The sequence below is a fragment of the Rhizobium acaciae genome (assembly GCF_025941625.1).
GTDB classification, from domain to species: Bacteria; Pseudomonadota; Alphaproteobacteria; order Rhizobiales; family Rhizobiaceae; genus Rhizobium; species Rhizobium acaciae.
Window position 1 is genome coordinate 285,229 of record NZ_JAPCZO010000002.1, and the last position, 113,582, is coordinate 398,810.

Annotated in this window: 98 protein-coding genes and 4 pseudogenes (2 of these 102 only partly in view); 41 read left to right on the forward strand and 61 right to left on the reverse strand. The window is 61.8% G+C overall.

From position 1 onward, the window contains the following. The 5 genes in view from OLZ32_RS05100 to OLZ32_RS05120 are tightly spaced (at most 39 nt apart) and all read right to left on the reverse strand, a layout consistent with a single transcriptional unit that may run on beyond the window. On the reverse strand, positions 1-317 hold the beginning of the coding sequence (locus OLZ32_RS05100) for an NUDIX hydrolase (protein ID WP_264419885.1). The gene continues 682 nt to the left of window position 1, outside the view; 317 of the gene's 999 nt are visible here — the first part of the coding sequence; its start codon is at positions 315-317; its stop codon lies beyond the left edge, outside the window. Positions 318-346: 29 nt separating this feature from the next. Then, positions 347-1,162: a 3-methyl-2-oxobutanoate hydroxymethyltransferase gene (locus OLZ32_RS05105; RefSeq protein WP_264419887.1), complete on the reverse strand. Its 816-nt coding sequence runs from the start codon at positions 1,160-1,162 to the stop codon at positions 347-349. 39 nt (positions 1,163-1,201) lie between these two features. Beyond that, the gene (locus OLZ32_RS05110; RefSeq protein ID WP_264419889.1) at positions 1,202-2,428 is read right to left on the reverse strand and encodes an NAD(P)/FAD-dependent oxidoreductase; all 1,227 of its coding nucleotides are present in this window, start codon (positions 2,426-2,428) and stop codon (positions 1,202-1,204) included. 11 nt (positions 2,429-2,439) lie between these two features. After that, positions 2,440-2,754: a MocE family 2Fe-2S type ferredoxin gene (locus OLZ32_RS05115; protein ID WP_003548266.1), complete on the reverse strand. Its 315-nt coding sequence runs from the start codon at positions 2,752-2,754 to the stop codon at positions 2,440-2,442. 21 nt (positions 2,755-2,775) lie between these two features. Then, complete coding sequence (locus tag OLZ32_RS05120; RefSeq protein ID WP_264419891.1) at positions 2,776-3,864, reverse strand: fatty acid desaturase family protein; 1,089 nt, start codon at positions 3,862-3,864, stop codon at positions 2,776-2,778. Positions 3,865-3,995: 131 nt separating this feature from the next. On the opposite strand from OLZ32_RS05120, the gene OLZ32_RS05125 reads away from it, so the two are divergent. Further along, positions 3,996-5,024 carry a LacI family DNA-binding transcriptional regulator gene (locus OLZ32_RS05125; RefSeq protein WP_011655346.1) on the forward strand — a complete coding sequence of 343 codons (1,029 nt, stop codon included), beginning with the start codon at positions 3,996-3,998 and terminating at the stop codon, positions 5,022-5,024. A 161-nt stretch (positions 5,025-5,185) separates the two neighbouring features. Continuing rightward, positions 5,186-5,998 carry a TIM barrel protein gene (locus OLZ32_RS05130; protein ID WP_264419894.1) on the forward strand — a complete coding sequence of 271 codons (813 nt, stop codon included), beginning with the start codon at positions 5,186-5,188 and terminating at the stop codon, positions 5,996-5,998. Positions 5,999-6,018: 20 nt separating this feature from the next. On the opposite strand, the gene cobM is transcribed toward OLZ32_RS05130, so the two are convergent. Together cobM and cbiE are read right to left on the reverse strand one after the other, a co-directional pair. Beyond that, positions 6,019-6,777, reverse strand: coding sequence for a precorrin-4 C(11)-methyltransferase (cobM, locus tag OLZ32_RS05135; protein ID WP_264419896.1), 759 nt, complete (start codon positions 6,775-6,777; stop codon positions 6,019-6,021). Continuing rightward, positions 6,774-8,015, reverse strand: coding sequence for a precorrin-6y C5,15-methyltransferase (decarboxylating) subunit CbiE (gene cbiE / locus OLZ32_RS05140; RefSeq protein ID WP_264419898.1), 1,242 nt, complete (start codon positions 8,013-8,015; stop codon positions 6,774-6,776). Before cbiE ends, cobM begins: the two co-directional genes overlap by 4 nt. On the opposite strand from cbiE, the gene OLZ32_RS05145 reads away from it, so the two are divergent. Beyond that, entirely contained in the window at positions 8,014-8,784 is a 771-nt protein-coding gene (locus tag OLZ32_RS05145; protein ID WP_264419900.1) for a cobalt-precorrin-6A reductase, read from the forward strand. The genes cbiE and OLZ32_RS05145 overlap by 2 nt on opposite strands. Here the strand turns inward: OLZ32_RS05145 and OLZ32_RS05150 are convergent. The 5 genes from OLZ32_RS05150 to cobF all read right to left on the reverse strand — a co-directional run bounded on the left by OLZ32_RS05150 (position 8,748) and on the right by cobF (position 13,090). Then, on the reverse strand, positions 8,748-9,512 hold the full coding sequence (locus tag OLZ32_RS05150) for a precorrin-3B C(17)-methyltransferase (RefSeq protein WP_264419902.1): 765 nt from the start codon (positions 9,510-9,512) through the stop codon (positions 8,748-8,750). The two genes, OLZ32_RS05145 and OLZ32_RS05150, sit on opposite strands and share 37 nt — an antisense overlap. Continuing rightward, the gene (locus OLZ32_RS05155) at positions 9,509-10,240 is read right to left on the reverse strand and encodes a precorrin-2 C(20)-methyltransferase (RefSeq protein ID WP_264419904.1); all 732 of its coding nucleotides are present in this window, start codon (positions 10,238-10,240) and stop codon (positions 9,509-9,511) included. Before OLZ32_RS05155 ends, OLZ32_RS05150 begins: the two co-directional genes overlap by 4 nt. Beyond that, on the reverse strand, positions 10,237-10,869 hold the full coding sequence (locus tag OLZ32_RS05160) for a precorrin-8X methylmutase (protein WP_264419906.1): 633 nt from the start codon (positions 10,867-10,869) through the stop codon (positions 10,237-10,239). The genes OLZ32_RS05155 and OLZ32_RS05160 overlap by 4 nt, the downstream gene beginning before the upstream one ends. Before the next feature lie 2 nt (positions 10,870-10,871). Then, positions 10,872-12,254, reverse strand: a complete 1,383-nt coding sequence (gene cobG / locus OLZ32_RS05165) for a precorrin-3B synthase (protein ID WP_264419908.1) — start codon at positions 12,252-12,254, stop codon at positions 10,872-10,874. A gap of 71 nt (positions 12,255-12,325) precedes the next feature. After that, complete coding sequence (gene cobF / locus OLZ32_RS05170; protein WP_264419910.1) at positions 12,326-13,090, reverse strand: precorrin-6A synthase (deacetylating); 765 nt, start codon at positions 13,088-13,090, stop codon at positions 12,326-12,328. A gap of 202 nt (positions 13,091-13,292) precedes the next feature. Between cobF and repA the strand changes: the two genes are divergently transcribed. From repA to OLZ32_RS05190, 4 genes are all read left to right on the forward strand, one after another. Beyond that, positions 13,293-14,489 (forward strand): plasmid partitioning protein RepA, encoded by a 1,197-nt coding sequence (gene repA / locus OLZ32_RS05175; RefSeq protein WP_028741930.1) that lies wholly within the window; start codon positions 13,293-13,295, stop codon positions 14,487-14,489. Continuing rightward, positions 14,486-15,481: a plasmid partitioning protein RepB gene (repB, locus tag OLZ32_RS05180; protein ID WP_264419913.1), complete on the forward strand. Its 996-nt coding sequence runs from the start codon at positions 14,486-14,488 to the stop codon at positions 15,479-15,481. Before repA ends, repB begins: the two co-directional genes overlap by 4 nt. A 154-nt stretch (positions 15,482-15,635) precedes the next feature. Next, positions 15,636-16,850: a plasmid replication protein RepC gene (gene repC, locus OLZ32_RS05185; protein WP_264419915.1), complete on the forward strand. Its 1,215-nt coding sequence runs from the start codon at positions 15,636-15,638 to the stop codon at positions 16,848-16,850. Positions 16,851-17,030: 180 nt separating this feature from the next. Further along, a complete protein-coding gene (locus tag OLZ32_RS05190) occupies positions 17,031-18,164 on the forward strand; it encodes an RHE_PE00001 family protein (RefSeq protein WP_017991944.1) in 1,134 nt (377 codons plus the stop codon). Between the two features lie 120 nt (positions 18,165-18,284). Here OLZ32_RS05190 and OLZ32_RS05195 read toward each other — a convergent pair whose 3' ends face one another. From OLZ32_RS05195 to OLZ32_RS05205, 3 genes are read right to left on the reverse strand one after another with little or no spacing between them, the layout of a single operon-like run. Then, positions 18,285-18,995 (reverse strand): Bax inhibitor-1/YccA family protein, encoded by a 711-nt coding sequence (locus OLZ32_RS05195; protein WP_003548293.1) that lies wholly within the window; start codon positions 18,993-18,995, stop codon positions 18,285-18,287. 20 nt (positions 18,996-19,015) lie between these two features. Then, positions 19,016-19,783: an anti-sigma factor family protein gene (locus OLZ32_RS05200; protein WP_011654769.1), complete on the reverse strand. Its 768-nt coding sequence runs from the start codon at positions 19,781-19,783 to the stop codon at positions 19,016-19,018. Further along, positions 19,770-20,309, reverse strand: a complete 540-nt coding sequence (locus tag OLZ32_RS05205) for a sigma-70 family RNA polymerase sigma factor (protein ID WP_003548300.1) — start codon at positions 20,307-20,309, stop codon at positions 19,770-19,772. Before OLZ32_RS05205 ends, OLZ32_RS05200 begins: the two co-directional genes overlap by 14 nt. Positions 20,310-20,485: 176 nt before the next feature. On the opposite strand from OLZ32_RS05205, the gene OLZ32_RS05210 reads away from it, so the two are divergent. Further along, the gene (locus OLZ32_RS05210) at positions 20,486-20,794 is read left to right on the forward strand and encodes a hypothetical protein (protein WP_028741935.1); all 309 of its coding nucleotides are present in this window, start codon (positions 20,486-20,488) and stop codon (positions 20,792-20,794) included. A gap of 43 nt (positions 20,795-20,837) precedes the next feature. Here OLZ32_RS05210 and cueR read toward each other — a convergent pair whose 3' ends face one another. From cueR to OLZ32_RS05235, 5 genes are all read right to left on the reverse strand, one after another. Next, positions 20,838-21,227 (reverse strand): Cu(I)-responsive transcriptional regulator, encoded by a 390-nt coding sequence (gene cueR, locus OLZ32_RS05215; protein WP_003548304.1) that lies wholly within the window; start codon positions 21,225-21,227, stop codon positions 20,838-20,840. A gap of 9 nt (positions 21,228-21,236) precedes the next feature. Beyond that, positions 21,237-23,762 carry a heavy metal translocating P-type ATPase gene (locus OLZ32_RS05220; RefSeq protein ID WP_264419920.1) on the reverse strand — a complete coding sequence of 842 codons (2,526 nt, stop codon included), beginning with the start codon at positions 23,760-23,762 and terminating at the stop codon, positions 21,237-21,239. 107 nt (positions 23,763-23,869) lie between these two features. Beyond that, the gene (gene treY / locus OLZ32_RS05225) at positions 23,870-26,479 is read right to left on the reverse strand and encodes a malto-oligosyltrehalose synthase (RefSeq protein ID WP_264419922.1); all 2,610 of its coding nucleotides are present in this window, start codon (positions 26,477-26,479) and stop codon (positions 23,870-23,872) included. A 138-nt stretch (positions 26,480-26,617) separates the two neighbouring features. Beyond that, positions 26,618-28,696, reverse strand: a complete 2,079-nt coding sequence (gene pbpC, locus OLZ32_RS05230; RefSeq protein WP_264419924.1) for a penicillin-binding protein 1C — start codon at positions 28,694-28,696, stop codon at positions 26,618-26,620. Further along, positions 28,693-34,161 carry an alpha-2-macroglobulin family protein gene (locus OLZ32_RS05235; RefSeq protein ID WP_264419926.1) on the reverse strand — a complete coding sequence of 1,823 codons (5,469 nt, stop codon included), beginning with the start codon at positions 34,159-34,161 and terminating at the stop codon, positions 28,693-28,695. The genes pbpC and OLZ32_RS05235 overlap by 4 nt, the downstream gene beginning before the upstream one ends. Positions 34,162-34,359: 198 nt before the next feature. On the opposite strand from OLZ32_RS05235, the gene msrA reads away from it, so the two are divergent. Continuing rightward, positions 34,360-35,064: a peptide-methionine (S)-S-oxide reductase MsrA gene (gene msrA, locus OLZ32_RS05240; protein WP_264419928.1), complete on the forward strand. Its 705-nt coding sequence runs from the start codon at positions 34,360-34,362 to the stop codon at positions 35,062-35,064. A 66-nt stretch (positions 35,065-35,130) separates the two neighbouring features. Here the strand turns inward: msrA and OLZ32_RS05245 are convergent, their stop codons facing one another. Further along, entirely contained in the window at positions 35,131-35,670 is a 540-nt protein-coding gene (locus OLZ32_RS05245) for a L,D-transpeptidase family protein (protein WP_264419930.1), read from the reverse strand. 281 nt (positions 35,671-35,951) lie between these two features. Here OLZ32_RS05245 and OLZ32_RS05250 point away from each other — a divergent pair, with 281 nt between their 5' ends. Next, entirely contained in the window at positions 35,952-36,392 is a 441-nt protein-coding gene (locus OLZ32_RS05250; RefSeq protein WP_003548318.1) for a response regulator, read from the forward strand. A 14-nt stretch (positions 36,393-36,406) separates the two neighbouring features. Here OLZ32_RS05250 and OLZ32_RS05255 read toward each other — a convergent pair whose 3' ends face one another. Then, positions 36,407-37,147: a TetR/AcrR family transcriptional regulator gene (locus OLZ32_RS05255; protein ID WP_264419932.1), complete on the reverse strand. Its 741-nt coding sequence runs from the start codon at positions 37,145-37,147 to the stop codon at positions 36,407-36,409. A gap of 172 nt (positions 37,148-37,319) precedes the next feature. Here OLZ32_RS05255 and OLZ32_RS05260 point away from each other — a divergent pair, with 172 nt between their 5' ends. After that, positions 37,320-38,519, forward strand: a complete 1,200-nt coding sequence (locus OLZ32_RS05260) for a multidrug effflux MFS transporter (RefSeq protein ID WP_011654780.1) — start codon at positions 37,320-37,322, stop codon at positions 38,517-38,519. Between the two features lie 135 nt (positions 38,520-38,654). Further along, positions 38,655-39,947 carry an MFS transporter gene (locus tag OLZ32_RS05265; RefSeq protein ID WP_264419935.1) on the forward strand — a complete coding sequence of 431 codons (1,293 nt, stop codon included), beginning with the start codon at positions 38,655-38,657 and terminating at the stop codon, positions 39,945-39,947. Between the two features lie 33 nt (positions 39,948-39,980). On the opposite strand, the gene OLZ32_RS05270 is transcribed toward OLZ32_RS05265, so the two are convergent. Both OLZ32_RS05270 and OLZ32_RS05275 read right to left on the reverse strand, forming a co-directional pair. Next, on the reverse strand, positions 39,981-40,862 hold the full coding sequence (locus tag OLZ32_RS05270) for a nucleotidyl transferase AbiEii/AbiGii toxin family protein (protein WP_003548325.1): 882 nt from the start codon (positions 40,860-40,862) through the stop codon (positions 39,981-39,983). Position 40,863: 1 nt separating this feature from the next. Further along, positions 40,864-41,688, reverse strand: coding sequence for a type IV toxin-antitoxin system AbiEi family antitoxin domain-containing protein (locus OLZ32_RS05275; RefSeq protein ID WP_017991933.1), 825 nt, complete (start codon positions 41,686-41,688; stop codon positions 40,864-40,866). Between the two features lie 636 nt (positions 41,689-42,324). Here OLZ32_RS05275 and OLZ32_RS05280 point away from each other — a divergent pair. From OLZ32_RS05280 to OLZ32_RS05315, 8 genes are read left to right on the forward strand one after another with little or no spacing between them, the layout of a single operon-like run. Beyond that, a complete protein-coding gene (locus OLZ32_RS05280; protein WP_264419939.1) occupies positions 42,325-43,359 on the forward strand; it encodes an ABC transporter substrate-binding protein in 1,035 nt (344 codons plus the stop codon). Positions 43,360-43,365: 6 nt separating this feature from the next. Next, positions 43,366-44,178 carry an ABC transporter ATP-binding protein gene (locus tag OLZ32_RS05285; protein ID WP_018482573.1) on the forward strand — a complete coding sequence of 271 codons (813 nt, stop codon included), beginning with the start codon at positions 43,366-43,368 and terminating at the stop codon, positions 44,176-44,178. Continuing rightward, on the forward strand, positions 44,175-45,011 hold the full coding sequence (locus tag OLZ32_RS05290; protein ID WP_264419941.1) for an ABC transporter permease: 837 nt from the start codon (positions 44,175-44,177) through the stop codon (positions 45,009-45,011). The genes OLZ32_RS05285 and OLZ32_RS05290 overlap by 4 nt, the downstream gene beginning before the upstream one ends. Positions 45,012-45,037: 26 nt before the next feature. Then, positions 45,038-46,396, forward strand: coding sequence for an FAD-dependent oxidoreductase (locus OLZ32_RS05295; protein ID WP_003548335.1), 1,359 nt, complete (start codon positions 45,038-45,040; stop codon positions 46,394-46,396). Continuing rightward, on the forward strand, positions 46,393-47,550 hold the full coding sequence (locus OLZ32_RS05300) for a CaiB/BaiF CoA transferase family protein (RefSeq protein ID WP_130790682.1): 1,158 nt from the start codon (positions 46,393-46,395) through the stop codon (positions 47,548-47,550). Before OLZ32_RS05295 ends, OLZ32_RS05300 begins: the two co-directional genes overlap by 4 nt. Beyond that, positions 47,547-48,323, forward strand: coding sequence for an enoyl-CoA hydratase-related protein (locus tag OLZ32_RS05305; RefSeq protein ID WP_130788300.1), 777 nt, complete (start codon positions 47,547-47,549; stop codon positions 48,321-48,323). Before OLZ32_RS05300 ends, OLZ32_RS05305 begins: the two co-directional genes overlap by 4 nt. A gap of 35 nt (positions 48,324-48,358) precedes the next feature. Beyond that, the gene (locus OLZ32_RS05310; protein WP_003548341.1) at positions 48,359-49,282 is read left to right on the forward strand and encodes a LysR family transcriptional regulator; all 924 of its coding nucleotides are present in this window, start codon (positions 48,359-48,361) and stop codon (positions 49,280-49,282) included. Between the two features lie 4 nt (positions 49,283-49,286). Then, a complete protein-coding gene (locus tag OLZ32_RS05315) occupies positions 49,287-50,675 on the forward strand; it encodes an amidohydrolase family protein (protein WP_264419947.1) in 1,389 nt (462 codons plus the stop codon). Positions 50,676-50,792: 117 nt separating this feature from the next. On the opposite strand, the gene OLZ32_RS05320 is transcribed toward OLZ32_RS05315, so the two are convergent. The 7 genes from OLZ32_RS05320 to OLZ32_RS05350 all read right to left on the reverse strand — a co-directional run bounded on the left by OLZ32_RS05320 (position 50,793) and on the right by OLZ32_RS05350 (position 59,212). Next, positions 50,793-51,683 (reverse strand): dihydrodipicolinate synthase family protein, encoded by an 891-nt coding sequence (locus OLZ32_RS05320; RefSeq protein ID WP_264419949.1) that lies wholly within the window; start codon positions 51,681-51,683, stop codon positions 50,793-50,795. A 36-nt stretch (positions 51,684-51,719) separates the two neighbouring features. Continuing rightward, positions 51,720-52,046 carry a ferredoxin gene (fdxA, locus tag OLZ32_RS05325; protein ID WP_003548346.1) on the reverse strand — a complete coding sequence of 109 codons (327 nt, stop codon included), beginning with the start codon at positions 52,044-52,046 and terminating at the stop codon, positions 51,720-51,722. 271 nt (positions 52,047-52,317) lie between these two features. Then, positions 52,318-53,367, reverse strand: coding sequence for a LacI family DNA-binding transcriptional regulator (locus tag OLZ32_RS05330; protein WP_264419951.1), 1,050 nt, complete (start codon positions 53,365-53,367; stop codon positions 52,318-52,320). Positions 53,368-53,497: 130 nt separating this feature from the next. After that, the gene (locus OLZ32_RS05335; RefSeq protein ID WP_264419953.1) at positions 53,498-54,538 is read right to left on the reverse strand and encodes a LacI family DNA-binding transcriptional regulator; all 1,041 of its coding nucleotides are present in this window, start codon (positions 54,536-54,538) and stop codon (positions 53,498-53,500) included. Positions 54,539-54,752: 214 nt separating this feature from the next. Next, complete coding sequence (locus OLZ32_RS05340) at positions 54,753-55,049, reverse strand: hypothetical protein (RefSeq protein ID WP_264419955.1); 297 nt, start codon at positions 55,047-55,049, stop codon at positions 54,753-54,755. 212 nt (positions 55,050-55,261) lie between these two features. After that, the gene (locus tag OLZ32_RS05345; RefSeq protein WP_130804527.1) at positions 55,262-57,160 is read right to left on the reverse strand and encodes an ABC transporter ATP-binding protein; all 1,899 of its coding nucleotides are present in this window, start codon (positions 57,158-57,160) and stop codon (positions 55,262-55,264) included. 90 nt (positions 57,161-57,250) lie between these two features. Continuing rightward, positions 57,251-59,212, reverse strand: a complete 1,962-nt coding sequence (locus OLZ32_RS05350) for an ABC transporter ATP-binding protein (protein ID WP_197731057.1) — start codon at positions 59,210-59,212, stop codon at positions 57,251-57,253. A gap of 123 nt (positions 59,213-59,335) precedes the next feature. Here OLZ32_RS05350 and OLZ32_RS05355 point away from each other — a divergent pair, with 123 nt between their 5' ends. The 3 genes from OLZ32_RS05355 to OLZ32_RS05365 all read left to right on the forward strand — a co-directional run bounded on the left by OLZ32_RS05355 (position 59,336) and on the right by OLZ32_RS05365 (position 63,712). Further along, complete coding sequence (locus OLZ32_RS05355; protein WP_264419958.1) at positions 59,336-59,953, forward strand: flavodoxin family protein; 618 nt, start codon at positions 59,336-59,338, stop codon at positions 59,951-59,953. A gap of 353 nt (positions 59,954-60,306) precedes the next feature. Then, positions 60,307-61,713 (forward strand): FAD/NAD(P)-binding protein, encoded by a 1,407-nt coding sequence (locus tag OLZ32_RS05360; protein ID WP_264419960.1) that lies wholly within the window; start codon positions 60,307-60,309, stop codon positions 61,711-61,713. A gap of 70 nt (positions 61,714-61,783) precedes the next feature. Continuing rightward, positions 61,784-63,712: a hybrid sensor histidine kinase/response regulator gene (locus tag OLZ32_RS05365; protein ID WP_264419962.1), complete on the forward strand. Its 1,929-nt coding sequence runs from the start codon at positions 61,784-61,786 to the stop codon at positions 63,710-63,712. A gap of 6 nt (positions 63,713-63,718) precedes the next feature. Here the strand turns inward: OLZ32_RS05365 and OLZ32_RS05370 are convergent, their stop codons facing one another. From OLZ32_RS05370 to cyoA, 5 genes are read right to left on the reverse strand one after another with little or no spacing between them, the layout of a single operon-like run. Next, positions 63,719-64,510: an SURF1 family protein gene (locus OLZ32_RS05370; RefSeq protein WP_264419964.1), complete on the reverse strand. Its 792-nt coding sequence runs from the start codon at positions 64,508-64,510 to the stop codon at positions 63,719-63,721. Next, positions 64,507-64,908, reverse strand: coding sequence for a cytochrome o ubiquinol oxidase subunit IV (cyoD, locus tag OLZ32_RS05375; RefSeq protein ID WP_017991919.1), 402 nt, complete (start codon positions 64,906-64,908; stop codon positions 64,507-64,509). The genes OLZ32_RS05370 and cyoD overlap by 4 nt, the downstream gene beginning before the upstream one ends. Continuing rightward, positions 64,905-65,525: a cytochrome o ubiquinol oxidase subunit III gene (cyoC, locus tag OLZ32_RS05380; protein ID WP_003548370.1), complete on the reverse strand. Its 621-nt coding sequence runs from the start codon at positions 65,523-65,525 to the stop codon at positions 64,905-64,907. Before cyoC ends, cyoD begins: the two co-directional genes overlap by 4 nt. Positions 65,526-65,530: 5 nt before the next feature. After that, complete coding sequence (gene cyoB / locus OLZ32_RS05385) at positions 65,531-67,534, reverse strand: cytochrome o ubiquinol oxidase subunit I (RefSeq protein WP_264419967.1); 2,004 nt, start codon at positions 67,532-67,534, stop codon at positions 65,531-65,533. A gap of 42 nt (positions 67,535-67,576) precedes the next feature. After that, positions 67,577-68,761: a ubiquinol oxidase subunit II gene (cyoA, locus tag OLZ32_RS05390; RefSeq protein ID WP_264419969.1), complete on the reverse strand. Its 1,185-nt coding sequence runs from the start codon at positions 68,759-68,761 to the stop codon at positions 67,577-67,579. A gap of 379 nt (positions 68,762-69,140) precedes the next feature. Between cyoA and OLZ32_RS05395 the strand changes: the two genes are divergently transcribed. The 3 genes from OLZ32_RS05395 (at position 69,141) to OLZ32_RS05405 (ending at position 71,375) form a co-directional block, all read left to right on the forward strand. Further along, entirely contained in the window at positions 69,141-70,472 is a 1,332-nt protein-coding gene (locus tag OLZ32_RS05395) for an MFS transporter (protein ID WP_003548374.1), read from the forward strand. Positions 70,473-70,623: 151 nt separating this feature from the next. Continuing rightward, positions 70,624-71,088: a hypothetical protein gene (locus OLZ32_RS05400; RefSeq protein WP_003548376.1), complete on the forward strand. Its 465-nt coding sequence runs from the start codon at positions 70,624-70,626 to the stop codon at positions 71,086-71,088. Next, positions 71,085-71,375 carry a type II toxin-antitoxin system RelE/ParE family toxin gene (locus tag OLZ32_RS05405; protein ID WP_011654800.1) on the forward strand — a complete coding sequence of 97 codons (291 nt, stop codon included), beginning with the start codon at positions 71,085-71,087 and terminating at the stop codon, positions 71,373-71,375. Before OLZ32_RS05400 ends, OLZ32_RS05405 begins: the two co-directional genes overlap by 4 nt. Positions 71,376-71,383: 8 nt before the next feature. Here the strand turns inward: OLZ32_RS05405 and OLZ32_RS05410 are convergent, their stop codons facing one another. From OLZ32_RS05410 to OLZ32_RS05455, 10 genes are all read right to left on the reverse strand, one after another. After that, positions 71,384-71,851, reverse strand: a complete 468-nt coding sequence (locus OLZ32_RS05410; RefSeq protein WP_028743805.1) for a cyclic nucleotide-binding domain-containing protein — start codon at positions 71,849-71,851, stop codon at positions 71,384-71,386. 102 nt (positions 71,852-71,953) lie between these two features. Beyond that, positions 71,954-74,668, reverse strand: a complete 2,715-nt coding sequence (locus OLZ32_RS05415) for an ABC transporter transmembrane domain-containing protein (RefSeq protein ID WP_003548381.1) — start codon at positions 74,666-74,668, stop codon at positions 71,954-71,956. A gap of 182 nt (positions 74,669-74,850) precedes the next feature. Continuing rightward, the gene (locus tag OLZ32_RS05420) at positions 74,851-75,996 is read right to left on the reverse strand and encodes a glycosyltransferase family protein (protein WP_264419973.1); all 1,146 of its coding nucleotides are present in this window, start codon (positions 75,994-75,996) and stop codon (positions 74,851-74,853) included. Continuing rightward, complete coding sequence (locus tag OLZ32_RS05425; RefSeq protein WP_264419975.1) at positions 75,993-77,240, reverse strand: glycosyltransferase; 1,248 nt, start codon at positions 77,238-77,240, stop codon at positions 75,993-75,995. The genes OLZ32_RS05420 and OLZ32_RS05425 overlap by 4 nt, the downstream gene beginning before the upstream one ends. An 8-nt stretch (positions 77,241-77,248) precedes the next feature. Beyond that, positions 77,249-78,457, reverse strand: a complete 1,209-nt coding sequence (locus OLZ32_RS05430; protein WP_264419977.1) for a glycosyltransferase family protein — start codon at positions 78,455-78,457, stop codon at positions 77,249-77,251. A 96-nt stretch (positions 78,458-78,553) separates the two neighbouring features. Next, entirely contained in the window at positions 78,554-79,726 is a 1,173-nt protein-coding gene (locus tag OLZ32_RS05435; RefSeq protein WP_264419979.1) for an ABC transporter permease, read from the reverse strand. Beyond that, positions 79,726-80,724, reverse strand: coding sequence for an ABC transporter permease (locus OLZ32_RS05440; RefSeq protein WP_264419981.1), 999 nt, complete (start codon positions 80,722-80,724; stop codon positions 79,726-79,728). The genes OLZ32_RS05435 and OLZ32_RS05440 overlap by 1 nt, the downstream gene beginning before the upstream one ends. A gap of 3 nt (positions 80,725-80,727) precedes the next feature. Next, positions 80,728-82,635 carry an ABC transporter substrate-binding protein gene (locus OLZ32_RS05445; protein WP_264419983.1) on the reverse strand — a complete coding sequence of 636 codons (1,908 nt, stop codon included), beginning with the start codon at positions 82,633-82,635 and terminating at the stop codon, positions 80,728-80,730. Further along, positions 82,635-84,524, reverse strand: a complete 1,890-nt coding sequence (locus tag OLZ32_RS05450) for an ABC transporter ATP-binding protein (protein ID WP_264419985.1) — start codon at positions 84,522-84,524, stop codon at positions 82,635-82,637. The genes OLZ32_RS05445 and OLZ32_RS05450 overlap by 1 nt, the downstream gene beginning before the upstream one ends. A 154-nt stretch (positions 84,525-84,678) precedes the next feature. Continuing rightward, positions 84,679-86,022, reverse strand: a complete 1,344-nt coding sequence (locus OLZ32_RS05455) for an adenylate/guanylate cyclase domain-containing protein (protein WP_026160301.1) — start codon at positions 86,020-86,022, stop codon at positions 84,679-84,681. A gap of 452 nt (positions 86,023-86,474) precedes the next feature. On the opposite strand from OLZ32_RS05455, the gene OLZ32_RS05460 reads away from it, so the two are divergent. Together OLZ32_RS05460 and repC (OLZ32_RS05465) are read left to right on the forward strand one after the other, a co-directional pair. Next, on the forward strand, positions 86,475-87,812 hold the full coding sequence (locus tag OLZ32_RS05460; RefSeq protein WP_264419988.1) for a nucleotide sugar dehydrogenase: 1,338 nt from the start codon (positions 86,475-86,477) through the stop codon (positions 87,810-87,812). A gap of 35 nt (positions 87,813-87,847) precedes the next feature. Then, positions 87,848-88,218, forward strand: a pseudogene (gene repC / locus OLZ32_RS05465) (replication initiation protein RepC); the annotation flags it as partial. A 71-nt stretch (positions 88,219-88,289) separates the two neighbouring features. Here the strand turns inward: repC (OLZ32_RS05465) and OLZ32_RS05470 are convergent. Both OLZ32_RS05470 and OLZ32_RS05475 read right to left on the reverse strand, forming a co-directional pair. Then, positions 88,290-89,274 (reverse strand): annotated as a pseudogene (locus OLZ32_RS05470) (TIGR03885 family FMN-dependent LLM class oxidoreductase). Between the two features lie 49 nt (positions 89,275-89,323). Next, positions 89,324-89,857 (reverse strand): DUF4142 domain-containing protein, encoded by a 534-nt coding sequence (locus OLZ32_RS05475; RefSeq protein ID WP_003548402.1) that lies wholly within the window; start codon positions 89,855-89,857, stop codon positions 89,324-89,326. 113 nt (positions 89,858-89,970) lie between these two features. On the opposite strand from OLZ32_RS05475, the gene OLZ32_RS05480 reads away from it, so the two are divergent. The 4 genes and pseudogenes from OLZ32_RS05480 to OLZ32_RS05495 all read left to right on the forward strand — a co-directional run bounded on the left by OLZ32_RS05480 (position 89,971) and on the right by OLZ32_RS05495 (position 92,305). Then, positions 89,971-90,216, forward strand: coding sequence for a hypothetical protein (locus OLZ32_RS05480; protein ID WP_028743815.1), 246 nt, complete (start codon positions 89,971-89,973; stop codon positions 90,214-90,216). A gap of 46 nt (positions 90,217-90,262) precedes the next feature. Further along, positions 90,263-91,095, forward strand: a pseudogene (gene nadE / locus OLZ32_RS05485) (ammonia-dependent NAD(+) synthetase). A gap of 63 nt (positions 91,096-91,158) precedes the next feature. After that, positions 91,159-91,743: a cysteine hydrolase family protein gene (locus tag OLZ32_RS05490; RefSeq protein ID WP_028743817.1), complete on the forward strand. Its 585-nt coding sequence runs from the start codon at positions 91,159-91,161 to the stop codon at positions 91,741-91,743. A gap of 187 nt (positions 91,744-91,930) precedes the next feature. Further along, positions 91,931-92,305: a tudor domain-containing protein gene (locus tag OLZ32_RS05495; RefSeq protein ID WP_028743818.1), complete on the forward strand. Its 375-nt coding sequence runs from the start codon at positions 91,931-91,933 to the stop codon at positions 92,303-92,305. A gap of 71 nt (positions 92,306-92,376) precedes the next feature. On the opposite strand, the gene OLZ32_RS05500 is transcribed toward OLZ32_RS05495, so the two are convergent. Beyond that, complete coding sequence (locus tag OLZ32_RS05500; RefSeq protein WP_264419993.1) at positions 92,377-93,603, reverse strand: DUF3095 domain-containing protein; 1,227 nt, start codon at positions 93,601-93,603, stop codon at positions 92,377-92,379. 173 nt (positions 93,604-93,776) lie between these two features. On the opposite strand from OLZ32_RS05500, the gene OLZ32_RS05505 reads away from it, so the two are divergent. Then, complete coding sequence (locus OLZ32_RS05505) at positions 93,777-94,256, forward strand: class I SAM-dependent methyltransferase (RefSeq protein WP_028743820.1); 480 nt, start codon at positions 93,777-93,779, stop codon at positions 94,254-94,256. Positions 94,257-94,323: 67 nt separating this feature from the next. Here OLZ32_RS05505 and OLZ32_RS05510 read toward each other — a convergent pair whose 3' ends face one another. Further along, positions 94,324-96,114 (reverse strand): ABC transporter ATP-binding protein, encoded by a 1,791-nt coding sequence (locus tag OLZ32_RS05510; RefSeq protein ID WP_264419996.1) that lies wholly within the window; start codon positions 96,112-96,114, stop codon positions 94,324-94,326. Between the two features lie 390 nt (positions 96,115-96,504). Continuing rightward, a complete protein-coding gene (locus tag OLZ32_RS05515; RefSeq protein WP_264419998.1) occupies positions 96,505-96,960 on the reverse strand; it encodes an Rrf2 family transcriptional regulator in 456 nt (151 codons plus the stop codon). Positions 96,961-97,091: 131 nt separating this feature from the next. Between OLZ32_RS05515 and OLZ32_RS05520 the strand changes: the two genes are divergently transcribed. Beyond that, positions 97,092-97,997 carry an NAD(P)/FAD-dependent oxidoreductase gene (locus OLZ32_RS05520; protein WP_264420000.1) on the forward strand — a complete coding sequence of 302 codons (906 nt, stop codon included), beginning with the start codon at positions 97,092-97,094 and terminating at the stop codon, positions 97,995-97,997. Positions 97,998-98,134: 137 nt separating this feature from the next. On the opposite strand, the gene OLZ32_RS05525 is transcribed toward OLZ32_RS05520, so the two are convergent. Both OLZ32_RS05525 and OLZ32_RS05530 read right to left on the reverse strand, forming a co-directional pair. After that, positions 98,135-98,833, reverse strand: a complete 699-nt coding sequence (locus OLZ32_RS05525) for an RES family NAD+ phosphorylase (protein WP_264420002.1) — start codon at positions 98,831-98,833, stop codon at positions 98,135-98,137. Next, positions 98,827-99,240, reverse strand: coding sequence for an MbcA/ParS/Xre antitoxin family protein (locus tag OLZ32_RS05530; RefSeq protein ID WP_264420004.1), 414 nt, complete (start codon positions 99,238-99,240; stop codon positions 98,827-98,829). The genes OLZ32_RS05525 and OLZ32_RS05530 overlap by 7 nt, the downstream gene beginning before the upstream one ends. A gap of 928 nt (positions 99,241-100,168) precedes the next feature. Between OLZ32_RS05530 and OLZ32_RS05535 the strand changes: the two genes are divergently transcribed. Both OLZ32_RS05535 and OLZ32_RS05540 read left to right on the forward strand, forming a co-directional pair. Continuing rightward, positions 100,169-100,369 carry a hypothetical protein gene (locus OLZ32_RS05535; RefSeq protein WP_264420006.1) on the forward strand — a complete coding sequence of 67 codons (201 nt, stop codon included), beginning with the start codon at positions 100,169-100,171 and terminating at the stop codon, positions 100,367-100,369. 11 nt (positions 100,370-100,380) lie between these two features. Further along, entirely contained in the window at positions 100,381-101,286 is a 906-nt protein-coding gene (locus OLZ32_RS05540; protein ID WP_264420008.1) for a hypothetical protein, read from the forward strand. A gap of 99 nt (positions 101,287-101,385) precedes the next feature. On the opposite strand, the gene OLZ32_RS05545 is transcribed toward OLZ32_RS05540, so the two are convergent. Together OLZ32_RS05545 and OLZ32_RS05550 are read right to left on the reverse strand one after the other, a co-directional pair. After that, positions 101,386-102,264, reverse strand: a complete 879-nt coding sequence (locus OLZ32_RS05545; RefSeq protein ID WP_264420010.1) for an FkbM family methyltransferase — start codon at positions 102,262-102,264, stop codon at positions 101,386-101,388. After that, positions 102,264-103,982 carry an adenylate/guanylate cyclase domain-containing protein gene (locus OLZ32_RS05550; RefSeq protein ID WP_264420012.1) on the reverse strand — a complete coding sequence of 573 codons (1,719 nt, stop codon included), beginning with the start codon at positions 103,980-103,982 and terminating at the stop codon, positions 102,264-102,266. The genes OLZ32_RS05545 and OLZ32_RS05550 overlap by 1 nt, the downstream gene beginning before the upstream one ends. Before the next feature lie 179 nt (positions 103,983-104,161). On the opposite strand from OLZ32_RS05550, the gene OLZ32_RS05555 reads away from it, so the two are divergent. Continuing rightward, positions 104,162-105,250 (forward strand): glycosyltransferase family 4 protein, encoded by a 1,089-nt coding sequence (locus tag OLZ32_RS05555; RefSeq protein WP_264420014.1) that lies wholly within the window; start codon positions 104,162-104,164, stop codon positions 105,248-105,250. Continuing rightward, positions 105,250-106,002, forward strand: a complete 753-nt coding sequence (locus OLZ32_RS05560) for a polysaccharide deacetylase family protein (protein WP_264420016.1) — start codon at positions 105,250-105,252, stop codon at positions 106,000-106,002. The genes OLZ32_RS05555 and OLZ32_RS05560 overlap by 1 nt, the downstream gene beginning before the upstream one ends. Positions 106,003-106,014: 12 nt before the next feature. Here the strand turns inward: OLZ32_RS05560 and OLZ32_RS05565 are convergent. The 4 genes and pseudogenes from OLZ32_RS05565 to OLZ32_RS05580 form a co-directional block, all read right to left on the reverse strand. Further along, positions 106,015-106,884: pseudogene (locus OLZ32_RS05565) on the reverse strand (alpha/beta fold hydrolase). A 24-nt stretch (positions 106,885-106,908) separates the two neighbouring features. Continuing rightward, positions 106,909-107,283, reverse strand: coding sequence for a GFA family protein (locus OLZ32_RS05570; RefSeq protein ID WP_264420020.1), 375 nt, complete (start codon positions 107,281-107,283; stop codon positions 106,909-106,911). A 147-nt stretch (positions 107,284-107,430) separates the two neighbouring features. Further along, a complete protein-coding gene (locus tag OLZ32_RS05575; protein ID WP_264420022.1) occupies positions 107,431-108,261 on the reverse strand; it encodes an MBL fold metallo-hydrolase in 831 nt (276 codons plus the stop codon). Positions 108,262-108,748: 487 nt separating this feature from the next. Then, a complete protein-coding gene (locus OLZ32_RS05580; protein ID WP_264420024.1) occupies positions 108,749-108,979 on the reverse strand; it encodes a hypothetical protein in 231 nt (76 codons plus the stop codon). A gap of 137 nt (positions 108,980-109,116) precedes the next feature. Here OLZ32_RS05580 and OLZ32_RS05585 point away from each other — a divergent pair, with 137 nt between their 5' ends. Next, complete coding sequence (locus OLZ32_RS05585) at positions 109,117-109,419, forward strand: hypothetical protein (protein WP_003548439.1); 303 nt, start codon at positions 109,117-109,119, stop codon at positions 109,417-109,419. Between the two features lie 201 nt (positions 109,420-109,620). On the opposite strand, the gene OLZ32_RS05590 is transcribed toward OLZ32_RS05585, so the two are convergent. After that, the gene (locus OLZ32_RS05590) at positions 109,621-109,920 is read right to left on the reverse strand and encodes a hypothetical protein (protein WP_003548441.1); all 300 of its coding nucleotides are present in this window, start codon (positions 109,918-109,920) and stop codon (positions 109,621-109,623) included. A gap of 691 nt (positions 109,921-110,611) precedes the next feature. Here OLZ32_RS05590 and OLZ32_RS05595 point away from each other — a divergent pair. Then, a complete protein-coding gene (locus tag OLZ32_RS05595) occupies positions 110,612-111,280 on the forward strand; it encodes a GntR family transcriptional regulator (protein WP_017991880.1) in 669 nt (222 codons plus the stop codon). 74 nt (positions 111,281-111,354) lie between these two features. Continuing rightward, positions 111,355-112,029: a GntR family transcriptional regulator gene (locus OLZ32_RS05600; protein WP_264420027.1), complete on the forward strand. Its 675-nt coding sequence runs from the start codon at positions 111,355-111,357 to the stop codon at positions 112,027-112,029. 109 nt (positions 112,030-112,138) lie between these two features. On the opposite strand, the gene OLZ32_RS05605 is transcribed toward OLZ32_RS05600, so the two are convergent. Then, a protein-coding gene (locus OLZ32_RS05605) for a bifunctional sugar phosphate isomerase/epimerase/4-hydroxyphenylpyruvate dioxygenase family protein (protein WP_264420029.1) crosses the window boundary here: on the reverse strand, positions 112,139-113,582 show its 3' portion. It continues 452 nt past the right edge of the window; only the last 1,444 of its 1,896 coding nucleotides appear in the window; its start codon lies off the right edge, out of view; its stop codon occupies positions 112,139-112,141.

Genomic DNA, 113,582 nt, shown 5'->3' on the forward strand with positions numbered 1-113,582 from the left:
TCGGCGAAGGTATAGAGCTGTTCGAGATAGCCGACGGGATGTTCCGTCTGCTCCTGCACCCATTCGCGCAGGCCCGATTGCAGGGTGCGATGCCCCATTTCGAAAGGTCCCGACGGCAGCGCATTGCCGGAGCGGATGGTCATGACGCGCGGTTCGTCCCCCGTCACCGCGACGAGCACCGCAATCAATTCCGCATGCGCAAAGCCGATCGTCACAGGAGACCGAATACTCCGTTCCGAATGAATCGAACGGATAATTCCTGACACAGGCCGGGACGGAAGCCAATGGAGAGGAAGCGCCTTTGGGGCGCTTCCCACATCATCGAAGCAATAGAACGCGTTTGCCCTCAGCTATTGCCCCTCTCGCTTTTCAGCCGCTGCAGGAAGATCTCCAGTTCCGCGTCGTCGATACCGACGAGATGGCGCTTTTCCGGATAGGCGCCTGTCCTGACATCCTCGGCAAATTCCGTGAAGGCGGCGATGCGCTCGCGCTGCAGCCGGTCATGTTCGGCGGCAAAGTCGCGATAGATCTTGGCGTGGCGTGGAGTGTGGTCGCGATTGGCGCCGAGCACGTCATCGGCGAAGAGATATTGGGCGTCGCAGCCGGTGCCTGCCCCCATGGAGATCATCAGCATCGAGGTGTTGCTGCTGATGGCGGCAGCGACATCCCCCGGCACGACTTCGATTTCGGCGGCGAAGGCGCCGGCCTCCTCCAGCGCCTTGGTCTGCCGCCAGATTTCGGCCGCACTCGCCGCCGTCTTGCCGACGGCACGGAAGCCGCCCGTCCAGGTCGCCTTCGAAGGGATCAGTCCGAGATGGCCGCAGACCGGGATACCCTCGTCCCGCATGCGCCGGATCGTCTGCAGGCTTGCGGCGCAATAGACCGCATCGCCGCCTGCCTTCAGCGCCGCGAAGGCCGCACGCAGATAGTCCTCGGCCGAGACATGATCGCCATATTCGAGCCCCGGAATGGCAAAGAGAGTGGGGGCGATTTCGCGAAAGACCGGCCCGAGCAGGGAGGGCGGCACCGAGACGATGTCGATCCCCGCTTTTTCGGCGGCGTCCGCCTCCTCCAGCGAGGTGACGCGCAGCATGGTGAGCTGGCGCTTGCCTTTTTCCGCAAGCAGATCGGCGACGGTCGCGCGTCTATGTTTCTTCATCATCAATTCCTTTGAAAAAATCGGGTGAAAATATCGGGCAGCTCAGGCGGCCAGCAGGGATTTCAGCTTGATGTCGCTGGCTGCGAGTGCTGCCGGGTTCGGATGGGCGCGCGCTGCGATCAGCATTTCGGCGAGCCTGATGTCGCGTGCCACCGCATTGCCAGGCCCGATGCCGCTTGCGGCGATCAATCGTCCGTCGGCGTCGAGATGGAAAAGAATGAAGGCGCCTGCGCCGAGATCGCGGCGCTGATGCGCGGCAGCCCCTTCGGCAAGGCCTGATATCTGCAGCGTCATGTCGTATTGATCCGACCAGAACCACGGCACTGATGAAACGGCTTGGTTGAGGCCGAGCATGTTGGCCGCGGCCAATGTGCCCTGCTCCTGGGCGTTGCGCCAGGATTCCAGCCGCACCCGCCGGCCGCCATAGATCGGCAGCGGAAAGGAGCAGCAATCGCCGGCCGCAAAGACATCAGGTGCTGAAGTCCGGAGATAAGTGTCGACGGCAATGCCATTGTCGATGGCAAGGCTTGCCCTTTCGGCGATCTCGACATTCGGTCGTGCGCCGATGCCGACGAGGACGAGATCGGCTTCGATCACCTCTCCGGTCGACAATCGGATCAGGGCTTTGCCGCTTTCTTCGGTCAGCGCCTCGATGGAGGCGCCGCAGCGGATATCGACGCCTTCAGCGCGGTGGCGCTCGGTGAGCAGATGGGCGATCTCTTCCGGCACGCCACGCTTCAGCACGCGTTCCAGCCCTTCGATGACGGTGACCTCGGCGCCAAGCAGCCGCGCCGTTGCCGCAAGTTCCAGTCCGATGAAGCCGCCACCGATGATGGCGATATGCCGGCCCGGCTTCATTGCTTCGCGCAGCGCCGCCGCATCGTGATGCGTCCTCAGCGAGCGAATATACCGGCTGCCCTGCGGCGCATCGGGGAACGAACGCGCGGCCGCACCCGTCGCAAGCAGAAGCTTGTCGTAGGAGAGCGCCGTCCCGTCCGAAAGCGTGACGATCCTGGAGGCGGGATCGAAATCCCTGGCCTCCAGGCCAGTGAGCAGCCGGATGCCGTTTTCGACATATTTTTCCGCCGCGGCGATGAATTTCGGATCGCTCGCATCGGCGGAGCCGGCCTTCGAAAGCGGCGGCCGTTCATAGGGCGGAAGTGGCTCGGCGCCAACTAGCGTTATCTCGCCGGCAAAGCCCTTTTCCCGCAAGGCGAAGGCGGCGCGCGCACCGCATTCGCCCGCACCCAGGATGACGAAATGAACCACGCCAACCTCCCTCACAGCGAGATGAAGACGGCACCGTCTTCGATCTTGACAGGATAGGTCTTGAGATTGACGCAGACCGGCGCACCCTTGGCTTCGCCCGTTTTGTAGTTGAAGCGGCCATTATGCTTTGGACATTCGATGATCTCATCCATGACAAGCCCATCGGCGAGATGGATATGTTCATGCGTGCAGAGCCCGTCGGTCGCGAAGAATTCGTCGTCCGGGCTGCGATAGACCGCAAATGTGCGCCCGTCATGATCGAAGCGAATGACATCCTCTTCGTCGATCTCATCCTTGTCGCAGACCTGGATCCAATTTCCGCTCATCTTGTCCTCCCTCGATTGTCTTTATTGCGCGGCCGGGGCCAGCTCGTTGTGGAATTCCTCGCGATAGGGCCGCGCGGTGGCCGGCAGGTCGCGCTTCAGGAAATAATCCTCGTTGCGCAGCTGGCGCAGGAAGGCCGGGATCATCTCGCGATAGCCGGACCAGATCGACGGGTTCGGCGCCGGCAGGTCGTGTTTGATCATCGCGTGCAGCTTGGGCAGCGCGTGGTAGGGCACCATCGGAAACATGTGATGTTCGACGTGATAATTCATGTTCCAGTAGATGAAGCGGCTGATCGGGTTCATATAGACCGTGCGGCTGTTCAACCGATGATCGATGACATTGTCGGCAAGGCCGCCATGCTGCAGCAGTCCGGTCAGCACATGGTGCCAGGCGCCGTAAAGGCGCGGCAGGCCGACCAGCACGAGCGGCAGGATCGAGCCCATGGCGATTGCGGTTGCGATCGTCACCAGATAGATCGCCAGCCAGATGCGGGCAATGCGGATCGCCTTCGGCTGCTCCATCTCGGGAATGAAACTCTTTTCCGTCGCGCTGACGACGCCGAAGGCATTGCGCAACATATCGACGATCGCATGCCAGGCATCGAGGATGCCGAAGAAATTAAGCACCAGCCGGAAGAGATCCGGCGGCCGCATGACGGCGATCTCGGGATCGCGGCCGACGATCACCGTATCGGTGTGGTGGCGCGCATGGCTCCAGCGCCAGGTCACCGGATTGCGCATGATCATGAAGCAGGCAATCTGGTAGACGACATCGTTCATCCAGCGCGTCTTGAAGGCGGTGCCGTGACCGCATTCGTGCCAGCGGCTGTCGGTGGCCGAGCCGTAGAGCACGCCATAGGCGAGGAAGAAGGGCACGGCCACCCACGAGCCCCAGAAATAGATGCCGAGCCCGGCAAAGATTGCCATGGCGCCGAGCCAGATGATCGTGTCGCGGATCGCCGGCGCGTCGGAGCGCTGCATCAGCGCCTTCATCTCCTTGCGCGGAATGTCGGTGTGATACCATTCGGCTGCCGCAAGCCCCGTCTCGACGGCGGTGCGGCCGCTTTCGCCGAGAAGGTCGTAGTCACGTTTCTTCGTCTGGGTCGCCATTATCCGCCTCCCGTTGCCTGTGCCTGGGAGAATAGGTTGACTTTGGAAAGCGCTCAATGCAGGCTTGATATAATCTATCAAAAGCCATCAAGAATGGCTTGCATTCATGATTGAATCCATCAGGAACGCCGATGCGCCGTCCCACCATATCCGATCTTGCCCGCGCCTCGGGCGTCAGCGTCGCCACCGTCGACCGCGTTCTCAACGCCCGCCACCGCGTGCGCGAGGAAACGGCGCGACGGGTCTATGATGCGGCGCAGTCGATCGGCTATCACGCTGTCGGGCTGATCAAGCAGCGCGTCTTCGAGGATCTGCCGCAATACAGGCTCGCCTTCCTGCTGCAGAAGCCGATGCAGCCCTTCTATCAGAGCTTCGTGCGTGAGATCGAAACCGCGGCACGGGCGCTCACGACCGCGCGCATCCAGACGCAGATCGACTTTCCTTCAGCCGCGACACCGGCAGCCATCGTCGAAAAGATCAAGGCGCTCGGCGCCCGCAACCAGGCCGTTGCACTCGTCGGCCCGGATTATCCGGCAGTGACGACGGCGGTCGAGGAGTTGAAGGAGCGCGGCATTCCCGTCTTCTCGCTGCTCTCCGATCTCGCCACGGGCGTGCGCGACGCCTATGTCGGCGTCAACAACCGCAAGGTCGGGCGCACCGCCGCCTGGACGATTGCACGGACGGCCGGCAGGCCCGGCAAGGTCGCCTGTTTCGTCGGCAGCCACCGCTTTCACGGCCATGAGCTCAGAGAAATCGGCTTCCGCTCCTATTTTCGCGAGAATGCGCCCGAGTTCGATGTCGTCGACACGCTGATCAATCTCGAGACCGCCGAAATCACGCATGAGGCGACGTTGACACTGCTGCAGAAACATCCGGATCTCGTTGGCCTCTATGTCTGCGGCGGCGGCATGGAAGGAGCAATTTCGGCATTCCGCGAAGAAGGCGTCGGCGGCAAGATCGTCCTGGTGGTCAACGAGCTGACGCCCGACAGCAAAGCCGGCCTTGCCGACGATATCGTCGCCATGGCGATCGGCACCCCCCTGCCCGCTCTCTGCAAGGAGTTGATGGTGCTGATGACGGGGGCCATCGAAAACGGCGAAACGGCTGTTCCTGGGCAACTCTTCCTGCCTTTCGATATCCATATTTCGGAGAACATCTGAGGCGTGATGGAATTCCGTCATTCCGTTCGAAATTCTCTCAGCAATGAAAGCGGGCGCCGGCGATGACGGATGGATTGCGGCGCGAATTCCGATAGAGATTCGCTGACCCATTCACGAGGACTGCTCCGCCCTGATGCGGAGATCAGGAGGAGATACCGATCATGACTTCGATCCGTTTTGCGCTCAACCATATGGCAGCACCGTCACTTGCCATTGATGATTTTTTCGCGCTGGCCCGATCGCTCGGCATCGATGCCGTCGAGATCCGCAACGACCTTTCCGGCAATGCCATCCTTGACGGCACCCATCCCGAGGTGATCAGGCAAGCGGCCGCCCGTCATGGTCTGACAATCATCTCGATCAACGCCCTGCAGCGCTTCAATGAGTGGAATGCGACCCGGGCCGCCGAAGCGCAGGAGCTGATCGATTATGCCGGCGCGTCGGGCGCCAGGGCGCTCGTCCTCGTTCCGAAGAACGACGGCACCGGCTGCGCCGAGGGCGAACGGCAGGCCAATCTCCGCCAGTCTCTGATTGCGCTGAAGCCGATGCTGGAGGAAGCCGGCATTATCGGTCTCGTCGAGCCGCTCGGCTTCGAGATCTGCTCGCTGCGCTCGAAGACCGAGGCGGCCGAAGCAATCAGGGAACTCGGCGCGGAATCGACCTTCAGGCTTGTCCACGACACCTTCCACCATCACCTTGCCGGCGAAGCGGCGACCTTTCCTGATCTGACCGGCCTTGTGCACATCTCCGGCGTCGACGACCCGGCTGTTTCCGTTGCCGATATGCGCGATTCCCACCGTGTCCTGGTCAATGCCGACGACCTGCTCGACAATGCCGGGCAGCTCAGGGCGCTGCTGCAGGCGGGCTATACCGGCCCGTTCTCCTTCGAGCCCTTCGCGGCGGAGGTGCATGCGCTGAAAGATCCGGCCGGCGCGCTGCGCGCCAGCATGGAGTATCTGACAGCGCGGGTTTAAGGCCGCCCAGTCGCCTGCAGTTATTCCCGGCCTCTGAACCGGCGCTGATAGGCCGGATCGTAGAGCGAGCTTTCGCGAAAATCCTTGGCCGCGAGCGAGGCGCCGACGAAGATGATCGCCGTGCGTTCGATCGGTTCGGCCGCAACCTTTGCCTCTATATCGCCGAGCGTGCCGCGCAGGATGCGCTCGTCCGGCCAGGAGGCCTTGACGACGATTGCGACCGGGCAGTCGGCGCCGTAACGCGGCATCAACTCTTCGACCACTTGCTTCAGCGCGTGGATGGCCAGATGGATCGCCAGCGTGGCGCCCGTCGCGCCGAACTTCGCCAGTGTCTCGTCGTTCGGCATCGGTGACGCGCGGCCGGAAACGCGGGTCAGCACCAGGCTTTGGGCCACGGCCGGGATCGTCAGCTCTCGGCCGAGCGCCGAGGCTGCAGCGGCAAAGGCCGGAACACCAGGCGTCATCGTATAGTCGATGCCGTGCTTTTGAAGCCGGCGCACCTGTTCGGCCACCGCACTCCAGACCGAGAGATCGCCGGAATGCAGCCGGGCGACATCCTGGCCGGCCGCAGCAGCGCGAAGATATTCCGCCTCGATCTCGTCGAGCGACATCGGCGCCGTATCGACGATACGCGCGTCCGGCGGACAATATTGCAGCAGTTCAGCCGAGACGATCGAGCCGGCATAAAGGCAGACCGGGCATCGGGCGATGAGATCGCGGCCACGCACCGTGATCAGATCCGCAGCACCTGGCCCCGCGCCGATGAAATGCACCGTCATCTCGTCCATCCTTTCGTCCAGCGCCACTGCGTTACCGGCATTGCCGGCCGCCAGCCGCTCATGCCGCCGACAGGCTGGGCACGCGATATTTCGATCCGCGTGAGGAAGCCGCCGCGTTTTGCATGTTCGGCGAGCAGCACCGCTTCCATTTCCAGCGTCACCGCATTGGCAACGAGCCGCCCTCCCCGCTTCAGCGCGGCAATCGCAGTATCGATAACACCCGGCTCGCTGCCGCCACCGCCGAGGAAGATCACATCCGGCTCCGGCAGGCCCTTCAGTGCGAGGGGTGCCGCACCTTCGACGACGGCGAGATGCGGCACGCCGAAGGCGGATGCATTGCGAGCAACACGTGCGGCCCGCTCCGGCGATTGTTCGAGGGCGATTGCCTTGAGGCTGGGATCGGCGAGCATCCATTCGATGCCGATCGATCCCGAGCCGGCGCCGATATCCCAGAGCAGTTCGCCGTGACGCGGCGCGAGTGCGGAAAGCGTCATCGCCCGGATTTCACGCTTGGTGATCTGTCCGTCATGCTCGAACAGTTCGTCCTCGATTCCTGCGGCAAAAGGCAGAATGCGTGCCCCCTCCCCTGCCGCGATTTCGAGTGCGCAGACATTCAGGGGATCGATGTCCAGCAGGTCGAAATCCGCCGCCAGGACGGTTCTCTGTCGTTCCCGAGCGCCGCCAAGCGCCTCGAGCACGGTAAGTTGCGACTGACCGAAGCCAGCAGCAATCAGCAGCGCAGCCAGATCGCCAGGCCCCTTCTCGTCCGAGGTCAACGCGAGGATGCGCCGTCCGGGATGCAGATGCGGCCGGATCAGGTCGATCGGTCTTCCATGCAGCGAGATCGTCGCGACGTCTTGCAGCGGCCAGCCAAGGCGGGACGCGGCAAGGCTGAAGGCCGAGGGCGCGGGGATGGTGCGCATCTCTTCCGCCGCCACATGGCGGGAGAGCGTTGCGCCGACGCCATAGAGGAAGGGATCGCCAGAGGCGAGCACGACAACCGGCGTGCCGCGCCTTTCTAGGATAGCCTCGACCGAGCGCTCGAACGGGCTCTGCCAGGAAAGCTTTTCGCCTGTGATCAGCGAGGCAGCAAGCGCGTGGTGCCGCGTGCCGCCGAAGACGGCAGGTGCGGTCGCAATCAGCCCCCTTGCCTCCTCGCCCAACCCTTCTGGACCATCTTCGCCGATGCCGATAATAGTCAGCCAGCGCTGACCGGACGCAGGAGCGACATCAGACATGGGACGACCCCGCATCTTGATCCTTGGCGGCACCAGCGAGGCGCGGCTGCTGGCCGAGGCGCTGGCGGCGCGGGATGACTGCGATGTTTTGTTGTCGCTTGCCGGACGCACCGAAAAACCGGCCATGCAGCCTGTTCCGGTTCGCATCGGCGGTTTCGGCGGCGCTGCCGCACTTGCCGATTTCCTGAGGGCCGGCGGATATGACCTGTTGATCGACGCCACGCACCCCTTCGCCGAGCGCATTTCGGCCAATGCCGCTTTCGCGGCCGAGACTACCGGCATTGCCGCGATCGCCCTGCGCCGTCCCGAATGGCAACGCGTGGCCGGCGATCGCTGGCGGGGCGTGCAGAGCATTCCGGCTGCCATCGAAGCGCTCGGCCCCTTCCCCCGCCATGTCTTCCTGGCGACGGGCCGGCAGGGTGCCTATCATGCGGAAGCCGCACCGCAGCATTACTACCTCGTCCGTAGCGTCGATTCCGTCGAACCGGCGCTTGCGCTTGATAATGTCGAGTACATCCTCGAGCGTGGTCCGTTCACGCTGGACGGTGAATGCGATCTGCTGAGGCGGCACGACATCGACGCCATCGTCGCCAAGAACAGCGGCGGTGCTGCCACCTATGCGAAGATCGAGGCAGCCCGCCTGCTCGGTATCGAGGTGATGATGGTGGCGCGCGCACCGGCCTCGATCGTCAAGGCGGTCGACACTGTCGAGGCGGCGCTGGCGGCGATCGATCACCTGTTCCCCCCCGCCATGAAGCGCGGCGTATAGACGAGGTCCAGTCTGCCTGGTCGCGTGACGATGCGTGTCTCGGCGGAGCCGATGATGATGCAGGTCGCCATATCGGCAATCGACGCATCCGCCTGCGACAGCTGCTGGACGGCGATACGTTCGTCCGGCCGCCCGGCTGCCCGCCCGAAAATAACCGGTGTTGCTGCAGGCAGATGGTCACGCAACAGCTTGAAGGCTTCGCCGAGCTGCCAGGGCCGCGCCCGGCTGATCGGATTGTAGAGGGCGATGACAAAACCTGCCTTTGCCGCCAATACAAGACGGTTTTCTATTATATTCCAAGGCTTTAGATTGTCAGACAGCGATATGGCGCAGAAGTCGTGGCCAAGCGGGGCGCCTGCTCTTGCCGCCACGGCCAGCATCGCCGTGATGCCGGGCAGGATGGTGAGATCGACCGCGCGCCACGCGGCCGGCCCGTTCTCGATCGCTTCGCAGACCGCGGCAGCCATGGCAAAGATGCCCGGGTCGCCGCCGGAGACGACGCAGACCTTGGCGCCATCTGCTGCCATGGCGAGTGCGGCCCCTGCCCTGTCGAGCTCCTCGCGATTGTCCGAGGCATGCCGCAGCTGATCGTGGCGGAGCTGCAGCCTGTCGAGATAAGGTCCGTAGCCGAAGAAATCCGTCGCTGCATCGACAGCGGCCAAAGCTTCCGGCGTCATCTGCTCGGGGTTGCCGGGACCGGTGCCGATCACGAAAAGCCTGCCGCTCATCGGCTGCCCTCCCAGCCGGGCACCAGCACGAGCGAAAAATACGGCGCATCGCCGTCGGTCCTGTCGGCAAGCTTTTCCATCGCCGCATTCGCCATGGTGCCGCGCTCGACATAGACGGCTTCTGAAAGCCGGCCGGCCGCCGCCAGCGCCCGGCGGATCTTCGGCAGATTGCGGCCGACCTTCATGATGACGGCGGCTTGCGTATCGGCAAGGCGGCGCGTCAGCTCGGTCTCGGCCATCGTACCGGGCAGTACGGTAAGCACGTCGTCGCCCTGGACGATCGGCATGCCCGCCAGCGACCAGCAGCCCGACATGGCGCTGATGCCCGGGATCACTTCCGTCGGGTAGCGTGTGGAAAGCCTGACATGCAGGTGCATATAGGAGCCATAGAAGAGCGGATCGCCTTCGCTGAGCACGGCGACAGTCAGCCCGGCATCGAGATGCCCGGCAACAGCTTTGGCAGACAGATCGTAGAATTGGGTGATCAGCCTCTGATAGCGTTCCTCGTTCTTGTCGATTTCGGTCGTCACAGGATAATAGAGCGGCAGCAGCGTCACCCCGGACTTCAGCAGCGGCTCGACGATCGCCTTGCCGTTGCCGCCCCTGCCCTGCTTGGCGAAATAGGCGATCACATCAGCGCTTTCGATGGCGCGCACGGCTTTGAGGGTGAGGAGCTCCGGATCGCCGGGACCCGTGCCGACGCCGATGAGGCGGCCGCTTGTCGTCATAGGCCTGGCCTCGCCAATGCATTGATGGCGGCTGCCGTCATGGCGCTGCCGCCGAGCCGGCCGCGGACGATGGCAAAGGGGACGCCGTAGGAATTCTCCGCCAATGCATCCTTCGATTCCGCCGCGCCGACGAAACCCACGGGCATGCCGAGGATCGCCGCGGGTTTCGGGGCGCCGTCGCGCAGGAGTTCGAGCAGATGGAAAAGGGCGGTCGGTGCGTTTCCGATCGCGACAACGCTGCCGCCGAGCCGATCGAGCCAGAGATGCATGGCGGCGGCCGAGCGCGTATTGCCGGTCTCGCGCGCAAGCTCGGGTGTCGCGGGATCGCGCAACGTGCAGATCACCTCGTTCTGCGCCGGCAGCCGCGCCCGGGTCACACCCTGGGATACCATTTCCGCGTCGCAGAAGATCGGCGCCCCACCCTTCAGCGCGTCGCGCGCAGCGCTGACGAAATCGGCGGAGAACCGGAAATGCGCCGCCGCCTCGACCAGCCCGCAGGCGTGGATCATGCGCACGGCGATTTCGGCTTGATCGTCGGTGAAGCGCGATAGATCGGCCTCGGCACGGATAATGGCAAAGGAACGCTCGTAGATCGCATCGCCGCTGCGGATATAATCGTAGTCTGGCATTCCTATTCCTGTCGCAGCGCCTTCGAAACGCCGGTTGCGCCAAGCCGTGTAAGGCAGGCGGCGGTCGATTCGCCAGCGTCTTTGTTGTCTTCGATGGCCCGGGCGAGCCTCTCTATAGCGAAATCGATCCGACCGCCAGCGATCCGTTCGTCCGGCTGATCCGCAGCAAGCCCATTGAGGATGAGGCCATAACTTTCCGCCGAGCCCGTCAGGGTCAGCGCCGGCCGCGCATGAGCACAGCCCTTGGCGCAGCCGGACAGATGCAGCGTCAGCGAACCGTCGAAAAGGGCAGGTGCCGCGGCAATGAGGCGGCGCGCCAAGGTTCTGGTCTTGTAGAAGGCGGAACCGCAGGCGCCGGCGCCGGCGCAGGCGGCGATATGCTCGCTGTTCTCGCCAGGTTGTGCGGCGAAGCCATGTCCGGCTGCGTCGATCTGCATAGCCGGCAGTGTATCTGCGGAAAGCCCGATGAGGAAGAAACCGCGACCGGGTGCAAGCCGGATGGCTGTTGCGCCACGGGCCTTTGCCAGATCGAGCAACGCGACCAGATCGGAGGCTCTCATCTGCCCGAATTCCGGCCGGACACCGAGTATGGTTTTGCCGTCCTCAAGTCTGTGCGAGCCGGCAAGCGGCATCCCTGCCGCGCGGGACGCAATGGATCGAATGCCATCCATCGCCGGAAAACGCGCCCGCACAAGCGCCGGATCGATATCCCTTGCCCGTCTGCCCTGCCCCAGGGTCGCCAACAGGCTCAGGATTTCGCCGACGGCCGATATGGCAGCCTCTGCAGGACCGATCGCGATTGGCATTGCAGTTTCACCGTCGCCATTGATCGCGACAAGCCAATCTGCGGGGGATTGCGCGACGATACGGATATCGGCGGAAAGTGCCGATAAGCCGAAGGTTCCACCGCCATCGATGATAAGCGAGAGTTTTGGCGCGAGCCGCGGCGACGCAAGCTGATCGCGGAGCGTGCTGCGCAAGGCCACTTCCATTGCGGCCGGATCGCTTACTTCTTCCGGATCGATGCCGTGCAGCGGCGATGTCTCGATCGCCGGCCCTTCCGGCACGGTGATCCCGGCGGCATCAGTATCGGCCGCGAGCTGTCCGACGGTCTCAGCCCGAAGGCCTCGGATCTGCAGATTGCCGCGCGCGGTGATTTCGAGAATGCCGTTTCCATGGGCTGCGGCTGAGCGGGCAAGGCTTGCGAATTGTGATAGTGTCAACGCGCCACCGGCCGGCCGCAGCCGGACCAGCAAACCGTCGCCGGTCGGCATGGGCGCGGCAAGGGCGGGGCAGGCGCCGCGCCTACGCATCTCCACCGCCGGGCGATCGTGCAGATCCGCCTCGCCTGTCCTGTCGCTCGCCTTTGCGGCCCGAATGCTCATTCTTGATCCTCTGATCATTTCTTACATGATCGCGGCCGACCCGGCAAAGCTGATGGAAAGGCTTCGGACCGCTATTCCTCGAAATCCCGTCCCTTGCGCAGGAGATAGATGTCCATGATCCAGCCGTGCCGTTGCCTGGCCTTGGCCCTGAGCCTCAGAATGTCGGTCGCGATATCGCCAAGTCGCCCTGCTCTGACGATCTCGTCCTTGGTACCGAGATAGGCGCCCCAGAAGATCTCGGCATCGGGATCGTCGATCTTTGCAAAAGCCTGTTCGCCGTCGAGCATGACGATGGTGCTGTCGGTCAGAAGCCCGTCCCGCGCCAGCCTGCGTCCTGTGGTGATCTCGATCGGTTTGCCGACGAGGTTGATCGGGATTCTGTGGCTGGCCGCCAGCGCCTGAATGCTGGTGATGCCAGGAATGACGCTGTAATCGAATTCCAGGCTGCCTTCCTGGCGCACGCGTTCGATGATGCGGATCGTGCTGTCGTAGAGACTGGGATCACCCCAGACGAGAAAGGCGCCGCTGCCCTCCTCCGGGAGACCGGAGATCAGCTCTTCATAGATGCCGGCGATCTCACCGTGCCAGGCGTCGACGCTCTGCACATAGGTCTTGTCTGCCGTCTGCCGTTGCGGCACCGCGAACTCTGAAATCCTGCCAGCCGGCCGGGTGATATAGCGTTCGCAGATCTCCCGCCGGATTTCGGCGAGATCTTCCTTGCCGGCGCCCTTGACCGGCAGGAAGACCACGTCGGCCGCGTTCATCGCATTGATCGCCTGTATGGTGAGGTGCTCCGGGTTGCCCGTGCCGATGCCGATGATATGGATATGCTTCAAGCGGATACTCCCCGTTGAGTCCCGGCGGTCTTGCCGAAAAAGCCTCGTCGCCGCAAGGGCTGAACGGGAGTTGGCCGCGGCCAACCCGGCCTGTGGGTGGCATCTGAGCCCTGTTGTTGCTGCAAATCCCGAATCGTGTCACTTTCGATACGCTTTTTGACGCTATGTTGACAGAAAAGCGCATCGAAAAGGATTGGGTGTTTTGGACAACATTAGCGTATCGACGACAGATGTACGGATCGAGCGGCATGCGAACCAGCTTTCGCGGCAACTGAAGCTCCTCCGCGACAAGCTGTTCCCGCCGCTCTCGCAAAAGACGCTGCGGACATTCTCCTCCGGCGAGGCGGCCCAGATGATCGGCGTGTCGGACGGCTATCTTCGCCAGCTTTCACTGGATGGCAAGGGCCCGCAGCCGGATCTTGCCCAGAATGGCCGGCGTTCCTACACGCTCGGCCAGATCAACGAATTGCGCCATTATATGGCCAAGCTCAAGCCGAAGGACGCGCTTTCCTATCAGCCGTGGCGTCGCCCTGGCGAAAAGCTCCAGACGGTTGCCGTCACCAATTTCAAGGGCGGCTCGGCCAAGACCACGACGACGCTCTATCTGGCGCAGTATCTGGCGCTGGCAGGTTACCGGGTGCTTGCCATCGATCTCGATCCGCAGGCTTCGCTCTCCTCCATGCTCGGCGTTCAGCCCGAATTCGATCTTTCCGAGGGCGATACGCTCTACGGCGCAATTCGCTACGATGAGGGCCGCAAGCCGCTGAAGGAGATCGTCCGCAAGACCTATTTCGACGGATTGGATCTGGTGCCGGGCAATCTCGAACTGATGGAGTTCGAGCATGAGACGCCACGGGCATTGAACGACCGGCAGCGACCCGGCGAGCTGTTCTTCCGTCGCGTTGGCGTTGCCATTGCCGAGGTCGAAGCCGATTACGACATCGTGGTGATCGACTGCCCGCCGCAGCTTGGTTATCTGACGCTTGGCGCCGTTTGTGCCGCTACATCGCTGCTCATCACCATCCATCCGCAAATGGTCGATGTCGCTTCCATGTCGCAGTTCCTGCTGATGACGTCGGATCTGCTTTCCGTGGTGCGCAAGGCCGGTGGCGATCTGCAGCACGATTTTATCAAATATGTCGTCACGCGTCACGAACCCTTCGATGCGCCGCAGTCGCAGATCGTCGCGCTGCTGCGCAGCCTCTTCAGCGACGACGTATTGACGGCGACCATTCTCAAATCGACGGCGATCGCCGATGTCGGCTTGACCAAGCAGACGCTTTACGAGATCGAGAAGGGGCAGGTGCGCCGCTCGACCTATGACCGGGCGCTGGAATCGGTCAATGCCGCCAACGGCGAGGTTCTCGCCGGTATTCACAAAGCCTGGGGTCGAGCATGAGCAGACGCGATCGCCTGAAAGGTCTTTTTGACGATACGGCGCAGGAGTTGGCCGCGGCCAACTACGAGGAGTCCTCTTCGCGCGGATCGGCCGGTCCGGTTCGGACGATGGCGCTGACCCTTGGCCGCATGGAGGAAGAGAGCAGGGCGATGCAGGAGGCTTTGCTCTCCGGGGAACGCGTCGTCGAGCTCGATCCTGATCTGATCGATTCCTCCTTCGTCCGCGACCGCCTTGCCGACCAGCCCCTCGATAGGGAAGACGAGCTGGTGCAGTCGATTGCCGAGAACGGCCAGGAAGTGCCGATCCTCGTTCGCCGTCATCCCAATGATGAGGACCGCTACCAGATCGCCTACGGCCATCGCCGTCTGCAGGCTGTCAAGCTGCTCGGCCTCAAGGTGCAGGCGATCGTCCGTAAGCTTGACGATACCGATGTCGTCATCGCGCAGGGTATCGAGAATTCGGCGCGCCGGAACCTTTCCTATATCGAGCGCGCGGTCTTTGCCCTCAATCTCGAGGTCAAGGGTTTTGAGCGCCCGGTCATCATGAAAGCGCTGTCGACGGACAAGACGGAGCTATCGAAGCTGATATCCGTTGCAAAAGCTATTCCCGCCGAGATCGTCAGGTCGATCGGAGCCGCACCCGGCATCGGGCGACGCAGGTGGATGGCGCTTGCCCAGGACTGGAATGGGATGACGGCCGCCCGGCTTGCCAAGCTCATTGCCTCGGGAAGTTTCCTGGCGGAAGAGAGTGACCGCCGTTTCGAGCTTTTGGTTGCCGAGCTCGCCAGGAAAGAGGCCAAGCCCGAAACCACGGAATTTGACTGGAAGCCGAAGAGCGGTGGCAAGATTGCCGGCCGAATCAAGAGCGCCGGCAATTCCTTCACGATCGCGTTGAAGACCGGCGATGCGCCGGATTTCGGCGCTTACATTTCACGCCGTCTCGATGAGCTTTACGAAGCCTATCGGGCCGGCAAGTTGCAAGCAGGAGAGTAGGCCGCAAAAGAAAAAAGCCTCCGAACGTTGCCGCCGCGGAAGCCTTTCTCATATCTGGACAATCTGAGAATCGCACTTCCTCGAATCACTGTCAAGCGTCTTCGGCATCCTTTTGGGTGGTAGGTTTCTTTTGCCTTGAGAAAAGGTGAGGGACATGGAGCCTCAATATGTATCGACGCCCTTTGGGCGGCGATCGATGACGCTTGGCATGCTGGCAAGCCAGGAAAGCGCCAGCAAGGTCGATCCGGACGCATCGGTCGACAAGTGGAAGATTTTTCGCGCGCTCTGCGAAGCAAAGGACATGGTCGGCGTATCGGATCGTGCCCTGGCTGTTCTCAATGCGCTGTTGACCTTCTACCCGAAGAACGAGATTGCCGAGGCCAACGGCTTCGTCGTCTTTCCGTCAAATGAGCAGCTGTCGCTGCGCACGCACGGCATGGCTGGCACGACGTTGCGGCGGAATCTGGCGATGCTGGTGGAAGCCGGCCTGATCATCCGGCGGGATAGCCCGAACGGGAAACGTTTTGCCCGGCGCAACGGCGAGGGTGGACTTGGAGAGGCATTTGGCTTCAGCCTGGCGCCGCTCCTGGTGCGCGCACGCGAGATCGAGGCGCAGGCGGCTCAAGTGATGGCCGCCAAGCTCGAATGGAAGCGCCTGAGGGAGCGCCTGACACTTTGCCGGCGTGACATCACCAAGCTCATCGAGATCGCGCTGGAAGAGGAAGTGGCCGGCGAATGGATCGAGATGCAGAAGCATTTCAATCTGCTTTCCGCAAGCCTGCCACGCCGCCCGTCGGCCGCCGAGATGGAAAGCCTGCTGGCCGATCTCGAAGCTTTCCGGGAATTGATCATCAAGACGCTGGAATCGAAGTCGAAAACAGAAAAAACAGATGCCAATGATAACCAAAACGGTCAGCACATACATAATTCAAACCCACACCCTATATCTGAACTTGAACCAAGCTTCGAACCGAAGCAGGGCGCAAAGCCGGAGGAAGAGCCGCGGCATTGGCGCGAGCCGCCGAAATCCTTCCCCCTTGCCATGGTGCTGCAGGCCTGCCCGGAGATCATCGCTTACGGACCGGGCGGCGGCATCGGCAGCTGGCGCGATCTGATGGCCGCGGCCGTCATTGTCCGTTCCACGCTTGGCGTCAGCCCCAGCGCCTATCAGCTGGCCTGCGATGTCATGGGGCCGGAAAACGCCGCCACGGTGATCGCCTGCATTCTGGAAAGGGGCGGACATATCAACTCGGCCGGCGGCTACCTACGTGACCTGACGCGGCGGGCGGAGCGCGGCGAGTTCTCGCTCGGACCGATGCTGATGGCGCTGATGCGGGCAAATGGTCCGACGGCGAGGAAAACCGGATGAGCGGCTATGAAAAAGCTTCGCGCCAGCTCAGACGGTTAGAAGCATATGCGGCCGGTCGATCAGCTAGCATATCGGCTTCATTCCCTCCAGTTTTGTTGAAGTACACTGTTAACCATGTCATACATGGCGGAAGGAAACACCTATTTTGCTTCCATTTGTGAAAAACCGTAAAGCTTAACAATGCGCTACGATATCGACGGTGCAATGCTTCAAACCCTGCTTCCAGCCCTTACCGCGGCGGAGGATGCGGTGGCGCGGCTGGACGAGCGGGTGTTGCGCTCGCCGGTCGGCGAGGGATTTGCCGAGCGCAGCCATTTCTTCGACGCCGCCGGCGCGCTCTGGGTGGCCGGCGAACTCGTGCATGTCGAGGATCTCGTTTTGCATGATGCCCATATGGATAGCCGCGCTCCCACCCACGAACTGACGATCGCCCATTCCGTGCTGCGGGCACGTCGGCGCATCTGGACCGGCGAACCCTCCTGGGCACTCGGCGTCTCGGGCCTTGCAACGCTGACGGCGACCGGCGGGGAAGGGGAGGGGAAGGCGCAGGAAGCGAAGAGCGTCGCCGCTCCACTCGAGACCGACGGAGAGGGCGAGGATGAGGACGGGCCGCTCGCCGCCGAGATGGCGGAGATCGATGCGCTTCTTGCCCGCTCGCAGAAGCTGCTCGATATCCATACCGGGAAAACGCCGGAAAGCGAGACGGCCGCCGTTACCCCGGCACGGCGCAACGAAGATCCCCTCGGCTTGCTCGGTGACGACGAGTGGGACGAGGAACAGCGGCTTGCGGAGTGGCGAAGCGTCCAGCCATTGGCCGATAGCTTGCCGCCGGTTCTCGGCGCTATCATCCTCTTCGAAGCCTGGGAAAGGATCGAGCCGTTGCGGCGTCAGCATTGGCTTGGCGGTCTTCTGGTCGCAAGCCACCTACGCGCCCGCGGCAAGGTCGCCTCGCATCTGTTTTCTTTTTACGGCGGGCTGAAGCTGGTGCGCCATGAGCGTCGTCGGGCACGCGATCGCGTCACGCGGCTGCAAGCCTTTCTGGAGGCGATGCATCTGGGTGCTGTGGCCGGCCTCAAGGAAATCGACCGCTTGTCCCTGGCACGCACGCAGATGGAGCTGCGCTTTCGCGGCCGCCGTTCGAACAGCAGCCTGCCGGAGCTTGCCGATTTCATTCTGTCGCGGCCGATGGTCTCGGCGGCGATGATCGCCCGTCATCTGCGCATCACGCCGCGCGGTGCGCTGAACCTCGTCAACGAGATAGGCATTCGTGAAATCACCGGCCGGGGGCGCTATCGCGCCTGGGGCATCATCTAAAACGAAAACGGCCGGGGCGTTAGCCCGGCCGTTTCCTTTAGGTGAGCACCCAGTCGGCCATCCTGTCACAGACTGCAGACCAGGCGCTCTTGCGCTTCCTTTGCCCCCAGAAGCGCAGTCCTATTCCCGCTCGCCGGTGAAGTTGAGCAGAAGCTGGAAGATGTTGACGAAGTTCAGGTAGAGCGAGAGCGCGCCGAAGACGGCGAGCTTCTGGTTCGATTCCTGATCGTAGTTTTCCGAATACTGTTCCTTGATGTTCTGCGTGTCGTAGGCGGTGAGGCCGACGAAGACGACGATGCCGATCACGGAGATCGCAAACTGCAGCGCGCTCGAACCCATGAAGATGTTGACGACAGAGGCGATGATGACGCCGAAGAGGCCCATCATCAGGAACGAGCCCATGCGCGAGAGATCACGCTTCGTCGCATAGCCGTAGAGGCTGGTGGCGCCGAACATCGTCGCGGTGATGAAGAAGGTCCGCGCGATGCTCGCCCCGGTGAAGACCAGGAAGACGGAAGCGAGAGACAGGCCCATCACGGCGCAGAAGGCCCAGAAGGTGATCTGGGCGGTGCTGGCCGACATCGTCTGGATCTTGAACGAGAAGAAGAAGACGAAGGCGAGCGGCGCGAGCATCACCACCCACTTCAGCGGCGAGCCGAAGATCGGGACGTAGAGTGCCGGCGTCGAGCCGACGACAAAGGCGACGAGGCCTGTGATGACGAGGCCGAGAGCCATATAGTTGTAGACGCGCAGCATATGCTGGCGCAGGCCTTCGTCGAAGAGGGCCTGGGAGCCGGCGACGGCGCCATAGCGGGGATTGATCGGGTTCATGCTGATCTCCTCGGTTTGAATTAATAGAGTGAGCGGGCGAGCCGTTCGGCCGCCTGGTCGAGATTGAGGCCGCTATCGTCGGCGATCAGCGCATAAGCGACCTCGCCGATCTGCCAATAGGCGGCTTCTGCTTTTTCCAGCGTGAGATGACTGACCGGCTTGACCTCGAAGGCGCCCGGACGGACGGCGAAAAGCGACAGTTGCTTTCCATCTGATTGTTCGATCGCCATCTCGACGCTGGGGCCGAATTCGGACGGGAAGATCTGCACGTCCGCGACCTTCCAATCCCTAGGCAGTTCGGGCATCACGATCGCGGTGGCGGCGCGAATATCGTCGGCGCTATAGGTGCTCGGTGTCTGCGGAGGCATCGATTGGCGCAGTGCCGCGGTCTGATAGGCACGGACGGCATCCTCGACATAGGCCGGTGCCGGAACGGATGCCACCACCTCGGTCGCCGAGAAAGCGCCGAAGGAATTGTGCGCCACCCAGCCGGCGGCAATCAGAATACCGACAGCGGCAATGCGCTGCAGGGAATGGAAGATGCGGCCATAGGAAAGGCCACGTTCCAGCCGGCGGGCGGCATCGCGGGTCTCGGGCCGGCCGAAGGCACTTTCGCCGGCTAGCGCCAGACGCAGTTCACCCTTCATGCTGAGGTCGGCCATGACCTTGGCGGCAATCGCCGGATTCTCGGACAGATAGGATTCCACCTGGATGCGACGGGCGACATCGAGCTCGCCATCCACATAGGCGTCGAGATCGGCATCGATGATCGGATCAACTGCTTTCATTGCCGTTCCCTCCGATGATCCTCAGATGCGAAACCCGCGGCGTCTTCTCCTCGAATTCGCGCAGGTGAGCGCGGGCGCGGGAGATACGCGACATCAGCGTCCCCACGGGAATGCCGAGCGCCTGGGCGGCTTCCTGGTAGGAAAGGTCTTCGATCGCGACGAGATGCAGCGCCTCGCGCTGTTCCTCCGGCAGGTCGAAGAAGGCGTCGCGCACCTGCTGCAGGCGCACGGCATGTTCCTGGCCGGCCGGCAGCGACTGCTCGGCTTCGACAGCCGCCTCATCGTGGCGGCGCGTCAGCGACCGGTTCTGGCGAAGACGGTCGATATGGGCATTGTGCAGGATGGAGAGCAGCCAGGTGCGCAGGTTGCCGCCGCTGCGGAAGCTTTTCCGCTTCTCGAAGGCGCGCACCAGCGCATCATGCACCAGATCCTCCGCCTCGTCCGAATTGCGCACCAGCGAGCGAGCGTAGCGTCTCAGCGCTGCGAGCTGTCCGATGACATCGAAGGGGCGGTCTTTGCGTTCCATGATTGAGTATACGGAAATGCGGCGGATTTTATTCCCGGCGGACGTAAAAAAATCATACGGGGCCGAAACCGTCGCCGGATCGTCTCAAATATCCCTCGGGCGCCTTAAATCCGCGATTGTTTATGACAATTACATGACAGATCATGACGCCGCTGATTTGAGGGGGACAATCAAGAATGAAGGAAAAGAAGCGGGTCTACGAAGCTCTCGTGGACGGCGCCATGGAAGGGCTGACGGACGAGGCGCTCTATGATTTCGTCAAGACGCGTTGTCCGAAGGCCACCAGCAGGAAGATCGTCCGGGCCTCGCTTCTCGCCCTGACCGATCCTCATCTCAGGGACCGCAATATTCTCGACGTGATCTATGCGCTCGCGATCAAGCACCGCTTGGATGACGGCGTACTGGACGACGGCGAAGACGAGGGTCCTGACGAGCAGACTCAATCCTCGCGGGCGGCCAACCAGAACATGCCGCAGCTTTCCTGAGGCAGGTCTCGCCTGAAGCGAGGCGCTCGCTTTCCTGAAATGGTCAGCCGCCGTCCGAAAGCTCTTCGAGGATCGGACAGTCCGGCCTGTCGTTGCCGTGACAGGCATGCACGAGATGCTCCAGCGTCCGGCGCAGTTCCGTCAGTTCGCGGATCTTGCGGTCGATCTCGGCAAGCTTGGTCTCAGCAATATCCTTGACGTCGGCGCTCGCCCGATCCTTGTCCTCGTAGAGCGCCAGCAATTGCCGGCATTCCTCGACGGAAAAGCCGAGGCCGCGCGAGCGCTGTAGGAAGCGCAGTTTGTGGATGTCGGTTGCGGCATAGTCGCGATAGCCGTTTCCGCCCCTGTCGGGACGGATGAGGCCGATATCCTCGTAGTAGCGGATGGTCTTCGAAGGCAGGCCGGATCGTTCCGATGCTTCGCCGATATTCATCGCCGTCTCCTATAATTTTGCAAAGCGCAGTCTCAGCGCATTTGATATCACCGAGACGGACGAGAGGCTCATCGCTGCCGCGGCGATCATAGGCGACAGCAGCAGCCCGAAGATCGGATAGAGCATGCCGGCCGCGACCGGCACGCCGAGCGCATTATAGCCGAAGGCAAAGCCGAGATTCTGGCGGATGTTTCGCATCGTCGCCTCCGCCAGCCGCCGCGCCCTGACGATGCCGTTCAGATCGCCCTTTACCAATGTGATGCCGGCGCTTTCCATCGCGACGTCGGCGCCGGTACCCATGGCGATGCCGACATCGGCGGCGGCGAGTGCCGGCGCGTCGTTGACGCCGTCGCCGGCCATGGCGATGACAGCACCTTTGGCCCGCAACTCGTCGATCAGCGCCTTCTTGCCTTCCGGAAGCACGTCGGCGCGTACCTCGTCGATGCCGAGGCTTTTTGCCACTGCACGCGCCGTGCGCTCGTTGTCGCCCGTTGCCATGATGATCTTCAGACCGCTGTCGTGCAGCGCCTTGATGGCGGCTGCTGTCGTCGGCTTGATGCGGTCGGCAACGGCGACAAGACCGGCAAGCGCGCCGTCGAACACCACGAACATCACCGTCTTGCCGTCGCCGCGCAGGGCTTCGGTCTTCTCGGCAAGTGCTGCCGGATCAATGCCGAGATCGGCGAGCATCGCCGCATTGCCGAGCGCCACTGTTGTACCGCCTGCAAGACCCTGAACGCCCTTGCCGGTCTTTGCCTCGAAGCCGGTGACCTCGACGAAGGGGACACCGCGCTCCTCGGCGCCGGAAACGATCGCTTCGGCCAGCGGATGTTCGGAGCCGCGCTCCAGGCTTGCCGCCAGCGACAGCAGCCTGTTTTCGCTAACCCCGCCGAAGGCGACGATATCGGTAAGCTTCGGCTTTCCCTCCGTCAGCGTGCCGGTCTTGTCGACGATCAGCGTGTCGACCTTGGAAAAACGCTCCAGCGCTTCGGCGTCCTTGATGAGCACGCCTTCCTGCGCGCCGCGCCCGGTCGCGATCATGATCGACATCGGCGTCGCAAGGCCGAGCGCACAAGGGCAGGCGATGATCAGAACGGCAACGGCGGCAAGCAGGCCATTCGCCATACGCGGCTCCGGCCCGATCGCGGCCCAGACGAGGAAGGCAAGGACGGCGGCGGCGACCACCGCCGGCACGAAGATGGCCGACACCCGGTCGACCGCGCCCTGGATCGGCGCCCGCGAGCGTTGCGCCTTGGCGACCATGTCGACGATACGCGACAGCACTGTGTCTGCGCCGACCTTCTCTGCGGTCATGACGAAGGTGCCGTTCTTGTTGATCGTGCCGCCGGTCAGCGGGTCGCCCTTCGACTTCTCCAGCGGCAAGGGCTCACCTGATATCATCGATTCGTCGACCGTCGACTGGCCTTCGAGGACGGAGCCGTCCACCGGCACCCGCTCGCCGGGGCGCACGCGCAGCCGGTCACCGGTCTGGATGTCGTCCACCGGCACGTCGCTCTCGCTACCCTCGGCATCGATGCGCCGCGCCGTCTTCGGCGCAAGGTCGAGAAGAGCGCGAATTGCCGAGCCGGTGCGTTCGCGCGCTTTCAATTCCAGCACCTGACCGACGAAGACGAGCGCGACGATGACGGCGGCCGCCTCGAAATAGACAGGCACGGCCGCGCCATGGCCATGGAAGCTCATCGGGAAGATGCCGGGTACAAGCGTGGCGACGACGCTGTAGACATAGGCGGTGCCGACGCCGAGACCGATCAGCGTCCACATATTCGGGCTGCGGTTGACGATAGACGCCCATGCGCGGCGGAAGAAGGGCAGAGCCGCCCAGAGCACCACCGGCGTTGCCAGCAGCAATTCGATGTAGGTCGCCTGCGGCTCGCCGATTGCCTCCCGGAGCGGCAGGCCGAACATCGGCCCCATGCTCAGCGCCAGCAACGGTAGGGCGAGAGCGGCGCTGATCCAGAGCCGCGTGACGAAATCGACGAGTTCAGGGTTCGGGCCTTCATCAGCTGGCGGAATGCCCATCGGCTCCAGCGCCATGCCGCATTTCGGGCAGTCGCCCGGACGATCGCTGACGACCTCAGGGTGCATCGGGCAGGTATAGAGCGTACCCTTGGGTGCCGGCTTCGCTTTTGGGCGGTTGCCGTCGCGATAGGCTGCGGGGTCGGCTTCGAACTTCGCTTGGCAGGTGGCCGAGCAGAAATAGAATTTCTCGCCTTCGTGCTTCAGGAAATGTTTCGCCGTGGAGCGATCGACGGTCATGCCGCAGACGGGGTCCTTCGCCGTCAGGTAATCCTCAGGCGTCGCCGCAAATTTCGTTCGGCAGCCGTCGGAGCAGAAGTGATAGATGCGGCCGTCATGCTCGAGCGAGGGCTTGCCGGCCTGCGGATCGACGGTCATGCCGCACACAGGATCACGGGTCATGGCGCTTGCAGCCTTCTCCTGTTCATGGCCGCAATGGCAATGATCGTCGCCATCGGCGTGACTGTGATGGTGTTCGTGTTCGTGCTTGATATCCATGACTATCTCCTGTGCCCGGTGGGGCACTTGGACAGGCTTATCAACCTTCCAGCGACTGGAAGGTCAAGCACTATTTTCATGGGCTCGATTTTTGCGGCGGCTGATCCTCATATCGGCGTGATCAGCCCGACCGGCTGGCTCCCGAGCAGGGCGGCGACCGAAATGCTGCCACCGGGCTCGATCGTCTTTCCGGTCACCAGATCGGCCTTCAGTCCGTGAAGCGGGGAGGGGACGGCGATCGCCGTATCCTCCCAGAATTCCGGACCGGCAAAGAGCACGCCTGGATCGAGCCAGCCGAACATCAGCCGCGGCGCCGCGATGATGGCGAAATCACCCTTATGCACCCGGGCAAAAGCAAGCACATGGTCGCGCCGGTTGCCCGTCACCTTCAGCGGCAGATAGTCGCCTCCAGCAAAGAGGTCTGCGTGCCGCTGGCGCAGCTGCAGGCCGATCCCGACGAGGCGCTGCTTCAACGCTGCGGCCTGCAGCTTGGCGATCGGCCCGGCTTCATCAAGCCAGGCCGTCAGCCGCTGATGATCGACCGGCCGGCGGTTGTCGGGATCGACGAGGCTGAAATCGAAGCCCTCCGCACCCTGATAGATATCGGGAATGCCGGGGGCCGTCAGCTTGAGCAGCGTCTGCGACAGGCTGTTGAGGTAACCCGCCGCGATGAAGGGCTGCAGCACCCTTTCGAAATCCTCGAGGAAGACGTCGTTGTCAGGCGAGACCAGTACCGCGGCATAGGTGGTGACCGCTTCCTCGTAGGCGGCATCCTGTTCCGTCCAGCCGCTGCGCAGTTTTGCCTCGCGCACCGCCTTGACCGCATAATCGGTAAAGCGTTCGCGGAGTTCTTCGGTCTGTCCCCGGTCGAAATCCTCCGGCCAGATGCCGGCCAGCGCCTGATAGAGCATCCATTCGACATTTGGTTCCGGCGCAGCACCATCCGGCAGATCCTTCAGCCACGGCCGGTTCATCTCACGCCACCGCTCGACCGCCTGGGCAAAAACATCCGCGCCCTCGCTCAGGGCATAAAGCCTTGCGCGCGCATCCTCGCCGCGTTTGGTGTCGTGGGTGGCGCTTGCCGAAAGCCCACGCGGCTGCAGCCGCGCCCGCTCGGCCATGCGGCGGTGGAATTCCTCCGGGCCGCCAGGCGCCTTGCCCGGTTCACCGCCCACTTCGTTTGCTGCAATCAGCCTGTTATAGCGGTAAAACAACGTATCCTCCGTCGCCTTCGCCATCACCGGCCCACTCAATTGCTGGAAGCGGATACGGAAGTCGTGGGCCGCGTCACCTTCGACTTTGCCTTCGAGAAGCTTCAGCACATGGTCGCATGCACGTCGGTCGTCGAGCTGCGCCATGGCTTGCGAGGCGGTGGCCGCAAGCACCGCTGAATCCTGCCAGGAAAGCGGGCCGCCGTCGCCATAGGTGCGGTAGACCGGAAAGGCGATCAGCAACTCGCTGAGCGCAGTGGCGATCTCGTCTCTTTTCGCCTCGGGAAAGATGCCGGCCGCGATCGACACCAGCCTGTCGGTCTCGCCGGCGAAATTGCGTTCGACCATCAGTCGCTTGGCAATCCGCCGGCCCGCCTCGAGATCACCCGTCTCGCCGGCGATGCCGCGATAGGCATCGTCCAATATGCGCAAGCCGCCGGCGTCGATGAACAGCTCGCTGAGTGCAGCGATGAATTCATATCCCGTGGTGCCGGCGACCGGCCAGCTCTCCGGCAGGACCTCGCTGGCCCCGAGGATCTTTTCGACGACGATATAGGTGTCCGGTCCCACCGCCTCCCGCAGCCTGTCGAGATAGGCCGTGGGTTCGGCGAGCCCGTCGACATGGTCGATGCGCAGGCCCTGCACCTTGCCATGGCGCACCAGCTCGATCACCAGCCGATGCATGTCCTCGAACACGGCTGGATCTTCGACGCGGATGCCGACCAGTCCGGTGACCTCGAAAAAGCGGCGATAGCTCAGATGTCGTGCCGCCTCCTGCCAATGGGTCAGCCGCCAATGCTGCCCCTCATGCAGGCTTCTGACGAAATCGCGGTCCGAGGAGGCCTCTGCGAGTTTGTGCCGGAGCACGGCCCGATCGCCGCCCTCGAAGAGGATATCGCGCATCGCGCGGTTGAAGTTCTCGCCTGAGGTCGCGGCCGCAGCTTCCGCCATTCTGGTCGCAACCGGATCGTTTAGCCGGTTTGTGATCGCTCCGTAACTCGTAGGGTTCAGCGGCAACAGCGTTTCGAAATAACCGAAGGCGAAATTGCCGTGCGTTTCGTCGAGCGTGATGCGCAGTTCGCCGTCGGCCAGTGCTCCCTCGAAATCCTGGCCAAGCTGCGGCAGCGTCAGCGGCTCGCTCCAGTCGATGTCGAAATGGCTGAAATAGGCGCTTTGCCGGCCAAATGTCAGCACGTCGCGCCACCAGCTGTTTTCCGGCGAGGCCGCCATGTGGTTCGGGACGATATCGAGGATCAGCCCCATGCCTGCGGAGGCGAGGCTTTCCGTCAACCGTTCGAATCCCGCCCGGCCGCCAAGCGCCGGGTCGATGTCGTTGATGTCGGTGACGTCATAGCCGTGGGTCGAGCCGCTGACGGCGGTGAAGATCGGAGAGGCGTAAAGGTGGCTGATGCCGAGCGTCTTGAGATAGGGGACGAGGTCGCAGGCGCGATCGAAGGTCATGCCGTTGCGGAATTGTATCCGGTAGGTCGCTGTCGGAAGTGTCATGGGGCCGTCTGACGTTGGAAGGAGACCCTCCCGAACGGTTGCAGCCGGGTTTTTGTTCCCTTGCTGCGCGGCGCGCCTTTTTAGACGCGCAAAGGTCGCTGTAACATTTGGAGTGGGTGGATCGTGCGTTCGGATGTTTTAGTCGATGAAAACACCGACGCTTGCGGCGCGTCCGGCCGAGTCGATGACGGTCAGTTTAGAGTAGCCGCCGCCATCGGGCAGCCATTGCTGGATGCGCCGGCGGGAAAGATCGGGCAGCGGCTTGCCGTTGGCAAGCCAGCGGAAGGGGGCTCGGCCGCCCTGCAGCTTCAGCATCAGCGGTGACAGGTTGCCTTGCCCGGCGCCGAGATCGACATGCGCGCCCTCGGGCGGATAGATAATCTGAGGTGCGGCCTCGCGGCCGGAGGCGAGCAGGCCGCTGGCATTGAGTGCGAAACGCCTCTGACTGATCGGCAGCTCGGACTGGGCGATGCGCACGGCGCCCGCAGGCGGGCGGGGCAGCGGCGTCGTCGCGATGCCGGACTTGGCGAAACCTTCAAACAGGATGGGCGCGGCGGTGCCATAGCCGGTCAACCCCGGCACGGCGCTGTTGTCAGGCCGTCCGACCCAGACGCCGAGCACATAGCGGCCATCATAGCCGACCGACCAGGCATCACGGTAGCCATAGCTCGTGCCGGTCTTGTAGGCGATGCCGCGCTGCGGCGCGCCGGCGGGAGGGATGACGCCGGAGAGAATATCGGCGACGTTCCAGACCGCGACCGGTTCCAGCAGCGGTTCACCGTCGAGTTTACCCGGTGCGCCGGTGACGCCGTCGCCGAGCCTAACCGGCTGGCCGCGATTGGCGAGCGCCGTATAGAGCTGCACCAGATCCTTCAGGGTAATGCCGACGCCGCCAAGACCGATCGCAAGCCCCGGCGTCTCATTCGGCGGCAGGACCGGGCGTACTTCGGCGCGGCGGAAGCGTACCATCAGCCGCGACGGCCCGACGGCATCGAGCAGCTTGACAGCAGGCACGTTCAGCGAAAGCTGCAGCGCCTCGCGCACGGTGACGTCGCCCTGGTAGCTCATGTCGAAATTGCGCGGCCGGTAGCCGAAGAAATCGGCGGGCCGGTCTTCGATAATCGTCTCCTGGGACACCAGGCCCTGCTCGAAGGCCAGCCCATAGATGAAGGGCTTCAGCGTCGAGCCCGGCGAGCGATTGACGCGCGTCATGTCGATCCAGCCGGAGCGGCTGGCATCGAAATAATCGGCCGAGCCGACCTCGCCGATGATCGCGCCGGTTTGCGCATCCGCCATCATCATGGCAAGCGAAAGCTTCGGCCCGAGTTTCATGGCCGCTGCCCGCGCAACCGCCTCCAGCCCCTGCTGCACCTGTTTCTTCAACGTCGTCTGATGCTTGAGAACCGTCGGCTCCTTGCGCAGTGCCGCTTCGGCTATATGGGCGGCAAGTGCCGGCAACTGCATGCGCCGGGCCGGGATCGCGACACCCTCGGCTCGCTCCGCCTCACCGTCGCCAACGGCCTCGGCGACCGCCACGCGGTCGAGCACACGCTTGCGTGCGGCCTCGGCTGCCTTCAGATTGCGGTCCGGCCGGCGCCGTTCCGGCAATTGCGGCAGGGCGACGAGCAGCGCCGCCTCGGCGACCGTCAGGCGGCGCGGTTCCTTGCCGAAATAGGCAAGGCTTGCGGCGCGCACGCCTTCGAGATTGCCGCCATAGGGCGCATGCGTCAGATAAAGATCGAGAATCTCTTGCTTCGACAGCCGCCGCTCGATCTGCACGGCGCGCACCAATTGCAGGAGCTTTGCCGAAAGCGAGCGCCCTTCGCGCGGCTCGATCAACCGCGCCACCTGCATCGACAGCGTCGAGGCGCCGGAGACGATGCGGCCGTTGCTGACCAATTGCATGGCGGCGCGCCCGAGCGCCCAGGGGTCGACGCCGCCGTGGTCATAGAAACGCTGGTCCTCATAGGCGATCAGCATGCGCAGGAATTGCGGATCGACGTCGGGGACCGTCGTCTTCAGCCGCCAGCGGCCTTCCGACGTCGCAAAGGCACGCAACAATTGCCCATCGGCATCCAGCACTTCGGCGGAGATGGCATTTGCCCTGGCGAGCGGCGGCGGAAAGGCCTTGTCGGCGGCATCGAGCGCAAAGAGAGCCGCGCCGGCAAGAAGGATGCCGGCAGCCGACCCGATCGCAAACTTGTGCCACCGCCTCATGGTTGCGCCGTCACGACCTCCATCTTGCCCGTTGCCGTGCGGGCCGAAAGCTCCGGCCGGTACATATCCTCGACGTTTGCGGCCGGATGGTCGTAGGTGCCGGGGGTGACGGCGCGCACGACATAGGCGACGTTGAATTCGCGGTTGTCGCCGCCTGCACGGTTGAAGGCAGCGACGAAGCGATCGTAGCGGAATTCGGTATGGGCAGCGGAAATCTCGCCGATCCAGTCGAAATTCGTCATCTGGGCGCTGTCGACGAGGTTAGGATTGTCGATCTCGAAGCCGGCGGGCAGAAGGTCGGTGATGACGATGCGCGACGGCCAGTCATTGGTTTCGCGCACATGGATGACGACGACGTAGCGTTCGTTCTGCTTTGCCTCGCTGACATTCGCCTGCTCGCCGTCGAGCGTGTAATAGGTTCGCTCGATGATGAAGCCGTCGCCGCCGGCCGGCAACGGCACGGTGGGCGCGGCAACGGTGGTGACGACGGCCGAAACCGTGTCGTTGGTCTGGTTGGTCAGCGTCAGCGGATGGTCAGCCAGGGCATCGCCGGTCATGCGTGCCATGTAGGCACCGGTGTGCGCGGCGCCATTGACATCGACCTTCAGGCCATCGTCACCGCCCTGGATGGCGCGCGCGGCAAGCAGCATCCAGGTTTCTTCCTGGGTGCTCTTGTATTTGCTGCGTTCCCATTCCTTGCCGACCGCCTTGGCGAGTTCCGGGACGACGGGTGGTACCGGCCGGCTTTCGGCGGCGAGCGCCAGGATCGCCGCGCCGTCGCGCAGGATCGTGCCGTAGTCGGTGCGCGACAGGTTCACGCGCGACACCATCGACTGCTCCGACATCTGCAGCGCATCGACGAAGATATTCTTCGAGCGCTGCGCATCGCCGTAAAGCGCCAGCGCGGCGGCGATATGCGCCTTGGCGAGCGGCGTCGGGAAGTCGTTGATCATCGTATCGGCATAGTAGCGCAGATCGCTGATCGCCGCCTTCTTGTTGCGGGCAAGCACGTAGATGGCATAGGCGATCTGGTCGCCCTGGCCCTTGATGTCGGTGGTGTAGGACAGCGTGTTCTGCAGGTTTTCGAGCGCCTGCACGAAAGCCCTTTCCGGCACGTCGTATTTCATTTCGCGGGCCCGCGTCAGGAAGTCGGTGACGTAGGAATCGAGCCAGACATCGCCCGAATCCGGTCCCCAGAGACCGAAGCTGCCGGCCGAGGCCTGATAGGAGAGCACGCGGTAGATCGCATCCTGCACGCGCTTCTTCACATCATCGTCACTTTCCATGCCCGCCTGCTTCGCCACTTCGGCGAGGTAGAGCAGCGGCAGCGCCCGGCTGGTGGTCTGCTCGGCGCAGCCGAAGGGATAGCGGTCGAGCGTCATCAGCAGGGCTGGGATGTCGAAGGCGGCCGAACGGGTGACGTTGACGCTGATCGAGGCGCCGGGCAGCACGCTGTCGGCGAGCAGGTTCCTGTCGACGGTGAGCTTTGCCCCCGGCTTCAGCGCCAGCACCCTGCGTTCGGTGATCGGCAAAGAGGCCGGGCGCACCGGCACGTCGAGCGTCTGGTCGAGCGAAAGGCCGGAAGCGTCGGAGAGGTTGATCGAGACGCTGCCGGCGCCCGGCTGTTTGCCGATGAGCGAAAGCGTCAGCTCGGATTTCGCGCCGGCCTCGAGGCGGATCGTCTGCGAGGCGGACGCTTCCTCGATGCCGACCGCGTCATTGCCGGTCAGTTGCAGCTTGTAATCGCCGGCCGGTGCATCGGTATTAGCGATGTCGAGGCGCAAATTGGCTTTGTCGCCAGGCGAGAGGAACTTCGGCAGGCTTGCGGTCACCACGACCGGATCGCGGATGATCACATCCTTGACGCCGTGGCCGACGCCTGATTTCGACCAGGCGACTGCCATGACGCGCGCCGTGCCGTTGAACTGCGGAATGTCGAAGGCGACATTGGCCTTGCCTTCGGCGTCGAGCTTCACCGGCCCGGAGAAGAAGGCGACGAGCTTCTGCGTCGGCGGGCTTGCCTGCAGCGCGATGGCGCCGCCATCGCCGCCGGTCCGGAGTTTGCCGGTCGCACCCAGCGAGCCGTCGATCAGGCGGCCATAGAGGTCACGGATTTCAAGGCCGAGCTGGCGCTGGCCGAAATACCAGTCCTCCGGGTTCGGCGGTTCGTAGCGCGTCAGGTTGAGAATGCCGACATCGACGGCGGCAACCGTCACATAGGCATCCTCGTTGGCGCCGGCGCCCGCCACCTGCAGGCCAATGTTCAGTGGCCCGCGCGGCAACATCTTTTCGGGCGTGTCGAGCGTTACCTGCAGCGCGCGCTGTTCGGGGTCGACTTTCAGCCACTTGATGCCGATCGAGCGCATCGGCATATGGCTGTCCTGGGCGTCGCCGGGGCGGAAGAGCGTGGCGGTCACATAAGCGCCGGCACCCCAATCAGCCGTGACGGGGATGTCGATCTCGCCGCCGGTCTCGCCGATCGTGGCGTTCTGCACGGCGACCAGCTTTTCGGTTCCGGATGCCACCATCAGCTCGCCGCCATAGCGCGAGGTGACTTTCAGCTTGGCGGTGTCGCCGATCTTGTAGCTGTCCTTGTCGAGGGCGATTTCCAGCCCGTCGGGCGTTTCGGTCGAGGTCGAGGTCACGAACCAGCCGGCGTCGAATTCGACGCTGGAGGTCGGGCCGTCGGCATCGGGGCTTTCCACTTCGAGGCGATAGCGGCCCCAGCTCACCGGTACGGAGACCTTGCCGCCGTCCATCGTCGCGTCGACGCTGCCGTTGGAGACCTGCTCGGCGGTGTAGACCGGCTCGTATTTCCATGCCGTTCCCTCGCGGTACCACTGGTATTGCCGGTTGAGGCTATAGAATTTCCAGCGCAGGCCCTTTGCCTCCTGCTTCTGTCCATCGGCATTGACGCCGATCACCGTGAAGTTGGCGATCGAGTTCTCCGGCAACTCGTCGGAAAATTCCGGCTTGATGCCGATCGAAGCGCGCTCGTTCTTCACCGGAATGATCAAGGACCGCTCGATGGCGCGACCGCCCGCCTCCTGCATGCGCATATAGACGGTGGCGTTCAGCAGTTGCGTCGTGGCCGGCAGTTCGCTGATGGTGAGATCCGTCGAGGCTTCGCCATTCTCGTCGAGTTCCGGCAGGCCGTCGATCGGCTGACGCGAATCCTCGCTCGCCTCTTCGTCGGCAAGTCCGAAGAAGAAGCCGTTATAGGCCGCACTCGCGCGCGTCGGCTTGACGACGACGTCGCCTTCGAGCGTCAGGCCGGCGGCCGGGGCGCCGTAGAGATATTTGCCTGAAACGGTGATCGTCGCCGGCGTGTCCGGACCGACTTCCTTGGCCTCGGTCTTGATCTCCATGTCGGTGCGATCGGGCACGAAATCGTCGACGAGGAAACTCTTGGTGGCGATCGCGCTGCCCTTGGGATCGGTATAGATGTTCATCGTCCAGGTGCCGCGCATGGCGTTTTCCTGGGTCGGGAAATCGATAGAGTAGCCGCCGAGATTGCTGGTCTGGCTGACGATCCGCCGGTCCTCGACACCATCGGGACGGCTGAAGATGAAGGTGAGCGGCAGGTTCTCGATGGCGTTGCCATCGGTGTCGCGGGCGAGTGCCTGCGCATGCACCGTCTCGCCGGCGCGGTAGATGCCACGCTCGGTGTAGGTCAGCACGTCGATCGCGCCGGGTGCTGCGCGGCCGGTCACGCCACGGTCGGAAAGGTCGAAGCCGGCGCGCGTCATGTCGAGGAAGACGTAGTCCGAGGTCCCGTTCCTGGCGGCAATGACGGCGGGCGTCAGCGCCGCCGTGCCGCGGATCAGGCCGGCGGTGAAGGTGGCGCGGCCGTTTTCGTCGGTGGTGGCGGTGCCGAGCACTTCATTGTTCTTGGCAATTAGCTGCAGTTCGACGCCTGATATCGGCTTGGCCGAGGCGAGCGAGCGGGTAAAGACGTTGAGCCCGTCCGTGCCGGCATAGGTGGTGACGCCGATATCGGAGACCAGGAACCATTGCGTCGCCTGCGAATCCCACTCTTGCGCCGGACCGTTTGCCGCCGTTGCGGTCATCACATAGATGCCGGGCTTGCGTTCGGGCAGCGCCTCGTCGACCGGGAAGCTGGTGACGATGTCCTTGTTGAGCTCGTTGGCGATGTCGATCGAGCCCTGCCAGACGAGTTCGCCGTTCTGATCCTGGATGTTCTGGGCGCTGTAGCCGTCGAGCTGGGACAGGAACTGCGAATTGGTCAGCAGCGGCGCGATGGCACGATCGCCGATGCGGTAGAGCTTCAGGTTGGCCGAGGTCATGTTGACGGAAACGATCGGGATGCCGCGGCGCGCCGTCGAGGGCAGCACGAAGCTGTCGCCGGTGAAACGCACCATCTGGCTGCGGTCTTTGATATAGACGTCGATGCTGACAGGTGCTTCGAGCACCTCGTCGACTGATGAAGGCAGGCCGGTACGGAAGCCGATCTTGTAGGTCTGGCCATGCGTCAGTCCTTCGACGCAGATCTGTTTGTTCTTGGTTTCCAGCGCCTTCGGCGCTTCGCCGTTCAGCGTCACGAAGGGCGTGTAGTCGGTGGTTTTGACCAGCGCCTCGGAGAAGGTGACGCAGGCACGCGGCGTGGCGCTGTCGGCATCGACCGTGTGTTCGGTGACGCGGAAGCCCTGCGTCGATTTCAGCTGCAGGTAGGCCGCCTGCACATCCTTGGCGCCGACTAGTGCCAGGCTCGCCTTGTAGGCGTCGAGCGCCGGGCGGTAGTTGGCATTCCGCTCCAGCGCAGTGGCGAGCACGGCCAGCGCCTCGGCGCGTTTGGCGGTGGTGCGCGTCAGCTCGTAACCGTTCAGCGCGTCGACCACCGCCTGTCCCGTCGTGCTGCTCTCGGCGTTGCCGAGCGAGGCTGCTGCGCGGGCGGCTTCGAGCCAGAGATCGGCGTCGTCAGGTGTGATCGACAGCGCACCATGGAAGGACTTCAGCGCGTCGGCCAGATTGTTGGCGGTGAGGTCGAGGCGGGCGTTGGCCGTCAGGCTGTCGACGCCCTGACCCTGCTGGTCGTCGGCAAGCGTGAGATTGTCCTTGAAGTCGTGGGCCTGCTGGATGAGATCGTTGCTCAGGAAGGTCAGGCGCGGCGCAGCACCTATATCCCGCTCCTGCTGGCCGGCCGTTTCGACGATCTTGCCGGCGATGGCGCCGGGGAAGGCGTTCATCGTCTTGAAATCGGATTTGAGGAAGCACCATTTCACCTTGGGATTGTAGGTGAAGGCCTTGCAGCTCTTGTCGCCGATGCAGGAGGTCTTGCACTGATCGAGCGAGACGTTCTGTTCGGTGCGAAGATCGAAGCCGAAGAAATCGGCGTCCTTGATCGTCTGGATGTCGCGCTTGGTATCCGCAGCGGCTGCGGGAAAACTGACGGCGATCATGGAAAATGCGATTGTCGCGAAAGCAAAGAACGAGCGCACGGACATAGGTTCCCCCCGGAATGCTGGCTCTGACCGGCCGGCACTGTCCTCACTCCTCGCGAGATTGTCAACTCAAGTTGAGCGCTGTTTCATCTTCACACAGGCGCTTTCGTCTGGCTGTCACATCGGCGTGAGTGACCACCTTGTGATTTGCGGCTTTTGCAAGGATGCGCAAGGATTTGGGCGATCGCAGGAGGTAGCGCCATGTCCCCGTCTTCCCACCGCAGGAGCCTTGCCGTGCTCCTTGCGTTCACTCTTCTCTCGCTCGGTACGGGTGCCGCAGGCGCGGCCGAAGATGCTGTCGTCATCCCGCCGCCAGCCGTCGATGAGGCGGCCGGCTCAGGCACCGAGACCGCCATTTTCGCCGGCGGCTGTTTCTGGGGTGTTCAGGGCGTCTTCCAGCACGTGAAGGGTGTCGAGAGCGCCGTCTCCGGTTATGCCGGCGGCGATGCCAAAACGGCTCAGTACGAAACCGTCAGCACCGGCTCGACAGGCCATGCCGAAGCCGTGCAGGTGAAGTTCGATCCGAAACAGATCACCTACGGCAAGTTGCTGCAGATCTTCTTCTCGGTGGCGCACAACCCGACACAGCTGAATTTCCAGGGTCCGGACCGGGGAACGCAGTACCGTTCGGCGCTGTTCGTTGCCGATCCCGAGCAGCGCAAGGTCGCCGAGAATTATATCAGCCAGCTCGACAAGGCGCATGTTTTCCCGCAGCCGATCGTCACCAAAGTGTCTGAAACCACGGGCTTCTATCCGGCCGAAGCCTATCATCAGGATTTCCTGACGCTCAATCCGACCTATCCCTATATCGTCTACAATGACCTGCCGAAAATCGAGAACCTGAAGTCGCTGTTTCCGGCCGACTACCGCGGCGAACCGGTCCTGGTGATGAAGGTCAAGGGCTGATCGATCTTGTCGGTCCTGGGATTATCGGCTCTGAACACAGGGATGCCATGCGTTCGCCGCAACAGTTCAGGGCATGATGTCTATGGGCGTATGATTGGGGACGCGGGCCCAAATATCGCGCATCTCCGAGTTGGTGACCGCAATACACCCATCCGTCCAATCCCACAGTTGATGGGCGTTTCCGAATAGGCCCCAGCCATTGGGAAGCCCGTGGATCATGATATTGCCGCCGGGAGGAAAGCCACCGGCGTCAGCGTTGCGCCGATCATCAGAGCCTGGATATGAAATGTGCAGGCTCAGATGCGCCATGGACTTGGGATTTCGCCAGTCTATTTCATAACGCCCTTCAGGTGTTTTCTCGTCCCCTTCTCGTTGCTTGGGACCCTCACCTGCAGCCTGCCCAAGAGAAATCCGGTATGTTGAGATGGGGGTATCCCCCTTGAGAAGGACCATGCGACGTTCGGCTTTATAAACACGAATGAGGTCAGCCTGTTGCTCCAACGGCGCATCTGGAGGTGGTGAGCCCGCGCCGATCCTGGCCATCAATTTCGTGTAAGCGAACAAGCTGACGACGACGGCGGTTAAAATGACAAATTTGCTTCTCAACCTGATCCTCATCTTCAAGCTCACAGAATGGCTAATACCGCCTTATCGCGTCCCCATCCAGAAGGCGCGCAGTTGAGACTGAGCACGATCGGGTGCCGCCTTTTTCTTCACGTTCTTTATTCTTAAGAATTTGTCAACGTTAACAATATCTTAAATACAAGAAACGGCGTTCCACCGCGGAACATATCGTCGACTTGCCCGTTACTGCCATGAGTTTCGCATCGGATAGACTGCCGGAGCGGATACCTCTTTCGAGTTATGCGTAACCAAGGGGACGTATCATGGCCACCAATGTCGTGCGGCGCTGGCAACGAGATGATCTCATGAAACAGAGAGTATTGATCGTCGAAGATGAATTCCTGATCGCCCTCGATCTCGAGGCGACGGTGGAAGGCATGGGGATGCAGGTTGCGGGCCTTGCGAATGATCGCGAACAGGCGCTGCGGCTGGCGCCGCTTGCCGATATTGCTTTTGTCGACGTCAATCTCGCCGACGGCCCGACCGGGCCTGAGATCGGCCGGCGGCTGGCGCAGGAACATGGCATTGCCGTCGTCTTCATGACCGGCAATCCCGAAGTGGTGGCTGACGGCGTCAAGGGCGCGGTCGGCGTGGTCCAGAAGCCGGTCATGCCTTCGGTTGTCGAACAGCTGGTGAAATATCTTGCCGCGCGCCGTGTCGGCATGTTCGCGATCGTACCTTCACAAATGACGGTCTTTGCCTGATCGGAAGGGCCAGCTCAGCCTGAGATGGCCGCGAGTTGCGGCGGATGGCCGGCCTGTTCCGCCTCCGGCCTGCCATAGGCCTTGAGAAAGGTACGGACCGCGTTGCGCGCCGCCTTTTCCAATTCTTCATCGGTGGGTGTGGCGCCGAGAAGGATCATCATCTGCAGGTCGGCATTGCCAAGCGCCACGAACTGCCGGGCCGCGACGTCGAAATCATCGATGACGAGCGCCCCCTTATGGGCAAGCCGCGCGAAAAGTGCTGACAGTGCGGTGATCAGCTTGCCCGGCCCCTGCTGGCGCCAGCTTTCGAAGAGGTGCGGATATCGCTCGCCCTCGGTCTGCACCAGCTTGCGCAGGAATTTTCCGTCGTGGTTGCAGATGCAGTTCTTGTTGAGGCGCACGGCGAAGGCCGTCAGCTCGTCCTCCAGATCGTCGGCGCGTTCAGGAAAGGTCGAAAGCACCGAGAACAGCATGGCGTTGGCGCGGTTCATGACGTCTTCGACGACGGCGACGAACAGCGTTTCCTTCTCGCGGTAGTGATTGTAGATCGTCTGGCGCGAGACGCAGGCGACGGCGGCGATCTCGTCGATACTGGCGCCGGCAAAACCCTGGCGGCAGAATACGTCGGCCGCGGCATCGAGGATCGACATGCGCTTGGCGCATTGTCCGCGCTGCGTATGCCCCGTCATCCGGGCTGCCGTTGTCATGCGATCTTTCATGAGAGCGAAGATAAGACGTCTTGACGTTTTAGACAATGGCGTCTAGTTTTACACCTGTGTCCAAATTTATTGACACTCTTGGTTTCGCCGCAGGAGAATGAGCTCCCAACTTCGTCTTCGCGCGAACGATCATCATTCAACCCTGAGAGCAATGTGGCGGAGCGACGATCCGGTACCCTCCGCCGCGCTTTTATGAAAGATCACCATTATGACGGCTCCCTTCTTTCGCATTGCCCTCATTCTCGGCCTTCTGTCGGCCATCGGGCCCTTTGCCATCGACATGTATCTGCCTGCGCTGCCGTCCATCGGCCAGGACCTGCATGCCGATAATAACGTCACCCAGCTTACCCTTCTGGCCTTCTTCATCTCCTTTGCGCTCGCCCAACTGGTCTACGGTCCGCTGTCGGATATGTGGGGCCGCAAGCTGCCGCTCTATCTCGGCATCGGCCTCTTTTCCGTCGCCTCGATCGGCTGTGCGCTGGCGACCGATATCGAAACGCTGATCGCCTTCCGTTTCGTTCAAGGTATCGGCGGTGCCGCCGGCATGGTCATTCCGCGCGCCATCGTCCGCGACATGCATACCGGCGTGCAGGCCGCCCGCCTGATGTCGCTGCTGATGCTGGTCTTCTCCATCTCCCCGATCCTGGCGCCGCTGACGGGCAGCGCCGTCATCGAGTTCTACGGCTGGCGCGGCGTATTCTGGGCCGTGACGATCGCCGCCTTCATCGGCCTCGTCCTGCTCGCCACCCAGCTTGACGAAACCCGTTCGGCGGCCGAACGCAGCGGCAGCGGTCTAAAGAGCGCCATGGCGGCCTACCGCCTGCTGCTTGCCGACCGCAACTTCCTGACGCTGACCTTCATCGGCGGCCTCGGCATTTCCAGCTTCCTGGTCTATCTCGCCAACTCACCCTTCGTACTGATCCAGCATTACGGGCTGACGCCGACGCAATATAGTTTTGCCTTCTCGATCAATGCCGTGTCCTTCTTCGCGGTATCGCAGGCGACGGGCTGGCTTGGCGAGCGTTTCGGCCTCGTGCGCGTCATGCGGATTGCGGTCAGCGCTTTTGCCCTTGCCATGGTCGTCATGGCGGTGGTGATGGCCTCTGGCTTCAACCAGCTGCCTGTCCTGGCGACCTTCCTGTTCATCGGCTACGGCTTCCTCGGCCTCGTCATCCCGACGAGCGCGGTGCTCGCGCTCGAGGATCACGGCGAGATCGCCGGCACCGCCTCGTCGTTGATGGGCACGCTGCATTTCGTAATCGCCGCCGTCGCCATGGTCATATCGAGCGTCTTCTTCGACGGCACCGCCGTTCCGATGGCCGCCGGCATCGCACTCTGCGCCTTCGCAGCCTTCGTGCTGACCCAGGCAACGATCGGCCGCCGCGCCGCCGTCGCCGCCGCTGAATGACTAAAGACCGTACCCGGCTTCGGGTACGGTCACATCATCAGGGTTGCGGCTGCGCGAAAATGCCGCGCCCGATTGAATATCGGCTGGCCGCGCTATTTACCCGATCCCCAAGCATGGTCATACCGGAGAATACTTATGGTCGACGAGAAGCGGCTGATCTCGAAAATCACCTGGAAGCTGATGCCGTTTCTCGGCATCCTCTATCTCATCGCCTATATCGACCGGCAGAACGTCAGTTTCGCCAAGCTGCAGATGGTCGATGCTCTCGGAATGAGCGAATATGCCTATGGTCTCGGCGCATCGCTCTTCTTCATCGGCTATTTTCTCTTCGAAGTGCCGAGCAACCTTTTCCTCGACAGGCTCGGCGCGCGTGTCTGGTTCGCCCGCATCCTGGTCTCCTGGGGCATCGTCACCATCGCGCTCGCCTTTACGCAGAACGCGACGATGTTCTACATCCTGCGCTTCCTGCTCGGTGTCTGCGAAGCCGGCTTCTTTCCCGGCGTCCTCTATTTGCTGACGCTGTGGTTTCCCTCGGCCTATCGCGGCAGGATGGTCGGGCTGTTCATGATCTTCAGTGCCATCGCCAATGCCGTCGGCGCGCCGCTCGGCGGCGTGCTGCTCGATCTCGACGGTCTCTACGGCTTTGCCGGCTGGGAGTGGGTGTTCCTGGCGACAGGCGTTCCGGCTGTGATCGCCGGCATCGTCACCTTCTTCTATCTTCCCGGCCGGCCTGAAAGTGCAAGCTTTCTGAATGGCGAGGAGAAGCAATGGCTCGAACGGAAGCTCGCCTCTGAAAATGCCGGCATGGGCGAGAATGCCGGAAACGGATTCAAGGCGCTCATCGACCCGCGCGTTCTGCTAATGGCGCTCTGCTATGTCGCCTTTCCGCTTTCGGCCTATGGGCTGAGCTATTGGCTGCCGACGATCGTCAAGGCTTTCGGCGTCAGCAACACGGTGAACGGGTTCCTCAACATCATTCCTTGGGTGCTGGTCGCGATCGCGCTTTATGCCGTTCCCGCCATGGCCGACAAGGCGCAATCGAAGACGCCCTATATCATCATTCCCGCTGTCATCGGCGCCGCCTGCCTGCTGCTCTCGGCGCTGATCCCGAACCACACTTTGCAATTCGCCTTCCTCTGCGTCGCAGCCGCCGGGATCTTTGCGCCCCAACCGGTATTCTGGAGCCTGCCCTCCCGTTTCCTCAAGGGCGCGGGGGCTGCGGCGGGCCTTGCCGCCATCAATTCCGTCGGAAATCTCGGCGGCTTCGTCGCCCAGAACGTCGTGCCCTGGATCAAGGATGAGAGCGGCAGCACGATCGCGCCGATGTTCTTTCTCTCGGCCTGCCTTGCGGTCGGCGCCCTGCTGGTCTTCGTCGTCACGCGTCAGCTGTCGCACAGGGAGCATCCGGCGGCTCCAAGCCGGGTTTAGGCCGACAATGTTCCGTCATGGATAAGGCTACGTTTAGGTCTTGGGACCTTTCGCTGCCAGCGACTTTAGCGCGGCCTCCGTCAACTCGAACACGCTGCTTTGGCGGAACAGACGCTTAGCCTCGCGGAAGATGTCTTCGAATTCGGGTGTCTCCGCCATTTGAGGGTCGAGCCTTGTTTTCCAGGTGCTGCGGAGCGCCTTCTCTTTCCGCTCAAATGCCTCCATGAGGTTCTCAGCGCCGCGACCTCTGAACTGGAGCTTCTGCGCAACGGCCGATGCGAGGTGTTCCGGCTCCAGGTCGAAGTCCTCGCTCAATTTCCATATGTCGAACAGATCGCGTGGCTGATTTCGGGCGGGGTCCGTGAGGGCAAGTATCTTCTCAGTGGCCACCTCGTCGAGCGCGTAGGTTTGTACCGTCCTTCCATCCGGAAAATCGAAAGCATCGTAAGTCCGGATGATTGGCTTCGCCTCAAGGTCGAATACAAGCTTTTCGGTGCGTGTCATGTCGACCTTGAAGTTCCGTTCACGGCGCATAGGTCCAGTGTATGACATATAGAACGTGTGGCTGTTGACGTGCTGGTGATTGTCCTTGCCCCCAAACACGATCGGCATTCCGGTTTGTTCCTCAACCGCTGAGCCAATTTCCTCGAAAGCCGCCTGCACGGTGTCGAATTCGGCATCCTCAAGGAGCGTGAAGTCCAAGTCTTCAGAGAACCGATACTCGCCGAAATGGCACCTTCTAAGCGCGGTCCCGCCTTTGAACGCGATATTCTTCCCAAAGTCATGGATCGCCAGTTCGGATAGGAACCAAGATAGGGCATAATCAAGCTCAATGGTTTGGTCCGGTATCCGCCTTCCGCCGTTTTGTTTGAGAAGTTTGTTAGAAATCATAGAAAGATCGCGTTGTGCAATCACGTTAGCTAGCCCTCGCCATGCGTGTTTCTTCCTCGCTCACATTGACTCGAAGCCGCCACCTGGAGTTGAAGCGACCGTCATCCGGCATCGTGGGATCGAGAAGATGATAGGTATCCGTTAATGCCGACCTAAGGCGCTGCATGTCTTCTTCATCGCCCAGGTCGCACGACGCCATCAGGAACCCAGTTCTGTTGACGACGGCCTTGGTCTTGATCTGAAGGGCGTAGTCAACGAGCTTCTTGGTCTTCACCTTTTCCTTCACCATCCATGTTCCGGCGGCGATCTCGGAGAACCCGCCGCACAGGTCTGGCCGCCTTAGACAATCGACGATCGTTCTCTCGACATCGCTGACCATGACGTATCCGTGTTCAAGCCATTTTCGTCCAATTCCGAAAAACTGCGATATCGGAAGCCCGGTCACCCGAATCTCCGTTCCCTGAGCGAAAATGGTTTCGGGATACCGATCGGCCACGGTGATCGTGACCAGAATTTGCGGTTGCTGGGTCATTCCATGTATCGCCATTGCCGTGCCGTGGGACAGGTAGCGTTGTTTGTCCTCGAAGAGCCTGTCGGCCACGAGCCAAGGATCGCCCGCGTAGACGCTCTCCGAACCCAGCTCGAACGGCACGAGTATGTATGTGCCGCGCCTAAGTCTGGTTACGACGCCGCGCTGCTGCGCTTTTGACAGCAAGTTAGACACGGCTTTTTTCGTGCCGCCCAAAATCCGGACGGCGTCGTCCAAAGAGAAGATCGTTCTTCTCTCATCATGGAGCGCAGTAAGAAGCGAGGCAGTCGACCGGCCCAGAGTCTTCATATTTTGCATCATCTAATCCTCCTGTTGGGGGGATATGGCTGGCAAAAATATAATCGCTCTTCGCCTGGCATGCAATAGAGGGTTATAAGATGCCGAGAGAAATCCTCCTGCCGGGAGGATTCTGGTAGGCATTTTATCCTCCTGGTTGCGATTCTTGTGTGAAAGAATTATAATATTCTCGTTGCAATCCTCTTGCCGGGAGGATTTTCCGGCAAAAATTATCACGAAGATCGGCGGTGGCTGGAGTGAAGGGCGTACCAAACCCATTCAATCCGTCCTCGAAAGCCCGCTCCGGCGGGCTTTTGTGTGTACCGCTCGGAAAGATGCCCAAATCAAATGCCGCGGATGCCCAAGTTTGGTTTGGAAGGCCTGAAAATTGCGTAATGATTTCGATGAATCAATCTGCAAAATGGACAAACCAAGATCGCGTAATTATCTGATAGCTCCAATACGAACAGCATTCTGAGCTTCGATGGGCGGTGTCCCCGCAGGTTCTATCCGCCTGTGTTGCCTTTTTGGCAATTCATATAGCGAATAATTGTTCTTTATTAGAACGCCAAAATTCCCCATCCTCCCCAGGCACTCGGCAAATGAGCTTCGGTACACGACGATAAAGTCGGACCGGGGGGAACAAATAGGGGAACTATTATGTCTCATTTCATGATGAACCGCCGTCGCTTCATATCCAATGTCGCAACGGTGGGCGGCCTGGCCGCAGCACAGACGCTCATCGGCGTGCGCGCGGGCCTTGCCCAGGACGTCGCCCAGGTGAAAATGCAACTGGGCTGGCTGGTCTCCAACGGCGTGATCGGTGAAGTCGTTGCGCAGAGGAAGGGTTTCTTCAAGGAGCAGGGCGTCGAGCTGGAAATCGTTCCCGGCGGCCCGAATGTCGATGGCGTCGCCGGTGTCGCGGCGGGGCAATCGACGCTTGGCCAAATCTCTTCCAGCCCGTCGGTGATGCTGGCGCGCTCCGCCGGCATCCCCGTCAAAGCCTTCCTGGCCGGCTATCAGAAACATCCCTTCACCTATTTTTCGCTGAAGAAAGCGCCTATCCGCGAGCCGAACGACATGATCGGCAAGACGATCGCTACGCAGCCGACGGCTTTTATCCTGCTTCGCGCCTTGCTCGCCAAGAACGGCATCGCCGAGGATCAGGTGACGATGGTCAATATGGGGTCGGACATGAACCAGCTTTTGACCGGTCAGGCCGACGCCGTCACCGGCTGGATCACCAACACCAATGCCCTTTCGGTCCTGGGTGACGACCGCGTCGACATGATGCTCTGGGACGCTGGGCTGCAGCTCTATGCCAATGTCTACTACACCACCGACGAACAGCTCGACAAACATGCCGACGTGCTGGTGCGCTTCACCACGGCAGCCGCAAAGGGCTGGGGCTATGTCCGCGACCATCCGGAAGAGGCGGTCGACATGCTGATCGAGACCTATCCCAACCTTGATAAGGCAAGCGAACTCAAAGCCGTCGGTCCGATTGCGAAATTCTCCTTCGGCGACACCACCAAGCAATTCGGCTGGGGGGCGATGAACAGGGAAAACTGGGCTGCGCAGATCAAGGCCTATGCCGACCTCAAGCAGTTCACCGGGACGGTTCCGACCGTCGATGACGTTGCGAGCTTCGCCATACTCGATGCGACGGCCGATATCCGCAAGCAGGTGGGGTGAACGGCCATGACTGCCGCCGCCACCGTCAAACGGCCAGATCCGCTGCCAGCCGGATCGCCGCTCGCCGTATCCGTCGCCAATCTGGACATCCGTTTTGGCGATAAGGACAACGAGATCACCGCTCTTTCCAACGTGTCGGTGAATATTCCCGAGGGGGCGTTCGTGACGATGCTCGGCCCTTCAGGTTGTGGAAAATCGACCCTGCTGCGCTGTATCGCCGATCTCGTGCACATCAACGGCGGTTCGGTCTCGGTGCTCGGGCGCTCGCCGCGCGAGGCACGGGAGGGCCGCGATTTCGCCTTCGTGTTCCAGGACGCCACTCTGTTGCCCTGGCGCAGCGTCATCGACAATGTCCGCCTGCCGATCGAGGTCGGCAAGCATGCGGCAGGCTCCTTTGCCGACCCGGCGGAGCTGCTGGCGATGGTCGGGCTCAAGGGACGTGAGAACGCCCTGCCGCATGAGCTTTCCGGCGGTATGCGCCAGCGCGTCGCCATCGCGCGGGCGCTGGTCACGCGGCCGCGCATCCTGCTAATGGACGAGCCGTTCGGCGCGCTCGACGAAATCACCCGCGACAAGCTGAACGAGGAATTGCTGCGGCTCTGGCAGGAGACGGGCACGACGATCCTATTTGTCACTCACTCCATCCCCGAAGCAGCCTTCCTTGGCCAGCATGTGCTGATGCTTCAGGCGCATCCCGGCCGTGTGAAGGAGTTCATGAAGGTCGACCTTCCCTATCCGCGTTCGCTCGCCATGAGAGACACGGTGGAATTCATTCAGGTGACGGCGCATCTGCGCGCTCTGCTGGAGGAATGCCTATGAGCAACGTGGTCTCTTCCGAAGCGCGTTCCGCGCCCGCATCCACCCCGCGCAAGGTCGCGATCCTCGACGCCACCATGGGCACCCTGTCGAGAAATCTGCCGGCGATCCTGGCTGGACTCGGCCTCGTCGTGCTCTGGCAAGTGGTGATCTGGATCTTCAAGATCCCGACCTTCATGGCGCCGAGCCCGGCCGACGTCGTGCTCGCCTTTCGCGACAATGCCGCAACGCTGTGGCGGAATTTCCTGCCGACGCTGCTCGAAGCCACCCTCGGCTTTCTGTTCGGTAACCTCGTCGCCATCCTGCTGGCGGTCTGGTTCGTGCATAGCACGACGGCGGAAAAGGCATTTTACCCGATCGCCGTCTTCATCAAGGCGATCCCGATCATCGCACTTGCGCCGATCCTCGTGCTGATCTTCGGCAATGGACTGGCGCCAAAGATCATCATCGCCGGTCTGATCTGCTTCTTTCCGACGCTGGTCAACATGGTCCAGGGGCTGCGGGCGGCAAGTCCCGCCATGCTCGACCTGATGCGGGTTCTGTCCGCCACCAATTCGGAGATCCTCTGGAAAGTGCGGTTTCCGAGCTCGTTGCCCTTCCTGTTCGCCGCCTTGAAGATCGCCGCAACCAGCAGCGTCATGGGGGCGATCGTCGCAGAATGGATCGGTTCGAGTTTCGGTCTCGGCGCCCTGATCATCGAGGCCACCTATAATTTCCGCTCGCCGCTTCTCTACGCGACCGTTGTGATCGCAGCCCTTCTGGCGGTGGTCCTCTTCGCCCTGGTCTCGGTCGTCGAGACGAAGGTCGTGCGCTGGAAGCCGGCCGGATCGCATTGAGCACGCGCAACCAGGAGAAAACGACAATGATTGAGACAATCCATCAGCCTGCGCGCGACATCAAAGTGGTCGATCGCTCCGACGTCGTCGTGGTCGGTGGCGGCCCAGCCGGGATCTCGGCGGCAGTGTCGGCGGCCCGCAACGGTGCGAGCGTGACCTTGCTGGAGCGCTATCCCTATGTCGGCGGTCTCGCCGCCGGCGGCATGGTGCTGGTGCTCGACGATATGATCAACGAGCTCGAAATCACCGTGCGCGGCATCTGCATGGAAATGATCGAGCGCATGAAGCTCTGGGGTCTGTGCGTCACGCCGACCGACCGCGACCGTCTGATCGAATTCCGCGATACGCCGGAAGCCTGGCAGCGCTGGGCGCGCTGGGGACTGTTCGACTTTCACACGCCGTCCATGCCGCATCCGATATGCTTTTCCGCAGCCTTCGACCCCGACGCCTTCAAGCGTGCCTCCTACGACATTCTGGCTCTTGCTGGCGTCAAGCTCAGAACCCATAGCTGGTTCTCCTCCGCAATCGTCGAGGACAGGACGATCAAGGGTGTGATCTGCCAGACCAAGGCGGGCATGGAAGCAATCCTCGGTGATGTGGTCATCGATACCACGGGCGATCTTGATGTCGCCGCCAGTGCCGGTGCCTCGCATATCGAATCCAATTTTATCCTGACGACGGTTTCGCGTTGGGGCGGTATCGACACGGATGCGGCCGAGCGGTTCGAGCGTGAAGATCCGGAAGCCTTCAAGCTGGTGGATCACGAAGCCAAGCGTCTCATCGGCGGTTGCTGGTCTTTCTGGTGGCTGAAGACGCCACTGCCGGGCGTCGTCTGGCTCAACTGCCCGCATATGCCGAAGCTGAGCGGCCTCAAGGTCGAGGACTTGACGCGGGCAGAATTGGAAGGCCGCGCGCGTATCGCTCGACTGCTGGACTTCGCGCGAGAGAAAATGCCGGGCTTCGAAAGTGCCTATGTCGTCGATTTCGCGCCGCAGACCGGCGTGCGCCAGACACGGCAGTTGGAAGGCGACTATGTCGTGACGAAGGACGATGTCATGAGCCGGCGGCACTTCGCCGACACGGTCTGCCGTGGCCGCGACTACTACACGCCTTACCGGGCAATGCTGCCGAAGGAGATCGATCAGTTGATCGTCGCTGGCCGTCATTACTCGGCAACGCCGCAGGCGCAGAAATCCAGCCGCGAAATTCCGCCTTGCATGGCCATGGGTGAGGCAGCAGGCGTTGCCGCTGTCGTCGCACTCAATGCCGGCACGACCGTGCGCAAGGCCGACATCAAGGCAATTCAGAAACAGATGCGGGCGCAGGGGGCCGATCCCGGCGACGTACCATCCGAAAACGCTACCTATCTGGAGGCCGCAGAATGACCATTCTCCCCCTCGACGGCATTCGCGTCATCGATTTCACCCAGGTCATGCTCGGGCCCTCCTGCACGCAGGTGCTGGCCGATTATGGCGCCGAAGTCATCAAGATCGAAAAGGTCCGTATCGGTGATCTCTCCCGTTGGTCGCTCGGCTCCGATCCGGATGGCCTGAACAACCCGGTCTTCTGCTCGTTGAACCGCAACAAGAAGAGCCTGGCACTCGACCTGAAGCAGCCCGAGGCGCGCGAAACCGTGCTCACATTGCTCGAGACGGCCGACGTCGTCGTCAACAACTTCCGTCCCGGTGTCATGGAGCGCATGGGCTTCGGCTTCGAGGACCTGAAGAAGATCAACAAGAAACTGATTTATGCGGTTGGCACCGGCTTCGGCCTGACCGGCCCCTACCAGCACAAGGGTGGACAGGACGTGCTGGCGCAGGCTGTATCGGGCGTCATGCGCCGCAAGTCGGACAGCAGCCACCCGACTTCGATTTATGCCACGCCGCTTGCCGATTATTCCGCCGGCATGCATCTGGTTCAGGGCATCCTCCTGGCGCTCCTGCAGCGCGACAAGACCGGCGAAGGCCAGCAGGTCGCCGTCAGCCTTTATAACTCCATGCTCGCCATGCAGATGCAGGAAGGTACGACCCATCTGATGCGCCAGAAGGATCTCAATTGGGGCGCTTTCCCGCTGACAGGCGTGTTCGAAACCACTGACGGTGCCATCGTCATGGTCGGCGCGTTCAAGCAGAACCCGCTTCAGGACATCTGCAACGCGCTTGAGATCGAGGATCTGTCGCAGTACCCGCATTACAAGGATTTCGACGCGCAGATGGCGCGGCGGCCGGAGCTACAAACGATCTTCCACGACAATTTCGCGAAAAATACCACGGCCCATTGGCTGCAGCGCCTGGAGGACGTCGACATCCTCTGCGCGCCTGTCCGCTCCCTGCCGGAAGCGCTGAAGGACGAACAGACGATCATCAACAAGATGATCCTGGAGGCCGGCGAGACGTCAGCCGGCCCGATCCGCCTCATCGGCTCGCCGATCGACATGTCGGCGGCTGAGGTCGCGGTGCGCATTTCGCCGCCGCAGCTCGGCCAGCACAATGACGAGATCCTCGGTTCTCTCGGCAGGCTGCAGGGAAATGCGGCATGAGTGTCGGGTTTTCCGTCGCAGATCGTGTCGCCCGCGTCACCCTGGACCGTCCCGACCGCATGAATGCGGTGGATGCCGCGACGGAGCAGGAGCTGGAGACGATCTGGCGCGAGATCGAAGCGCGAGACGACATCAGCTGCGTCGTCCTGACCGGAGCCGGGGAAAGAGCCTTTTGCGCCGGCGCCGATCTGAAGGGGGGGAGCGGTAGCTCCGGCCTCGATTATTGGGCGGCGAGCCGGGTGAACGGCTTCGGCGGGCTGGCGTTTCGCCGGTCTCTCGATGTGCCTGTCATCGCCCGCGTCAACGGCTTTGCACTCGGTGGCGGCTTCGAGATGGTGCTCGGTTGCGACATCGTCATTGCCGCGCAAACGGCTCGTTTCGGCCTGCCGGAAGCCCGCGTCGGGCGCATGCCGCTGGATGGCGGCATGGTGCTCTTGCAACGAAAGATCGCCTTCAACCGGGCGATGGCCGTCATGCTGACCGGCCGGCAGTTTAGTGCCGCCGAGATGGCGGGGTTCGGGGTTGTCAACGAGGTGGTTCCGGCGATCGAGCTGGATGCGGCCGTTGATCGCTGGGTTGCCGATATCGTTGCCTGCGCGCCGCTGTCGCTGCGCGCGATCAAGCAGACGGTGAACCGGACCGGCCATCTGAGCCCCGCAGAGGCACAGGCCTTGCGGACGCCGGCGCTGGTCAAGGCGCTGCAAAGCGAGGATGCGCTGGAGGGCGTCGCCGCCTTCCAGCAGAAACGGGCGCCCGTTTGGCGGGGACGATGAGCATGGTATAGCTTCCGGCATATCGAGGGCCCCTCATGCACGCTAGTATCTTGAAATATTTCGCTGAAGTCGCGCGTTCAGGGTCGATCCGCAAGGCATCGGACGAACTGCATGTGGCGACCTCGGCCGTCAGCCGGCAGATCAAGAAGCTGGAGGACGAGCTTGGAGCACCGCTGTTTGAACGTTTCTCCGACGGCCTGCGATTGACGGCGGCCGGCGAGATCGTGCTGAAGCATGCCAAGGACACGCTGCTGAAATACGAGATCATGAAATCCGATCTCGGCGACCTTCAGGGCAAGTGCGCCGGCCGAGTCCATATTGCCTCCCTCGATAGTCTCGCCATCCAGTTCCTGCCGGAATTCGTCATGGGCTTCCACCGGCGGCATCCGGCGGTCGATTTTCGCATTCGCTACGACAATTACACCAGCATTTTCCATTTCCTGGCCGACGGTGACGCCGATATCGGCGTCACCTTCGATCTTGCCCGGCCGCATGACATCAAGCTGGTCTATGGCGTTCCGATGCCGCTGATGGCGATGGTATCGCGTAATCATCCACTGGCGCGGCAGAAATCCGTCACGCTGCAGGAATGCGCGCAGTTCAAGCTGCTGCTGCAGCTCGACAATGAGGTCATGAGCTCGATGATCGCCGTCGAGCTCGGTGCGCTCAACCGTGTCGGCCGTACGGTGGTGGCGACCAACAATCAGATGATGCTGAAGCCGCTGATCCTGTCTGGTGAGGGGGTCGCCTTCTTCACGCCGCTTGGCCTTCTGGAAGAGCTTGAGGCCGGAGAGGTCGTCGCTTTGCCGATTGCCGGTTCGCGATTGCACGATCTGCAGGTCGGCATCGTTGTGCCGCGTCATCGCCAGCTTACCCACGCGACCGAGGTGGTGATCGAGTCGATGAGCGTCGAGCTGAAGAAGTTCAGCGACAAAATCCAGACTGTGATCCAGAGGTAAGAAGATGACCCCATCAGCCCGGTTGCTGCTTCGCCCTGGCCATCAGCCTGCGGAACGTTTTGATGGCGCCGCACGGTTTCCCGTCGCGCGAAGCGTGCTTGCCGCGCTCGGCCCCGGCGATCTGGTGATGCCGTCGCCCGTCAACGCCCATGACCACGGATATGGTATCCGCACGCTCGATTTCGGCGCCGTCGACGATGCTCTTGAGGTCTGGATACCGGGCATGCGCCTGCGACCGCGAACCGATGCCTATCTGGAAGCGTTGGTGGCGTTCGCGCGCCTGGCGCAAACCGGTGTGGGCGCGACGATGCATTGCCACAATTCGCTGAATATCAACCGGCTCGGTGATGAAGCCGCCGCCGTCATCCGTGCCGCGGGGGAAGTCGGCATTCGCCTGGGATTGTCCTGCCCGCTGCTCGATTTCGACCCTTGGGCCTATGGCGGCGGGCCGGAGAAGTTGAAGCCATTGCTGAGCGAGGACGACTGGCAGGCTCTGTCGCCGAGCATCCCGGCCTATGCGCCGGTCGCGGAACAGATCGCCGCCGTCGACGCGGTGGCGGCGGCAAATTCCAATCCGATGGTCGATGTTCAATACGGGCCGGTCGGTCCACAATGGTGTTCCAACGCCCTGCTTGAGGCGATCGCCGAAGCATCAGCGGTCAACGGCCGGCGCATCCACATGCATCTTCTGGAAAGCCCCCGGCAGCGACAATGGCTGGATCGCCGTTTTCCGCAGGGTGTCGTCCACTACCTCGATGAGATCGGTTTCCTGTCGTCGCGGCTGGCGGTTGCCCATGGCGTGCAGTTGCAGCCGGCGGAATGCGAGCTTCTGGCGGAAAGGGGTGTGCAGCTCGTCAGCAATCCCTCGGCCAATCTGCGTCTGCGCTCCGGCGTTGCGCCGATTTCGCTCGTGGCAGAGAAAGGGCCGGCTCTTGCCATTGGCCTCGACGGGTCAGGCTTCGACGACGATCAGGATCTCTGGCGCGAAATGCGGCTTATCCACCTGCTGCACGGCGGACGCGAGCTCAATCGCCGGTTCACCGCCGACCGGATTTTCGATGCCGCCATTCACATCGGCGCCAAGGTACTCAACGCACCGGCCGGCCAGGATATCGTGGTGATCGATTATGATGCGTTGACGGCTGACAGCCTGTTTGACGATATCGATGGGGCCGAGGTGCTGTTGACCCGCATGACATCAGCCCAGGCCAAGGGGCTATTCGTCGGCGGGCGCGAAATCATGAGGGACGGTCGCTTGACCACCGTCGATTTTGATGGAGCGCGGCGGGAACTGCGCGAGCAGGCAAGGGCCGATTTGCCCCGCCTTCGGCGCGAACGGCAGCTTGCCGGGAGTCTGTCGGCTGCAATCCGCAGCTACTACTCGCGGTGGTGAGAAGGTCGGGTATCTAAAGGGCGTCGCGATCTTTCAGATTCGCTCCTCGCGCTTTAGGTCTTTGTTTTTACGCATATCGTTAGCGCAAAACCGCTGCACACTTTTGCGCGACATGCTTTAGCCTGCGCTCGTCAACTCGGCGGCGATCGTGTCCAGCGCGTCCAGGCTTGCCGCTTCAGCGATTTTCAGGTTCGGTGGCAATACATTGCCCCATACCGCATGGCCCGTCCGCTTGCCGACGAGATATTTGACCGCCGGAATGAGCGGGTGAGCGGCGATCGCCTGCCTGAGGTTTCCGACCCTATCGAGGGTCGCGTGATCGCTCTGGTTCTTCCATAGCCTTGCCGAGGATTGCGGGTCGATATTGACGGTTGCCGAAATACAGCCGGCGAAATTATCCTTTTCCGCCTCGGCAAGAGCTGCCTCGTTGCTCGGGAAGACGGCAAAGCCGGGAATTCGTGCGAGCCTACGGGCATAGTCCAGATTGCCTGAACTATCCTTTGCGCCGCGGATGCGCTCGGGAAACATTTGGATGAGTTTTGCTGCCAGGGCAGGTGAGAACTCGATGCCTGTCAACTGCGGGAAATTGTAGAGATACAGGCCGATAGGCGTTTCGGCCGTCTCTCGAATGAGGTGATCGAACCAGGCAAAAAGCCCATCATCCTGGACCGGCTTGTAGTAGTAAGGCGGCAGGAGGAGCGCGGCGGCATAACCCAGCTCGTAAGCCTGCCGTGTCAAGGCGATCGTCGTTTCAAGATCGGGCGTTCCGGTGCCCACCATCATCTTGCCGCCATCGAGGCCCTTTGCGGCGGCGGCCATGAGCGCGCTTCTTTGCACGGTAGAGAGTGCGTTAGCCTCGCCCGTCGTTCCCAGCACATTGAGAAGATCGCATCCTTCCGCCAGGCACCAGCGGCCGTGTTCAAGGAAAGCATCCAGATCGACGGTTCTGTTTTCGGTGAAGGGGGTAGGTATGGCTGCGACGACGCCACCGATCTTTGCTGCTGTCATGTCGATCTCCGTTCTCAATCGAGAGGCCTGTCTTCATCAGGCTCTTTCATAGGCGGCGACGAGCGGGTGATCGCGATTGGTCGTATGGTTTTTGTCCCATCCGCCGGGCGAGCCCCAGTTGGTGACGTCGGGGCCGAAGAAGTCCTGATTGACGGCTTTGAACTGCACTCGGCCCTGCGGAATTTCCTCGTCCCATGAAATGGCATCGACCGGACAGACCGACAGGCACAGGCCGCAATTGATGCATTCGCCTGGGTGTATATAGAACATCCGTCCGCCTTCGTAGATGCAGTCCACGGGACAGGCGACCGTGCAATCGCCATCCTTAACGTCGATACAGGGATCGGTAATGACATAGGCCATCCGGCGGCACCTCACTCTTCACTTGAGACGAATATGGCAAAGGACGGCGTTGCGAAAAAGCGCTGATTTTCGATGTTTTGATTGCCGAAAAGGCAACGCGACAGCCTTGGGACCAGAGGCACCGCACGCGCCGAAGCCGGAGTCGCCTTTGCAGCAAGCCGCAACTGGGGGTGACGGCTAAGTATCCGGCGTAGGTAGCAGGATGCGATACATCATTGAGATCTGATAAGTAGCGCCGGTCCTGATCATGCCTGACGGTTTTCCGACGATATCATGCTCTATTTTTTTGATTGAGGGTGAAAGCGTCGCTTTCGCCGGGAACGAGTTCCAGCGGCCAGATCCTGTTTCGGGCGCCCTGCGGATAATGATCGGCATAGGCCGGCATGGTGGCGAGCAGGGTTTCGCCGAGCTGCGCGCCGAGATCGCGCAGCGACATGCGGAAGGAGGTCAGAGTCGGCTGCAGGAAATGCGTGCGCGGCTCCTCGCGGAAACCGACGACGGCGAGGTCGCGGCCTGGCACGATGCCGGCCTCGGCAAGCCGGCGGTAAAGCCCGATCGCCATCAGCTCGTGGATCAGGATGATCGCCGTCGGCCGCTCTTCGATCATCAGCAATTCGTGGCCGGCCTGATAACCGCCCTGTTCGCTCGACTTGACCCGGATGACGAGGGCCGGGTCGAAGGCAATACCGTGCCGTTGCAGCGCCTGGCGGTAGGCGTCGACGAAGAGATAGCCAAGATTGATGTCGGAGGAGGGGGCAGCTACCGCGATCCGCCGGTGGCCTTTGGCGACCAGTCGGTCGACGCCGCGCGCCGCCACGCCCTCGAAATCGAGGTCCATCCAGGTGTAGCTGCCGCCCGACGCGCTGCGCCCGAGCGCCACGAAGGGGATGCGGGCCTTTTCCAGAAGCTCGATGCGCCTATCGGTTCGTCGTGTCGCCGAGAGGATCAGCGCGTCGACAAGCCGGCGCGCCACCATGCGCTTCAGATATTCATGCGGGTCCTCGTCATCGGGGCAGGGCAGCATGACGAGATCAAGCTTGTGACGGGAAAAGACGCTCTGCAGCCCGTCGGTGACGCCAAGGAAGAAGTCGTCGCTGTTTTCGATCGTCTCGCGGCTCACTTCGAGCATCAGCCCGATGACGTTGGTCATGCCCTGGCGAAGGCTGCGGCCGGATTGGTTGGCGACATAACCGAGCTCCTCGGCGGCGGCGAGCACGCGCCGGCGCGTCTCGTCGTTGACGTCGGGCTTGCCGTTCAGCGCACGGGACACCGTTCCGATCGAAATGTCGAGATGCTCGGCGAGCTGGCGGATTCCCCTCATCTGCGGCGATCTTCCTCCCCAATGCATGTCGCCCAAAACTGTGCAGCGGTTTTGGGATAACGACATGCGTCAAATAAAGCGTCAGCTCTTCTTGCCACAGGATGGCGCCTGCGAAAAGGCGGGGGAGAGGTCAGGGTCTGAAGCTCTGGCGGATGACGAGCTCGGGAATGACGCGTTCGTAACCTGGAGCCAAGCCCGGGTTTTCAAGCCGCCGCTCCATCAGCTCGACGGCGCGCTGCGCCATGGTCAGCGGATCCTGGCGGAAGGTGGTCAGCCGGTAGCTCAGCCAGGAGGACTCCGGCACGTCGTCGAAGCCGATGACGGCGACATCCTCGGGGATGCGCAGTCGCGCTTCCAGGCGCACGACATCCATCAGTCCGAAAGCGATCTGGTCGTTGGCGCAGAAGACCGCGTCGGGCTTTATTGTCTGCGAAAAGAGCGCGCGTGCGGCGGTGACGCCGCCGTCATAGTCGGAATCGCCGCCGCGTCCGACGACGACGGAGACATCGAGCGAACCGGCTGTCGACAGGAAGGCGCTTTCGCGCTCGATGATGGACGGCGTTCCGGTGTTGGAGCCGATGACCGCCAGCCGCCGTCTGCCGCTTTCGTAAAAGGCCGTCGCCGCCTTGCGGGAGGCCTCGGAGTTGCCGGCGCGCACATGGTCGGCGTCGGGTTCGGAACGGCCGATCACCACCAGCGGCTGGCCATTTCGCTGTGCCAGTTCGAAGAAACTCGCCGGTGGCGAGCCGGACAGGATGATGATCGCCTCGGCGCGGTGGCCGATCAGCATCTTCTGGGCGGCGAGCAGCTCGTCTTCCGTCTGGCCAGTGTTGATGAGAATCGGGATGCTGCCGCGTTTTATCAGGCATTTGGCAAGCGCTGCGGCCAGATGTGCGCGAAAACCCACTTCCGGCCGGGTCGCGACGATGCCGACCAGGCGGCTCTGATTGGCAAGCACGCCGCGCGCCAGGTCGTTGACATGGTAGCCGAGTTCTTGCGCCGCCTGCAGCACCTTTTCGCGCGTTGCAGGCGCCACGCTGGTGCCTGGCGTGAAGGTGCGCGAGACGGCGGAGCGCGAAACGCCCGCCAATCGCGCCACCTGCTCGGCGCTGACGAAGCGCATGCGTTCTTTCTTTGGCGTCTTGCTGCCGTTCACTGGACCATCATTCATCGGCTTTCAGCTATTGGTCGTCTCTAACAGCCGGATGACAGGCGGTCGAGGCAGCCGGAATTTTTTGCTTTTGGGAGGGACTGCGAACCAAACTGCATTGGCCCAGGCAAAGAAAAACCGAGGCTGCCGGATGCAGCCTCGGTTGATGGGCGAAAATCAGCGGCGACGACGAATGACCAGATCCGCGCCGCCAATGGCAGGCGAGGTCTTCCCGCTACTCGCAGACCCTTACGGTTTCGACATGATAGCCGCCGTCGTAGCGGTTGCGGACATCGCGGTCCTCATACCAGCATCGCGGCGCGGGTTCGACATAACGCGGACCATCGACGTAGCGAGGGCCGCTATTGGCGATCGCGCCACCGATCAGACCGCCGACGACGCCTGCGGCAACGCCGCCAGCGATGGCCCGGCCCGTGTCATCGTGGTGATGGCGATCACGCGCGGCAGCGGGCTGAATGGCCAATCCCACAATGGCCGTTGCGATCAACAGGCTGCTAATAACTCTCTTCATAACATTCTCCTCAGTGGCACTCGTCCCCCGATAGGAAATAAATGCGGCAGCAAGGCGTTTGTTCGTTCAAACTTTGCGACATGCATTAATGCATGTCACCTGAGATTAGAGCGCCGTGCGTCCTCACGGACGCACAAAGGTCGCTCTTACACTTTCAATCCTCGCACCGTACTTTCCGAAAATCGATTCCGAATTTCGGAAAGTACGATGCGCTAGGTCGCCGACTCCGCTGCCGTCGTCTCTTCCAGCACGTCTTCGGGAATGTCGTCGAAGGAGGAGTAATTCAGATTGTAGAGCTTTGAATAGAGCTTGCCGTTCTTCATTAGCTGACGGTGGTCGCCGCTTTCGATGATTTCGCCGTTCTGCAGCACGATGATGCGGTCCGCCTCGCGGATCGTTGCGAGGCGATGGGCGATGACGAGGCCGGTGCGGTTTTCGAGCAGCTTCACCAGCGCCTTCTGGATCAGCATCTCGGTATAGCTGTCGATGTTGGCCGTTGCCTCGTCGAGCACCAGGATCTTCGCGTCCGCCACCAATGCGCGGGCAAAGCTCAAAAGCTGGCGCTGGCCGAGCGAAAGGTTGCCGCCGCGCTCGCCGAGGACACTGTCGTAACCATCGGGCAGGCGCATCACGAAATCGTGCGCGCCGACGGCCTTCGCCGCCTCGATTACCTGTTCGCGCGTCGCCTCCAGCTTGTGGTAGCGGATGTTTTCGAAGACTGTGCCGGTAAAGAGGAAGGGTTCCTGCAACACCATGGCGATCTGCGCTCCGAGCGAATCCTGCGTCAGATCACGCACATCGTCGCCGCCGACCAGCACCTGACCCTGCTGCACGTCGTAGAAGCGGTGGATCAGCGACATGCAGCTCGATTTGCCGGACCCCGTCGGCCCGACCAGCGCCACCGTCTCGCCGGGATTGACCTTGAAGCTGACATGCTTCAGCACCGGATGTTTCGGATTGTAGCCGAACACCACATCCTTGAATTCCACCGATCCGTCCATGTCGCGCGACAAGGCCTTGGCGTCGGGTGCGTCCTTGATGTCGACAGGCACGTCGAGCACTTCGGTCAACCGCTGGCCCGACGCCATGGCGCGTTGCATCACCGAATATTGCAGGGTCAGCGAACGGATCGGGTCGAAGAAGCGCTGGATGTAGAACAGGAAGGCGACGAGCACGCCGACATCGAGCGCCTGATTGAGAACGCGGGCGCCGCCGACGACGATGACGAGCGCCATCGCCACGCCGGTCAGGCTGTCGACGATCGGCACCATCACCTGCGCGTAGCGCGCCGCCGTCAGATGCGTCTTGAGGTTGGCGCGCGCCTTGTCGTCGTAGAGCGTGAAGTTGACGCCCTGCCTGTCCATGCTCTGGACGGCGCGCACGCCGTGGATCGCTTCGGCGAGTGCGCCCGCGGCAACTGAATTGGTCTCGTGCGCGGCCATGAAGGATTTGCGCGCCAGCGGCAGCCAGAATAGCCGGACGATAAAGAGCACCGGCAGCACCGAGAGCGTCAGCAGCCCCAATTTGAAATCGAGATAAAGCATCACGAAGACGATGCCGAAGAGCAGCACGATGTCGCCGACCGACAGCACCGAGGTTTCGAGGAATTCCTGCATCGAGTTGACGTCGCCCTGCAGGCGCGACATCAGCCGTCCCACTTCGGTCTTGTCCATGAAGGACAGCGAGACGCGCTGGAGATGCGAAAACATCGCCTTGCGGATATCGAAGAGCACGTCCTCGGCCACGCCGCCGACCAGCGTCTCCTGTGCGTAGCTTGCCGCATAGTTGATTGATATGGCGACGGTGAAGGCGACGATCGACCAGACCAGGGCCGAATGGTTGCCGCCCGGCGACATGCCATGGTCGATGGCATAGCGGATGATCAGCGGGATGGTGAGCTGCATCATCGTGAAGGTCAGAACGGCGACGACGGACCACAGGACCTGGCGGCGATAGGGGTGAACGAAAACCCAGATGCGCTTGACGATATTGCCGTCGAAGGCCTTGCCGAACATCTCCTCCTCGACGCGGTGCGAACCGACCACCGCCCGCGGCGGGCGGCGTCCATCCTCGCGAACGTCGGGACGCTCGGTTTCCAGTTCCTCGGCCATGCCATTCCTCCCGCGGCCATCACGTCCGGTGGCCTGCATAGTATTGCTTGTCCGCTCTTCTCCCCGGGGGCAGAAGAAGGGAATTCATTGCTAGGCGCTCAAGACCTCGTCGCCCGGCCGCACTTGCAGGTCGTAGAGCGCCTTGTAGCGCCCACCGAGCGAAAGCAGCGCTTCATGCGTTCCGCGCTCGACGATCCGGCCGTCCTCGACGAACAGGATCTGGTCGGCATGCATCAGCGAGCTCAGGCGGTGGGCGACGACGATCGTCACGCGGTCGGCCGCATAGCGGCGCATGGCGCCGCGGATGCGCTGCTCGGTGGCGGCATCGATTGCCGCCGTCGAATCGTCGAACACCATCACCGCCGGTTTCAGCATCAGCACACGCGCGATCGAAAGACGCTGGCGCTGGCCGCCGGACAGCGAAACGCCGCGCTCGCCGACGACGGTACCGTAACCCGTGGGCAGGCCGAGCACGTAATTGTGCAGCTGAGCACTTTCACTGGCGCGTTCGATGCGGCCTTCCTTCGCCCACGGGTCGCCATAGGCGATGTTGTTCTCGATCGTCGTCGTGAACAGGAAGGAATCCTGCTGCACGACGGCGACCGCCCGGCGCAGCGATTGCAGCGTCGCCTTGCGGATGTCCTGGCCGTCGATCGTGATCTTGCCGCCGCTGACGTCGTAGAAGCGGGGAATGAGATGGGCGATCGTCGACTTGCCGCTGCCGGGAGGCCCGACAATGCCGATCGTCTGGCCGCGCCTGGCTTCGAAGGAGACATCGTCGAGCACGGTGCGTTTTTCGGAACCCGGATAGGCGAAGCTGACATTCTCGAAGCGCAGCACGCCGTCCGTCACCGCCAATTCCTTGGCATCCGGCGCATCCTTGATCGCGATGTCGAGGTCGAGCAGGGCGAAGAGGCGCGAGCCGCAGGTGGAGGCGCGGGCAAAGGCATTGACCATCAGGCCGAGCTGGCGCACCGGCATCTGCAGGATGGTCATGAAGGTCAGGAACGAGGCCAGCGTGCCGACGGTGATCTCGCCCGACATCACCTTGCCGCCGCCGACCCAGAGCACCAGGCCCATCGCCGCGAAGAAGGAGAAGGTCATGGCGCTGGTATTAGTGACGCGGATGCCGACGCGCTGATGGGCGAGCGCCAGCGCGCTCTTCGACGCCGCCTCGAATTTCGAAATCTCGTGTTCGTGGGCGGCAAAGGCGCGCACGACGCGAATGCCGCCGAGATTTTCCTCCATGATGCGGGTCAGCACCGAAAGCCGCTCCTGCAGGTCGAGCCAGGTGGCGCGCAGCTTGAGTTGCGTCACCGACGAGCGCCAGCCGACGAAGGGCACGAAGGAGAGCGCCAGGAGGCCGAGCACGATATCGGTCGACAGCAGCATATAGGCGCCGATGCCGATCAGGATCGACAGCAGGATCATCCGGACGAGTGCCGTGGAGAAATACATGCGCACGCCTTCGAGATCGAGCAGGCCGACGGTGATCAGGTCGCCGGAATGCACGGTGTCATGAAAGCTGAAGGAGAGCCGCTGGATCTTCTCGTAGCAGGCCAGCCGCAACTCGTAGCCGATGTGATGGCCGACGGCTTCGCTGTAATAGTTCTGCACCATGGTGAAGAGGCCGCGCAGCACGCTGGCGCCGAGCAGCAGCAGCGCCGTGGTCAAAAGCGCGTCCTGTGCCGCCTGGCCCGCCGCACCGCCGCTCATCGCCATCTGCGTGTGGTCGACGGCCTGGCCGAGAAGGCGCGGGATCATCAGCTGGAAGGTGGAGGCCACAAGCGTGGCGCCGATCGCAAAGCCGGATTGCCAGGGGTGGCGGAAGGCCATCATGGTGATACGCACCAAGGTGAAGAGGCCTCGGCCCCAGCCTGCCGCAGTTGCAAGCGCCATCGAAGCCGAAGGCTTCGTCGCGCGTATTAACGCATCGCTGCTCACGGTATTTTTTCCAATAGATGTGTGGTCGGACGCTGGCCCGAAAAGACGGCAAATCCATGAAGGGATTGATAGCACCTTCACTTTTGCCGATTCCATTTGGGGGTTCAAGTAAAGAATTCACCAGTTGGTTATTTTTACGTGAGGTCCCCTCGCATCCCCGGCTGGAACAATCTGCGCGCGAACGGGTTGCAGCAGGCGAATGACAACCGTCGACCGGTGCCGGAGAGACCCATGCCGCTCAAAGCCCTCGCCCTCAACGCCACGCTGAAGACCAGCGACGCCAAGGACGCGTCCTCGACCGACCGGATGATCGGACTGGTCGACAAGGCGATGTCCGCGCACGGCGTCGTGACCGAAGTGCTCCGGCTCGCCGATTTCAACGTCAAGCCGGGCGTCACCTCCGACGAAGGCACCGGCGATGACTGGCCCGATATTCGCGCCAAGGTGCTCTCCGCCGATATCCTGCTGATGGCGACGCCGATCTGGCTCGGTCAGCCATCCAGTGTCTGCAAGCGGGCGCTGGAGCGGATGGACGCCTTCCTCGAGGAGACCGACGATGAAGGCCGCATGGTCTCCTATGGCAGGGTCGCGGCCGTTGCCGTCGTCGGCAATGAGGACGGCGCCCATCATGTGTCGGCCGAGCTCTTCCAGGCGCTGAACGACGTCGGCTTCACCATTCCGGCCAATGCGGTCGCCTATTGGGTTGGCGAGGCAATGGGTTCCACCAATTTCGTCGATCTCGACAAGGTGCCGAAGGTCGTGACCAAAGCCGTCGACATGCTGGCGCGCAACACGGTGCATCTGGCCGGCCTGCTGAAGGCAAAACAATATCCGGGCGAGAGTAGCTGAGGCCGCTGCCCACCCGACATTTTCAAGATCAATTCCCGGTTCGGGGAGCGCAAGGTCGGCCAAGCTTTCGCGGAATACGTCTAAATTGTATTATATTTCAATAACTTGAATAGATGTGGCAACAAGCCTCTTGCCACCTGCGCCATTTAGCGCTTTCATACACTACCAGTTTGATAGACTATGGACGAGCGTGATTGCTTCCCTAGTTCTCTTGCGGGGCCGCTGGTTCGGCCCCCGATGTCGCGGCAGGTGTTGTGAATGGCCGCATGAACCTTATCAACGCGTGAACCGCTGTTTTATGCGTTGAAACCTCGATCGACCCAGGGTGCGGATGAAGCCGCAAAGGAGTTGCGATGACGGTTCAGGGACTTTTTTCCGCCAGAGCCAATGCGGCGGCGCAGATATCGGCGGTGCCGCGCATTGCGATCGTCGGGCGCGGCTTTTCCGGCATGATGACGGCCATCGCGTTGATGAAGACGGTGCGCGCCCCCTTCCACCTGCAGCTGTTCGATCCGAATTCGTCGGTCAGCGGTGGCCAGGCGCTGGCCTCGGCCCGCTCCTCGACGATCCTCAACACCCGCGTCCGCGATCTCTCGGTCTCGGTCGGCGACAATGACGATTTCAACGACTGGCTCTGCAGCAATGCCGCCTTCCGCGCCGCCGTGCCGGCCGCCATTCCCGGATTCCGGCAGATCTTCGTGCCGAAGGAAATCTTCAGCGATTATGTCTACCAGCGCTTTTCGGAAGCGCTCGCCGCGCGCAGGGACATCACCGTCCAGGTCTGCAATGATCCGGTCGTGGCGATCCGCAGAAGCCATGGCAACCGCTTCCTGCTTGAAAGCGCCAATCCCGCCAATCCGCTGTTCGATACCGTCATCCTCGCCACCGGTTACGGCCTGACCGCGCCGGATGCCGGCGGTGAGGACGTTTCGCCGATCAGGGCCCAGCGCCTCGTCGCGCGGCCGCATGCGGTTCTGCTCGGCAGCGGCATCCGCGTCGTCGACCAGCTGCTGCAGCTGCGCGATTCCGGTTATGCCGGCCAGGTGACGATCGTTTCAAGGCGCGGCTTCCTGCCCCAGAGCCATACGCCGAATTCCGCCGATCCGGTCTTCCCCGCCGAAACGCTGCCCCAGAGCCTGCCGGAGATCGTCCGCTTCATCCGTGAAGCCTGTCGCGAGGCCGAGGAATCCGGGCGAAGCTGGCAATCGGTGATGAACGGCCTCCGGAAACATGCCCGCTCGCTCTGGCGCTCGCTGCCGGCGCGTGACAAGCATCAGTTCAACCGCCATCTCAGGGCGATCTATGACAGCCATCGCAACCGCCTGCCAGAAGCCATGCACCTGCGCCTGAGACGCGAACTCGCCGAAGGCCGCACGGTGCTGCGCCGCGGCCGCGCCGGCCGCCGGGGCCTGAGCGGCCTGTTCTTCACGCCGGCCGGTTCCACTGCCGAAGAGGTCGTCCATGCCGAGCGCATCATCGATTGCCGCTGCCAGGCGCCGGATCTTTCCGCGCCCCTGATGCAGAGCCTGCTTTCCGCCGGCCTCGCCAGGCCGGACGAGCTGTCGCTCGGACTGGCGGTCAATGCGCGCGGCGAGCCCTTCCTTGAGGACGGTTCGACGGTGGCCGGGCTCTTTGCCGTCGGCCCGCTCGGCCTCGGCAGCCTGCCCGATATCGATCTCGTGCCGGAGATCGTCTCGCAGGCCTATGCCGCTGCCGAGCGGATCAGCGAGCGGTCCTATCCGCAGGTCAAGGCCGTCTGAAAATTTGACGCCATATCGGAACCATCCGCCCGCTGCCGCGTTATAATGCGCTGGTGACTCCGAGGGGCCGATGGAAGTGCTGAATCGACATGACACGTCTCTTGACGAGGAGGGACGCTTTCGGCTTCTGGTCGACGCCATCACCGACTACGCTATCTATATGCTCAACCCCGAAGGCATCGTCACCAGCTGGAATACCGGCGCCCAGCGCTTCAAAGGTTACAAGCCTCCAGAAATTCTCGGCGAGCATTTTTCCCGTTTCTACTTGGAAGAGGACCGCGCCGCGGGACTACCGGCGCGCGCGCTGGCCACGGCGGCGCAGCACGGTCGCTTCGAGGGAGAAGGCTGGCGCCAGCGCAAGGATGGCAGCCGCTTCTGGGCGCATGTGATCATCGATCCGATCCGTCGTCCTTCTGGCGAGCTCATCGGCTATGCCAAGATCACCCGCGACCTGACCGAACGCCGAGCCGCCGAACAGGCGATCCGCCAGAGCGAGGAACAGTTCCGCCGGCTGGTCCAGGGCGTGTCGGACTATGCGATCTACATGCTCGATCCCACGGGCAATGTCAGCAGTTGGAATTTCGGCGCTGAGCGGATCAAGGGCTATCGGCCGCAAGAAATCATCGGCACGCATTTCTCGACCTTCTATACAGCCGAAGACCGCGAAGCCGGCCTGCCGGAAACCGCGCTCGGCATCGCGCGCGCCGAGGGCCGGTTCGAGAGGGAAGGCTGGCGCGTCCGCAAGGACGGCACCCGTTTTTGGGCAAGCATCGTCATCGACGCCATCCGGGACGAGGAAGGCCATGTGCTCGGTTTTGCCAAGATCACCCGAGATATCACCGAGAAGATGGAGACCCAGCGGGCACTGGAGCAGGCGCGCGAAGAGCTCTTCCAGTCGCAGAAGATGGAGGCGATCGGTCAATTGACCGGCGGTATCGCCCATGATTTCAACAATCTGCTGATGGCTGTGCTCGGCAGTCTCGAAATTCTGAAGAAACGCATGCCGCAGGATCTCTCGCTGACATCGCTGGTCGACAACGCCATGCAGGGCGCCCAGCGGGGTGCCGCGCTGACGCAGCGCATGCTGGCCTTTTCCCGCCGGCAGGAACTGCACATGGAGCCGATCGATGTCTCCGGCCTGGTCCGCGGCATGATGGATATGCTGAGCCGTTCGCTCGGCCCGCTCACCGTGATCGAGACCTCTTTCCCCGTCAGGCTGCCGACGATCCTGACCGATCCGAACCAGCTGGAGATGGCGATCCTGAACCTCGTCGTCAATGCCCGCGACGCCATGCCGTCCGGCGGCCGGATCGTGCTTCGCGCGTCCGAAGAATCGCTGCCGTCAGGCAAAATTCCGCTGCCGCCCGGCCGCTATGTCCGCATCGCGGTGATCGACGAAGGCGAGGGCATGGATGCCAAGACGCTGGAGCAGGCCATCACGCCATTCTTCACCACCAAGGGTGTCGGCAAGGGCACCGGCCTCGGCCTGTCCATGGTGCAGGGCCTTGCGTCCCAGTCGGGCGGTCGCCTGATGATGAAGAGCAGCCTCGGCGAAGGCACGACAGTCGAATTGTGGTTCCCGGTCGCAAGTGTCGAACAGACGACCGAGGCCGCTGCCGACCGGCCGCGGCAGGAGGAAAATGCGACGCCTCGGCTGCGCATCGTCGCCGTCGATGACGATGGTCTGGTCCTGATGAACACGACGCTGATGCTGGAGGATCTCGGCCATACCGTGTTCGAGGCGATGGCGGGTCCCGAGGCGCTCGACATCCTGCGCAAAGAGCAGGTCGACCTGGTGATCTGCGACCATGCCATGCCGCGCATGACCGGCGCGCAGCTCGCCCAGGCGATCCGCAGCGAATGGCCCGACATGCCGATCATCCTCGCGACCGGTTACGCCGAGATCCCCGAAGGTGCCGGCATCGTCGACCTGCCGCGCCTGGGCAAGCCCTTTTCGCAGGCGCAGCTCGCCGAGGCGATCAGCCGGATCGCGTCATAGGGATGATCACCGCCGCATCATGCGAGTTACCCTCTCGCCGCGAAGAATGAAGACGAGCAATGCCAGCACCATCGCCGCCAGCCCGTACCAGGTGATCGCGTAGAGGAGATGGTTGTTGGGAAAGGCGATGATCGTCAGGCCGCCGACGGGCAGACCGCCCGGGTTGGCCGTGGCATCGGCATCGATGAAATAGGGCGCTGGCGCACCGACGCCGCGCTTTTCAGCGATCGCCGCGACATCGCGCGAATACCAGCGGTCGGCAGCGACGTCGTTCGATTGCAGCAGCGATCCCTTCGGCTCCGTCATCCGCATCAGCCCGGTGATCTTGACCGGGCCTGATGGTTGCCCCTCGCGCCGCGTGGCCGGGTCGCGCCTGTCGGTCGGCACGAAGCCACGATTGACGAGGATTGATGTCCCGTCGGCAAGCGTCAGCGGCGCCATCACCCAATAACCCGGACCGAGCGCGGTCGAGGCATAGACCAGCGTTTCCTTGTCGTTCGCCAGCGTTCCGACCGCGGTCACCCGCCGATATTCGTCATCGGTGGCATTGACCCTTTTCCAGTCGGCCTGTGCAGGCGCCGGCACGGGTGGCGCATGCACACGCCGGTCGACGCGGGCGACGAGATCGCGTTTCCAGTCAAGGCGCTCGACCTGCCAGGTGCCGAGTGCGGAAAGTGCCGCGGCAAGCAGCACCAGACAGACGGTGAAGATCGCGCGTTTTACCCGATAATGCCGTCCAGCCGATTTTTCCGAGGGAGCCTGCGGGTGACGCTGCCGCCGGCCCTTCGTGACGGTCACGGCATGTTCTTCATCATCTCGGGGCTCATCGGCATCATGTTGGTGTTGAGATGATGCATGACCCAGAGCGAACCGGAGAGCGCGATGGCGACGATGATGAGCGTGAAGATCAGCGCCATGATCGTCCAGCCACCCTCGCTCCTGGTATTCATGTGCAGGAAGAACACCATATGGACGACGATCTGGATCGCGCCTAGGCCCATCACCAGCACCGCCGTCAGCACGGGGCTCGCGAAGACGCCGGCCATGACCAGCCAGAAGGGAATGGCGGTCAGGATGACGGAGAGCACGAAGCCCGTCATGTAGCTGCGGAACGTGCCATGGCCGGCCTGATGGCCGTGGCTGTGGCCGTGGTGAGCCTCGTGGGCATCCTCATGTGCGGGTGCTTGCGAAATCATCCGAGAACTCCCAACAGATAGACGAAGGAAAAGACGCCGATCCAGACGACGTCGAGGAAGTGCCAGAACATCGACAGGCACATCAGGCGGCGGCGGTTGGCCTCGATCAGCCCGTGCATCGACACCTGCACCATCAGGGTGATCAGCCAGATGATGCCGAAGGTGACATGCAGCCCGTGAGTGCCGACGAGCGTGAAGAAGGAGGAGAGGAAGGCGCTGCGCGTCGGCCCGGCGCCTTCATGGATCAGGTGGACGAACTCGTAGAGTTCGAGCCCGATGAAGGCCGCGCCGAACAAGCCGGTCACGCCAAGCCAGAACAGCGTTTCCGCCTTTGCGTTGCGCTCCATCTGCAGCATGGCGAAGCCGTAGGTGATCGAGGAGAAGAGCAGCATCGAGGTGTTGAGGGCAACGATCGGCAGATCGAAGAGATCGGCGGGCGAGGGGCCTGCGGCATAATTGCGGCCGAGCACGCCGTGCGTTGCAAACAGCACGGCGAAGATCAGGCAGTCGCTCATCAGGTAGAGCCAAAAGCCGAGATTGGTGCTGTTTTCCGGATGATGGTCTTCCGTCAGGTAGAATTCAGGCTTTTCGGCCGTGTCGATAGTCTGATCGCTCATGGTCATCACACCTGCTCGGCAAGCAACGCGGTGCGCTTGCCTTCCGTTTCGGTCACCTCTTCGGCGGGGATGTGGAAATCGCGTCCGTAGTTGAAGGTATGGCCGATCGCGACCACCAGCATGGCGACGAAGGAGACGACGACCAGCCACCACATATACCAGATCAGGCCGAAGGCGAGGGCGACGCTGATGGCCGAGAGTATCGCGCCGGTGCCGGTATTCTTCGGCATATGGATCGGCCGGAAGCCTTCCAGCGGGCGTGCATAACCGCGGTTCTTCATGTCGTACCAGCTGTCATGATCGTGCACGACAGGCGTGAAGGCGAAGTTGTAATCCGGCGGCGGCGAGGATGTCGACCATTCCAGCGTGCGGCCGTCCCACGGGTCGCCGCTATCGTCGCGCAATTCCTCGCGTTTCATGAAGCTGACGACGATCTGGATCAGGAAGGCGGCGATGCCAAGCGCGATCAGGCCGACGCCGAAGGCGGCGATGATGAACCAGATCTGCAGCGACGGATCCTCGAATTGGCTGACGCGGCGGGTGACGCCCATCAGGCCGAGCACGTAGAGCGGCATGAAGGCGAACCAGAAGCCGATCTGCCAGAACCAGAAGCTCATCTTGCCCCAGAAGGGATCGAGCTTGAAGCCGAAGGCCTTCGGGAACCAGTAGTTGACGCCGGCGAACATGCCGAAGAGAACGCCGCCGATGATGACGTTGTGGAAGTGGGCGATGAGGAACAGCGAATTGTGCAGCACGAAGTCGGCCGGCGGGACCGCAAGCATGACGCCGGTCATGCCGCCGATGACGAAGGTCACCATGAAACCGACCGTCCACAGCATCGGCACCTCGAAACGGATGCGGCCGCGATACATGGTGAAGAGCCAGTTGAAAATCTTCGCCCCGGTCGGGATCGAGATGATCATCGTGGTGATGCCGAAGAAGGAATTGACGCTGGCGCCCGAGCCCATCGTGAAGAAGTGGTGCAGCCAGACGATGTAGGAGAGGATCATGATCACGCAGGTCGCGTAGACCATGGAGGCGTAGCCGAAGAGACGCTTGCCGGAGAAGGTGGCGACGACTTCCGAAAAGATGCCGAAGGCCGGCAGCACGAGGATATAGACCTCCGGATGACCCCAGATCCAGATGAGGTTGATGTACATCATCGGATTGCCGCCGAGGTCGTTGGTGAAGAAGTTCGTGCCGGCATAGCGGTCGAGCGACAGCAGCGCGAGTGTCGCCGTCAGGATCGGGAAGGAGGCGACGATCAGCACGTTGGTGCAAAGCGCCGTCCAGGTGAAGACCGGCATCTTCATGAAGGTCATGCCCGGCGCACGCATCTTGACGATGGTGGCGATCAGGTTGATGCCCGAAAGCGTCGTTCCCACACCGGCCACCTGCAGGCCCCAGATATAATAGTCGACACCGACGCCCGGACTGTAGGCTGCGCCAGACAGCGGCGGGTAGGCAAGCCAGCCGGTCTGGGCGAACTCGCCGATGAACAGCGACAGCATGATGATGATCGCGCCGGCGGTGGTCATCCAGAACGAGAAGTTGTTGAGGAAGGGGAAGGAGACGTCGCGCGCGCCGATCTGCAGCGGCACCACGAAGTTCATCAGACCGGTGACGAAGGGCATCGCCACGAAGAAGATCATGATGACGCCGTGGGCGGTGAAGACCTGGTCGTAATGGTGCGGCGGCAGATAGCCCTCCGAACCGTTGAAGGCGATCGCCTGCTGGATGCGCATCAGGATCGCGTCGGAGAAGCCGCGCAACAGCATGATGACGGCCAGGATCACATACATGATGCCGATCTTCTTGTGATCGACGCTGCAGATCCAGTCGCGCCAGAGCGGGCCCCAGAACTTGAAATAGGTGATGATGCCGAGCACCGCGACGGCGCCGATGACGACGCCGATGAAGGTCACGACCAGGATCGGCTCGTGATAGGGGATGGCATCGAGGGTCAACCGGCCGAAGACGAACTTCAGGAGGTCAGGATTGGAAAACATGGAACAACCCGTTCATTATGTCTTGCGACGCAAAGCGCCAGGTTAATTGTTGTTGTTGAGCTGCGCCGGCGCCGGATCGGCGCCATTGCTCATGCCGGGCATGGAATGACCCTCATGCTGCATGTCCATTCCGGGCGTGCTAGGCATGCCGGGCATGTCGTCCTGCATGCTGTTGCCGTCGGTCCGCTCGGCGGGCTCGCTGCGGGCCGGAGCCCCGGTCGCCGGCACGGTGGCGGCGGGCGCCACGATGCCTTCGTCGGCATGACGGTCGTCGTATCGCAGCTTCTCGCGGTTCTCGGCACTTTCCTTGCCGCCGCCGCCCATCATGTCGATATGCATCATCTCGTTCATGCACATCTTGCCCGGAGCGGCGCACATGTTGAGGATGGCGTTGTAAAGGTCGGCATCGGCGCCGGCATAATAACGCACCGGTTCCTTCTCGCTCGGCTTCTCGAGCTTGAGATAGGCGTCGCGGTTGAGCATCGTGCCCTGCTGCTTGACCTGCGCCACCCAGGCGTCAAAGCCCGCCTGGTCGAGGCCGTGGAACTTGAAGCGCATGTGTGAGAAGCCGCTTCCGCTGTAATTGGCGGAGAAGCCCTCATATTCGCCTTGCTTGTTGATGACGGCGTGCAGCTTCGTCTCCATGCCGGGCATCGCATAGATCTGGCCGGCTAGCGCCGGGATATAGAAGGAGTTCATCACCGAGGAGGCGGTGATCTTGAAATTGATCGGCACGTCGACTGGGGCAGCGAGTTCGTTGACGGTGGCGATGCCGAGTTCGGGATAGAAGAACAGCCACTTCCAGTCGAGCGCCACGACCTCGACGATCAGCGGCTTGGTATTGGCCGGAATGGCGCGCTCCGCGTCGAGGCGGTCGAGCGGGCGGTAGGGATCGAGCTTATGGGTGGAAATCCAGGTCACGGCGCCGAGCGCGATGATGATCGCAAGCGGCGCTGCCCAGATCACGATTTCGAGGCGGGTCGAATGGTGCCATTCCGGCGCGTAGGTGGCGGCCGTATTGGAGCGGCGGTAGCGCCAGGCGAAGAACAGCGTCAGGAAGATCACCGGGATGATGATCAAAAGCATCAGCACCGTCGAGATGACGATGAGATCGCGCTGTTGCGCGGCGATGTCGCCGGAGGGCGCCATGACCACCATGTTGCATCCTGCCAGGAAAAGCAGCGGCAAGACGGATAGAAGGCGGGAAAACTTCACCAGTTTTAGCACGTCTCTAAGCTCTTGTTGTTTCGTTCGTTCCGCGACTAACGCACTGAACCCGATAGCGACATGAGGTGTTTGGTCGCAGCGCAGCAATCATGCCGCACTGCGGCACAAATCATCGTGCACTACAGCTTTGGAATCCTGATGAAATCAAGAAGGATTCTTTCGCCAGCGCATGTTTTGTTCCAATATATCCGCAAGAGCCGGCCAAGCCAGCGTCCCCGGGAAAAATCGCGCTCCGGATCACGCTATTTTTTCCGCCTGCGCCTCATTTTGAGCCGTGATGATGAACTATTTACGTCTTACGGACTTGATAAGCCTGCGGGTTTGATCAAGATCAGGTTGAGGCGCCTTGGCGAAAGCGCTTCATCGAGGGAGGCGTTTCATGGCTACAACATCCAATTACGGACCGTCATCGTCGTCGCTGGAACGCGACGCGCGGCGCATTCACGACGACAAGCCGGTCTCGCCGGGCAGTATCGCCATCGGCGTGGTGATCGGCCGCATGTCGGAATTCTTCGATTTCTTCGTCTATGGCCTTGCCTCGGTTCTGGTCTTTCCACAGCTGGTCTTCCCCTTCGCGCCCGACAGGCTGACGGGCACGCTCTATTCCTTCGCCATCTTCTCGCTTGCCTTCCTGGCCCGCCCCGTCGGCTCCGTCGTCTTCATGACGATCGATAGGCTGTACGGCCGCGGCACCAAGCTGACGATCGCGCTTTTCCTGCTTGGCGGCTCCACCGCCTCGATCGCCTTCCTGCCGGGTTACAACGAGATTGGCGTCTGGTCGATCGCCTTGCTGGCGCTTTTCCGTCTCGGCCAGGGCTTCGCGCTCGGCGGCGCCTGGGACGGCCTTGCCTCGCTGCTCGCGCTCAACGCGCCGGCCAAGCACCGCGGCTGGTATGCGATGATCCCGCAGCTCGGCGCGCCGATCGGCTTTGCGCTGGCCAGTACCCTGTTCGGTTATTTCGTCGCCAATCTTTCCAGTGAGGATTTCCTCTCCTGGGGCTGGCGTTATCCCTTCTTCGTCGCCTTCGCGATCAACGTCGTGGCGCTGTTTGCGCGTTTGCGCCTCGTCATGACCAAGGAGTTCGGCACGCTGCTGGAACAGCACGAGCTGGAAGCGGCCCCCATCCTCGACGTGCTGCGCGTGCACGGCCGCGACATCCTGATCGGCGCCTTCGTGCCGCTCGCGAGTTTTGCCATGTTCCACCTCGTCACCATTTTCCCGCTCGGCTGGATGAGCCTTTACGGCAACCAGCCGATCGGCGCCTTCATGGTGGTGCAGGTGATCGGCGCCGCGGTCGGTATCCTCACGATCATCGCCTCGGGCCTGATCGCCGACCGTATCGGACGGCGCGCCCAGCTTGCCATCTGCGCCGTCATCATCGCCGTCTTCAGCTTTATCGGGCCGAGCCTGATCGCATCCGGCAACAGCGGCCATGACGCTTTCGTCATCATCGGCTTCGGCGTGCTTGGCCTTTCCTTCGGCCAGGCGACGGGCTCGATCTCATCCCGCTTCGGCCGCGGCTACCGCTATACGGGCGCCGCCTTCACCTCGGATCTGGCGTGGCTGATCGGCGCGGGTTTTGCGCCGCTGGTGGCGCTCAGCCTCTCCAGCCGCTTCGGCCTGACTTTCGTCGGCTACTACCTGCTGTCCGGCGCGATCTGCACGCTGGCAGCACTCGCCTTCAGCAGGGCGCTGGAGCAGCGCGAATAGACGGACCCGAACACACACACACACACACACAAACGGGCCTGCATGGGAAACCATGCAGGCTTTCGTTTTCGGGCTGCGCAATTCCAATTATTGAATGCATTGCAATCTATAATTAAATGCATATCCTTGTCGGCCTGAACGAGGATATGCCATGACTGCGGAAACCATCGATCATTCGACCCTTTCCCGCCTTGTCGAGGCGGGGGCGGTCGAGGCGGCCCATGTCGTCGGCAAGACCGGTGGCTGGTCCGTCGTCATCCGCTACGGCAAGGCCGAGCGCCCGCTCGCCGCCCAACGCAGCCGGCAGGTGCGCGTGTTCAAGCGCATGGAGACCTTGGTTTCTTACCTCAAGGATGTCGGCATCTCGCAGTTCGATGTCGATGCGGCCGATTACGTTTCCGAGACGGCACCGCGGCCGGATCGGGCCGCAGCTCTGCGTCGTACCCATGAGGCGGCGGAATACGACAAATGGTTCCGCGAACAGGTCGAGGAAGCGATCCAGGAGGCCGATGGTCCGAACGCGGTCTGGATAAGTGCGCAGGATGCCGAAGAGCGAATGGACAAGCTTCGGGCTGAATTGCTCGCGCAGCTGGAATCCGGAGAAAAGGCTTCTTGATCGTCAAATGGCTGCAGCAGGCTCTTCTGGATCGGGAAGGTCAGATCCGGCACATCTTTGCCCAAAACCCAAAAGCTGCAATCGCATTGGACGATGTTATCCGACATCAGGCCAAGATGCTCGCCGATCACCCCGAAGCAGGACGCGGCGGCCGTCTTGGCGGGACGCGGGAATTGGTCATTCCGCGCACTGCATTCCTGCTGATCTATCGCATCGACAGAAAAGCACAGAGGGTGGAGATTTTGCGCCTTCTTCATGGTGCCCAACAATGGCCGCCAAAACGCTGAATGCAGTTTTACTGCGCCATCTGCGGCTGTTTCGGCGCACGCGCCGCTATCAGCTCGGCAGTGGTGTGGTTCAGGCGGTCGGCTAGCACCCGCATGATTTCCACGGCCATCTCCGGGAAATCGCTGAGCAGCTTCAGGAAGTGCTCCTTGCTGATGCGCAGCACCTCGAGCGGCGAGGTGGCGCGTACCGTTGCTGTGCGCGAGACATCGCAAAGGATGGCGATTTCGCCGACGATGGAATTGGGTTCGACGTCGGCGACCTTGATCTCGCCAGCCGCCGAGGCGACGATGATGTCGGCGGTACCCGAGAGAATGACGTAGGCGGCATCACCGACATCGCCTTGATGGAAGAGATTTTGCCCGACTTTGTAGGTCATGCGATCTGAGGTAAAGGCCAAAAGCTTGAGCTTTGCTGGTGCGATCCTCGAAAAGATCGGCACCCTTCGCAGCATTTCGACTTCGTCTCTCAACAGCATGAGCGTTCCAATCCCCTGATGCAGGGTCCGCAGGACCAGGCATCTTCAAATTCCGAGGCGTTCCCTATCCGGAACACCCACCATCGCCGCCCCTATAGAATATTACGATAACAGTTCCTTGAACATCCCGTTTTTCTCGGAAAGTTCGGGATAGTTTCCGGCTTCCGCCAACCCGCCGCGGTCAAAGAGCAGGATTCGGTCGAACATCTCGGCCTGCCGGGCATTGGAGAGCACCCAGATGATCGCCGGCCGATGGCCTTCTTCGTGCAGGCCTTCGATGATGTTGCGGGTGATCTGATCCTGAACGCGCTGGTCGAGCGCCGACAGTGGCCGGTTGAAGATGAAATAGTCCGAGCGCTTCAACAGCGCGCGGGCCAGGTTCAGCTTCTGCCGTTGCACCATGGTCAGCCGCTTGCCGCCGGAGCCGACGTCGAATTCGAGGCCGATCGACAGCACGTCGTCATAAAGGTCGAGCGCATCGAAGAGTTCGCCCATGATGCCTCGGATGCGGTCGGAGGCATCGGCTTGCTGATAGGCGATACGGCCGAAGAGCACATTGTCCATCAGGCTTGCCGACGGCGTGAAACGCTCGGCGTCGTAGCGCTCGATCAGTTCGGCGAGATCGGCCGGAATTCGCTCGTGGAACTGCTTGCGGGCGCTGACGATCTTGTCCGTGAGCTCGTTCGTCAGCAAGCCGAAGCGGTGGCGCGGCTCGATATAGGCAAAACTCAGCCGGATGATGGCCGAACGCTCCTCGGGTGTCGCGTCCTCGAAGCGGCGGCTTTGCAGCTTCTGCAGCAGCGCCTGGTAGGTCGGGATGTCGTCCGCCGTCATGAAGGTCAGTTGCTGGAAGAAAGGATGGTCCGGCGGCAGGTCGTGGAAGAGTTCCACAGCGTTCTCGGCGATCTCGAGGCCCATGGCGTAGAGATCGGTGCTGAGGCCGGTCTCACGGAAGAGCTGCTGGAAATAGGGATGCGCAGCAAGCCTGCGGTTGGTCATCAAAGGCCGCTTCATCGTGCCGAAGAGCAGGTTCTCGCCAACCGTCGCCTGGGCATTGTAGGCGTCGAAATCGAAAGGCACGACGATCGTGTCGAGCCCCTCGTCGCGCAGCCGGTCGCGCAGCGAGGCGCGTAGCGCGACGACATGGTCGCCGAGCGCCACATGCACGTCGGTGTTGACAGTCGAGCGCAGCGCCAGATCGAGGATGTCCTGCGAGATCAGGACGGCGTCGAGCACCGGGCGGATCGCTTTGAGAATGTCCTCGGGGCCGCTTGCGCCGGCGGCCTTGTAGTCCACCCAGTCGCTGTTGAGGTCGAGCGTCGGATTGCCGGCCTTCTCCGCCTCGGCGGAATGCCATTTATACTCCAGCGCTTCCCGCTCGTCGTAGACGGGATCGGTCATCGGCGCATGTTTCAGGCCGTAGAGCAGATTGCTGGCGAGCGTGCCGTGGAAGAAGAAGGTGTCGGACGAGGCATAGGAGATCCGCCGGCCGGTGATCGATTCCGGCATGTCGAGGAGATCGCGGCCGTCGATGGTGATGCGGCCGGAGTCCGGCCAGACCATGCGGCCGAGCGCTTCGGCGAAAGCTTCCGCGCCGCTGCCGTTCGGCCCGACGATCGCCACTGTCTCGTTCGGCTTGATCTCGACGGACACGTGGTCGACGAGGCGGGCGCCGCTGTCGTCGGAGAGCGACAGGTTGGTGACGACGAACGCGCCCGTCAGCGCGCCGACCGGGGCGGTGGCCAGTTCCTGGATGCGGCTGTCGATCAGCGGCTCGATATTGAACTGCTCATAGACCTGCTGGTACTTCACCTGCACGTCCTGGCGCATCTGGTCCCAGTCGATCAGTTCCTTCAGCGGACCGGGCAGATCTTTATAGGCTGATATGACGGCGACGAGCTGGCCGATGTCGAGCCGGCCCTGCAGCGCCAGGTAGCCGCCGATCGCGTAAAACAGGAAAGGCGTGACCTGGGCGAGGAAGTTGTTGATGAACTTCACCAGGAACTTCCACTGGTAAAGGTCGTAGCGGATCGAGAAGATCCGGCCGAGCCGCGAGGCGATGTCGGCGCGTTCGAGGTTCGACGTGTCGTTGCCGTGGATCGTGCCGATGCCGTCGACGATTTCGCCGACGCGGCCGGAGAGTTCGCGCGCCGTCAGCTGCCGCTGGCGGCCGAGATCCAGCAGCCGCTTGCGCATGCGGGGAATCACGATTGCCTGCACGCCGACGATGCCGGCGGCGATCATGCCGAGCCAGAAATTCTGCACGATGATGAAGGCGAGCGCCGTGATCGCCTGGCCGCCGAGAAGGGCTGGCGAGACGAAGGCATCACCGGTGAAGCCGCCCATCGGCTCCACCTCGTCCTTGATCATCGTGGCGATTTCGGCCGATTTCACCCGCTTGAAATGGATGGGCGGAAACCGCAGCACCCGGTCGATGAGCTCGAAGCGGATACGGCGCAGCATGCGTTCGCCGAGCCGGCCCTTATAGGTGTTGATATAGAACTTGAAGAGGCCGTTCAGCACCACAAGCGCCAGAAAAACCAGGCTGAGCGCCATCAACATCTGGAAGCGGTTGAGCTGCAACCCTTGAAAGAATTCGACATGGCCGATCAGCGGAATGTCGTAGGCAATATGCATGAAGGTCTGCCTTGCGCCCGGACCTTCGAACCCGTCACCCTGGATCGGTCCGTTGACGATCTGCTTCGGCAGGTCGAAGGACAGGAAATAGGGCACCATAGAGGCGGCGACGACAGCCAGAATCCACAGCTGCTGCAGCCGCGTGTTCTTCCAGATGTAGCGGGCGAGGCTTTTTTCCATGGCTAACCGTCAGCTTGCTGGGACATTCCGGGGGCGCGAGCCGGGCGCCGGGACGGGGAGGAATTTTGAGATTAGGATCATGCAGCCGGACCGCCGATATCGCAATGAAAACAAGGCGAAGCGACCGGCTGCAAAAGTGCCGATTCTCGCCGGAACATTGCTTATACCACAGGAATTTTGGATTAGGCGAGGGATTCGGCAATCATGGAGCGAATGATGCCGGCGGTTTTCTCCGCCCCGTCGAGGTCGAGCAAGATCGGCCCCCGTGGCTGTGCGGCGAGCGCCTTTTCGACCGCCTCTTTCACATGGCCCGACGTCAGTCCGTTTTCCGGTAGAATATCGGCGAGGCCGAGCGCCCGCAGCCGTTCGGCGCGCACCGTCTGTTCGGTCTCGCCGCCGGCGACGAAGGGGATAAGGATCGCCCGACACTCGGTGCGCAGGAGATCGCCGACCGTGTTGTAGCCTGCCTGCGAGATCGATACCCTGGCGCCACGCAGGAGCGAGGGAAAGTCCTTTCGGAAGCGCACCAGCGTCACGTTCGGGGCCGCATCCTCTGATAGTGCTGCGAAATCGGCCTCCGGCAGGTTCGGGCCGGCGACCAGCAGCCAGCGAAGATCGTCCGGCAGCAGCGCTGCCGCCTCTTTCGCCGCGCCGATCAGCGCAGCACCGACCGCGCCGCCGCCCGCCGATGCGATGATGTCGAATGTCTCGGTCGGTTCCGGCGCCGGCGGTGGTGCGACGAGGCCGGTATAAACCAGCCTGTCGGCGATCTCTGATGTCAGTGGGAAGGTATCCTCAAGCCTGACGAAACCGGGATCGCCGTGGACGAGCACGGCATCGAAATGCTCCTTGACCAGCGTGACCGTCTCCGCGTCGCGGCCGGCCTTGCGGTTTTCCTGCAGGATGTCGCGCACCGAGCTCAAGAGTTTCGGCCGCGGTTCGGCCTTTTCGATCGCCTCAAGCAAGGGCAGGAGTTCGAAGCGCATCTGTCGCCGACCGAAGGGGAAGGCTTCGATGATGACGACATCAGGTCTTGCGGCATGGAAGGCATCGAGCAGCAGCTGGCGGCGGGCATTGAGGAAATCCTCGCCGGCCGGCCGGCCATCGGCATCGGCAAGGCCGGAGAAACCGGCATTGCTGGCGACAACCGCGGGCAAGGCCACGGTCTTTATGCCTTCGCCCGGAAAGCCCGGCACCGGCAGGCCGCCGGTCACGACAGTCACGTCAAACCCGTCCTTGACCAGCGCATTGGCGATGCGGCTGGCGCGGGCTATGTGGCCGATGCCGAGCAGATGCTGGACATAGAAGAAGATACGCGGTGCCGTCATGACGCCTTCTGCCATTCGGCCTCGAACAGGCCGGTGAGCTGTCTGATGCTGGAGTGATAGTCGAAATATTCGCGCACCTGGCGTTCGGCGGCGTCGCCGAGGCGCTTGCGCAGCGCCGGGTCGCGGATCGCCGCCTCCAGCGCGCTGGCCAGCAGCGCCGGATCCTCCGGCGGTACGACGAGGCCGTTTTCACCGTTCTTCAGGAGCTCCGGCACGCCGGATACGTCGGTCGAGAGGCAGACGAGCCGCTGGCTGGAGGCTTCGACCAGCACGTTCGGCAAGCCGTCGCGGTCGCCGTTGGCGGCGATGCGGCAGGCAAGCGCGAAGAGGTCGGCGCGGCGGTAATGGTCGAGCACGTCTTCCTGCGCCATGGCGCCCTTCCAGACGATGCGGGCGGAGATGCCGAGTTCGGTGGCGAGCGCCTTCAGTTTCGCAAGCTCCTCGCCACCGCCGATATGGTCCATGCGCCAGTGAAGGTCGGCGGGCAGAAGTGCCAGCGCCCGCAGCAGCACGTCGTAACCCTTCTTCTCGACGGCGCGGCCGACGCTGAGGATGAAGGCCGGATCGTCGGGATCGCTGCCGGTCCGGTTCGAACGCTCCCCGGCAAAATGGCCGAAGCGGGCGAGATCGAGACCGTGGTAACTCAAGTGCACGGCCTCCTTGCGTGATGTCAGCGTGCGCATGTGGTCGTAGCCCGTCCTGGTGCAGGTGACGGTCCAGCGGGCGCTGGCGAGTTTCTCCTTCAGCTCCCAGTCGGGCGACGTCCAGATATCCTTGGCATGCGCCGAACAGGTCCAGGGCGTGCCCGTGAGGATGCTCGCATATTCCGTCACCGAGGCCGGCGTGTGGATGAAATGGGCATGCAGCCATTCGCCCTCGTCCGGCCATTCGCGCCCCAGCACCAGCGCCTGGCCGAGACGGCGGAAGCGATTGCGGGAGATGTCGCGCTTGAGGTCGGCGAGGAAGCGTTTCATCAGCGCCTTGAAGCCGGGTTTGGAGAGGCCGGCGATGAGGCCCTTCAGCACGCGGATCGGCTCCTCGTGCAGATATTCCGGCAGATAGACGACGCGCGCCCGGATCTCGTCGTGCACCGGATGGCGCTTCTTGTCGGTCGGTCGGCGCATCGAAATCAGCGTCAGGTCGAAGCCGGCCTTTTCGAGGCCGAGCAGCTCCTGGGCGATGAAGGTTTCCGAAAGGCGGGGATAGCCTTTCAGCACGACGAGGATCTTGCGGCGTGGCGGCAAGGCTTTGCCTATTCCGCGCCGACGAGGGAAAGGTGGCTGCCGCGGCCGTCGATCCACCGGCCGACGGTCTGCGAGATATGGTCGAGGCCTTCGAGACGCATATTGCCGCCGCTCTTCGACGGCGGCTGGCGCAAGGGCAGGCGCTTCAGCGCCTCGGCCATGATGGTCGGATCGACCGACTGTTCCGGCAGCAGCATGTCGACGAGGCCGAGTTCGCTCGCGCGCTTTGCGCGTAGCAGCTGCTCCTCGCGCGGCTTGACGCGCGGCACGATGAGCGCCGGCTTGTCGAAAGAGAGGATCTCGCAATAGGTGTTGTAGCCGCCCATGGCGACGACGCCGGTGGCGCTGTCGATCAGCTCTTCCATGTGATTGTCGAACTCGATCACCTCGATATAGGGAATGGCTTCCCCCTTCTGCACCAGCTTGGCGCGCTCGGCGGCCGGCATATAGGGCCCGAGCACCACGAGCGCCTTCTGCGTCAGCGTCGGATCGGCTTCATAGGCATTCATGACGTCGTGGACGAGATCGGAGCCGTCGCCGCCGCCGCCTGTGGTGACGAGGACGTAATTGTCCTTGCGGGCGTTGATCGAGGTCTTGCCCCTGGAGACGCTGCGCTGCAGGAAGCCGACGAAATCCATCTTCCGGCGCAGGCTGGCCGGCACGTCGAGGCCGATCAGCGGATCGTAGAAATCCGGCGGCCCATAGACCCAGACGCTGTCGTAATACTGGTCGATCTTCTGCATGATGCTGTTTTTCTTCCACTCGGCCTCGAGCAGATGCGGCGCGTCCATGATCTCGCGCAGGCCGAGCACCAGCACGGTGCCGCGGGCCTTGAGATAGGCGAGCGTATCCTCGACCTCGCCCTTCAGTCCCATCGGTTCCTTGTCGACGATGAAGATATCGGGCTGGAAGGTCTCGGCCGTGTGGCGAATGCTCGATTCGCGCATCTTCAGCGTCTCGTGCAGGTCGATATGGCTGGCGAGCGACGTATATTCGCCGTTGCGCAGCTTGATGACGCTCGGGATCTTCACGAAGTCGACGCGGGCGCGGTAGTCGAAGGCGCCGGCGATCGTGGCACCCGAAATGATCAGGATGTTGAGGCCGCGATAATCCTCGACCAGCGCATGGGCAATCGCGCGACAGCGGCGCAGATGGCCGAGACCGAAAGTGTCGTGGCTGTACATGAGGATGCGCGCATCTTCGAGACGTCTGGACATGGGCATCCCTTCTGGGGTGAGCAACATAGTTAGTACCCCCACCGTCCGGAGGCCACGAGGTGGGGGCGGTGCCGTGATGCGCCGCCGCGTTTCCTGCTATTTGTAGGGATCTGCCGCATCACGCAAGCCGTCTCCCAGAAAGTTGAACGCCAAAATGACGAGAACAACAGGAATGATCGGATAGAGCAGCCATGGATAGAAGGCGATGACGCTGACGCTTTTTGCCTCGGTCAGCAGAATGCCCCAGCTGGTGATCGGCGGACGAAGGCCGAGGCCGAGGAAGGAGAGCGCAGTCTCTCCAAGGATCATGCCGGGGATTGAAATCGTCGCCGAAGCAATGAGATGCGACATGAAGCCCGGCACCAGATGCCGGCCGATGATGCGCGGCGTGCTGGCGCCCATCAGCTGTGCGGCCTGGACATAATCCTCCTCGCGCAGCGCCAGGAGCTTGGAGCGCACGGCACGCGCCAGCCCCGTCCAGTCGATGATGCCGAGGATGACGGTGATGCCGAAATAGATGACGATCGGGCTCCACGTCACCGGCATGATGGCGGCCAGCGCCATCCACAGCGGCAGGCTCGGCAGCGATTGCAGCACTTCGATCAGGCGCTGGACGATGAGATCGAAAATGCCGCCGCGATAACCGGCAAGGCCGCCGATGACGATGCCGAGCACGAAGCTGATCGAAATGCCGATCAGACCGATCGTCAGCGATATCCGCGCGCCGTAGAGGATGCGCGACAGCACGTCGCGGCCGAGCCGGTCGGTGCCGAGCAGGAACATCTGCCCGCCGATCGCCGGGCAGACGAGATGGTAGTTCGAGGCGACAACGCCCCAGAATTTATAGGCGTCGCCGCGGCAGAAGAAGCGGATCGGCTGCACGTCGTTCGGCCTGTCGGTATAGACACGGTGCAGCGTGTCGAGATCGAGCGTCATGCCGCGGCCGTAGACGAAGGGACCGACGAAGCTGCCCTTGTCGAAGAAGTGGATGGGCTGCGGCGGCGCATGGATGAAATCGACATTGCGCGTGTGCAGCCCGTAGGGCGCCAGGAACTCGACGATCAGGATCATCAGGTAGACGGCGGCGAGAAAGACGCCGGAGATCAAGGCCAGCTTGTGCTGCTTGAACTTCCACCACATCAGCTTTTTCTGCGAGGCGAGATGGATGCGCGATTGCGCCGCCGTCATCGATTCGGTCGCCTGCGGATCGAAAGGGGCGGTCGAGACGTAGTGCGGCAGCGGCGCGCCGGGTGCGGGAAGGGGCGACATTATTTGGTGCTCCTGCCTTGCAGACGGATGCGGGGATCGAGGAAGCCGAGCGCGATGTCGGAGATCAGCACGCCGATGACGTTGAGGAAGGCCAGGAACATCAGGAAGGAGCCGGCGAGATACATGTCCTGGCTCTGCAGCGCCTTGATGAGCATCGGCCCCGTCGTCTCCAGCGACAGCACGATCGCGACGATCTCGGCGCCCGAAATGATCGACGGCAGGATCGAGCCGATGTCGGCGACGAAGAAGTTGAGCGCCATGCGCAGCGGGTATTTGACCAGCGCCCTGAGCGGCGGCAGGCCCTTGGCGCGGGCGGTGACGACATACTGCTTCTGCATCTCGTCTAGCAGATTGGCGCGCAGTCGCCGGATCATGCCGGCCGTGCCGGCCGTGCCGACGATGATGACCGGGATCCACAGGTGAGAGAGGATCGACCGCGCCTTCTCCCAGCTCATCGGCGCCGAGATATATTGCTGGTCCATCAGGTGGCCGATCGAGATGCCGAACCAGATATTGGCGAAATACATCAGGATCAACGCCAGCATGAAGTTCGGAATGGCGATGCCGAGCAGGCCGAGGAACGTCAGCCCGTAATCACCCCAGCTGTACTGGTGGGTGGCCGAATAGATGCCGATCGGAAAGGCGATCAGCCAGGTGAGCAGGATCGTCGTGAAGGAGACGAGCATCGTCAGCCACAGACGATCGCCGACCACGTCGGAGACCGGCAGCTGGTATTCGAAGGAATAGCCGAAATCGCCGTGCAGCATGCCGCCGACCCAGTAGAAATAGCGCACGATCTCCGGCTTGTCGAAGCCGTATTGCTGGCGCATCTCCTCGATTTCCTGGAGATTGGCGGTCTCGCCGGAGGCACGCAGCTCGGCGATCTGGCTCTCGAAGAAGTCGCCCGGCGGCAGCTCGATGATGGTGAAGACCAGCGCCGAAATGACGAAGAGCGTCGGCACCATGGCGGCGATGCGCCAGAGAATGTATCTGAGCACGCCTCAGGCCTCCTTGTACCAGAATGCATCCGGCATGTAGACGCCGAGATAGGAGGTGGGATCGAAGCCGTAGAGGGCTTTCTCCGGCAGGTTCTGCATCTTGGCGGCGCGAAGGATCGGCTGCAGCGTGCTGTTGATGAGGCCGATGGAGAACACCTGCTGCGTATAGAGCGACAGCATCTTGTGCCAGATCACCTGGCGCTCCTCGAATTTCGCGGTCGAGCCCCATTGGCTGAGCAGTTCGACCAGTTGGGCTGCCTCAGGCAGGTCGGGTGCGACGCCCTCCTGGCCAGCGGAGAGGTAATGCATGCCCCAGAGCGGCCATTGCAGTTGATCGTCGAGCGTCGGCGCCAGGCCTGAGGGCGACATGTCGGCGGTCGGCACGCCATTGTCGAGGCCGTACCAAATCGACATCATGATCGAACCGCTCATGGCGCGGTTGCGGAAGACGTCGCGCTGCGAGGTGCGGGTATAGAGCGCCAAGCCGATATTGGCCCAGTGATCGTGCACCAGCTCCAGCACGTCGGTGTCGAGATTGCTTTCGCCGGCCGTCTCGACGGTGATCTCGGCGCGCCGCCCGTCCGGCAGCAGCCGGATGCCGTCGTCGCCGCGTTTGCTCAAGCCGAGCTCGTCGAGCAGCCGGTTGGCCTCGTCGGGATCGAATTTCACGAAGGCGTCGGCATATTCCTGCTTGAAGAGCGGGCTGTCAGGCAGGACCGTATCGGCGCTTGGCGTGCCAAGACCGTAGAAGGCGACCATATTGATCTCGTGCCGGTCGATCGCCAGCGACAAAGCGCGGCGCAGGCGCACGTCGCGGAAAAGGCCGCGCCACACCTCGTCGGCGCAGTTGAGGTTCGGCAGCAGCGTGATGCGCGAGCCGCGCGCGAGCTTCCAGAGATTGACCTTCACCGGGAAGCGCTTCTCGGCTTCCTTCAGGAAGGTATAGTCGTTGAAATCGATGCCGGTCACCTGCAGGTCGGCCTCGCCTGCACCCGCCTTGGCGGCGATGATCGACGAGGAGGAGACGTTGAGGATGAAACGGTCGAGATAGGGAAGCTGCCTGCCGTTCTCGTCGATGCGGTGGAAGAACGGGTTGCGCTCGAAGACGAACTGCTCGGACGGCAGCGCCGTCGTATTGCGCCAGGGATCGAGCGTCGGCAGGTTCGGATTTTCCGGACGGTAGGAGCGCGCCATCTTGATGTGCAGATCCTGCCATTTCTTGACGCGGTAGGTCTTCATCAGCTCGTCCATCTTCGCCTGGTCGGGCTGGAATTTCTTGTGGAACTGCTTGAGATAATGACCGGGACCGAAGATGACGAGCGGCTGCGGGCCTGCCAGCGTCGGCAGGAACATCGGGTTGGGTTTTTCCCAGGTGTAGCGCACGGTCAGCGGATCGAGCATTTCGAAGCGCGGCAGGCTGCCGTGCGGACGAAGCTCCAGCGCGCCGCCGCCCGGCGTCAGTTTGTCGTTCAGGATGACGTCTTCCCACCAGTAGCGGAAATCGTCGGCCGTGAACGGCTGGCCGTCGGACCACTTATGGCCCTCGCGCAGCGTGAAGGTGAAGACCGTGTCGTCCTCTGACTGGAAACCGGCCAGGATATCCGGCTGGAACTGCAGATGCTTGTTGTAGCCGACCAGACGGGAATAGCCGTAGATCGTCATGAAGCGGATGTCGCGCTGGCTGCCGATGATGGTGCGCACCGTGCCGCCGTAGGCACCCGGTTCGAGCCCCATCTCCTTCAGATTGACGATACGCGGGCGCAGCGGAATGCGCTCGGCCATCGGCGGCAGGCTGCCCGATGTCAGGCGCTCCTTGAGGAATTCCGGCTCGCCGACCTGTCCGGCCCGAAGCACCGCGGGTGCGATCGCAGCACCGACCAGGCCGCCGAGAAACGTGCGACGCGTCACCATCAGCGCAACTCCCTGGCATCGGCGCCTTTGCGGGCGCGCACCAGATGGCCGTCGCCGAGGTCGGCATAAGCAAGCTCGGAAGCGTCGTCGTGCTCGGCGGTGAAGGTCGCGCCCCAGTTCTGCTTGTCGGCGGCGCCGTTTTCCCTGAGCGCCTTGAAATCGAGCGGCCGGTCGAGATCGGGGAAGGGGACGGCGGCGAGCAGCGATTTCGTATAGGGGTGCACCGGATCGCGCAGGATGATCTCGCGCGGCGCGATCTCGACGATGCGGCCCTTGCACATCACCGCGATGCGGTCGGCCATGTAATCGACGACGGCGAGATTGTGCGAAATGAACAGATAGGTCAGCCCCAGTTCTTTCTGCAGGTCCTTCAACAGGTTGAGGATTTGCGCCTGCACGGAGACGTCAAGCGCCGACACCGGCTCGTCGAGGATGACGAGCTTCGGGCCGAGCGCGAGTGCGCGCGCGATTCCGATGCGCTGGCGCTGGCCGCCTGAAAAACTGTGCGGGTAACGGCTGAGATAACGCTTGTCGAGGCCGATTGCCGCCATTAATCCTTCGACCTTGCGCTTGCGCTCGTCACTGTCGCCGCGGTCATGGATTTCGAGCGGTTCACTTAAGATGTTGCGCACCGTCATGCGCGGCGAAAGCGAGGAGACCGGATCCTGGAACACCATCTGGATCTTGGTCCGCATGTCCTGCAGTTCGGCGCCCTTGACGGAGAGGACGTCGATGACCTCCTTGCCATCGTTGAACACCACCGCGCCGCTGTCCGGCGTGATTGCGCGCATCAGGATCTTGCTGAGCGTCGTCTTGCCGCAGCCGGACTCGCCCACCAGGCCCAGACATTCGCCGCGGCGGATGTCGAAGCTGACGTCGTCGACGGCGCGCAGGACGGTGGCTTCATGCTTGCCGAAAAAACTGCGCTTGCGCGTCTTGTAGGTCTTCGAGAGATTGGCGACGGAAAGCAGGATGCCCGGGGCGTCCGCCTGGAGCGGCTTCTTCTTGCCGACCAGGGACTCGAGATTGACCGTCACATCGCGCAGCGCTTTCAGCCGCTCGCCGGGTTTCATGTCGAAATGCGGAACGGCGGCCATCAGGCCCTTGAGGTAGGGATGCTGCGGATTGCGGAAGATATCCTCGACGGGTCCTGCTTCCATGATCTCGCCGTGATAGATGACGACCACCTCGTCGGCCATGTTGGCGACGATGCCGAGATCGTGGGTGATGAGCAGCATCGCCATGCCGAGCTTGGCCTGCAGCTCGCGCAGCAGTTCGAGGATCTGCGCCTGGATCGTCACGTCGAGCGCCGTCGTCGGCTCGTCGGCGATCAACAGCGCCGGCTTGCAGATCAGCGCCATGGCGATCATCGCGCGCTGGCGCATGCCGCCGGACAGTTCGAACGGATACATGTCGTAGGTGCGATGTGGATTGGAGAAGCCGACAAGGCCAAGCATCTCCTCGGTCTTTTCACGGGCTTCCTGCTTGTCGGCTTTAGTATGGATCAGCAGCACTTCGCTGATCTGATTGCCGATCGTGTGCAGCGGCGAGAGCGAGGTCATCGGCTCCTGGAAGATGGTCGCCATGCGGCGGCCGCGCAGGTCGCGCATTTCCTCGCTGTCGCGCGGAAAGGACAGGACATCGGTCGTGCTGCCGTCGAGCGGATCGGTGAAGAGGATGCTGCCCGAGGCCTTGGCCGGATTGGGCAGGATGCCCATGATCGACTGGCTGATCACCGATTTTCCCGAGCCGGATTCACCGACGAGAGCGGTGACCTTGCCCGGAAGAATGCGAAGATTGGCTTGTTTTACGACGCGTAGCCGGTCACCGAAAACCGAGAAGGAGACGTCGAGATTTTCAATACGCAACAGATCCGCTGCAGACGCCATACCAATGAAATTCCCCAGTCTTCTATGTTCCCGTTAAGGCACACTAGCGTACCGCAAACGGGGTGTCCAGTTGATGACAATCATAGAAAAACCTCCACGTCCCGCCGAAGTTCCCCGGGCGAGACGCGCGAATTATCACAGGGGTTGCAGGCTGTTATTGGATGAACTTCTCCATGCTGGTGCGCTCGACATGTTTCTTGGCGTCGCGATGCAGGAGAATGACCTGCTCGGCTTCCGACAGTCCGTTCTGCACGGCCTCGCGGAAGCTCTCGTCGACGTTGATCGCAGGCGCCGGCGCGCGCGGCTGCAGCACGGTCACCTTCTGGCGGACGCCGCGCAGCTTCTCTTCGCCGAGCGTCGTCCATTCGCCGCCGCAATAGCCGGCGAAGGCCTGGCTGGCGACGACCTCGCGGCCGTATTTCTTGGTCAGGATCTGCAGGCGTTGCACCTCGTTGACCGCCGAGCCGAAGGCGGAGAAGGTCAGGCGGTCCTTGAGTCCGACATTGCCGAACATGACGTTGCCGACATGCAGGCCGATGCCGTAGCCGACCCTGGTCATGCCCTTCTGCTCGCGGTCCCTGTTGAGTTCGGCGACCCGTGCCTGCGCCTGATGGACGGCCGAAAGAGCCGCCTCGCAGGCAATTTTCGATGGGTCCTTATGGCGCCCGCAAGGATAGACGGCGAGAAAGCCGTCGCCGAGGAAACTCAGGATCTCGCCGCCATTGCGGTTGAACGGGGCGGCGATCGCGTCGAAGAACTGGTTCAGCGTGTCGATATAGGCCTGCCGGCCTTCCTTTTCGGCATAGACGGTGGATTCGCGCATGTCGCCCATGACCAGCGCCGCCCGGATCGTCTCGCCGTCGCCGCGGCGGATCTGGCCGTTCAGCACCCGCTTGCCGGCGTCGCCGCCGAGATAGGTGGTCAGCATGTTGTTGGCGAGCTTGCCGAGCACCGCCATCTTGGCGGCGACCGCCAGATGGTTCTGCATCCTGAGCAGCGCGTCGATCATGTCGTCGGAAAAGCCGGTGTGATGGTCGGTCGACCAGGAACCCATCATGCCCTGCACCGAGCCGTCGCCGAAGGGCTGCACGAAGGCGAGATAGTCGGTGATGCTGTCCTTGCGCAGGTCCTCGAAAATCGGGAATTCGTTCGGCCCATCCTGCATCAGCCGGCGGCGGATGTGCTGCAGATTGTTGTCGAGCAGGTAATAATAAGGGCTCTGCAGGAAGCGGTCCGGCTTCTGCCCGGCGGGCATGCGGAAGCCCTCGATGGTGACGCCGCTGGCGCGCCGCCAGGTGAAGCTCAGCGCATCGTAGAGCGGGTGCAGCATCGAAAAGGAAAGATGCACGCGCGCAAGTGGCAGGCCCGCGGCAGTCAACCTTTCGCAGAAACCACGCACGATGTTTTCAAGCTCGTCTCCGGCCAGCGAAGAGTTCGTCAGCCATTCAGCGACCCGGTCCAACAGGATGGAGGACACGCTGGATTCGATCGTGCTCATTCTCCGTATGATCCTCATAAGGCACGCCATCCCCAAGAGCCAAAAGTCCCTCGGCCGGCACATTTTCATGCGCAGGTCACAAGGAAATCAGGATGTACGAGCGGTATTATTGTGTCAACGATCTGCCGAAAGCCCGGCAGCGGCGCCCCTCAGCTCCCCCATGGCGGGATCGGACGGGTAGTCCTTTCGCGGTGGTTCATTATCAAAAGTCAAAATAGGGATGCTGCAAGTGCGAAACAATGGGATTGGCATTTTTTTGTGCGCTCAAGTTGCAGCAAGGGGAGCGGCCTGAGTCATTTCGGCCACACCGGTCGGCCCCACCCGATGAGCATCGCAAAGGGTCGCGGCCCTGTTTTCTGCTCCTCTCGTCAGCGGAGAGACGGAGCCCGGGTTTAATTTGCCCGGATCATGCATTAGATCAGCCTTCTCTTCCCCGTTTGAAAGATCCCGCCTTGGCTCTCTCCTCCTTCGATACGCTTTTGCAGAAGATCGAAACCCGCGCGGCGCGCGCCGGCATCATCGGCCTCGGTTATGTCGGCCTGCCGCTGGCTATGGCGGTGGCGCGCAGCGGCTTTGCGGTCACCGGCTTCGATATCGATCCGGGCAAAATGGTGGCGCTCGATGCCCGCCGCTCCTATATCGACGCGGTGAGCGACGAGGCGCTGTCGGCCGAGATCGATGTGGGCCGCTTCAAGGCGACAACCGATTTCGCCGGCCTTGCCGAGTGCGACGTCGTCATCATCTGCGTGCCGACGCCGCTCACCAAGCATCGCGATCCCGACCTTTCCTTCGTCGAGGCGACGTCGCACTCGATCGCCGCGCATTTGCGCCCCGGTCAGCTCGTCGTGCTGGAATCGACCACCTATCCCGGTACGACCGACGACGTGGTGAAGGTCATTCTCGAGGGCACCGGGCTGAAATCCCGCTCGGACTTTTTCGTCGGCTTCTCGCCGGAGCGCGAGGATCCCGGCAACCAGCATTATCATACCGCCACGATTCCCAAGGTCGTCGCCGGCGACGGGCCCGAGGCGCTGGCGCTGATGAAGGCTTTCTATGGCGCGGCGGTATCATCGGTCGTTCCGGTCTCGTCGAATGCCACGGCCGAGGCCGTGAAGCTCACCGAAAACATCTTCCGCTCGGTCAACATCGCCCTCGTCAACGAACTGAAGACCGTCTACGCGGCGATGGGCATCGACGTCTGGGAAGTGATCGACGCGGCCAAGACCAAGCCCTTCGGCTACATGCCCTTCTATCCCGGCCCCGGCCTTGGCGGCCATTGCATCCCGATCGATCCTTTCTACCTCACCTGGAAATCGCGCGAATACGAGCTCCCGACCCGTTTCATCGAGCTCGCCGGCGAGATCAATTCGGCAATGCCGCGTTATGTCGTCGGCAAGCTCGCCGAAGCGCTCGACATTCGCGCCGGCAAGGCATTGAGCCGCAGCAGGGTGCTGGTGCTCGGGCTTGCCTATAAGAAGAACGTCGCCGATATCCGCGAGAGCCCGTCGCTGCGGCTGATCGAGATCATCGAGGAGCGTGGCGGACACGCAGATTACCATGATCCCTTCGTCGCCGAGATTCCGCCGACGCGCGAATACCAGGCGCTGAAAGGCCGCAAGTCGGTGACGCTGACGCCTGACACCATTGCCGGCTACGATGCTGTGCTGGTCGCGACGGATCACGACAGGGTGGATTATGCGGCGCTCGCAAAAAGTGCCACGCTGATCGTCGACACACGCAACGTCTTCAACCGGCTCGGCCTTTCGGCCGATCACGTCATCAAGGCATGATGGAAACGCAGAATCGATTCAAGGGCGAAAGATCTGAGCCAAACAAGCGAGCAGAGCGGAAGGGCGAACCGGAAGTCTTCCCGTTGTCGATGGTTTTGCGGGCCTGCCCCCGATAACCGCATACGGGCCAGGCGGCCCGATCAGTAGCGGGCGGGAAATGATGGCGGCTGCCGTGACCATCCGGCAAATGTTGGGCGTCAGCCCATCGGCCTACTGTGAAGCCCTCGGGCAGGTCGGGGCGGCGATTGCAATCGCCTGCATTCACGAACGGGCGGGCCAGATCAATTCGGCTGGCGGCTACCTTCGGGATTTGACAGCGAAGGCGCGGCGAGGGGAGTTTTCGCTAGGGCCGATGCTTTTTACGCAGCTGAGGGCAAAGGGTGGAGCCGCCAGCACCGGTGCTTGATACAAATATAGGCCTGAAAGAAAAGGATAATTTGAGGGAATCTAAGAAAGTTTCCGGCTGGCGACTTCCGTTTATGAGCGCTGATGGAACAGTGCGGTTTTGGGCAAGACCTCATCTCGCATGAAGTTGATGAAGCCATTCTGGTCTCGACCGACACTGTGCACGTAGACCTCGTCAAATCCGCAGCCCGCGCATTCATTGATGAGGTCGAGGAGGTGGCGACCTTGGGTTACCAAGGGGATTACGTCGTCAATGTCACCTGGTTTTACGTTCCGGGTCGCCTCGTCGAACTCCTTAGGCGTCCTGAGTTCAGCAAGCAGGTCCGGTTGCACCGTGGCGTTCCGCCACTGATCCCAAGCGGCGTGTCGAGCTTCGTCCACCGTCCGCGCCCATGATACCTGGAGCTGAAGTGCCAGAGGCTTGTCCTTGCCGCCCCCAGCGCGAAATGCTTCCACCAGCGGCTTCAGTTCCTCCCGCGGCTTTCGGACAGTCAGCAGCCCGTCAGCCCATGTGCCGAGCCAGCGAGCGGTCTCTGAGGTCAAAGCTGCTCCAAACAGCGCTGGAGGTTTTTCGGGGAGGGTCCAAAGCCTCGCGTCCTGCGCTCTTAAATCCGGTTGATCGCAGTTCAAAACGTCTCCCGTTAGCAGGCGTCTGATCATCTCGGCGCCAGCCTCTGTCCTGAGGTTTCGTTCCGCCTTCTCTGGCCATCCGCGGCCGACGGCCGTCTCATTCAACGCTTCGCCACTGCCCATGGCGATCCACCGCAAGCGATCCGGGAACATTTCGGACAGAGTTGCGATCAGGTGAGCCAGCACCACCGGATGATAGCGCCAGCTTCCCGGTATGGCGAGGCTCCCGAACGGGGCTGTTTGTTTTCGCCATGACTGCGCCGAGCCAAGCCCAGTTATTCCCGGAATTTCCCTGCCTCGCGCTCCACGGCGCAAGGTGGTCCGAGGTCATCACAGCCTGAAATCCGGCCCCCTCCGCTGCCTGAACGTACTCCAGGAGCTGGCTAGGAGAGAATTGCTCGTGCGAAGCGTGGTAGCCGATCAGCATAGCTTGACCAAGAAAAAGCCCCGCCATACCAGCGGGGGCAGGCACACGATTACTTGTTCAGGTCCGTTGCCATCTGAAGATGATGCTCCAAAGCGGGCCGGGTTTTTGCCGCCCAAGCCTTCAGCTCGGCATTTTCACCCTCGTCGCCGTAACGCTTGAACAGATCGACCGCGTCCTCATGCACGTCTTCCTGGTCAGAATGATACTGCTTGGTGAAGTCATCGCCCTGAAGTTTCTTCAGATCGTCCAGCATTCCCTGATGAGAAGAGGACATGGCGGCGGGGATCGTCCCCTTCACCTTTCCGGATGTGACCATAGCCTTCAACTCGTCCGACGTCTTCTGGTGATCGGTCAGCATCTGCTGTGCAAATGCCTTGGTCTTGTCGTCCGACCGTTCCAGGGCGAGCTTGCTGGATTCAATCTCGAACATGTCGCTGCTGGCTGCCTCGAGGACGAAATCTTCGGTCTTCGGTGCGACACCCATCACGGAGTTGACGCCGGTTTTCTCGGCTGTGGACTGGGCGAAAGTAGCGGATCCGGCGGTTGCCATAAGGATAGATGCCAGAATGAGGGTTTTTTTCATGCAGGATACTCCTGTTGTCGATCGCCCCATAAACTTCCGCAACGCAATCGAGTTCCGAGGGAAGGAACAATTTCATATCCTTATGGTTTTCAGCGCAAGCAGGGAGAGCAGTAATGGTAGCCAATGACATTTTGAACGAGGACGTTTCGGATTTCGCGACGCGGCTTGAGGCGATGACGAGCGATGAGGTTTTTGCTGCCATGAGCTCGCTGGAAAAGCATAGCGAGGACGACATCAGGGATCGGGAGGAAACCCTTTCACGGATTACGCTCGTGGAAGAAGAGATCGAAAGGCGCTTTCCTGGGCAAATGCTGACCCCTTACCGGGACTGGAAGAAAGAGCAGCCTCTACTGTCCTGAGTTACCTCGGCAGATAACGATAAGCCAAACAGGCTACGGATCGCAAATGGACCAAGACCAGCTGTCAATATCTCGGACACTCGGGGTCACCACCGATTTCGATGCGGCGCTTGAGGTTCGGCGTCGCATCGATTTCCTGGGGCGTTATCTGCGCCAGGCTTCCTGCCGAACTTTCGTTCTTGGGATAAGCGGTGGCGTCGACTCGCTTGTCGCCGGTCTTCTCGCGCAGACCGCAGTCTCGGAAGTTCGAGCGGATGGATACGATGCACAGTTCATTGCAGTTCGACTGCCGTATGGTGTCCAGGCCGACGAGACAGACGCGCAAAAGTCGCTAGACGTCATTGGCCCGGATCGTGTCGTCACGGTCGATATACAGCCAGCAGCAGACGCCATGCTCACGCGGTCATGGCCGAGGGAGAGGATCTGGTGGAGCCGGCTCGCAAACATTTCCATCTCGGCAACATCAAAGCGCGCCAGCGAATGGTCGCGCAGTACGCGCTGGCTGGGTCAACCAGAGGATTGGTAATCGGGACTGATCAAGCGGCCGAAGCTCTCATGGGGTTCTTCACAAAGTTCGGCGATGGAGCAGCTGACATATTGCCGCTTGCCGGCCTGACCAAACGACGGGTGAGGGCCATAGCCGAGCATATAGGCGCTCCGCGGGAACTGGTATTCAAGGTGCCGACTGCGGACCTTGAATCTGATGCGCCTCTTCGTCCCGATGAAGATGTCTATGGCGTCACCTACGACGACATTGATGATTTTCTTGAGGGGAAGGCGATCGCCGAGCCAGCAAGGCAGCGTATTCTGAAAACTTACTGGGCAAGTGCGCACAAACGCGCGCTGCCCGTGGCGCCGATCGACGAAATAGCGGGGTGAAAAGCGTCGGCCGCCATAGGAACCGCAGTCTGTGATGTTGGTTCGTGTTGGAGGGAGGAGACGATGAACAACAGCCACTGGATTCACTTGTGCATCGATATGCAGCGGATGTTCGCGGAAAACACGCCCTGGCATGTGCCGTGGATGAAGGAGGTCTCGCCTCAGATCCAGGAAATTTCGCAGCGCTATCCGCAGCGCACGGTGTTCACGCGCTTCGTGCCGCCCAAGCGGGCAGAGGACATGCATGGCATGTGGCGGAGCTACTACGAGAAATGGGACACCATGACACTCGAACGACTGGGACCAGACATGGTCGATCTCGTCCCGTCACTCAAGGCGTTGGTTCCACCCGCCCGGATCTTCGACAAGATGACCTATTCGCCGTGGACCACCGGCGAGCTTCACCGCGTCCTGGCAGGGGAAGGGGTTCAGACCCTCGCGATCTCGGGCGGGGAGACGGACGTATGTGTGCTGGCTGCAGCCCTTGGAGCTATTGACCTTGGCTATCGTGTCATCCTTCTGAAGGACGCCGTTTGTAGCGGTGCCGATGATACTCATGACGCCTCGCTGGAATTGTTGGGGGATCGGTTCTCGGTGCAGTTGGAAATCTCGTCGACGGAGGACGTTCTCCGTCAGGTATGTGAATGATCTCAATCAAATCACGCAGCTTTCTGGTCGAGCCTATAGCTACGACGACAACGGCAATCTTCTCCGATGGTGAGCGGACTTACTCCCTTTCTGTTGTTAAGGCAGACTTCATCACTGCGCTTTAAGCTGCTGATCTTGCCACAACCATTTTGGGGGCGGATTGGATGAGTTCTAAGGGAGGACTATCTTGAAGAGTTCTGTTGCTGCGGCTATCGCAATCGGTGTCATGTGCTCCTGCGCTTCTGTCGCATCCGCGCAGACCAAAGGCGACTGGGTTCTCGGAAACTACAAGGGGGCCGGTTATTGGTTCCCTGGCGTTATCGACAGTGCCTCGGGCGAGAAGGTCACGATCCGATATGACGACGGCGATAAGGAAACTGTTTCCTTGAGCGAGGTGCGTCCTTACAACTGGGTCATCGGCATGAAGGTCGAGTGCAATTACAAGGGTGCTGGCGATTGGTATGCAGGCAAGATCACCTCGCTTGGCGGCGAGAAGATTGGTATTGCCTACGATGACGGCGACAAGGAAACCACAAGAACCGGTCGCTGCCGTTCCCGATAAAGTCTTTGCATGAACCCATGCGAAATCAGCCCGTCGCCGTCAAAGCGACGGGTTTATTTTTCCTCCGACGATCACGTTTGATGCGGCGCCGGCGCCAGCATCTTGCCGGTCATCCGGCTTGCGGCCACCGCATAACCGCCGGCCGCACCGTCGATGAAATGCATGTGGTCGCGCGAGATCGGCGTCGGCACGAAGCAGGTCATCAGCGCCGAGGCCTGCCGATGCAGGCCGTAGCGGACAATGCCCTTGGCCCGTGCCGCTTCCAGTAGCGTCTCGATCCGTTTCAGATGTTCGGCGTCGACGTCGATCGTCATCTTCAGCCCGTCATCGAACTTGCGGAAATCGGAATTGCCGGCGACGTCGCGCTTGTAGCGGCGGGCGTCGAAGCGGCCGAGCGGAATGCCGAGCTTGTGGCACACGACCGTGATGGCGAGCTGCATGAAGATGATGAGCTTCTGCCGCAATCGCCGGCCAGCCGGCGCGGTGGCCTTGGCTTCGCGGTTGATGCCGTGCAGCGAGAAGGCAAGGTTCGGACCATCGGCCGGTACCGGATGGCTGTCCCGGTTCTGCTCGGTGGTGATGGCGACGATGCCGTTGACGAGGTCGCGGAATTCCTGTCCCGGCCGGCCTTCGCCCGGAACCGCGATGATCGAGACGATCTCGCCGTGCCTGGCGTCGATCGGGCTCCAGCGGCAGGAAAGGCCGGTGAGATCGGGGCGCGTTCCCGGGGCCGCGCGATCGATGCCGTAGCGGCCGAGCTTCATCTGTCTTTCTGCCCAGCTGGTGCCGCCGCCCCAGAACATCGCATAGGTGACATAAGGGCTTGCGGAGTAACGCGCGACGCGGACGTCGAGGCCCTCGGCGCGGGTGTCGGCGACCGGCACGATGGCGATGCGCAGCGTCAGGCCCAGATCCTCCTCGACCCAGACCTGCACGGCGGCAAGGGCGTCGCGCGCTGCCTTTTCCAGCGAGCCCGGAAGCGCGATCAGCGCGCCGTCGCCGCCGAAGACGAAGGGATAATCGCCCTTGTCGACGGAATTCAGCACCGCCGAAATGACGCTGGCGCCCGCCATGTTGACGTCCTTGTAGCGGCCGGCAGCGATCGCCGGCGTCGAGCCGACGATGTCGGCCAGCGCCAGCACCCATCCGTCCGGCAACGGTCGGTAATTGGCGGCGTCGGTCACGCCCTCGAATTCGCTGAACAGCGGCACTTCGGCAAAGAAGGTTTCGTCGGTCACGGTTTTCATGTCATCGAGCTTAGCACAGACCCATGTTGCCACTGCAACGCCAATTCCCATTTACGGCAATCGACTTGGCAAGGTTTCATGTGTTAGAGCATTTCGTGCTTTTTCGGACGTACGGAAATGCGCTATCTTTTTGTTTTTACGCAATTCCGGACGCAAAACCGCTCTCGCACTTTTGCTGGAATTCCTCCAGGACCGCCGACGATTTCATGACGGATTTAGATTAGATGAGCCGCCTCGACAGCTTCATTCGCCGGTTGACGGCTCAACGCGACATCTTGAACTCGATCATCGATCTGGTGGGGGAAACGCCAGGCCCGGTGCTGGAGTTCGGCCTCGGCAACGGCCGCACCTATGATCACCTGCGCGAGAATTTTCCGGGCCGGCGCATCGTCGCTTTCGACTGGGAAGTCCGTTCCTATTCGGCCTCGACACCAGCGGCGGAAGACATGGTGACCGGCAATATCCGCGAGTCCGGCCAGGCCTTCGTCGGCATCGGCGCGGCCCTTGCCCATGCCGATATCGGCACCGGCCATGACGAGATCGACGCGGTGACGCTGACCTGGCTGCCGCAGCTGATGGCCGGCGTGCTCGCCCATGACGGCATCGCCGTCAGCGGGCTGCCGCTGGAGCATCCCGAGCTGACGGCGCTGCCGCTGCCAGACGGCATCAAGGAAGGCCGCTATTTCCTGTATCGCAGGACGTAGCATCAGCAATTGAAAGTGTAAGAGCGCCGCGGCTCTCGAAAAGACGCGCGGCGCTGTCGTGTGTCGGTTACGCCACCAGACCCTTGGTCAGTTCCAGCGCCTGCCGTTCGAACAGCCGGCGATAGATACCGTTATTGAGCCTGATCAGCGCCTGGTGGTCGCCTTCTTCGACAATCTTTCCCTTGTCGAAGACCAGCAGCCGGTCGAGCGCCCGCACCGTGGACAGCCGGTGGGCGATCACCAGCGTCGTGCGGCCGTTCATCAGGCGTTCCATGGCCTGCTGGATCTGCACTTCGCTCTCGCTGTCGAGGCTCGACGTCGCCTCGTCGAGGATCAGCACCGGCGCATCGGCCAGGAAGGCCCGGGCAATGGCGACACGCTGCCGCTCGCCGCCCGACAGCTTGACCCCGCGTTCCCCCACCATCGTCTCATAGCCCTTGGGAAGGTCCATGATGAAGTCGTGGGCACTCGCCTGTTTCGCCGCCTGCTCGATCTGGCGCCGCGAGGCGTTCGGCCGGCTATAGGCGATGTTTTCCGCCAGCGTGCGGTGGAACAGGATGGGCTCCTGCTGCACGATGGCGATCTGGCCGCGCAGGCTGGATTGCTTGACCGCTGCGATATCCTGCCCGTCGATGCGGATTTCGCCCGCGTTGACGTCATAGAGGCGCTGGATGAGCTTGACGAAGGTCGTCTTGCCCGAGCCCGAATGTCCGACCAGGCCGACGCGCTCACCCGGTTTGATGGTGACCGAAAAGTCCTCATAAAGCGGGGTGGGATGCGCGCCATACTGGAAGGTGATGCGATCGAAGACGATCTCGCCCTCGCCAATCTCGATCGGGGTGGCGTTCGGCTTGTCCTCGATGCCGAGCGGCATCTTGTCGAGCAGCACCAGCTCTTCCATGTCGTTGACGGCCCGCTGCAGATTGCGGATGTCCTGGCCGACATTGCGCAGATAGCCTTGCAGGACGAAGAACATGGCCAGCACGAAGGTGATGTCGCCAGGCGTCGCCAGCCCCTGCCGCCACATGATCAAGCCCGTTCCCAAGATACCTGCCTGCATCGAAACCATCAGGAAGCCCTGGATCGTGCCGCTCAACGTGCCGCGCTTCCATGTCCGCCGCGTGCGGCTGTCCCATTTGGCCATCACGTGGCGCAGGCGCACCTCTTCGCGGCCTTCGGCGCCGAAGGCCTTGACCACCGAATTGCAGCTGATGGCATCCGCCAGTGCGCCACCAAGCTTGGTGTCCCAGGCATTGGCAAGCCTTGCCGCCGGCGACACGAAGCCCATGGAAAGCGCCACGGTCACACCGATATAGATCAGCGAGCCCGCAGCCACGATCAGGCCCATGATCGGCCAGTAGCTGCCGAGCACGATACTGGCGCCAACCAGCATGACGATGGACGGCAGCAGGGCGACCAGCAGCAGGTCATTGAGCTGGTCGAGTGCCCACATGCCGCGGGTGATCTTGCGCACCGTCGAACCGGCAAAGCTGTTGGCGTGCCAGTCGGTCGAGAACCGCTGCACCTTGTGGAAACCGTTATTCGTCACATCCGCCATGGTGCGCAGCGTCAGCCGGATGATGCCGTTGAAGATGAACCAGCGCAGCGCCACGCTGGTCAGGCCCAGTGCCACGACGATGACGAAGGCGCGCAGCGCCCGGTCAGCCGCATTGCTGCCGGCAATGGCATCGACGATCTGGCCGGAAAAAACCGGCACCATGACTTCGGCCAGCGTGCTGGCAATGACCAACACGATGATAACGCCCACCAATGCTGGCCGATGGCGCCAATGATGGAAAACAAAGCCGAGCACATGGCGATAGGCATCGGCGCGGAAATCGAGCTTCTTGCGAGTCATTTTAATCGCTCGGCGCCGTGTCGGCGACCGGTCCTCAAAATAGAGAGTTGGATGGCACAGCCCAAGCGGGAGACGAAATGATCCCGCCGGATCAATCGGGCTATGAATTAAGGGAAAACCGCATGTCGGGCGCGCTTGAGGCGGGCCGCGAATGGAAATGACCTAGTGTCGGGACATTCCGCACGGGAAGGCTTCGATGATTGCTGGTGTCATGCAACGCCTCCCTTATGTTCGAACTAAAGCGGTCAGCGTTTTGTACCGAAGCAATTCGATATTGCCAAGCGGATATTTGCAACCTTACGGAAAGTGATGCGGAAACGACACACCTTGGTGAGCTTGCCGGTGGACGGCTCGGTCGGCGTGCTCGCCCCACGGGCGGCGCCGGCCCGTTCAGGAGGCGCAGGAATAGGATGTGGCCGGGCGCGCGGTCAGTTTTGCCTCGAAGTCGGCGGCGATCTTGTCCAGCGTCACGCTGTCCAGCCGCTGAAGCAGCAGGGCCTGGGCTTCCTTCATCGCGTCGCCGAGGGCGACATTCACCGCCTGTTCCACCAGGCATTGCGGCTGGTCGTCGGCCGGGCCGATGGCGAAGAGATGCGGTTCGCCGATGGCACGGTAGACGTCGAGCAGGGTGATGTCGGACAAGGGACGCACCAGCGTCCAGCCGCCGCCATGGCCCTTTTCGGAGCGGACGTAGCCTTGTTCACGAAGGCCGGCCATGGTGCGGCGGACGACGACCGGATTGGTATTCAGCATTTTCGCAATCATGTCGGAGGTCGCCGAATGCTGGTGCTTATCCATGTGGATCAGCACGTGCAGCATGCGTGAAAGGCGGCTGTCATTGCGCATGGGTCTCTTCCTGTCGATCAGACGGGTCATTATCGCAAAGGGATCGTAACAAGACAAGTAACATGATGCTTGACGCCGTTGGTTCATGTAACTTATGTTGAGTCATGAGTTCAATATCAAGGAAGAGTTCCATGTCGTTCGAAGCCATCGTCATCGGCGGAAATTTTGCCGGCCTGTCGGCAGCCATGCAGCTGGCCCGGGCGCGGCGGCGGGTTCTGCTTGTTGACGCCGGCGCGCCGCGCAATCGGTTTTCTAAAGCTTCGCACGGGTTCCTCGGCCAAGACGGCCAAACGCCGGCGGCGATCATGCAGGAGGGAAAACGGCAGCTTTCGCTTTATCCGACCATCACCATCCGCGAGGGGAAAGTCGTCCGGGCCCACAGCGATGGTGACGCCTTCACTATCGGCACCGAAGACGGCGGTGAAGAACGAGCCGCGCGCATCGTGCTCGCAACCGGCGTCAGCGACACGCTGCCCGAAATCCCCGGCCTCAAGGAGCGATGGGGCCGCTCCGCGCTGCACTGCCCCTATTGCCACGGTTTTGAGGTCGGCGGCGGCAAGCTCGGCGTTCTCGCAAACCATCCGCATTCGGCCCATTCGGCCATGATGATCCCGGACTGGGGCACAACGACCTTTTTCACCCAGGCGCTGTTCGAGCCCGACGAAGAGCAATTGGTGAAGTTGACGGCTCGTGACGTCCGGATCGAACGCAGCCCTATCGTCGAATTGTTGGGCGACGATCCGAAGCTTGAGGCCGTTCGCCTCGCCGATGGCCGCATCGTGCCGCTCGATGCCGTCTTCGTCGCGCCGAAAACGGCGATAGCGAGCCCGATTGCCGAACAGCTCGGCTGCGCCTTCGACGAGGGCCCGTTCGGGCCAATCATCCGGATCGCCGATAACAAGGAAACCACCGTCAAGGGTGTCTTCGCCGCCGGCGATGCGGCAAGCGCCATGCACAATGCCACGCTTGCCTCCGCCTCAGGCGTGCTCGCCGGCGTGCACTGCCATCAATCGCTTGTCATGCAGTCTGCCGCATAAGGCGGAAGCAGCACGTCAAGCGGGTAAAATTGCCCCAGCAGGTCAGGTCCCATTGCTTCGTGTGGCGCGGAACCGCCTGATTACCGCTCAAACATACAAATCCGGCAATATGGGAGCAGAATTGCCACGGCCACCGGTTAACTTACCGCCAGTACCGCCCCGGTGTCGTACTGACGCACGAAATCCACCCGCATGCCGTTCCAGTGATAGCAGTAATGCCGCCCTTGGGTAGGAATGGTTATGGCGTCCGGCCAGAAGATGCCGATACAACGTCCACCGGGCATTCGAACGCTGTTCCACAAGAGACCATCGCTTCCCCCTGCACGAAGTTCGCGTCCCGCAATCTGGGAAGCGGTGTAATCGTCCGTATGCAGGGCGCCAGGCACCGCGTTCACGTCGTCCAGTCCTCGGTCCACGCTGCCCACCAGGACACAAAAGTCCGATGTCCACCCCGGACGCTGGGGCGTTGAGCTCATGAACTTCTGATGATGATGTATTGTTTCGGCGACAGCGACTTCTTCACTGTCACCTGCATAGTAGATACCGTAGCTTCCGTCCGTGAAGCGTCCCGGCCGCCCCGTTGAGCAATGGACGAAGGGGGCCATTACATAGCTAGCGCCGGTGCCCGAAACGCGACAATTCGCGGGCACCTTTCCAAGATCGCCCACCTCAAATCGAATGCGCGGATTGGTTTTCGCCTCGACGGCCACAAGGGCCTCCCAGTCGCGGGGGTCGGCGATGTCCTCGAACAAATCGATGGGCGGATGGATCGATCTAATGATGCGATAGGTTTTCGGCCACTGTACGTGGGAGTGGACAGCAAGGCCACTTACCATGCGCTCCGTTCCGCATCGAGCCATTCACGCATCACGGCAAGATCAGAAAGCTCGCCCTGAAGCATCACGTCCAGCGCCGACTTGCCGCCGAAGGCCATATTGGGTGCTTTGATCCACTCATATCCTCTTGAGGTGTCCTTAAACAGATGTCGCACCCCCTTGTGGATACCCATCAGGTGAGCCATCCGCATTTTCAGGTCTCGATCGACACGTCCCACCTTGCCTTCTTTCCACCGTGCCCATGTGCGGGCCGACAAACCTCCGAGCAAGGTGCAGGCCTGGGCCTCCGTGAGCTTCCAGGCGTTGAAAAGGTTTACCGTCGTGCGGGCGAGCGCCCCTGCTTCCGCATCGGTGATTTCAGCCGATGTTCTGTTAAAGGGAGTCGAAGCAATAGGTTGAAGCTGCATGGCATCCTCTATTTCTGGCAGAAAGATAGCATATTGTTGCCAATTGGCAAATCCATCTCCTTAAACGACCGCATCACGAGAAGGCTCAAGCGTTCGCTTCAACTCATCGCCTCACGAGGCTGGTCGTGAATGCGGCGCGTGATGAGGGGTGTAACTGGCGCGCGGATGGATCATTATTGACGCTGAGGCGGCCCAAACTCCAAAACTGCTCCTTGAAAGGGGGGCTCTGATGGAGAGGCAGGCAGAAAGAGAAAAGGCGGGCCAGGTAGCCGCCTCCAAGGCGGGTTTTCATCAGAGCGATGTCAATCACTCGCCACAGGAAATAGCAGCGGATCGAGAGTAACAGGTTCCTCATCGATCCACCAAAATGCTGAGCTGCGATTGCAGCGATCCAAAGCGGAGCGATAGGCGTCCTTCCTTCGCCTGCAGAACTGGGAGGTTGACCGAAAGTCCAAAACACAGGGGCAGTAGGTTCCGTTCCACTGTCTTTGCGTTCAGCCGTTGCTTCCAGAGTAATCGGCCGCCTTTTATCGAGTGGAGATCAGACTCCGCCCGCCGTCCTTGTCGAAGCTTTGAGCAGGCCGATGTCATCAACGCCTTTTCCGTCCTCTATACGGTCACGACGTCGCGGAACACATGATGCGGGAGGGGCTGACCGTTCCGGCGGAATGGCCAAACAGCAGGTCCGAATTGATCCGCTATAAGGCAGAGCGCCGGAAATTTAACATTTTGTTCCTGACGATCGCTTACGCGAACAGGACCCGGCACGACCAGGTTTCGGAAATTGGGAGTTCGCCGGCTATTTGAAACGGCTGGCAGGCGAACCTAACTTCTATAAGGCGTCAATGATCCCGTTACCGTATGGAAAATGGGAACATTGAACTGGCCGTTGAATTGATGTAAACAATTTTGAGATAGGAAGAATGGTATGAGCTACAGGGTCGCCCATCTTGATTCACGCAAACGCGCTCTCGAAAAGCAGGAGAGCCGCGACCGTGATCAGGTGCGCCTGAACAACGGCTCCGTTCGGCCTTCGGAACTGCGTCGCGAGAATTCTGTATTCGCCGCGCTGCCGCTCCACCGTTATAAGATGGTCGCCATTGGCGGTAAAGCTCTAGCCCACTCGTAAGAGGGGTAGACATGGCTGCCGATACAGACGAACCCGTCGCCGCCTTCATCATCGAAGACGAACCGGAACCTCATCTCACCCCTGAGGAAGTCCACACTCTCTTAGGCTTCGTTCAGGAGTTCCAGCCGATCATCGTCGGCGGTCAGGCCATCAACATATGGGCCGAGCTGTATCACGGTACCGATGCCGAGCTCGACGCGCTCGGTGAACTGACCAGCAAGGACCTCGACTTCTACCACAACCGGGATGCCGAACACGCCTTGGCCAAAAGCCTCGAGGACGGCCTTTTGCTGATTCCCAAGGGAGATGATCACACCCCGAATGCCGCCGTGGTAACGGGAAAGCTCGGCGACAGGGACATCGTGGTCGATTTCCTCGCGCAGATCAAAGGTGTGGAAGACAGCTCGCTCCTGAAAAACTCCATTACATTCGCCGACGCTGAAAAACCTGAAAGCATTTCGATCACCCTGATGCACCCACTGGACTGCGTCCGGAGCCGTCTCAGCAACATCAACATGCTTGGACGACGGAACGAACATTCCGTGCGGCAAGCCATTGCGAGCATCATGATCCTAGATTGCTTTATCAATCATCAATTGGGTGACGGTGGCGACCAAGACGGATCGCGCCGGGCGTTCGACGCGATATGTGATCTCGAGGCGATCATCCAGAGCAAGCATATCGGCAAGGTAACCGAGCTTGAATTCGGAGATCAGCTGGACCCTACAGCGATCCTACGGAAATACCGATATGACGAACGGTTGGACCAGCGTATAAGGGACCATCAAATCCAGGGGATTATCGATCGGCTGGATCGGAAGCGAGAGATTTCTGAAAAGCGCCGCGCGGACGCTGCGGAGCGCGCCGCTTGCACGACCGATGTAGATCGCCGTGCGTTTAGACCCGAGTTCTCATGAGTTCCGGTCTTCCTGGCCGACGTGAAGGCGTTCAGTCCCCAGGAGTGCTCCAACTACCTCAGACATGCAGGGTATGGTTCAAAATAACCCTGACAGACTCTAAGGCAAAAACAGCACGTTGTACTGATCGACATCGCCCGGCAGGTCGCGAACCTTCATCTCCACCTCGCGGTCCTCGAAGAGAACGAGGCAGTCCTCGTAGAACCCCGACAGCATGGATATGAAGGCTTTCGTTCCCTCACGCCCGTAAAAGAGCGGCGTGAATTCCATGTAGAGTGGCACGCTGCGGGCAAGCAGCGGCTGCATCGAGCGGCAGGCGACCGGCTCGTAACCCTCGATATCCATCCAGACGAGGCCGATTGCGGCCGGGTCGACCGAAAGTCCGGCAAGGATCTCGGAGACCGGCTTCACCGGCACGCTGATCTTCTTGTCTGTCGGGCTTTGGCGGATGGCGCTGCTCTTGCCGTGATTGTTGAGGTTGAGAAAAAAGTCGATCTCGCCTTCGTGCTCGCCGGCGGCGCAGTTGACGAGGCGGACCTTCTCCTCCAGCCGATTCTGGCGGATGTTGAGGGCAAGCAGCGGGAAATTGCGTGGATCGGGCTCGATGCTGACGATCTTGATGTAGGTGTCGCTGAGGGCGAAATAGACGGTCTGGGTGCCGATATTGCCGCCGATCTCCAGCAGCGTCGCATCCTTTCGCAAGAGGCCGCGCTCGCGCAGGATGACGATCAGCCGGTCGACGGCCTCGCGCTCGAAATGGCCCTTCCTAAACACTTTGCGGCCGATATAGTCGGCGGGCGAGAAGGTCATCAGGTGGTCGCCGGCATCGACCGTCATCGAGACGACGCGCGAGCCGATATTCTCGATCAGCAGGCGGCGGCCGAAGCGGGTGTCGAAGAAGCGCGAAGCGGCCGCATTGCGCGCCTTGCGCAGCCGGCGGCTCCAGTATTTGGCGGTCAGCCAGGGCTTGCCGGGCATCAGGTTTTTCCTTCGAGCGGTTCTGCCGCTTTCTCTCTCGGAATGACGTAGACTTTCAAGGGCAGGGCCCGGCCGCGCACACTGATTTCACGGCTTTCGATGCCGGAAAGATCAGCACCCGAAAGGCTCGCCACCGGTTCGGAGATGACGATCGCCGCCTCGAACTCCTTGGCAGCACTTTCCAACCGGCTCGCGACATTCACGGTATCGCCGATCGCCGTCATGCTGCGCACGCGGCCGTATCCCATCGTGCCGACGACGGCCGGGCCGGTGTGAATGCCGATCGCGATGCGAAGCGGCAGCGCCAGTTCGTCGGCCAGCTCGGCGGCGAGTTTCTCGATCTCGGCGACGATCGCTGCTGCCGCGGCGAGCGCCTGGCGGCAGGCTTCCTCCGGCGCGGTGTTGAGCCCGAAGAGCGCCATGGCGCCGTCGCCGATGAACTTGTCGAGCCGCCCGCCCGACTGCTCCACCGCCTTGCCGATGATGGCGAAATAGCGGTTCAGCAGGAAGACGACATCGAAGGGCAGGCGGGTTTCCGTCAGCGTAGTGAAGTGGCGGATATCGACGAAGAGTACGGCGATCTCGCGCTCGCGGCCGGGGCTCGTCTCCTGGCTGTTGGCGGGAAGGGCTGCCTCGATCGCCGGCACGAGAAGCGGCGCGACGGCAACGTTGCCGTTCGGGCGAAGCTGGCAGGCGAGCCGGACATCCGGGCCGGCATTGATGCGCCTCAGTGTCGTCTGCTCCATCTTGTCGGGGGCAGGCAGGCTTTGGTAATCGCCAAGGATCTGCACGCGGCAGGTGGAGCACTGGCCCTTGCCGCCGCAGACGGCATAATGTGGCAGGCCGCCGAGCCGGCTCGCCTCCAGCACCGAGAAGCCGCGCGGCACACGGATGACCTCGCCGCCCGGATAATTCACGGCGACCTGGTCAAGCCGCTCCTTCAGCTTGCGCCGGGCGCGGGCGACGACGACGATGAGCAGCGAAGCGGAGAAGGCGCCGTAGAGCCCGGCGCGGATCATGGCGACCTGCCGGTGAACTTCCGGGTTCGAGGCGTAACGGGTGTTGACGCCCTCCCTGTAAGCGCTGACCGTCATTGACTGCTGGTAGGAAGGGTCGGCGAGCGTCCGGCCCATTTCGACGAAACCGAGCAGCGAGAGCACCGGCACGAGGATGGCGAGCGCCAGCATCAGCGGTGCGAAGTCCGGGTACCAGGAGCGGTAGCGAAGCCAGAAATGGATGCCGATGCAGCCATGGATCCAGACCGCGACGACGGCGAGCGCCTGCCGCGCGCCGTTCGCCGGAGACCTGATCCACAGCGAACCGACGACCGTTTCGTAATCGTCGATATAGCCGTAGAACTCGTGGGCGATGCGCGTGCCGATGACATGATCGAGGAGAAGCAGCGGGATCATCAGGCCGAGCACGATCTGCGCCATTTCTCCCTTTGGCATGACGAGGCTGCGGCGCATATAGATGGCGCGCAGCACCAGCGCGATATGGATGAGCACCGACGAATAGAAGATGGTGGTCCCCAGGGGATTACGCCAGATCGCCAGGAAGAGGTGGGCGGCTTTATCGGCAGCTGCGACGGAAATCAGGCCAATCGCATGGTTCGACAAATGCAGCACGACGAAGATGAAAATGACGAGGCCCGAACCGAGCCTCGCCCTTCTGATCGTCCGTTCCGAAAAAATCCCTGTGGCCGAGACCGTCGTCATTCATTCCCGTTCTTGTCGATGTAACCGCAGGCTCATAGAGATTGGGAAAGAGGCGGAATTGCTTCGATCGCGATCACATTCCATATGCTTATGCGCAAGTTTTCGGCAAAGGGACAATAGCGGAATTTTCCCGATAGGCGCGAAACTTGTAAACAGTGTGTCTTACCTGAGGTGTGCCAATGCGGGTGGCTTTCTACGCGCCGATGAAATCGCCGAACCATCCGGTGCCGTCCGGCGACCGGCTGATGGCGCGGCTGCTGATCCGGGCGCTGGAGCTTGGCGGGCATCAGGTCGACGTCGCTTCCGAACTCCGCACCCATGCCTCGACACCGCAAGCCGCAGCCGCGCTCGAACCCGTAATCGGCGCCGAGCTTGAGCGGCTGCGGCTGAGATGGAAATCTGGGCCGCGACCGGAACTCTGGTTCTGCTACCACCCCTATTACAAATCGCCCGACCCCTTCGGGCCCGCGATTTCTGCCGAATTCGCCATTCCCTATGTCACTGCCGAAGCCTCCTATGCGGCAAAACGCGACCGAACTGGCTGGGCAACATCACAGAAGCTGGTGGGCGAGGCGATCATGCGGGCGGCGGTCAATATCAGCTTCACCGAACGTGACCAGGCCGGGCTTTCAGCCACCTTTCCGCAGGCACGGCTTGCCGGGCTGAAACCCTTCATCGACACGGCGCTCTTCGAGAAGGTGTCGCCGGCGCCCGATCCGCGCCGGCTGATGACGGTCGCGATGATGCGGGCCGGCGACAAGATGGACAGTTATGCGATGCTTGCGAAAGCATTGCGGCTGCTCGAAGACCGGCCCTGGAGGCTTGCCGTCATCGGCGATGGGCCGATGCGGCAAGAGGTGCAGGCGCTGTTTGCCGGTCTTGCCGGCCGGATCGAATGGCTGGGCGAGCGCAATGCCGTCGAGATCGCCGAACTGCTCGGGCGCGGCGGCGTCTATGTCTGGCCCGGATGCGGTGAGGCCTATGGCCTTGCCTATCTGGAGGCCCAGGCCGCCGGCCTGCCTGTCGTCGCGCAGGAAACGGCGGGCGTGTCAGCGGTGGTCGAGGCTGGCGTGACCGGCCTGCTGACGCCGGATGGCGATGTCGCCGCCTATGCCGAGGCCGTGGCTGCCCTGCTTGACGACAGGCAGAGGCGTGACGCCATGGGGCAGGCGGCGCGGCGCTTGGTGCTCGGCGAACGCTCGCTTGCGACGGCGGCTGAGGTGTTGAACGGAATTTTGCGCGACAGCGCAGCAACAGGAGTGACGTGATGGCCGACGGAATAGCCTGGGACCCCCTGCACCGTGAGCTTGACCGCTGGCAGGCCGCCGGCCGGGTGGCGCGGTTCTGGCTGCGGGACGACGACACCATCGAGCCGACGCAGGCGCTGGAGACGCTGATGACGCTCGCCTGTCAAAGCGAGGTTCCGCTGACGCTCGCCGTCATTCCCGGCCTGACCGGCGAGGCATTGGCCGCGCGCCTGGTGGAAGACGCAGCTGTCGCTGTCGCGGTGCATGGCTGGTCTCATACGAACCATGCGGGGCCGGAGAGAAAGAAGCAGGAACTCGGCGGCGAGCGGCCGGCAGATGTCGTGCTCGGCGAGTTGCGTGAAGGGTTCCGGCTGCTGCAGCGGCTGCATCCGGCCCGCTTCCTGCCGGTGCTGGTGCCGCCGTGGAACCGGATCGACGCGGCCCTCATCCCGGCGCTGCCCGGTCTCGGATTTGCAGCACTGTCGGTCCATGGGCGGGCAAAGCAGGGTGGCCCGGTGCCGCTCCTCAACACCCATGTCGACATCATCGACTGGCATGGCACGCGCGGCGGACGAAGCGAGGAGGAATTGGTGACCGAGCTGGTGGCCGAGCTTCGCGACCGGTTTGCCGGCAGCGACGAGCCTGTCGGCGTGCTCACCCACCATCTGGTGCATGACGCGGCTGCATGGGACTTCCTATCGGCCCTGTTTGCGGTGACGGGCCGGCATCCGGCCGTCCGCTGGTCATCCGCGTCGGAACTGCTGGGCCCCTAGACATTTGCCTGATCAGGCGACGTGAACGCGTCCGAGGAACTCGCGTATGAGCGCGACGACGTCATCGAGATGCGTCTCGAGCAGCCAGTGGCCGCCGCCGAGCAGATGGAGTTCGGCATCCGGCAGATCGCGCAGATAGGCCCGAGCCGACTTTTCCGGCATGTAGTGGTCGTTCGGACCCCAGACGATCAAGGTCGGCGGCCGGTATTCGCTGAGGTATTTGCGGTGTTCCGGAAACCAGGCCCGGTTCTCCTTCAGCCCGGCGATGAGGTCTATGGCGATTTCCTTGCGCCGCGGCGTGATCAGCGACCAATGCAGCTTCCAGAGATCGGGCGGGATCGTATCGGCCAAAGCAGGCGGCAGATCATTGAGGAACTCCTCCTTGAAATTCTCCTCGCTGATTGCCTCCGCCAGCACCTTCTTCATCTCCGATCTCGGAAGTGTCCATGTCGCCTCGATATCCGCATATTTCGGTCCGAGGGCATCCTCATAGGGGATATCGCCGTTCTGGATGATCAGCCCCGCGATGCGCTGTGGGGTCCTGATTGCCAACCGCGCACCGATAGGCGACCCGAAGTCGTGGAGGTAGAGGTAAAACCGGTCGACATGCATCGCATCGACGAAGGCCTCCAGCCAGGCGGCATATCCATCGAAGCTGTAGTCGAAATCATCAGGCGTGCCGCTGTAGCCCGCACCCGGGAAATCCGGCGCAATGAGGCGCCAACGGTCGGCAAGGCGCGGCATGAGATTGCGAAATTCCTAAGATGAGCAGGGATATCCGTGCGGCAGCAACAAGACCGGCGCATCTTCCCGGCCGGCCTCGCGGTAAAAAGTCTCGACGCCTGCAACCGTCATCCAGCGATGTCGGACGAGAGTGACCATCGGGAAGCTCCTCAGAACCGTTCTTCACTTTCGGTCTTCGTCATACTGCTCGGCGCCTTCCACCGGTCGCAGCCACGGCTCGCGGCGTTTGATCCAGAGTTCGTAGCTCGGCACAAGAGGCGTCGGGGCCTCGGAGAGGATGCCAAGCTTGATTTCCGCCTCCTGGTCATCGGCGGAAAACAGCCGCGAACCGCACCCGGTACAGAAATGCCGACCTTGGAACGCGGCGGTTTCGCCTGAATGTTCGAATTGGCCGGCGGGCCAGATCCCGTAGAAGGTAAAGGCCGAACCGCTTTCCCGCCTGCAGTCCGTGCAATGACAGATTCCAACGCGTAAGGGTTCGCCCCGAACGGAAATATGCACCTGTCCGCAAAGACAGTTTCCGGAAAGCACGGTCATAAGCGATACCAGTTTCGTTGATTTTGACTGACTGGAAAACGGTCTTGCCCGGCATCTGTTCCGTCGAGACGTCGCGGGCATGCCCGTTCGACGGATCTGTCGATGAGCTTCGGACTGGACAAGATGAAGGCGGCTTCAGCGGACTTGCTAGATCACCACGATCTGATTGTCGCGGGCGGCAAAGGATTCGGGGAAGGCGGCCTGCGCCTGCGCTTCCATCTCCGCCAGCTGTTCGTCCGTGCGGGAAGGGGCGTGGTGGAACAGCGCAAAGCGCTTGGTGCCCGCCATTTTCGCAAGCTCGGTGCCGTGCTGCCAGGTCGAATGGCCGAAGCCCTTGAAACGCTGCATCTCGTCTTCGTTGTAGGTGCAGTCGTAGACGACGAGATCGGCGCCCCGCATCATCTCCAGCGAGACCGGATCATAGCTGCCGGGATTATGCTCGATGTCATAGACGAGAGCGACCGAACGGCCCTGCCATTCGATGCGGTAGCCGATGGCGCCGCCCGGATGGTTCAGCATGAAGGTCTTGATCTCGATGCCCGCGTGCGGGGTCAGCACCTGACCGGCATGGAAATCGCGGAAGTTCATCGTCGCCTGACAGATGTCGGTCTTGACGGGAAACCAGGGCGGGCTGATGAACTGCTCGACCATTTCCCGGGTGCTCATCTTGCCATCGAGATGACCGGACCAGATGTTGACGTTGATCGATGGATAATAGATCGCCTTGAAGAAGGGCAGGCCGATGATGTGGTCGTAATGGCAGTGGCTGAAGAACAAGTCGACATCGCTGACGCCGTCGGCGAGCATAGACAGCCCGGCCTCGCGCAGGCCCGAACCTGCGTCGAAGATCATCCGATGTTTTCCGCAGCGAATCTCGATGCAGGAAGTGTTGCCGCCGTAGCGATCGAACTCGGGGCCCGACACGGGAATACTGCCGCGGACGCCCCAAAATTTTATTTGAAACAGTTCTGTCGTCATCGTTCTTCAAACCGGCCTTCCCGCATCGCCATCGTAGTCATAGTTCGTCTCTATGCGAAGCAGCAGAATTCCACGGGTTTGTCTGTTCCCCTTTGTATTCTCCTAACCGCTAGCGGAAGAAGAAGTAGATTTTCCTAAGCAATCGGCTTTCGGCTCGGAAAGCAACCCGGTATGGTTGGTTTTCGGTAAACAGGCTGCTGAGGGCGGGGACATTTTTCCCGTAAGTCATGCCTATTAGATGGTTGCGCGCGATTGAAAAAACAATTGTTGCCACGTTGAGCCGAAAATCCAGTTCCGAAGGTTGGGGGACCGGCTATATCTGACGACAGCTGACTGGGCTCTGACAATCAGCCTTCTTTCATTGCATGTCGCTCGCGGCTTTGTCTGGAACGTCTGGTCCAAGTCCATCTGTAGGCCGGGGCCGCTCTGCGCTATCGTGGGTCCTTCGGGCGGTCGTTTAGGCCGGTGGTGACCTTCGACATCGCCGTCACTTGCGGTTTGCCGTCTGCGGCGCGGGGATGCGCGTCTTCGCATCCGACCGACCTGTCTTCGGAGCCGCGTCGGCAACGCCGTCACCGGCTTCCCTGCTGTTGCCCATGTTCACGGGCGGGGCGCGCTGTTCGTCGACGGAGGTCTCTGGAAGCTCGTCGTCCTGTGTGTCCTCGTTCAGCGACTTTGGAGGAAGCTTGGCGGAACTGGGGATTGAGTTCGTTGTCATGTTGGTTCTCCTTCTGGAGAAGGAACTCACAGACGCCGACGCAGTTCCACCCGCCGCCGTCGTGATCCCGCCATCCTTTTTCGCGATCAACACCCGCCACGCCGAGGCGTGATTCTGAATGAAATGAGGAGTTTGATATGCTGAAGACCACATTGGTCGCGACGACAACGTTGCTTGCCCTTACCCAGTTCGCCAGCGCTTCCAGCGACAGCGCATGGAACGCACTGTTCGCGAAGGCGAACGGGACCTGCATCGGTCAGTCGCGAATGGTGTCACCGGAAGCGACCGCGCCGGTGGTCTTCGACGATGCGATTGGCAAGGTAGCAATTCTTCTCCGCGAGAAGAGCTCGAAGTCGAAGAAGCTCGTGAACCTCATCTGTCTGTACGACAAGAAGTCGGGCAAGGCGTCCATTGCCGAGTATCAGTGGCTCGGACAGTAGGGACCGGCGGCCAGGGCGATGTCAAAGCGGCGGTCGAACGCTCAGGTGGACTGTCGAGTATAGCGGGGGGCCGGCTCACCTGCCGTGCTGTTCTGTTTAACGATTGCGGGGACTATCATGGGCGGCAATATTCGCGCATGCTTTTCTACCTTACGATCGGCAAACGAGGCCGATTCACGATGGTTATGGTTCCGAAGAAAATCAAAGGCGTTCGATTTCAATCACGCGAATGACGATCTCCTCCTGACGGAACCGCGCCTCCAGTTTCTTGCGGTAGGACGACCACCAGGCGCGGTCGAGCTCGGGGGTCATTAACTCGGCGACAACGATGCGATCCCGCTCGATTTCGCCGTCGTCGCACCACAGTCCTTCGGCGGGTGAGTTGACGTGAAGGGTGACCCCGCCGAACTTCGCCGTGAGTTCGTCGCGGACAAGGTCGACGTTCGGCCGGCTCCCACGAGGGTGTGAAACTGGAAGGAGGATTTCGACGAGATACGGCATCCCGGTTAACCGGCGTCGCGACGGGAAAGTTCCTCGGTGCCAGCGCCGTCGGCGACCCATCCTGAATGTGTGGATCGCGCGCCGCCATCGTCGCACAGGCGGTAGAATGACAGTGGACGATATTAACTCGGATGCTGTCTGATCAGATTGATCAAGGCGTCAGCCGGTCCAACCTCAATGCCTTGGTGCCTGGTTCTCTCTCGCCGCAGCGTCCAGCTTTTTCAGTAAGTCGCCGAAAACATCTTCGCAGTCGGCGGGCAATGAGAACTCTGGCAGCCCACGCAAACGTGGTCCCAAGCGCTTCTGTTTCGCGCTGGATGATTCCTGCCGTAGTTGTTTCAGACGTTTCGGACATGATGGCACAACGAGGGCGCCAGTGTTAGGTTCCGCAATATTGTATTACTATTTAATGACTGGCGGGGCAGAGACCGTCTCCATGCACGCTTCCACCGCCAATTCCCGGTAATTCGCAGATATTCCCGGTTAGTGCCATGTGATCTTGCGGGTTACGCGAAGAGCCTAGCCGAAACGACTTATGGCGCCGTGTATTGCGTTTACCCCGTTCGTCTGGTTCTCCGGGGAAACAGCCATCATATGAGAAAATTGTGCTTCCTATTCCGCGAATGTTTCCTTGATTGGGAATGGCAAAAAGCGATATATCCGACGATACAGGAAATATAAGAGACTCGCGATGTTGCAGCCGGTTATCAACGAGACCATTGCCGAAAGCAGCTACAGGCGCATTCGGGCCGACATCATTTTTGGCCGGCTGGCTCCCGGACAAAAGTTGAAGCTGGAAAATCTGAGGGAGAGCTACGAGACCAGCATCAGCACACTTCGGGAAGTGCTGAACCGGCTCTCCTCCGAGGGGCTTGTCCTCGCCGAGGGGCAGAAAGGTTTCGAAGTGTCTCCGGTGTCCGTTTCAGACCTCAAGGAGACGGCGGCGCTGAGGCTTCTCCTGGAAACACATGCGCTGGAGCAGTCGTTCGTGCATGGCGACGTGGAGTGGGAGGCTCCGCTGGTATCGGCGCATTACAAATTGGCGCGGATGGAGCAGGTGATGGCATCCGGTGATACCAGCCGAGCCGAGGACTGGAAGCGCTACGACTGGGAGTTCCACCAAGCCCTGATATCCGCCTGCGGGTCGAAACTGCTGATGGAGACGCATTCGGTGATCTTCGACAGATATCTCAGATATCAGATGGTTGCCTTGTCCTATCGAGGCGATGTCGCAGCCAATGAACATCAACAGCTTTTGGATGCGGCATTGCGACGGGACGCGGAGACGGCCAAGCGGGTGCTTGTCCTGCATATTCAAGGCGGGGTCGAACATGCGCTGGCGAGAGGGACGCTGAGATAGAAATGGTCCGGACGTTCCTCTTCGAGCTTTAGGTCCACCACGTAAATTGCATTTCGGCGAAACCAGGAAAAGCCATGCTCAAGCAAGTCCACGACCCGGCGGAAACAGTAAGCGATGTCGTCTTCCGGCAGATCCGCGAGGATATCATATCGGGGACATTGCCGCCGGGGGCCAAGATCAAGCTGGAGCAGGCAAAAGAGCGCTACTCCATCGGCATTTCATCGCTGCGCGAAATCCTGAGCCGCCTGACCACGGAAAACCTCGTCGTCGCCGAGGGGCAGCGTGGTTTTGAAGTCAGCCCCGCTTCGCGCCGCGAACTCCTCGAGCTCGCCGACCTCAGAATTGTTCTGGAAACACATGCGATCGGCCTTGCCTTCGCTGCTGGAAATCTTGAATGGGAGGGGCGCATCGTCGCCGCCCATCACCGGCTGGCTGCCGCGGAACGCAAGCTCCTTGCCGGCGACGTCTCGCGGACCGTTGACTGGGTCCGATACGACTGGGAGTTCCATCAGGCGATCGTCTCGGCCTGCAATTCGGCGACGCTGATGGCGACATTGTCGTCCGTCTTCGACCGCTTTCTCCGCTACCATATGCTGGCCGAAAGTTTTCGCGGCAAGCCGGTCGTCGATGACCATAAGCTTTTGTTTGAGCTGTCCATTCAGCGCGACGTCGCCGGCGCGACCGACGTCGTCAGACGGCACGTTCAAAGCGGCGTGGACCATGTGCTGAAGAGCGGCCGGATTAGTTAGGGCAATTCCGGGAAAAGTGCGACGCGGTTTTCCGTCCGGGATGCGCCAAACAAAAGGCTAGAGCGGCTCTGCGCTCTCATGAAAAGCTGAGCCGCTCCCAAACCATAGCTCAAGAGGCATCTTTCGGAATTCCTTCCGGACGCATCTGTTTCTTCAGGGCGGCGATCCGGAAAATTGCGTTCGGCGCGCCATAGCCGCGGTAGCCGCGGCGCTCGACGATCTCGAAGAAGAAACCCTCGCCATAGGTTCCGCTATAGAGCTGGAAATATTCGCCGTGCTCGTCGCGGTCATAGAGGATGTTTTCCGCCTTCAGCCGCTCGGTCAATGCAGGGTCGAGGCCGAAGCGTGCTTCGACGTCGTCATAGTAGTTCGGCGAAATGTGCAGCGATCTGAAACCGCAGACACGAAGGCTTTCGGCGGTTGCAAAGATGTCGTCGGTCAAAAACGCCAGGTGCTGGATGCCGGCCCCGAATTTCTCGGCCATGAAATGTCCCGCCAGAGTGCGGCGGTTCTCGGCGCCGTTCATGGTAATGCGCAGCGCCCCGGTGTCGTTCTCGACGACTTGACTGCGCACCACCCCGGCCGGATCGATGATATCGACCATCGGGGTCTTCCGCGTCTCGAAAATGGACGTGTAGAACAGAAGCCAGGTGAGCATTTCATCATAGCCGACCGTCTGGGCGACGTGATCAATGCGCAAAAGACCTGCAGACGGCGCGTCGCTGTCGTCGGTGACCGGCTGAAAGTCGATTTCGGAAAAGCGCCCCAATGCGCTCTTGTCGTCGATGAGATAGACGATCCCGCCCCCGACACCGCGAATGGCGGGCAGCTCAAGCTCACCGTCTGCGACAGGCTGGGTGAACGGCTCGGCATCCAAGGCGAGCGCGCGCTCATATGCCTTGGCGGCATCGTCGACGATCAGGGCCATGGCATAGGCAAAAGTACCGTGAACGGCGTAGGCGGCGTTGGCGAAGCCTGCCTGATCGACATTGACGAGGATGCGGATCTCGCCCTGCTCGAAGAGGGAGACCTTTTTCGTGCGGTGGACCGCCGTCTTTTTGAATCCGAGGGTGCGCAGCAATGCAACCAGCGCGACTTCGTCTTCCTCGTCCGTGGCAAACTCGACGAAGCCGACGCCCTTGACGGAAGGCCTTTCCGGCATCGCCGCTCCGGTCATGCTGCCGGTGCCGAGATTGCGTCGGACCTGATCGCCAAGATAGATCAGCGAGCGGTGGCCATCGGCCGCAATGGCACGCGACAAACCGCCTCGAAACTGGTCGTTGAAGATCTCCAGGGAGAAATAGCCGTCATAACCTGTCGCCGCGACGGCTTCGGTGAACGCCGTCACGGGAAGGTCGCCTTCACCCGGCATGTTTCGGAAGTGGCGGCTCCAATAGAGCAGGTCCATGTCGATATCAGGGGCATCGGCAAGCTGGACGATGAAGATCTTCTCTTTGGGAATCGAGCGGATCGAATTGACGTCGATCTTGCGCGACAAGGTGTGGAAGCTGTCGAGGATAAGACCGACATTCGGATGATCGGCGCGACGGACG

What these genes read in the sequence shown, in the direction of transcription:
- OLZ32_RS05105 (WP_264419887.1), bottom strand. Translation starts at nt 1,162, where the DNA reads ATGATGAAGAAACATAGACGCGCGACCGTCGCCGATCTGCTTGCGGAA.
- OLZ32_RS05115 (WP_003548266.1), bottom strand. Translation starts at nt 2,754, where the DNA reads ATGAGCGGAAATTGGATCCAGGTCTGCGACAAGGATGAGATCGACGAA.
- OLZ32_RS05120 (WP_264419891.1), bottom strand. Translation starts at nt 3,864, where the DNA reads ATGGCGACCCAGACGAAGAAACGTGACTACGACCTTCTCGGCGAAAGC.
- OLZ32_RS05125 (WP_011655346.1), top strand. Translation starts at nt 3,996, where the DNA reads ATGCGCCGTCCCACCATATCCGATCTTGCCCGCGCCTCGGGCGTCAGC.
- OLZ32_RS05130 (WP_264419894.1), top strand. Translation starts at nt 5,186, where the DNA reads ATGACTTCGATCCGTTTTGCGCTCAACCATATGGCAGCACCGTCACTT.
- cobM (WP_264419896.1), bottom strand. Translation starts at nt 6,777, where the DNA reads ATGACGGTGCATTTCATCGGCGCGGGGCCAGGTGCTGCGGATCTGATC.
- OLZ32_RS05145 (WP_264419900.1), top strand. Translation starts at nt 8,014, where the DNA reads ATGGGACGACCCCGCATCTTGATCCTTGGCGGCACCAGCGAGGCGCGG.
- cbiE (WP_264419898.1), bottom strand. Translation starts at nt 8,015, where the DNA reads ATGTCTGATGTCGCTCCTGCGTCCGGTCAGCGCTGGCTGACTATTATC.
- OLZ32_RS05150 (WP_264419902.1), bottom strand. Translation starts at nt 9,512, where the DNA reads ATGAGCGGCAGGCTTTTCGTGATCGGCACCGGTCCCGGCAACCCCGAG.
- OLZ32_RS05155 (WP_264419904.1), bottom strand. Translation starts at nt 10,240, where the DNA reads ATGACGACAAGCGGCCGCCTCATCGGCGTCGGCACGGGTCCCGGCGAT.
- OLZ32_RS05160 (WP_264419906.1), bottom strand. Translation starts at nt 10,869, where the DNA reads ATGCCAGACTACGATTATATCCGCAGCGGCGATGCGATCTACGAGCGT.
- cobG (WP_264419908.1), bottom strand. Translation starts at nt 12,254, where the DNA reads ATGAGCATTCGGGCCGCAAAGGCGAGCGACAGGACAGGCGAGGCGGAT.
- repB (WP_264419913.1), top strand. Translation starts at nt 14,486, where the DNA reads ATGAGCAGACGCGATCGCCTGAAAGGTCTTTTTGACGATACGGCGCAG.
- repC (WP_264419915.1), top strand. Translation starts at nt 15,636, where the DNA reads ATGGAGCCTCAATATGTATCGACGCCCTTTGGGCGGCGATCGATGACG.
- OLZ32_RS05190 (WP_017991944.1), top strand. Translation starts at nt 17,031, where the DNA reads ATGCGCTACGATATCGACGGTGCAATGCTTCAAACCCTGCTTCCAGCC.
- OLZ32_RS05195 (WP_003548293.1), bottom strand. Translation starts at nt 18,995, where the DNA reads ATGAACCCGATCAATCCCCGCTATGGCGCCGTCGCCGGCTCCCAGGCC.
- OLZ32_RS05200 (WP_011654769.1), bottom strand. Translation starts at nt 19,783, where the DNA reads ATGAAAGCAGTTGATCCGATCATCGATGCCGATCTCGACGCCTATGTG.
- OLZ32_RS05205 (WP_003548300.1), bottom strand. Translation starts at nt 20,309, where the DNA reads ATGGAACGCAAAGACCGCCCCTTCGATGTCATCGGACAGCTCGCAGCG.
- OLZ32_RS05210 (WP_028741935.1), top strand. Translation starts at nt 20,486, where the DNA reads ATGAAGGAAAAGAAGCGGGTCTACGAAGCTCTCGTGGACGGCGCCATG.
- cueR (WP_003548304.1), bottom strand. Translation starts at nt 21,227, where the DNA reads ATGAATATCGGCGAAGCATCGGAACGATCCGGCCTGCCTTCGAAGACC.
- OLZ32_RS05220 (WP_264419920.1), bottom strand. Translation starts at nt 23,762, where the DNA reads ATGGATATCAAGCACGAACACGAACACCATCACAGTCACGCCGATGGC.
- treY (WP_264419922.1), bottom strand. Translation starts at nt 26,479, where the DNA reads ATGACACTTCCGACAGCGACCTACCGGATACAATTCCGCAACGGCATG.
- pbpC (WP_264419924.1), bottom strand. Translation starts at nt 28,696, where the DNA reads ATGAGGCGGTGGCACAAGTTTGCGATCGGGTCGGCTGCCGGCATCCTT.
- OLZ32_RS05235 (WP_264419926.1), bottom strand. Translation starts at nt 34,161, where the DNA reads ATGTCCGTGCGCTCGTTCTTTGCTTTCGCGACAATCGCATTTTCCATG.
- msrA (WP_264419928.1), top strand. Translation starts at nt 34,360, where the DNA reads ATGTCCCCGTCTTCCCACCGCAGGAGCCTTGCCGTGCTCCTTGCGTTC.
- OLZ32_RS05250 (WP_003548318.1), top strand. Translation starts at nt 35,952, where the DNA reads ATGGCCACCAATGTCGTGCGGCGCTGGCAACGAGATGATCTCATGAAA.
- OLZ32_RS05260 (WP_011654780.1), top strand. Translation starts at nt 37,320, where the DNA reads ATGACGGCTCCCTTCTTTCGCATTGCCCTCATTCTCGGCCTTCTGTCG.
- OLZ32_RS05265 (WP_264419935.1), top strand. Translation starts at nt 38,655, where the DNA reads ATGGTCGACGAGAAGCGGCTGATCTCGAAAATCACCTGGAAGCTGATG.
- OLZ32_RS05275 (WP_017991933.1), bottom strand. Translation starts at nt 41,688, where the DNA reads ATGATGCAAAATATGAAGACTCTGGGCCGGTCGACTGCCTCGCTTCTT.
- OLZ32_RS05280 (WP_264419939.1), top strand. Translation starts at nt 42,325, where the DNA reads ATGTCTCATTTCATGATGAACCGCCGTCGCTTCATATCCAATGTCGCA.
- OLZ32_RS05285 (WP_018482573.1), top strand. Translation starts at nt 43,366, where the DNA reads ATGACTGCCGCCGCCACCGTCAAACGGCCAGATCCGCTGCCAGCCGGA.
- OLZ32_RS05290 (WP_264419941.1), top strand. Translation starts at nt 44,175, where the DNA reads ATGAGCAACGTGGTCTCTTCCGAAGCGCGTTCCGCGCCCGCATCCACC.
- OLZ32_RS05295 (WP_003548335.1), top strand. Translation starts at nt 45,038, where the DNA reads ATGATTGAGACAATCCATCAGCCTGCGCGCGACATCAAAGTGGTCGAT.
- OLZ32_RS05300 (WP_130790682.1), top strand. Translation starts at nt 46,393, where the DNA reads ATGACCATTCTCCCCCTCGACGGCATTCGCGTCATCGATTTCACCCAG.
- OLZ32_RS05305 (WP_130788300.1), top strand. Translation starts at nt 47,547, where the DNA reads ATGAGTGTCGGGTTTTCCGTCGCAGATCGTGTCGCCCGCGTCACCCTG.
- OLZ32_RS05310 (WP_003548341.1), top strand. Translation starts at nt 48,359, where the DNA reads ATGCACGCTAGTATCTTGAAATATTTCGCTGAAGTCGCGCGTTCAGGG.
- OLZ32_RS05315 (WP_264419947.1), top strand. Translation starts at nt 49,287, where the DNA reads ATGACCCCATCAGCCCGGTTGCTGCTTCGCCCTGGCCATCAGCCTGCG.
- OLZ32_RS05320 (WP_264419949.1), bottom strand. Translation starts at nt 51,683, where the DNA reads ATGACAGCAGCAAAGATCGGTGGCGTCGTCGCAGCCATACCTACCCCC.
- fdxA (WP_003548346.1), bottom strand. Translation starts at nt 52,046, where the DNA reads ATGGCCTATGTCATTACCGATCCCTGTATCGACGTTAAGGATGGCGAT.
- OLZ32_RS05330 (WP_264419951.1), bottom strand. Translation starts at nt 53,367, where the DNA reads ATGAGGGGAATCCGCCAGCTCGCCGAGCATCTCGACATTTCGATCGGA.
- OLZ32_RS05335 (WP_264419953.1), bottom strand. Translation starts at nt 54,538, where the DNA reads ATGAATGATGGTCCAGTGAACGGCAGCAAGACGCCAAAGAAAGAACGC.
- OLZ32_RS05340 (WP_264419955.1), bottom strand. Translation starts at nt 55,049, where the DNA reads ATGAAGAGAGTTATTAGCAGCCTGTTGATCGCAACGGCCATTGTGGGA.
- OLZ32_RS05345 (WP_130804527.1), bottom strand. Translation starts at nt 57,160, where the DNA reads ATGGCCGAGGAACTGGAAACCGAGCGTCCCGACGTTCGCGAGGATGGA.
- OLZ32_RS05355 (WP_264419958.1), top strand. Translation starts at nt 59,336, where the DNA reads ATGCCGCTCAAAGCCCTCGCCCTCAACGCCACGCTGAAGACCAGCGAC.
- OLZ32_RS05360 (WP_264419960.1), top strand. Translation starts at nt 60,307, where the DNA reads ATGACGGTTCAGGGACTTTTTTCCGCCAGAGCCAATGCGGCGGCGCAG.
- OLZ32_RS05365 (WP_264419962.1), top strand. Translation starts at nt 61,784, where the DNA reads ATGGAAGTGCTGAATCGACATGACACGTCTCTTGACGAGGAGGGACGC.
- cyoD (WP_017991919.1), bottom strand. Translation starts at nt 64,908, where the DNA reads ATGATTTCGCAAGCACCCGCACATGAGGATGCCCACGAGGCTCACCAC.
- cyoC (WP_003548370.1), bottom strand. Translation starts at nt 65,525, where the DNA reads ATGAGCGATCAGACTATCGACACGGCCGAAAAGCCTGAATTCTACCTG.
- cyoB (WP_264419967.1), bottom strand. Translation starts at nt 67,534, where the DNA reads ATGTTTTCCAATCCTGACCTCCTGAAGTTCGTCTTCGGCCGGTTGACC.
- OLZ32_RS05395 (WP_003548374.1), top strand. Translation starts at nt 69,141, where the DNA reads ATGGCTACAACATCCAATTACGGACCGTCATCGTCGTCGCTGGAACGC.
- OLZ32_RS05400 (WP_003548376.1), top strand. Translation starts at nt 70,624, where the DNA reads ATGACTGCGGAAACCATCGATCATTCGACCCTTTCCCGCCTTGTCGAG.
- OLZ32_RS05410 (WP_028743805.1), bottom strand. Translation starts at nt 71,851, where the DNA reads ATGCTGTTGAGAGACGAAGTCGAAATGCTGCGAAGGGTGCCGATCTTT.
- OLZ32_RS05415 (WP_003548381.1), bottom strand. Translation starts at nt 74,668, where the DNA reads ATGGAAAAAAGCCTCGCCCGCTACATCTGGAAGAACACGCGGCTGCAG.
- OLZ32_RS05420 (WP_264419973.1), bottom strand. Translation starts at nt 75,996, where the DNA reads ATGACGGCACCGCGTATCTTCTTCTATGTCCAGCATCTGCTCGGCATC.
- OLZ32_RS05430 (WP_264419977.1), bottom strand. Translation starts at nt 78,457, where the DNA reads ATGTCCAGACGTCTCGAAGATGCGCGCATCCTCATGTACAGCCACGAC.
- OLZ32_RS05435 (WP_264419979.1), bottom strand. Translation starts at nt 79,726, where the DNA reads ATGTCGCCCCTTCCCGCACCCGGCGCGCCGCTGCCGCACTACGTCTCG.
- OLZ32_RS05445 (WP_264419983.1), bottom strand. Translation starts at nt 82,635, where the DNA reads ATGGTGACGCGTCGCACGTTTCTCGGCGGCCTGGTCGGTGCTGCGATC.
- OLZ32_RS05450 (WP_264419985.1), bottom strand. Translation starts at nt 84,524, where the DNA reads ATGGCGTCTGCAGCGGATCTGTTGCGTATTGAAAATCTCGACGTCTCC.
- OLZ32_RS05455 (WP_026160301.1), bottom strand. Translation starts at nt 86,022, where the DNA reads ATGAGCACGATCGAATCCAGCGTGTCCTCCATCCTGTTGGACCGGGTC.
- OLZ32_RS05475 (WP_003548402.1), bottom strand. Translation starts at nt 89,857, where the DNA reads ATGAAAAAAACCCTCATTCTGGCATCTATCCTTATGGCAACCGCCGGA.
- OLZ32_RS05480 (WP_028743815.1), top strand. Translation starts at nt 89,971, where the DNA reads ATGGTAGCCAATGACATTTTGAACGAGGACGTTTCGGATTTCGCGACG.
- OLZ32_RS05490 (WP_028743817.1), top strand. Translation starts at nt 91,159, where the DNA reads ATGAACAACAGCCACTGGATTCACTTGTGCATCGATATGCAGCGGATG.
- OLZ32_RS05500 (WP_264419993.1), bottom strand. Translation starts at nt 93,603, where the DNA reads ATGGGAATTGGCGTTGCAGTGGCAACATGGGTCTGTGCTAAGCTCGAT.
- OLZ32_RS05505 (WP_028743820.1), top strand. Translation starts at nt 93,777, where the DNA reads ATGAGCCGCCTCGACAGCTTCATTCGCCGGTTGACGGCTCAACGCGAC.
- OLZ32_RS05510 (WP_264419996.1), bottom strand. Translation starts at nt 96,114, where the DNA reads ATGACTCGCAAGAAGCTCGATTTCCGCGCCGATGCCTATCGCCATGTG.
- OLZ32_RS05515 (WP_264419998.1), bottom strand. Translation starts at nt 96,960, where the DNA reads ATGCGCAATGACAGCCGCCTTTCACGCATGCTGCACGTGCTGATCCAC.
- OLZ32_RS05520 (WP_264420000.1), top strand. Translation starts at nt 97,092, where the DNA reads ATGTCGTTCGAAGCCATCGTCATCGGCGGAAATTTTGCCGGCCTGTCG.
- OLZ32_RS05525 (WP_264420002.1), bottom strand. Translation starts at nt 98,833, where the DNA reads ATGGTAAGTGGCCTTGCTGTCCACTCCCACGTACAGTGGCCGAAAACC.
- OLZ32_RS05530 (WP_264420004.1), bottom strand. Translation starts at nt 99,240, where the DNA reads ATGCAGCTTCAACCTATTGCTTCGACTCCCTTTAACAGAACATCGGCT.
- OLZ32_RS05535 (WP_264420006.1), top strand. Translation starts at nt 100,169, where the DNA reads ATGAGCTACAGGGTCGCCCATCTTGATTCACGCAAACGCGCTCTCGAA.
- OLZ32_RS05540 (WP_264420008.1), top strand. Translation starts at nt 100,381, where the DNA reads ATGGCTGCCGATACAGACGAACCCGTCGCCGCCTTCATCATCGAAGAC.
- OLZ32_RS05545 (WP_264420010.1), bottom strand. Translation starts at nt 102,264, where the DNA reads ATGCCCGGCAAGCCCTGGCTGACCGCCAAATACTGGAGCCGCCGGCTG.
- OLZ32_RS05550 (WP_264420012.1), bottom strand. Translation starts at nt 103,982, where the DNA reads ATGACGACGGTCTCGGCCACAGGGATTTTTTCGGAACGGACGATCAGA.
- OLZ32_RS05555 (WP_264420014.1), top strand. Translation starts at nt 104,162, where the DNA reads ATGCGGGTGGCTTTCTACGCGCCGATGAAATCGCCGAACCATCCGGTG.
- OLZ32_RS05560 (WP_264420016.1), top strand. Translation starts at nt 105,250, where the DNA reads ATGGCCGACGGAATAGCCTGGGACCCCCTGCACCGTGAGCTTGACCGC.
- OLZ32_RS05570 (WP_264420020.1), bottom strand. Translation starts at nt 107,283, where the DNA reads ATGACCGTGCTTTCCGGAAACTGTCTTTGCGGACAGGTGCATATTTCC.
- OLZ32_RS05575 (WP_264420022.1), bottom strand. Translation starts at nt 108,261, where the DNA reads ATGACGACAGAACTGTTTCAAATAAAATTTTGGGGCGTCCGCGGCAGT.
- OLZ32_RS05580 (WP_264420024.1), bottom strand. Translation starts at nt 108,979, where the DNA reads ATGACAACGAACTCAATCCCCAGTTCCGCCAAGCTTCCTCCAAAGTCG.
- OLZ32_RS05585 (WP_003548439.1), top strand. Translation starts at nt 109,117, where the DNA reads ATGCTGAAGACCACATTGGTCGCGACGACAACGTTGCTTGCCCTTACC.
- OLZ32_RS05590 (WP_003548441.1), bottom strand. Translation starts at nt 109,920, where the DNA reads ATGCCGTATCTCGTCGAAATCCTCCTTCCAGTTTCACACCCTCGTGGG.
- OLZ32_RS05595 (WP_017991880.1), top strand. Translation starts at nt 110,612, where the DNA reads ATGTTGCAGCCGGTTATCAACGAGACCATTGCCGAAAGCAGCTACAGG.
- OLZ32_RS05600 (WP_264420027.1), top strand. Translation starts at nt 111,355, where the DNA reads ATGCTCAAGCAAGTCCACGACCCGGCGGAAACAGTAAGCGATGTCGTC.